Here is a 115,343-nt window from a genome sequence, read left to right as displayed (position 1 = left end):
AACACCTGCACATCACAACTGGCGCTGTCAGCCAGCAGATCCGCCAGCTGGAACAGCAGCTCAATTTTCCTTTATTTGACAGACATTCACGAGGTATTCGCCTGACAGAAAAAGGACAACAGCTGTACGCAGTAGTAAGCCAGAGCCTGAATGATATTAATCAAACCGTGGTAAGCCTTCAGCAACCTGAAGCCGAAGGCGAGATTCGCCTCAAGCTTACCCCTTCTTTTGCCTTTAAATGGCTAGTACCAAGACTTCAGAATTTCTATCAACAATATCCCGACATCAAAATCCAGACGTTTGCCGAAGGTGCCCTTGTCGATCACCAGGACACCAGTTTTGATCTGGTGATTGACTATTGCCGCCAGCCGCCGAGAAACGGGACCCTGCTGCTCAGCGAGAATCTGCTACCGGTCATGAGCCCCGGTTACAGAGACAAATTCGACTGGAACAACAAGGCATGTTGGGAAACTGCAACATTGCTGCATGATGCGATGCCATGGCGGGAAGCTCGTCAGGACTTTGAGTGGCACTACTGGTTCCAGACAATGAATATCACTGCCGACAGCCAGCACGGGCATTACTTTAACCGCACCGATATGGCCATGGCTGCCGCCGAAGCAGGCCTCGGGATAGCAATGGCCCGCTGTGCGCTGATCAACGAAGAGTTTGCGACCGGTAAACTGGTTTCGCCTTTCAAGCCGGTTCCGGCCAATGCCGGTTACTACCTGATCCGGCACCGCGACAATCAGGCAATAGCCTGTTTTATAAACTGGCTCGATAGTCAGGTGCAAAGTATTGATGAGCAGATACTTTTTCCAAATGAATAAGCGTGTGCTAACAATTGATTACCCAAGTCACCTCATCAGGCTGACTTTACTTGCCCAAGGTGAAAGCGAGCCTATTCATGTATTGAGCAAAACAGGAGAACAACAATGTTATACAAAAAAGGACTGGCTATCGGGCTACTGGCATTTTCTATCGCAGCCCAGTCAGCAACATCCGAGGATCTAACCAGGACAACGCAGTCATGGGACGGACAAACACTTCCGGCCTACACGCTGAATCAGCCAGAAGTTACCATCAAGAAGATCACCGTTGCTCCCGGTGAAAAGCTGCCTTGGCACCAGCACCCTGTGATCAATGCCGGAATATTATTAAGTGGTGAGCTAAGAGTAACCACAGCAGAGCAGGTTTTGGAACTCAAAGAAGGTGATACCATTGTCGAGGTAATGAACACCTCGCACTTCGGCGAAAATACAGGCAAGACACCTGCAGAAATCATTGTTTTTTATCTTGCCGAGAAGGGAGCAGAAGTCACCGTGCTGGATAAAAAATAAAGCAGACCATAGGCCTGCTCTGAAGTTTTTGGTGAACTAAGACTCTCGAGCAAGGCTTACTTCAACACCGCCAGCTCTTGTGTGAGGGATTCACCCAGTTCGTGGTTTGTTGACGAAAGAACGGCTGCGCTTCGCGTCTCTTCTACCAGTTGCTGCATGTTGGTCTGGATAGTCGCCGAATTCACCAACTGTTGCTGTACCCTGGCTATCACAGTTTCTACCGCGCCCTTGCTCTGATTTGCCATCGCCACCAGAGACTCGATGTCTTCCAGAGTCACCTCGGCAAGATCGACACTGCTATTGATGATGTCAGTCATCCCTTTTTGCTTGCTGATAATGGATGCCGAAATATCCATAATAGTGTTCATCTCACTGTTAATCTTATCTGCTGACTGGTTGGCCGTATTAGCCAAGGACCGGACTTCGTCAGCAACCACCGCAAAGCCACGACCATGCTCACCGGCTCGGGCCGCTTCAATCGCCGCATTCAGTGCCAGCAAGTTGGTCTGATCGGCGATGCCTTTAATCGACTCAACCAACTGGCCAATATTCTTGTTATTGCCATCTAGCGAGGAGAGCAACTCGGTGAACTCGCTAATACTGATTTTTGAGCTATTAATGTTCTCGGAAAGGCTGCGTAACTGTTTGATTGACTGGGTACTTGTTGCCGCCGTTTGACTGGCTGCATCGAAAGAGTCATTGGACAGGCTTTCTATCTCACTCGACTGATTGATAAAATCTTCAATCAGCTCAAAGTTATGGTTAATTGCTTCAAGACGCTTAGCCGATGCCTTGTTCACATTGCCTGCATTGGTTGCAATCTGGCGGGCAATTGCCAGAGGCTGGTTTTCTTTTAGCTGATCTAACAGCGACGCTTTTGTCTTGAGCGCTTCGAGCTCAGCTTTGTCTATGACTGTCTGGTGCTCAGGGATCGGGGCTGAAAAAAGTTTTAGCATAATTCTACTCACTTAATTATTTATTGTTTGAGGTTGATAATCATTAAGATAGTGCCAACATCATCCTGCCGTCATCCAGTCTGTTTCTGATACAAAGGCCTCGCCTTCGATACCATGGAGATATAACACACCTTTGTGGTTCATGAAATTAGAATCGCTACGATTTAGATCCAAAGCCTGACCATTTATATCACTTACCCAAAATGCTGACGAAGACTGAGCTATAGCCGCTGTTGCACTGAAGTCCCAAAGACTTCCCCCACCTTTCTGAGCCTTAGGTAATTTGAGGTAACACGCAGGAGGGTTTTCAAACACACCAATCGCATTCATCACCGCGCCACAGCTGTTCACGATCTTCAGCCCATCATAGCCCTTGGCCTTTATCAGGCTATCAAGGTGTTCAACACAGGTCTGATAGCGGGCATCCCCCTCAAAACTACGATCAATATACAAAGTAAAACAGCAATGCTGCGTCACTGGATGCCAGGGTAACCCATTTTTCAGCAGTACAGGCTCGTCAGCAGCTAGTGCCTGATACGTATCGCCCGTGGTCGGGTTATGAACCACACCGATAACAGGAGCGCCCGATTGGCTCACCAGGGCAATAGAAACAGCAAAACCCGCCGAGCCCTCAATGAACGGCAATGTGCCGTCTAGCGGATCGATACACCAGAAATAACCTTTTTGTCGCCGAGGGTGTTCAGAAATATTGTCCTCGCTGGCATTCTCCTCGCTGAGGACAGCCAAATCATATTGCTCGATGCTCGATTGCAGGACATCAAGGATCAATGTCTGGCAATGAAGATCTACCTGGGTAACAACCTGTGAGCTCAGGCTGTTACCCGCGACCTTATGATCAACTTTCAACTGCGACCGATCAAAGGTAGCTATGTATCGCCCGGCAGTTAACGCTGCCTCGGTCGCCAACGCCAAGAGTTTTTCTAGCTGTGAATTAGACAGTTTCATCATTTACCTCAATGGAGCCCAGTTGCGCCAAGGCCTGGCACGTCAGGCCTTCGGTATAGATATTGATCTTCCAGTGATCCGGGCACCAGCCTTTGACAAAGCGTTGAAAGTCCGCCCAGGCCATACAATATAACGGTCGCCACTCCCGCTCTATCTGCGCCGGGTCGAGTTGCGGCTTCAGCTCAGCAACCGCTTGTCGGAGTTCAGAAAAATAGTAATCAAGCAGGCTCGGAGCACGATCTTCGCACTCATCAAAAGGAATACAGCTACTAATAAACAAAATAACATCCTTCATGCCGCACCCTTTACCCACATACTGAAAGTCGACAGCAGCTACATGGTCACCTTCGGGCGTAAAACAGAAGTTCGCCAATTTGGCATCGCCATGCACCAAGGTTTGGAAACAACTGTCTTTGAGTGCTTGATCGATTTCACCGGCCGCCTGCTTAAGCGGGAGATCAGCCAGTGCCGCCAACTCGTCAGGGCGCGTTTCCAAATGCCAGTAGGTACCGCTTTGCCATAACCCGCGAGGCTCCTGAGCAAGGTGTTGGGCATGAAAATAAGCCAACCAACGAAGACAAGCCTCTACCTGAACCTGTGTCGCCTCTTTAACAACCTCACTAAAGCCGAGTGTTTTCAGATCCTCAAGCACAATGAGTATCTCATTATCGTACTGCTCGACATAAAGACTTTTGGGTACAGGGCACTGCTTAGAACAAACATTGGCATACCCCTGATACCAGTTCACTTCGACTTGATAGGACTTCAGCTTACGTTGATGGGATAACTCGGTATTCCAGCCCCGGGGGTGGTGTTTAGGCTGTGGTAGTTTGATATGTTTAACAATTACCGACTCAAATTGACTATTGCTTAATGTCGCTCGAAACAGTTCCCCGTATCCCCCCCACAATGGCTGGATAAGCTGGGTGTCAGTAATGCTCTTGGCTCCGGCCACCCGGGCAACCTTGTGCAAGATATCTGTAGATATAGTCATGTTTTCGTCATTGAGAGTAATTGTCAGGCTAGTGTACAAAATTCTGCAAGAAAACACCTTTTCAATGCAGAAGAGAACCCAATCGTTCAAAAAACCAGCAAACAGTTAGGTTTCCGTGATTTTCTCCGCATTTTTCTGACTTAATAAGCAACTGAAATCACAAATAAATTACAAAATGAAAAAACTAGCATATTGATTTAATATCAGTTTTCAAAAAGTATCATTATTTTATTATCTTTTTTTGATCTGTTACGTTTATATCTCAATTTAATATTTGAGCTAGTTATGACCAACAATACCACTAATTTAACTATCGATGAAATTGAGGATAAATTAGCAAGTCCTTCTGTTTCTGACGATTTTTTAGCAGTGCTAAAAGATTCATCCACAAACAATGCTGATATCGCGGAACTCCTATATCAGTATTATCTCAACGTAAGTGATTATAATAACGCAATATATTATCTAGAACTCAGTGACAAGTTCAATGATAGCTATGCACAACTGTATCTGGCATCCCTTTGCCAGCAAGGCAAACACTGCGAGAAAGACGAGGAACGAGCTCAGGCTTTGTTCGAGCGTTCAGCGCTAAATGGCGACTCTGAGGCTCAATACGAGCTAGGTGCCAACCTGATATTAAGTGCAAACAACCAGGAAGAGATCGAACAAGGCACCTATTGGTTAAATGAGTCTTACCTCAATGGTAACGATGACTCAAAACTATTACTCGATGCTATCTAACCACTTTTCGTTATTTATCAAAGAAAAACACATAACAGGAATAATAAAAAAAGACATTCACTGCGCTATCTTCAAAATCGACAAAAGTATATCAATACCGTATTATATTCCCCGCTTCCCATGGGGAATATTACAATAATTTCAACAAGCTACTTCATAAATACTAACACCACCTCCTGAGTATTTTATTTCAGAGCCCAATAACACTCCCCCTTCAGGATTTTTGAAACTTTACATTAAAGAGCAACAAATGCCTTAATAGAACAATTATTTATTTCTTGTAAGCATACCAACACTCATTACTTCTATCAGCACTGCGTGATGCATTTCGAAAATCTATAACTAAGACAGCGTTATGATCAAATAATGAGCTGGCCATAACGATTAAAAGCGTAACGGCTTACTAGTGCCAGAGAGGTTGCTGCAGACAGTGTCGCCGAGATAAAGATCGCCACCATGATCACAAGCTGATACTTAACAGCCAGCAATGGCTCGGTCCCACCGAGTATCTGCCCCGTCATCATTCCTGGCAGGCTGACAATACCCAGTGTCGTCATGGAGGCCAATTGAGGTGCCAGGGCTGCTTTTATCGCTGTTTTAATAAACGGCTGTGCTGGGTTCGGTGCTCCCATCGCCAGAAAGAACTGGTACTCGTTTTGCTTTTCCTTAAGACCAGTGTACCAGCGCTCAATCGCCAGAACGTTAGCCGTCAGGCAATTTCCGAGCAACATACCGGCGACCGGGATCATGTATTGCGCCTGCCACCAGGGTTCTGCCTGGATCACACCAGCCAGCAGCGCTGGCAGTATGACCAGCAGAGCCACCACTTGCCCGGCAATCACAGCCGGCATCACAGCCTTCAGTTTCACTTCCGCCCGACGACAAATGCTGTATCCGGCTACCACGATCATAACCGTGAGCCATAACACATTGAGCCCCAAATTTTGAAACTCAAACAAGGCTTGCAGATACAAACCAACCACGGCGAGCTGTAATGTCATTCGCAGTGCAGCCTCTACCACAACCCGACCAAGACCTAGCTGCCAGCGGTGAAACAGAAAGAGCGGAATTAGCAACAAAAGATAAAACCCAGCCATTGCCAGGTTGCTAATATTCAATGCTTCATTCATGGTGTGCCTCCATATCATGCTGATACTGGCAGGCTTGCAGCCAGACAGGATCGTGTGAGACCGACACCATCGTCAGAGATAGCTCCGAGAGAGCCGCTATCACTTTATCCCGGGTAGCCGGATCGAGAGCTGAAGTCGGTTCATCAAGTAGCCATATCGGGCGTGACATCAAGAGTGCTCTGGCAATCGCCAGCCGTTGTTTCTCGCCACCAGATAATTGAGATGCCAGCTTGGTTAATGAGTGAGAGAGTGAAAGTTTTGCCAGGGCAGCAAGACATTGCCGTTCATCCGGCTGAGATGATTTCATCGCTTTCATACACCAAGGCAGAAGAAGCACTTCCCCAATGGTTTCTGCCCCCATCACGGGTTGTTGCGGCAGATAACAAAACTGCTGTCGCCACCAGCCCAGTGACTCGGCATCCACCGTCTTGTCTTGCCACTTAAAGCTGCCAGCAGAAGCAGACCGCAATCCGGCAAGTACTTGCAACAAACTGGTTTTTCCGCAGCCAGACGGGCCAGATATAGCCAAGTGTTCGCCTTTGCGCAGTGTTCGGGTTAAGTAGTCATGTTCGGTGCTTTCCAGGCCAGAGCCCAAGCCACAGATGACCAGATCATTGCAAATTGCTTGTTTCATCGATTATTCATCCAAACGGCTCCCGACCTTTGCAGTCTAAAGGCTCAATAACCATGATTCAAATTGATGAAAATCATTCACTCAACCAATTTGGTTCATGTTTCCGTATTACCTGAAAGAACCGCATTAAAAAAGGCTTTAACCACATTGCTGTCGTTAAAGCCTTCACATGTCATCACCTGCAACGATTAACTCATCGCTGCTTTTATTGAGTTTTTACAACTTAAAACGGGTGATCAATGCCTGCAGTTCTTCGCCCAGTTTCGCAAGTTCCTGGCTGGACGCAGAAGTTTGATCGGACGCCGCAGCAGTTTGATCAGACACATCCTGAATCGCATTGATCCGCACATTGACGTCTTCAGCCACATCACTCTGTTCTTTGGCAGCATTGGCAATTTGCAGGTTCATATCCGTAATGGTTGCCACTTCTTCGGTTATAGCAGCCAGAGTCTGGTTGACATCTTCAGCCATGGTGACCATCTGCTGCACTTGCTGCTGGCTATTGCCCATTTCAGTGACAGCTGATTCACTCCCCGTTTTCAGGGTTGTGATCATGGATTCAATCTCGACGGTCGAGTCTTGTGTTTTCTGGGCCAGTGCGCGGACTTCGTCTGCCACAACAGCAAAACCTCGGCCAAACTCCCCTGCGCGTGCAGCTTCAATAGCTGCATTCAATGCCAACAAGTTGGTTTGATCGGCAATGCCTTTGATAACATCGAGAACCGAAGCAATACTTTCGCTATCATCACGAACCTTCTGAATAACACCTGCCGATTTCTCCACATCAGATGCCAACTGGTTCATCCCCTGTACCGTCCCGGCCACAAGCTCATTACCTTTCTGAGTCTGTTGGTTGGCCTGCTTAACCGCTTCAGAGGTGGAATTCGCACGGTTGGCAACTTCCTGCGAAGTCGCATTCATCTCGGTCATTGCCGTCGCAACTTGTTCAATATCCGATTTCTGTGCATTAACCCCGGCACTGGTTTGCGTCGTCACCGCTGAAAGCTCTTCTGAAGCTGTTGCAATATGGTTGATACTGTCATTGAGGCGAACCATCACCTGCTGCAAATGGCGGCTCATCGTACCGATAGCTGCAAATAGATCACCGATCTCGTCTTTCCTGTTCGCCTGAATATCAAGGGTTAAATCACCCTCTGCGATCTTCTGGGTCATCGCTACCGCCTCATGCAGTGGACGGACAATCTGGCGGGTAATGATCACACTAACGACAAGGCCAGCAACAATACCAAACAGGGCAAGTACAATGCTGGTAGCTTCAATGGTCCAAATATTGTCTGCCAGGCGAGTCTTTTGGATCTTGCGGATCCCATCAGCCAGCGACTCGGCTTCGCGGGCATTTACCAGCATCGCGTCATTAGCTTTTTCCATATTGGAAGCGTAATTCACATAATTGTTGAACGACACGGTATACTGGCCAACATTTTCCAGTACTTTATCAGCCATTTTTTTATGCTTTGTTGTGCGATAGCGACTTTTCAGCTCATTCATCAGCTGAGTCATATCCACAATATTTTCCTCGACCCGAGTAGCATATTGATTATCCAGCGACAGCATGAAGTTCTTTTCGGCACGACGTGTTTCAAGCATCCACTTGATTAAACGGTTTGCATCGTCACCCTTTTCTATCTCCTGAGCAATGCGCTCACCTTCAGCTTGCGCTGCAATCAATGCCTGGTAAGCCGTTTTATGATCCTGGCGGATACTCGTTAGCAACAGATCAACATCACGGGCACGCTCTCTCATGATCTCAGAAGCTTGCTGTCCTCGTTGCTTTAAATCCATGTAGTTATTGAACTCACGGTGATAGGCTCTCGTTGCTGCTATCATCCGATCCATGTTCACTTTGTCATCCTGCTCGTCAGCGTTACTTTTCTTCTCTTCCGCCAGCGAGATTAAGTCGTTAACAACCTTATTAATCCCTGAAACTGAGCTATCAGTGCCTCTGATAACATAATTTTTTTCGTTAATACGCGCTTCTTTAATGAATTTAACCATCCGGTTAACATCATCCGCCGTATCGACATCCTTCTCTAGGGATGTAAAACCAAGAAATGCATTCATGGTCAAGAATGACATTAATATTAGTATTAATCCGAAACCAAAAGATAACTTGGTTCCTACTTTTAAGTTCTGGATATTAAACATCAATAGCCTTGTTGCAGTGAAAGTAATGAGGCAATAAAAAATGCACACGAATTGGTTATTCGTATGCATCACATATACATATTATCAAGGCAGAATAGTATACAGTATATCAATGTATTTTTAAATTTCATTAAACGCTATTTTTATCCATCCAAGCAAACATGTTTATAATTTAACCTATTCCCATTAAGTCCCATGAGATTCCTATTAAACATACAACAGCCCCTAATACATTAAATAAGAACAGACTGTGAAAACAAATTAATAGAAGATTGTTTTTGTAACAGAGCGTAAATTAACATTAAAAAAAACAAGCAATATGGTGCGAGATAAAAACTATTCCCCCCTACTCTACAACCAAACCTTACATCTACAATTTAATAACATCCTATCAAATCTTGATTGTTATTTAACTCATATGTACATCACATCCTAACCTTTCATTAATAATAATCCTTAATAATATATTGAATAAAAAAGCCATTTGCACTTATCAACAAATGGCTTTTAAAACCTACTTATTAATCACCCTCACGGTACAGCTTTTCTACCTCGTCCTGCGGCTCAAACTCATCATACTCAACAGGCATAACCTCGTCGGCACTAAACTTTAGTGACGCTGGGACCGAGTAGTTCGGGACATTATCGTAACTAAAAACTGAATAGTATTTAGGCAAGTTAGCATTGCCAAACCTGTCGAAGGTATAGCTGTCTTTGCCGGCATAAAGCTTCACGCCATCAAAAGGCGACCTCGGAGGGTGAAAACTATTGCGAACCACGTACGAGCCGACAAAATCGACATGATCTGGATTGGTCCACATCAACTTGACCAAACCATTCTCCAGGCTTGCCTGTAACTCTTGGGGAGTCTCAAGCGCCTGCTTACGCCGCTCTATATATTCAATCACCAGCTGCGGACGCTGCTCGCTGTCGATAGCCTGCCAGTTAGCCAGCGCATCTTTTTGCCGCGATGCCGACGTGGCACGAATGATCAGATTGACCGTTTTTTTGTCGCGATGGAATGACTCGAGATGCTGTCTGGCCGAGCTATCAAACATGAATATCTGACGTGGCGTTTTCCCCAACTCCTGGCTGCTAACCTCATAGCCGAGATACTCGATTTTTTCCCTGTGTTTAACGCTACAGAAATTGAGGTCGTCCAGCTCCGCAATTTCCGCCGTAAACCGCATGGGTTGTAATACCCCACTCAATGACTCACTCTCAATGGCGAAATAAGCCTGAGTGATCACGATGTCGGATTCGTCACTGATACAGGACAGCGAAAATGCCACCTGACCAAATACCGTCTCACCATCAGAATCAAACCCGCACTGCAACTCCCCTTGCTGTAACTTATCCTGACTAATGGTATGGCAATCAGACGCTGCTAACGCCAGCTGATAAGGGCGGCGAGTATAGATAAGATCGAGACAGGGGCGGTAATGGATCCCGCCACCGAAACGGCCATAACCAATATCAAACTGCATCATTTGCGAATCGTTACTCAACGGTAGGCTGTCTGGCCCTTGCAACCGAAGCAGCAACCGACCCTTCTCGAGCTGATCCTGAATCAACTGTTTTTCCATTGCACTAAAGCGCCAACTCTTCCATATCCCCTGAGTCAGCTGATCGGAATCAATCGCATCGCCCAGCGTCTGCAGTGGTACCGCATGATGGATATCGTCATAGGCAGACAGTTCACAGATGTCATCCGGATTAAGAATCGACACCGACCACTCGCCATAGTTTTCAATTTTGGCCCCTACCCGATTCATCGGATACAGCGAGAACACTGCATTCTTGATAATGGCATCAGACGGGATCCTATCCATATCAAAAGCAATTACGCCGTAGCACACTCCCTTGGTCTTATTTATCCCGATAAACAGAGAGTTATGACCAAAATGTTCCGCATTATGACTTTGAGTCAGCTCACCGACATAACCAATTTGCTCCGGCTTGGGAAATAACGTAAAAGCGAACTCATCTTTTTCCAGACAGGTCTTAATCTTCACCTCGGGGGAAAACGGCGATTTTATCCGGCTCACCCGGTTTACTTTACGCAAATTGTAATAGTAGCGATGGCCTGATTTTAGCTGTTTGTCGATAGATTCATTCTGCGAGGTAATTGCAATCAAGTTTTCCCGGGTGCAATGATATTTCGGCGACTCGCTACGGTATATCTGATAATAACAACCTTCATCATCCAATGAATGATCCCAGCTCAGTACTGCCTGATTGGCCGTTACCTCTCTGACAGTAAAATTATCCGGACGCACAGGAGCCAAATCAGAGTAATTAATAGCGCTGCTCAGTGCATACAATAAGGCAGGGATATTTTCATCTACACTCTGCGACATATTAATCAGATAGTCGGGAATATTCCGGCTGCCGACTTCCACCACGGCCGATAAGATCCCGCGATCATAATAGTACTCTCGTCCGCTACCGTGGATCAGGTTAGCCGGTGGCTTGCCACGATGAATACCGTATTGGCGTTGCGTGACCTTATATATTTCCTTCGCCATATTGGCACACAGAATGTTTAAGTCTGTCCCTTCAATTTCCGCTTCATGATTGAACTTATGAGCCGGGAAAAACACATTGCCCTGAGAGTGATAATCCAGCGCAATACGAATATTACTGTGGGCCTCGACAAAGCCTCTGATGGCCTGAGTCTCGGGCTCGGAAAACGGCTCCGGACCGCCATAGATATTTGACTGAGTATCATTTGAGCGGCGAAAGTTAATACCGAAATTACGGTTCAGGTCGACTCCAAATGTACCGTCACCATTATCTCGTCGGTTTTTGCGCCAAAACGAGAAATGCTGGCGAGAATACTCGAAACCATCCGGGTTAAGGCACGGCACCATGTACAACGTATTACGTGTCAGCGCTTCGACGACATCGGGATTACTGGGGTAGTTATCAAGCAGGTACTGGATAAAGTTTACCGCCAGCTCGATACCGATCCACTCGCGGGCGTGAATCGTACCGGTATACAGCAGTGCCGGCTTGAGATGAGCGTACGCCACATCCTGCGACACTGTCACCATCATTATCGGCCGCCCTTCATGGGTTTCCCCAATGCTTTCCAGCCTCATTAAGTTGGGATACTTTTCCATTGCCTGCGTAAGAAGATCAATGGTTTCCTGATAAGACAGGTATTGCTTTTTCATTGCCGCCCCCTAGCAGATCAGTTCATTCTCTTCCCAGCATCGAAGTATCGCCTCCAGCTTTTTCTGCTTGAGGTTTCTGAACGCTGTTAACTGCTGCGGTTCATGCTCTAAGGCATGTAAGACACCGCTCACACCGAGGGTATCGACAATTTCCTGCGACAACACCTTGCCTATGCCTTTTACACTTTGAAAGAAAATCACAAGCTCTTCGGGTTCCGGCAACTGTCCAACCCCGGAGTCGGACTTGGCCCCTGGCTTCGTTTCAGACTTAACTCCGGACTGGGAGTAACAGTCTGCCGCCCTTGCTCTGACTTCCCGGAAATCTTCAATCCCGGTATCAAGACGACTCTCTAGCTGCTCAGATTGAGTAGGTCGCGGCTCAATAACGTCTGCCCGTTGTGCTTTACCGCTATAAGGGTTGGCTCCAGCCACCCGATGCATATCCTGGAAATTCCATGCTTCACTCGGCCACTCTTCGCCTCGAACATGGCGTGTTTCTAGCAGAGAGTACTGCTCATCCGCGGGGGCATATTCACCAGTATCTGTCGAATGACTAGCCTGACCGAAACGAATATGGCGCATCGTACGCAGCAGTGAAGAGTCGATCTTACCCAACTCTTCCCAGTTTTTATGGGCAAAATACGGCTTGTCGAAGCGCTGTGGAGCCAGTAGCCACATCAGGTACTGGCCAATCCAGTCACGAATATAGGGGAAGGCAGCAAAGGCCGTCGCACACTCCAAAATGGTGTAGTCATCCTCGGTACTTACCGCGATATCGCAGGCCCAGTACTCGGCATTAGCCGCCTTCGATGCCCGAACGGCAAGCTCCAGCACTTCCTCAGGAACATTTTGGTAGTCCATACTGCCCCCCTGGCTGGTGTTGGTCAGCCATTCCCCCTCGGGTGGTCGACGCCAGAACGCACACACTGGCTGATGACCGACCAGCATGACCCGGATATCCGCTTTCATCGGGACAAAATCCTGAATATAGGCGGGATAATAACGCTTCTCGGCGAACAGGCGCACTGCTTCTTCGGCACTGTCGACCTTGTGAACAAAGTAACCGCCATAATTCGATGGGCCATAGGAGCGCTTCACAATTTTGGGGTATTGGGTATTGTTGATATAAGCCAGTGCCTCCTCGACCTGATAAAAAATCTTGGTTTTAGGGATCGGCAATTGGTATTTATGGCAAAAATGCGTAACGTTTTCCTTGGACTTATTGCTGAACTGAGTATCTAGCGTTGGAATAAACCTCACTTGCGGCAGAGCGCGGGCAATCTCACGGAATGTTTCATAGGCAGTAGCCGGAACATTGCCGATCAGAACATCGATCTTCTTCCGCTTCACCTCATCAATGAAACGCTGCTTATCATTCCCCCAGTGATAAACCACCTGCTCAATCTTATCCGGCCATCCCTGGAAGTTAGACTTATCGAAAAAACGCAAAACATGATCGAGATACAGCATACCAATCCTGGGTAAAGACTGCTTTGGCATGGTCATAGTATTTCTTCCTTAACAAGAGGGCTTGAAGTTGCGGCAAGATCAAGGGCTGCGAGATCAACAACGGCGGATTCCAGTTCACTGAGCTGGTCTTTTTGGGTCTTTTCCTTGCAGACCGTTCGCTCAATGAGATCGACCAAGTAGGCAATCTTGGTATCGTTAAAATTGAGCCCGGCTTTTTCCTGATCAGGGGTAGCGAAGGCCGGGATCCCGTTCACTTCCAACACCACATACTGCTGATGCTCAATGTCATAAATAATGTCGACGCCAGCCACTTCCAGACCGGTAACTTTAGCGGCCTTCAAAGCCAGTTCTATCACCTCGGGGGTTGGCTCGCGGCAAATCACACTGCCACCGCTGGTCACATTGGTTTTCCAGCTTCCCGATGCTGCCTTGCGGCCGTAGCAGGCCACAAACTTGTTATCGACAACATCTATCCGGTAGTCGGTAAAGTCATTTTCGATCACCCGCTCGATATAGAATTGCGGCGAGCTTTGCTTGGTGATGTATGGGTGGATCAAGTCCAGATCACGCTCGCTTTCGAGCTTGATGATCCCATTACCGCCCCAGCCGTTTACCGGCTTGCAGATAGCCTTGCCCTGCCAAAATCGTAGATGCTCCCGGAGTTGTTCAATATTGTTTTTGTTACAGACAATATAATCAGGGGTAGGAATGCCGTGTTTCTTCAACAAGTGCGCCGTTCGAAATTTATCTTCCGTCAGTTCAAACGCCGCATAGTTATTGATAGTCGGGATCATGCTGCTCAATGTCTGGTACAAATACACCTGATACGGCGTCTGCTGACCGGCGTTATAAGAAAAGAACAGATCCAGCTCATCCATCATATGGCCATTGCAGAAAATACTGCCGTTATGCGCCGAGGCCTCGCCCAGGTCAAGCCCGGTAATTGCCTCTATATTCCTTTCGTTTAGCCGAGCAACAAGATTTCGCTCAATGTCTGTTCCACCTGAATTCTGATACATCCACAAACCAACACGGGGAGGGGCCATGATTTTCTCCTTAATCATTCAAACCTCAAAATATGCCACTAGAGCACAGAAAGATTACAGCAAGGTAGTAATATGGTTTCATATCATAGTGTCGCATATTGTTGATAACAGTGAGCCAGGTGGAAATTCTCTGCGAGAATTCTGCAGTTCGCTAAATCTGAGGAAGGAATCAAGTTGTGAAAGGTATCAATTACGCTGATCTCAAAGCGTTGATAGAAGAGAACTCATGGACGCAAAACAAACAAGGTGTCGATGCGAATGGCAGAATGATGCAGGCTTGGCTGGAAACACTGGGAATGACCACCACTGTCTATTACCGGGAAAACATCGGTAACCATTTGCTGTTTAGCAGCACAAAGATACAAGGGCTGCCAAAGCTGCTTCTCTTAGGGCATTTAGATACTGTTTTCCCGCCACATTCCTTCGAAGGTTTCAGAGAAAATGAAGAGTGGATTTACGGCCCCGGCAGCTGTGATATGAAAGGGGGCAACTTTGTCGCCCTGTCTGCACTGCGCCATGTCTTTGCCGAGCACGGACAGCTTTGCAACGTCGATTTTCTGCTGGTCAGTGATGAGGAGACCGGCAGTGACGATAGCAAGGCTATTACCCGAGAGATTGCCACCAAATATGATGCCTGTCTGGACTTTGAAGCTGCCGGTGAAGATCATGAAGTTGTCAACGGACGCAAAGGCGTTGCAACCTATTGTGTCGAGCTTAACGGTGTTGCCGCTCATGCCGGTAACCAATACAGCCAGGGCAAAAATGCCAACCTCGCAGCCGCCAAGTTGCTACTAACCCTGACGGAGCTGACCAACCTGGAGCAAGGAACGACCATCAACGTCGGCAAAATCAAAGGCGGGATCAGTGCCAACACTATCTCGCCACAAGCCCAGCTGATGGTCGAAGCACGTTTCACCCAAGCCGACGAGCAACAGCGTGTACTCGAGGCTATCCCCGTGCTGATCCACCAGCATGGCATTGACGGGGTCAGTGCAACCTTGAGCGGCGGCCTGCAGCGAGATGTCATGACGCCATCAACTGAACAGCAAGCCCTCATCGACAAACTTTCCCAGCTGCTGGGGTATCCACTCAAGACCGAGCAAAGGGGTGGCGTCAGCGATGCTAATGTTACCTCAGGAGCCGGGCTGCCAACCCTGGATGGCTTCGGTCCCTATGGCGATGGTGATCATACCGAGTTCGAACGCGCCTCCAAACGCAGTTTTAGCCGCCGTATCGAAGAAGTTACCACAATAGTTCGTCACTATAGTCCCAAACCAAGCACCGTTAACTCTTAGTCGTGCTCCCTGCCCTGAACGAGAAATTCCAGTTCTCAAAGATGTTTATGTTACGCCCTCAATCTTAATTGGGGGCGTTTTCAGTTGTCGTTGTTATACCACTTGGCTATTTGCTACAAATATATAAAATATCAATAACAAAGCCACCGCTGAACACGTGACTTAGCACAATGCTGACGGCACAATCAAATGACAAGGCATTCAGCACTAAGGACAGCAGCATGATTTTTACCTTCCGCCAGACCCAACATCCCATTATTGGCACTTTTCTGCTGGTTGTTGCCTGCGTCATCGCCATCTTTCCCCATTGCTCCAAAGCATCCGGGCATGGAGCAACAATCCGGGTTGGTGGCGATCACAACTACCCGCCCTATGAGTTTCTCAACGAGCAAGGCGAACCGGACGGCTACAATACTGAGCTGACACTGGCTATCGCCGAGGTCATGGGGATCAAGGTCGACATCCAGCTCGGTGGTTGGGACGAAATGCGCCACCAGCTTGAAAACGGTGATATCGACGCCCTGCAGGGAATGGTTTTTTCCAAAGAGCGCGCCAAGGACTATGACTTCTCACCGCCGCATGCGGTTGTCCACCAGTCTATTTTCACCCGTAAAGGTTCACCGACTATTTCTGAACTCACCGAACTGAAAGACAAAGAGGTCATCGTACAAAGCGGCGGTATCATGCATGATCACCTGCTGCAAAATAGAGTCGGCGCCAAGCTGATCCTCGTGGATACCCATGCCGATGCCCTGAGGCTACTGGCTTCAGGGCAACATGACTACGCGCTGGTTGCTAACCTTCCCGGCCTATACACTGGCAAGGCGCTCGAACTCTCCAACATCATCCCTGCGGGCAAACCTTTCGGAGCCCAGCTCTATGGCTACTCGGTGCTTAAAGGTAAACACGATCTGCTGGCCCAGTTCAGCGAAGGTCTCGCTATCCTCAAAAATACCGGACGACAGCAGGCGCTGTACGACAAGTGGCTGGGCCCTCTAGAAGATAAGGGCATGGGCTGGAAAAATCTCGGCTTGGCTGCCGCTTTTGTCTCGACCCTACTGCTGTTGATCCTCAGTATTATCATGTTCTGGAACCGGGCACTGAGCCGGGAGGTAGCAAGACGCACCCAGGAGCAGCAACTACAACAGCAGCAGCTGATTCAGGCCGACAAAATGACCTCCCTCGGAATACTGGTCTCCGGTGTCGCCCACGAAATCAATAACCCGAGCAGCCTGCTGTTGCTTAACCTACCAATCCTCAAAGATGTCTACCAGGATGCCGAAGATATCCTGGAAGCCCACTATCAGGAACATGGCGATTTTCTTATCGGTGGCTTGGCATACAGCCGGATGCGCGACGAGATCCCGCCAATGCTTGACGACATGCTGACCGGCACCCACAGGATCCGCCGAATCGTCGATGATCTCAGGGACTTTGCCCGCCAGGAGCCGACCGAACTAAGCGAAACGGTCGATCTCAACGATGTCATCGCCACGGCCATTCGTCTGGTCGACAATACTATTTCCAAGTCGACCCGGCACTTTAAGGTTGAGTACGCCGAAAACCTGCCATGCTTTGAAGGCAATGCCCAGCGTATCGAGCAGGTTGTGATCAACCTGATCATCAATGCCTGCCAGGCACTGGAAAGCCCGGACAACGGTATTTCGGTTCGCACTTTCTATCTGGCGCACGACAATATGATTAAATTTGAGGTTTGCGACCAGGGATGTGGGATTGATCCCGATCACCTGCCCCACCTGAGCGATCCTTTCTTTACCACCAAACGGGAACAAGGAGGTACCGGGCTTGGCCTGTCGGTATCTTTCAGCATTGTCCAGGAGCATGGAGGTACCTTGGCCTACGATTCCAAGCTCGCTCAGGGAACCTGCGTAACCCTTTCGCTACCCGCTATTAAAGGAACAACATCTTCATGAATATTAATCGCTACCCTAGTTTTGGCGTCTTGCTGGTTGATGATGAGGCGGCCTTTCTTCGCAGTCTCAGCATTGTTCTGGAACGACGGGGCGGCATCAACCATATTTTCCAATGCCAGGACAGCCGGGAAGTCATGGATATTATCGCCCGGGAGAATATCGGCCTGGTGCTGCTGGATCTGACGATGCCCAACATCTCCGGTGAAGTTCTGCTCCAGCGAATTGTCGAAGAGTATCCGGAAATCGGCGTGATTATCATAAGCGGCCTGAACCAGCTGGAAACGGCAGTGAACTGCATCCGTCTTGGCGCTTATGACTACTTCGTGAAAACCACTGAAGAAGATCGGCTTATCGAGGGGATTAAGCGCGCCATCCTGATGCAGGAAATGCGGCTTGAGAATCAGGAAATGCGTCGTCGCTTCCTTACCGACACGTTAGAGCGGCCAGAGGCCTTTTCGTCGATTATCACCGAAGACAAAGGTATGCGCTCGGTCTTCCAGTATCTTGAGTCGGTTGCGCCCAGTAGCCAACCCGTCATGATCTGCGGCGAAAGCGGTGTCGGCAAGGAACTGATAGCCAGGGCCATCCACACCCTCAGCGATCGATCCGGCTCGCTGATCAGCGTCAATGTGGCAGGTCTCGATGACAATGTCTTTGCCGATACCCTGTTTGGCCACCATCGTGGTGCATTTACCGGTGCCGACAAAGCCCGGGCAGGACTGATCGAGCAGGCCGCGGGCGGGACGCTGTTTCTGGATGAAATCGGCGATTTAAGCCAGGCATCACAAGTGAAACTGCTGCGCCTCCTTCAAGAAGGCGAATACTACCCACTGGGCAGCGACCGACCCAAGCGGCTTCGGGCACGGGTAATCGTTGCAACCCATCAGGATTTGGCACAGAAACAAAAAGACGGCGATTTTCGCAAAGACCTTTTTTACCGTTTAAAAACTCACCGCGTCGATATCCCGCCGCTACGCCAGCGCAACAAGGATATTCCGCTGCTGTTGGAGCACTTCCTTCAGGAAGCGGCGGATGAACTAGGGAAGAACAAACCGACTATCCCCAAAGAACTGCCGGTTCTGCTGGCCAACTACGCCTTTCCGGGCAATGTCCGAGAATTACGCGCACTCGCCTATGATGCGATGAGCCAGCATCGCTCGCACATGCTATCGATGGATGTTTTTCGCCAGGTATTGGACCGCGAGATCACAGCCCCCGAGCCGGAAAACCTTGCCGAGCATATGCTTTTCAACCCGGAGCGCCCGCTCCCCACCTTACAGGAGGTAGGAGATCTTCTCGTCAACGAGGCCATGCTTCGTGCCCAGGGCAATCAGTCTCTGGCCTCCAAGTTACTGGGGATCTCGCAACCCGCTCTGAGCAAACGACTGAAGAAAGCCCAGTCTCAATAACCCATAGCCAATAATCATTACCCAAGAACCACGAACGGGGATTCTAAACCCCTATAACCAATAGAAAAGTTATAACCTCTGTCTTATAGGATAAGTTACTGATCACAAATGAATAACATCAATTTTACATCGGTAACTTATTCCTTTGGTTATACCCCTTCCATCTAGTATCCTTCCCTTTAATATTCTGTTTTTCTTTTTTAAAACAAAAGGATAAAGTCAAAACACAAAACTGGCACTCTGCTTGCTCTATATAACTCCAGGTACAGTGGAAAAATGCCCACTTAGCCGCTTATTAATGTATTACATACAAGAAGATACAGGGTGTTACCTGACTTCAGTGTTACCGGCTATCTGACTACAGAGAACCGGTAGTCAATAAGCAACGGACAAGGAACTAACATGGAACAAGCACAAGTGAAGAAAAGCCAGGCTGGCTTTTGGGGCAACCTGGCCCTGTGGAAGAAAATTCTGGTCGGTATGGTACTGGGTGTCATTGCGGGAAGCATTCTCGGGCCTGATGCTGAAGTACTCAAACCTATCGGTACCCTGTTTATCAACGCCATCAAAATGCTGATCGTCCCTCTGGTATTCTGCTCGCTCGTCGTTGGTGTCACGTCGATGCAAGATACCCGTAAAATGGGTCGCATCGGTGTCAAATCTGTCGCCATTTATCTCGGCACGACTGCTGTTGCTATCAGCATTGGCCTGGGCCTGGCAACATTACTAACTCCTGGCGAAGGCCTGAATATGGCTGCAACCACAGCTGCTTCCGACGCCAAAGAAGCTCCGACGCTAGTGCAAACCATTCTTAATCTGGTCCCTAAAAACCCTATCAGCGCACTGGCAGCCGGCAACATTCTGCAAATCATTGTTTTCGCTCTTGGTCTGGGTGTCGCCCTTAACCTGTGTGGCGAAAAAGCCAAACCAGCTATTGCCGTGTTCGATAGCCTTGCAGAGGCCATGTACAAGCTGACTGAGCTTGTTATGAAGTTAGCTCCTTACGGTATCTTCGGCCTGATGGCATGGGTTGCCGGTAAGTACGGTCTGGATATTCTGCTACCACTATTTAAGGTGATAGCCGTTGCCTATATCGGCAGCCTTCTGCACGTACTGGTGTTCTACTCAGGTGTTATCAAATTTGTTGGTCGCCTAAATCCAATTCCATATATCAAGGGTCTTGTTAACCCGGCAGCCGTTGCGTTCACCACCACGAGCAGCTCAGGTACCCTGCCTGCAACTATCAAGTGTGCGCGTGAAGAAATGGGCGTATCTAAAGGAATTTCAAGCTTTGTTCTGCCTTTAGGTGCAACCATCAATATGGACGGTACGGCGCTTTACCAGGGTGTTGCTGCACTGTTTGTTGCGCAGGCATTCGGGATTGATCTTGCGTTTGCCGACTACCTGACCATCATCATGACCGCGACGCTAGCGTCTATCGGTACGGCTGGTGTTCCGGGTGCGGGTCTTATCATGCTGTCACTGGTTCTAACTACCGTTGGCCTGCCAATGGAAGGGCTGGCGATTATTGCCGGTATCGACCGTATCCTTGATATGGCACGTACCAGTGTGAATGTATGTGGCGACTTGATGGTATCTATCTTAGTTGGCCGTAGCGAAAACGAGCTGGACACCGACGTTTATAACAACACCGGTGAGGTCTATGGCCGCACTAGCGAAGAGGCAGCGTAAATCCCGCTAACTCAGCGATACAAAAGCAAAGGCCAGGTAAAGAATACCTGGCCTTTTTCTATCGATTTACCGCCATGATAATTATTAGATGAAAATCCCTGACAGGAAGAAGCCAACAGGTACAGCACTGATAATGCCCAACATACCCGGCAAGAAGAATGGGTGGTTGACGATCAGTGAGCCGTTCCACTTACTGCTCAAGAATGAACCAGTGTCATCTGTTGCGATAGCAAACGCCGTCGTCGGGTAGATGTTAGTCATGTACAGCGCACTGACGGCAACAAAGCTCGCCAAGATAGTACCGGCATCCACACCGAGCGTTGCAGCAATCGGTACTAGCAGCGCACTGGTTGCTCCCTGGCTAAACAGCAAAGCACTGGTCCCGAAGAAGACAACTGACAACAGAGCCGGATACTCGTTTAGCACACTACCTGCCACGTCTTTAATTTCACCGATATGGGCACCGATGATCGTCGAGCTCAGCCATACAATACCCAGAATAACAATCAGTGATTCTGCGCCGTCTCGGAAAATTGGCGCATGCTTGATATCTGTCAGCTGCACCTTACACGTCATCGCCATCACGAATGAAATAAACAGCATGGTGATAACGATAATATCTTTAGAGCCCAGGGTATGGCCGATAACTGATTTGAACATCAGCATAGCAACAATGAATACCACGCCACCCAAAAATAGCATGACTGAACGTTTTGCTTCAGGCGTTGGCTCGGCATCTTTATCTTCTTCTGAGCTAAAGTTGACCAGGCCTTTCTTGACGCGCTCCTGATAAATTGGATCCTCGGCCAGTTCCACACCCTGCTTGCTTGCGACAAAGGCAGCAACTGCCGAGCCCACAAGAGCTGCTGGTAGAATCACACAAATGGCATCGAAGAAATTAACACCCATCTTCTCAACGACCACATACATAGCTGCCGTTGCGCCTGAAATTGGTGAAGCGGTAATCGCAATCTGAGAAGCCACAACCGCCGAGCTCAATGGCTGGCTTGGACGCACTCCGTTATCCTTGGCAACCTGCTGGATAACATTTAACACTGACATTGCGGTGTAGCCCGTACCAGCAAGGGTTGTTAAGGTAAAAGTGGTCGCTGGCGCAAGGATGTTGATGTATTTAGGGTTATTGCGCAGCATCTTTTCTGCACACTTCACCATATAGCCCATACCACCAGCTTGCTGCATCACCGACAAGGCCAGAATAACCGACATAATGATTAAAATAACCGAGACGGGGATCGAGCCGGGCGCCAAACCCATAATATAGACAGCAATCACCATTCCGACACCGCCCGCCAGTCCGACACCTATTCCGCCCAACCGGGCAGCAAGAATAATACATCCCAACAAGAGAATGATTTCCAACAACAGCATAGTAAGTCCTCTTTCTAGTTTTATAATTTATATTTGTTTCTCAACTAACCTGTTCAAGAAACAAGCAATACGCTTCCGGTCAGCTTTTAATTGCTGATACATATAGAGATATGAGTAACAAGCCTATAAAGATAAGATTATTGATAACGACTTATCGCAGTATATTTATTTTTGTTATTTTCCAGGTTTATTTGAATGCAATGAACTGACAGTAAGGGTAATGAAAAGAAATACCGGTATTCTGATAACACTCGCTATGATTTCAAAGGCAAATTCAGTCAAATGAACAAAAAATCGATCGTGACTAATATTAGTTTTATCAGCTAGTTATCTACACACCCCAATTCATTCAGCAACCTTATATAGACTTGATTTATATAAACTGTACTTAGCTTTTCGACGAGATTGAAATGCTGAAAGTAAAGTTGTCATGCGAAATCAGCATCATAGAAACACAACTCAGATCACTGAATATTCGACAAAATCACAGGAGACAACCTTTGCGCATCATACTGATTACAAATACATCCAACCCAGAACACACCCCAGCCAAGCCGCAATCACAAACAACCATGAAAAATAAAATAACCCACAACAATTAACATGGTTAGACTGGCTGTTTTTTCCACTATACGCATAAGATATTTATTTGTAGTACATAAAACCCCTACCTGAATCACATAATAAAATGAGTGAGCCAAATCACGGTTTTAATTGAATTAAAATTCATAGTTATTCATTATTTTAAAATTAAGAAAACACTATTTGATTAAATAATTAGCACTATGCAATAAATGCATTGTTACTTACTTTTAAGCATTTCACTTTAAACAATAAAAAGAACATTGTGTCCGTGTCATTTCACTATCAATAAAGGTAACGGCTATGCTCGACAATTCTAATAAGGTACGTATTGAAGAAGATCTTCTTGGTCAACTTGAAATTCCAGCATCTGCTTATTACGGGATCCACTCATTACGCGCCTACCAGAACTTCAATATCTCGTCGATGAAGATTTCTGATGTGCCTGAATTTGTTCGCGGTATGGTGTTTACCAAAAAAGCGGCGGCTAAAGCGAACGCTGAACTCGGTACGATCCCTAGCGATGTGGGCAAGTACATCGTCGAAGCATGCGACTTGATCCTTGAAACCGGCAAGTGCATGGATCAGTTTATCTCTGATGTATACCAAGGCGGTGCCGGTACGTCAGTCAACATGAATGCTAACGAAGTCATTGCCAACGTAGCCCTTGAACTGAAAGGCCACGAAAAAGGCGAGTATGACATCATCAACCCTAATGATCATGTTAACAAGAGCCAGTCAACCAACTGCGCCTACCCAACAGGCTTTCGTGTTGCCGTTTATAACAGCATCATGAAAATGATCGGTTCAATCGAACACTTACAAGCTGCTTTCGATGCCAAGAGCGATGAGTTCCAGGACATTCTGAAAATGGGCCGAACTCAATTGCAGGATGCCGTACCTATGACAGTTGGTCAGGAGTTCCACGCATTCAGCATCCTGATTAAAGAAGAAATCAAAAACCTGAAATATGCCGCAGGACTGCTACTTGAAGTTAACCTGGGTGCGACAGCAATTGGTACAGGTCTCAATGCACCTGAAGGCTACCAGGAACTGGCAGTAAAATACCTTGCTGAAGCAACAGGACTTGATTGCGTACCATCTGAAGATTTGATTGAAGCAACATCTGACTGTGGTGCCTACGTCACCGTGCATGCCGCGCTAAAACGTCTGGCAGTAAAACTGTCTAAAGTATGTAACGACCTTCGTCTTCTATCATCTGGCCCGCGCTCTGGCCTTAACGAGCTTAACCTACCTGAAATGCAGGCAGGTTCCTCAATCATGCCAGCCAAGGTTAACCCAGTGATCCCTGAAGTGGTCAACCAAGTTTGCTTCAAAGTAATTGGTAACGATACTACTGTCACTTTTGCCGCAGAAGCCGGTCAGCTTCAGCTCAATGTCATGGAGCCTGTTATCGGTCAGGCAATCTTCGAGTCAATTGAGCTACTCGGCAATGCTTGTGTTAACCTCGCCGACAAGTGCATCAGCGGTATCACAGTAAACAAGAATGTTTGTGAAGACTTCGTCTTTAACTCAATTGGTATTGTCACTTACCTTAACCCATTCATTGGCCACCACGAAGGTGACATCGTCGGTAAGATTTGTGCCGAGACTGGCAAGAGCGTTAAAGAAGTAACACTAGAGCGCAAGCTACTGGCCGAAGAGCAGCTAGATGAAATATTCTCGGTGCAAAACCTGATGCACCCTGAGTACAAAGCAAAACTATATAACTAATATAGTGTTACAAGTTACAAAAAATAAAAGGGCTAATTGCTAGCCCTTTTTATTTTTGTTCAATGTAATTATTGAACATTAACCGTTCAGTTCTTTCATCGGACTGATTCGGCTCAACTCATTCCACATTGCTTCGCATGATGAATGCAACTTGGAATAATAGCGATAAACATACAAATCCAACGGAACTGGCTCGCGTTCAGTCAATATTTTCAACTGACCTGATGCCAATTCATCTTTTATTGCATAATCTGGTAACCAGCTTATTCCCTTACCTTGTAACACCAGCGCTTTAATAAAATCTGTCATCGAAGATGAACACACAGTATTAGGGGTTAACTTGCCATTTGCACGATGTAGAGCTCTTCCCATATAACTTTCTGGTGTATAGTCCAAACAAGGAACATCATCATTATTTGCAAGATCAAAAAGCGGCTCTCCGCTTTCATCCACAGCAGAAACACAATACAGATAACTACGACCAAGATAAATTGACCGGTAAGGTGCAACTTGTAACCTATCTTCATAAAATGAGAATAGAAAATCGCATTTTCCATCGATCAGTAACTCAACAGCATCATCAACTTCATTGGCATCAACTGATAAGCTGGTATTCAATTTAGGGTCGAACAGACTTGAGTGCAGTTTGGGCAATAAACTGATCGCAATAGAATGTGCGGCACTGAGCCTAACCGTGTGCCGACCATGGAATGAGCTCCCGGCCAACCGGTTAACCTCTTCATCTATTTGATGCAAAATGGATTGAGCCGTTGTCTTGAACTGCTTTCCACACAGAGTCAGTTCAATAGGCGATTTACTGCGATCAATTAATACTAAACCTAACTCTGCTTCAAGCGACTTAATTCGTCGACTAAATGCCGGTTGAGTAACATTTCGAACAGTTGCTGCATGAGAAAAATTTTTTAACTCGGCAAGGGTAAGAAAGTCTTGCAGCCATTTTGTTTCTATGTTTTTCATTCGTCATTCTCAGTAGTTTTGGTTCTACGGTAGTTATCATCCCTAAATAACTCAGTACAAAAAACCAGCTATTATTATAGACCATACGCAGGTGCTAGTAGCATCAATTAGTAATTAACATCTGTCTATTAAGTTGATCACAAAGTCTAAAACTAACATGATGCATTTTAATAACCAAGCCATTTTTTTCAGCATTTCACAAGCTGGATGAATAATCATACCATCCAGATGCAACATCAAAAATAATTATTCACCTTTTGTATTAACAAAATAAATAACAAGATAGGTACACGTATATCTATCGATTTTTCAATAAGAAACAAACCATCAAATTATTATAAGAAACCCGTACCCTAATAAATCAAAGGTCAATGATATGAACTTAATCATTAAGTTATTGTGTGGAATATTAATAGGTATACTGATGGGGATGTTTGCCCCGGAGGTAATTGTTCAAGGGCTGATAACTGTCAAATATTTGGTAAGTCAGTTAATTAAATTCACCATTCCGTTATTAATACTATTCTATGTTACCAGCGGTATTGCCAGCCTGCCGAAAAATTCGGGAAAATTGCTCAGCAAGACTGTTGGACTGGCTTATTTGTCAACCCTGGGAGCCGGTATTATTGCGTACATGGTAGCGAAAAGCCTATTCCCAATATTGCTTAGCGGCGCCGGGGAACTGCCTGAAGCAGACACCGTTCTCACCCCATTTCTAGCGCTTCAGATCCCGCCGGTCATGAACATCATGACAGCACTCACCATCGCCTTTATTTTTGGCCTCGGGATCTCCAATACCGGTGCCGAGCAACTAAAGAAAGTCAGCGATCAGGGTCGTGACATCATCGAGATGTTCCTGAATAAGGTAATGATCCCTGCACTACCATTTTACATTGCCGGTGTCTTTGCCGATATGACCATTAAGGGCACAGTCTTTGCCACCCTGCAAACCTTCAGCCTGGTGCTGATTGCTGTTGTCGCCATGCACTGGTTCTGGCTAAGCTTCCAGTTTGTCACCACTGGCGTGGCCCTGAAAAAGTCACCGCTGACCATCCTGCGCACCATGATGCCGGCATACTTTACAGCTGTCGGTACCATGTCTTCGGCAGCAACAGTACCGGTTACCTTGCAACAAACCAAGCGTAATGGCGTCTCGAATTCTATTGCCAACTTCGTTGTTCCGCTGTGTGCCAACATCCACATGTCAGGCTCGGTGATCAGTATCGCCAGTGTTGCGGTTGCCGTCATTATTATGACCGGCGCAGGTCCGGTTCCTAGCCTGCTAGAGGCCTTACCGTTCATTGCCATGCTGGGTATCACTATGGTGGCAGCACCAGGAGCTCCGGGGGGTGCCGTGATGGCTTCCGTCGGTCTACTCGGTTCAATGCTGGGTTTCACCGAAGAAATGATTGCCCTGCAAATCGTACTCCACCTGGCCCAGGACAGCTTCGGCACCGCCTGTAATGTCACTGGTGACGGGGTCATTGCCCTGCTCATCGATAAAGTTTCCGACGCTCCTGAAGAAACTGAAGACGGCTTAATTCCCATCGAAGAAACCGCCTAACTCTCCTTCCACTGCTGGTTATCACTGCAAGGGCTGTTTGAGACAGCCCTTGATTAACAGAATAGGATTCATTGCAACATGTACGAAAACAATAAAACCTTATACCTCCCTTATGCCGGTCCAGCCTTGCTCGAAAATGCACTGCTCAACAAAGGAAGCGCCTTTTCGCCAGAGGAAAGACAGAACTTCAGCCTGACTGGGTTGCTACCGGCAACGATTGAATCCATTACCGAGCAGGAAGAGCGGGCATACAGCCAGTACCAGACGTTCAAAAATGATCTGGATAAGCACATCTACCTGCGCAATATCCAAGATACCAACGAAACGCTTTACTACCGACTAATAGTCAATCACATCGAAGAGATGATGCCCATCATCTATACCCCGACAGTGGGTGCTGCCTGTGAGAAGTTCTCGAACATTTACCGCCGCGGCCGTGGGCTATTCCTCGCCTACCCCGATCGCGGCAGCATGGTGGATATTCTCAATAACGCAGCGCGTCAGGATGTGAAAATCATCGTGATCACTGACGGCGAACGGATCCTCGGGCTTGGCGATCAGGGGATCGGCGGCATGGGCATTCCAATCGGCAAGCTGGCACTTTACACCGCCTGTGGCGGCATCAACCCGGCCAATACGCTACCGATTGTTCTGGATGCCGGCACCAACAATACCCAGCGCCTGTCCGATCCTATGTACATGGGCTGGCGCCATCCACGGATCACCGGACAGGAATATGACGATTTTGTCGAAGAGGTGATCCAGGCAGTGAAAAGCCGCTGGCCAAATGCCCTGATCCAGTTCGAGGACTTCGCCCAGAAAAATGCCATGCCGCTGCTTAATCGCTACAAAGACAAAGTCTGCTGTTTCAACGACGATATTCAGGGAACGGCTGCAGTTACCGTCGGTAGCCTGCTTGCAGCATGTAAAGCTGCAAATTCCAAACTATCTGAACAGCGTGTCGCCTTTGTCGGTGCCGGTTCTGCCGGATGTGGCATTGCCGAAGCCATTGTGGCGCAAATGGTCTCCGAGGGCCTGAGGGATGATGAAGCCCGTGAACGGATCTTCATGGTTGACCGCTGGGGACTGCTCACCGACAACATGCAAAACCTGCTCAGTTTCCAGCAAAAGCTGGCGCAGAAAAGTGCAACGGTTGATAAGTGGAATGACACTGACAGCATTTCGCTGATGGACGTGATCAGCAATGCCAAGCCGACTGTACTGATCGGAGTATCAGGCGTGCCTGGGTTATTCAGCCAGGAAGTGATCACCGAGATGCATGCCCATTGCAAACGCCCTATTGTACTGCCCCTTTCCAACCCGACCAGCCGTGTTGAAGCCACACCGGCAGACATTATTCGCTGGACAGAAGGTGATGCGCTAATTGCAACCGGCAGCCCGTTCGATCCGATTCTCTTTGACGGTAAGAGCTACCCTATCGCCCAGTGCAACAACAGCTATATCTTCCCGGGTATAGGCCTTGGCGTACTGGCCAGCGGGGCAAGCCGTGTAACGGATGAAATGCTGATGGAAAGCAGCCGGGCACTGGCAGAATGTTCACCGTTGGCTCAAAACGGCCAAGGGGCTCTTCTACCACCACTGGAGGCTATCCAACAGGTATCTCGTCATATTGCTCTGGCAGTCGCGAAAAAAGCGGTAGAGCAAAACAAGGCCCCGAAACGCAGTGACGAACAATTGCTGGAAAAAATCGATGCAACCTTCTGGGAGCCGGAATACCTCAAGTACAAACGTACTGCGTTGTAAAACACAAGCCCTAACAACGCCAACTTAATCTACACCTATCTAAAACGACCAATCCTCATTACTGAGGATTGGTTGTTTTTTATTCCTTGTTATATTTCCCCCGACTTGATACTAGCTTTAAACGCTAACTCGCCATAACCTTTATCCCGAAGAGAGTAAACAGCCCACCAGTGAGGTAATCTATCATTTTGGCTGCTCGGCGATAGAACAGCTGTGCAGACGGTCTGGAAAAAACAGTCGCTAGAAACAGGTGCCAGACAAGCGTGATCCCGCCCATTAAACCCATGCTCATCAGGGTCAACTCTGTCGTCAACGTTGCAGGCATTGCCACCGAGAACAAACTGACCACGAACAGCCCGGTCTTGGGATTTATCATACTGGTCACAAACGATAGCCGAAATAACTGCACTGGCTTTAGCGGCGTGAGTGTCTGGCTTACCTCCATCCCTTGCCCGTTCTGTCTTCTGGTCGCAATGATTCGTGTGATCCCAAGATAGAGCAGATACATACCGCCCGTTATCTTCATCATGGTAAACAACCAGGGAAATGTCTTGAGCACAATTAATAACCCGGACGCCCCCAGCGCTGCCCACAGCATCACAGCGATACTCACGCCAAATGCCGACCAGATAGCTAACCGACGCTGAAATCGCAATGCCGTGTTCATCGTCAGCAACACATTGGCACCGGGAGTTATTGCTGCCAGCACCCAAATCACAATGATATTCGCTGCAACGTCCAAGTAGTTCGCCATGCTGAAAAGTCCTTTCTTTGCTTAAAATCGATAAATGCTTTCAGTAAAAACAACTAAATAACGGTCACCAGAGGTTCTTCTATTCCCTGCCACTCGACACTGGCTGTCAACACCACACCGGTATCAGAGTCACTGGCAGCACTGGTCACCACCAGCTGATTTCCCTGCTCACCGCCGAGTGCAACCATGGTCGGGTTGTCAGCCGGAACAGGGATCACATGCGTCACTTCGCCCTTGGCATTGAGTCGCAAGACCGATTTTCCGGCATACATCGCGACCCAATACCCACCCTGGCTATCCACGCAGGCACCATCCGGTCTGCCTTCAAAAGCCGATAAGTCAGCAAATACTTCGCTGTCGCCATACTCTCCGGTGGCAGGATCATAGTCAGCCCGGTAGATCACACTGGATCCGGTATCAGCCCAATAGAGAATTTTGCCACAAGGAGAAAAAGCCAAACCATTACAAGTCCAGGCATACATCGGCATGGCAGCCAACTGATCTTCGCCACTCAGCTGGTAAAACTGTCCTTTATCACCAACCTTTGCCCCGTTTCGGGTACCTGCGATAAAACGTCCTCCGGGTGCTGCCCTGCCATCATTGAATCGTATACGGGGATGCGTCTTAGCCAGTGGGGTGATGAGTTGCCTGTCGGCATTCCAGTCCGTTAATAGATACACACCCGATTTCGTTGCAAGCACGTAACCTTCTTCCTGCCACATTGCAACGCAACCAAGCGGGTCATCCCAGCGCCTTACGGCCAGTTGGTTATCGCAATAACGCCATAACTCGCCATTGGCAATATCGACCCAATACCAGGATTGATGACGCCAATCCCAACGGGGGCACTCTGCGAGCATAAAATCACGCTCAACCAGAGGTGTGAATTCCAGAATCAGCTGCCGGGGTTCTTTCATGTCAAATCCTTTGCCTGTCTATTAGCTAAAATACTCGAGCACCCTCGAATGAGCGAAGGTAAACACGTGCTATTGTAACGCTAATATTATGCAGATTATTCCTTATCTCAATGCCGTTCTGGAACGATATCACGAGGTAGCCGCTCACCGCGATGACACTAGCTCCACAGCCATCTTAAAGTAAGGCACGTTACCCTTATAAAACCGCTCGCCGAACGGCTCCATCGAAAATCGATGATAAAAGCCAGAAGCCGACTCGCGTGCATCACACCAGAAACACGCCACATTATGGGTTTGCAGATCTGACAAAATCCGTTCGATAATCTGTGTACCTACCCCCTTTCCCTGATATTCAGGCAGAGTGGCAAATTTCCTCAGTCTGGCCTTTTGACCGTCAATAAACACCGAAGCCACACACACTAGTTTTTCATCGCAGAAAGCCCCGTAATGCAATCCCGCGTCATCTTCTGGCACTCGGCAAAAATCCACCGGTTTATCGGGCCAGAGCACCCGGTGGCGGACAGGCAATGTCTGCTCTGCAGTAATAAGTTCAATCTTCACAGCGGGGGTTCTCCAACATTTCTTCGACTCAATAACGCAGAATCAGGCAAGTATTAAATAGAATCAGGGCTTAATTCTAACATTATCAAAACTCTCTAAATGGGCGTTTATTGTACGGCAAGTTCTGATAAAGTAACCCTGTATCCGTTTTAATCGCCTAAACCCTTTGAAGCTGCGATTATCCATATCGTCGCCTCCCCAAGCAGCAACACCCGACTGACCGGCTTTAGCCGCTACTATAAAGTTCGACTGGAAACATCATTCTATGTACAAACGTTTTGAAAAGCTGTCATCAGCATTTCCGCCACACGAACCCGAACAGCCACCAACTGGTTTATTCGCTTTCTGCCGCTACTATACCCGTGGATTTGAACTCCCACTTATCGCCATGTCCATTCTGAGCGCCCTTATCGCGATAGTCGAAGTCTCTCTTTTCGGATTCATGGGCCAATTGGTTGACTGGCTGGCAACCCACAACCCGGATACGTTTTGGGCAGAAGAAGGGGGCAAGCTGATGGGAATGGGGCTATTGGTCCTGATTGTTGTTCCCCTGCTTGTTACCCTGCACTCACTGATCGTCCACCAGACATTACTCGGCAACTATCCGATGTCCATCCGCTGGATGGCACACCGCTACCTGCTGCGCCAGAGCATCTCGTTCTATCAGGATGAATTTGCCGGCCGCATCGCGACCAAGGTCATGCAGACGGCATTGTCAGTGCGGGAAACGGTGATGAAGCTGTTGGATGTGCTTGTCTATATTTCAGTGTACTTCACCTCCATGGTGGTGATGATAGGCCAGTCCGATTTTCGCCTGATGCTGCCAATGCTGCTCTGGCTTGCCGCATATATCGGTATTCAATTGCGCTATGTGCCAAAACTCAAGCATGTCGCCACCGAGCAGGCCGATGCGCGCTCGATGATGACTGGCCGCATTGTAGACAGCTATACCAACATCTCAACCGTCAAGCTGTTCTCCCATACCAATCGTGAAACCGAGTATGCCGAACAGGGCATGAGCGGATTCATGGATACAGTCTATCGCCAGATGCGCCTGGTTACGGGGTTTAATATCTCGGTCGAGGCCATTAACTACCTGTTGGTATTTGCCATTGCCGGCCTGTCGATTTGGCTATGGATGGATGCCGCTATCACCATCGGGGCGATCGCCATTGCAGTCAGCCTGGCACTGCGTATTAACGGCATGTCAAAGTGGATCATGTGGGAAGTCGGCGGCCTGTTCGAGAACATCGGTACTGTCGTCGACGGAATGAAAACTCTGGCCCAGCCAGTTGCGATTGAAGATAAACCCAACGCCCCTAGACTAGACGTTAGCCAGGGCGGTATCCAATTTGACGATGTCAGCTTCCATTACGGTGAAGAAAAAGGGGTCATTGAAAAACTAAACCTGAACATCCAACCCGGCGAGAAAGTCGGGCTGGTTGGCCGCTCGGGCGCCGGTAAGTCGACCATGGTGAACTTGCTGATGCGATTTTATGATGTCGAGTCCGGCGCAATCCGAATCGACGGCCAGAACATTGCTGACGTCACCCAGGACTCACTGCGCGGACAAATCGGCATGGTGACTCAGGATACCTCGCTGTTACACCGCTCGATCCGTGACAATATTCTATACAGTAACCCTGATGCCACAGAAGAAGATCTTCTGGCTGCAACATGCAAGGCTCACGCCCATGAGTTTATTACGACACTGACCGATCCGCACGGTAACACAGGTTACGATGCCCAGGTGGGTGAGCGCGGGGTGAAGCTCTCCGGCGGTCAGCGCCAGCGCGTGGCAATTTCCCGTGTACTGCTAAAAGACGCCCCGATCCTGATCCTCGACGAGGCCACATCGGCACTCGACTCCGAGGTTGAGGCAGCCATTCAGGAAAGCCTGTACCAGCTGATGGAAGGGAAAACCGTGATCGCAATTGCACACCGGTTGTCTACGATTGCTGCCATGGACCGTTTAATCGTACTTGATGACGGCCAGGTGGTCGAGCAAGGCACGCACCAGGAGCTGATCGAAAGTGACGGTATCTACGCCCAGCTCTGGGATCACCAGACCGGCGGGTTTATTGGCGATGATATAAAGCCGGTTAAGACAGGTACCTAACTGAACAAACGCAACTTAGATACACAGCGGTGACATGGCAACATTCACCGCTATTTTATTCATCCTCACCCTCGTCGGGCTCTTACTTCTTAGTCTCCATCTTTTATTGCTGCCTCTTGCTCAAGCTTTGCGTTCACTGCATTCGGAAACAGCCGACCAACCACTGTGGCCAAGATCACCCCGCAGACTAAGCCGCCACCGTTAGCGGCCAGATCCAACCATTCACTATAGCGATTGACATAGGGCTGCAAGATTTCAATCCCACCGCTCCAGCCAAATAAAAACAAACCAATCACTGGCCAATGCTTCGGTTTTCTTAAGGCAACGGCAAATATCAGTGACGCATAGGCAATAAAATGATGGGTTTTATCTGTCCCCGGTACGTCCGGTAACCTCATCAAAGGCGTAAGGGAAAGATAAGTAATAACGGCTAACAGAAAAAGCGTAATCGCTAGCCAGCGCCTGTGGATCAGGCGAAAGAAGAATGTCATTGTATTCCTTGCCAAACCTTGTATGGATAATTAACAATCTGCAGTATATAGAAACCACCAGAGATAGACATTCCTTTACGATGAAGAAAATCTACCAGCCGCTCTTTGACAACAATAACCCGCCGGGGGAGATTTTCTTTGGCCACGAAATCTTTCTTCCCAATACGACAACGCCACGCCACAGCCACCCGTGGGGGCAACTTCAACTGATCAACGGCGGGATTTTAGAGCTGACTACCGACGAAAAGCGCTTTCTTTCGCCTTCGCAATACGCCGTCTGGGTACCTGCCGGTATTGAGCATGAAAGCTTTATGCGACGCAGCTTAAACTACTGTTCGATGAATATTATATCACCACTGGCCGACGCACTTCCCCGCCATGCTTGCCTGCTTGAGGTCACCCCGATCATGGAAGCCATCGTCGGTGATCTGAAGCAAAGGCGTATTGCCGTACCAAAATCTGATCAAGACATGCGATTGGTAAAAGTGCTTCTTGATCAGGTATTAAATGCCAATGAACACGACCAGTTCCTGCCCAGTAGCGATGACAAACTCTTAAAACCGATCCTGCTGGAACTTGATGAAAACCCTACCACAACGAAAACGATCAAAGACTGGGCAGCTCAATTGCATACCACAGAACGGACGCTGGCAAGACACTGCCAGGACAAGTTGGGAATGAGCTTCACCGAATGGCGTCAGCGCCGGAAGTTTATCTACTCGCTCCACCTGTTGCGCAAAGGTTTGTCGATCAAAGAGATAGCTTTCACATTGGGTTATCATCAGGCATCCCCGTTTATTACACTGTTTAAGCGACACGCACAATGCACGCCAGAACAATACCGACAACGGTTTTATTCCAATACAGAACGATGACGAGGAAAGTATCTAACAGTAAATTGAAAGATCCCTATTGTGCCACGGTCTGTATTTAAGAAGCGCGATAGGGGGGAATAATGAAGCTGTTGTTAACTCTTTTCTACGGACTTATCTTCACTCTGCCGTTAAGTATGCATGCCGCATCGCTTAACGGCTTTACTCTTGATCGCCTTACGGTACCTGTCGAACAAATCCTTTCTGGCGGACCGGGCAAAGACGGCATACCCGCAATTATCAAACCGAACTTTGTTGATGCCAGCAAAGCGCGTTTCCTCAAAGGGCACGATATCGTGCTTGGTCTGACGATGAACGGCAAAAGCAGGGCCTATCCAATCAAAATCCTAAACTGGCATGAAGTTGTCAACGACAGTATTGACGGCCGCCATTTTGTTATCAGTTACTGCCCGCTGTGTGGTTCGGGGATGGCTTTTCTTGCTAGCCCCGGTAAGCAAATACTGACTTTTGGTGTTTCTGGACTGCTCTATAACTCAGATGTCCTCATGTATGATCACCAGACTGAATCGCTCTGGTCGCAAATTCGTGGCAAGGCGATAAGCGGTGCTGCCTCCGGCACCTCCTTGACACAATATCCGTTGAAACTAACCCGCTGGAAGCAATGGCTAAAAGATCATCCCGACACCAAAGTCCTCTCAACGAAGACTGGCTTTTACCGCAGTTACTCTCAGGATCCCTATGCCGGTTATAGCCGTACACCACGCCTGTATTTTCCGGTTGCCAATCAGGCGCCATCCACTTATTCAGTAAAAGAAACCGTACTGGGCTACAAAGGCAGCAAGCAGAATATTGCCTTTCCGTTTTCTGAACTACGGAAACATGATCAAGAGAAATTTCGATATCAATTCGAAGGAAAACAGTTAACAATTCATTGGGATAGCCAAAATCAATCAGCTTGGATCAGCGATTCGACCGGCCAGCAGCTCAGCTCAACCATGCTGTACTGGTTTGCATGGTATGCCTTCTATCCGGATACGAAAATCTTTAAGGCGGGTAAGTAATAAACTCACATCGTGCGACGCGAAGTCACGATAGGTAACCCGAAGGCGTCCCTGCCTTCAGTTATGTTTTGCTTATAATTGAATAAATTAGATAGCGTCTTCGACAGGAACTAACTCTTCCAACTCTTCTTCCTGCTTATCGGAAAGCTTATCTATCATCAGAGCAATAACACCATCACCGGTTACATTGCAGGCAGTACCGAAACTATCCTGTGCCAGATGAAGGACAATTTGCAAGGCGATCATTTCTTCGGTAAATCCAAGCATCGAGCCCAGCAAACCAACAGAGGCCATTACTGCCCCGCCCGGCGCGCCCGGTGCAGCGACCATAGTAACACCCAGCATGGCAATAAATGGCAAGGCTTCAAACAAGCTTGGTACTGCACCAGCGCCTGTCATGATGATGACCGCCACTGCGACGCTGGCAATACTGATCACCGAACCAGACATGTGAATATTGGCACACAAAGGAACAACGAAATTGGCAATGGTATTCGACACACCATTTCGCTTGGTCTGCTGCAGAGTTACCGGAATGGTCGCCGCAGAAGACATGGTACCAATTGCGGTTAAATAGGCTGGCATCATGGTACGCAACAAAGTCAATGGCGACTGCTGCATAACTGCACCTGCAGTAATAAACTGAACAGCTAGCCAGAACCAGTGCATCGCGATGACAGCCAGCAATACCAGGCTAAACGTGTGCAGTGTGGCAAATACCGTCCCTTTGACCGTCATATCCGCAAAAACACCTGCAATATAAAATGGCAATGCCGGAATGATCACTTTATTCAGAAACAGCTCAATGATATCGCGGCCCTGATCACTCATTCTTTTCAGCTGATCAGCAGCTGTAGTTGAAATTCCCAACCCAAACATAAAGGCAATGGTAAGTGCCGTCATGATATTCATTAAAGGTGGTATTTTAAGTTCAATAAATGGTGCCAGAACGGTTTTCACCTCAGGCATCTCGCCAGCGCCACTTAACAAAGCCGGAAATAAGTGCTCAGCGACAGTGAAGGCAAAAAGACCGGCCCCTAAGGTAGACAAATAAGCCAACCCAACGGTTTTTCCCAGCAACTTTCCTGAGTTTCTAGGTAAATTTGCAATACCGCTCGTAACATAGAATAGAATTAATAACGGTATAGTAAATTTAATTAACTGACTTATAAATACCTTTGCCGTTATCAACCCTCTTATTATTAGATCGGGCGCAACCATCCCTAATAATATACCTACAATTATTCCACACAATAGCTTAATAATTAGCTTCATTATATTGACCTGTCTTTTTTTGATTTCGTAAAGAGACACTTTTCAAATCTTGACTAACCGTCTCTTCTAAACAACCTTGTTACAATCGCATCAATTGACACCAATTTGTGGAGCGAACTATTCTTTTTTCCTGTTCAATATTTAGGCTCGTTCCAACCATGGCTGTTGAGGCTGTGCCAAAGTAGATATTCATCAAAAAAAAGCAATAAAAAAGCCCGGCATCATCAAAGTGACGAGCAGTTGCTGAATAATATTCAGTAAAAGCTCGTATCAAGACAATATTCTGAATATTTTCTACACCCAGTACAATTATCGAACTATTACAAAGAATTAACACAAATGATGACATTTTATACAGCAAACCAAGTAACCAACCCACGACCGTTACTTGCTCGCAACAAAGTGATAAAATTCATGTCCACAAGTCTTATGCCACAACATGAAAGAGAGCCATTTACAAATTCAACAACGCTTCCAATTCGCTTTATCCCTTGCTTATATTGGAGAAAATAGATGTATAAGTCGCAACATCTAAATTTGTAGCTGACAATATAAATCCTCATGAGGAATATATTATATTTTTGACTCAAACACAGTTAAATCAATAATGTGAACTTATGATCAGAATCAAACAAATAACACTCAAAAATATATAAAACATATTTTATATATTTTATGATTCGTACCGAACACATTTGCATTATTGGAAATAAAATGAAAAAAACAATTATTAGTTTAGGGATCATTACGGCACTATTCCCTGCACTTGCTAATGCAGGAAATGCATACATCGGCGCTTCAGTCGGACAAGCAAACTATAACGACTTAGTCACTTCAGATATTGAAAATTCACTATCTTCTGCAGGTATTGATCTTGATGATTCAGATACTGGATATAAACTATTTGGTGGCTTCCGCGCCAATGACTACTTCGCGTTTGAACTTTTCTATGCCAACCTAGGTGAAGTATCAATGAACTTTGGTAGTACTTCATCCTTCATGGGCATAGAAGAAATGACCGTTGAACAAGATACACTTGGTGCATCCCTTATCGGTATTCTCCCGGTAGCCGATAATTTTGAACTGTTTGGTAAGGTTGGTTTCCATGCATGGGACTCAACAGTTAACCTTGACAGTGATGTATCTATTGAAGGTGCCGATGGCACCGATCCTATGTTTGGTGCAGGCATCGCGTACAAATTCAGTAGCATTTCAATTCAAGCAGAATTTGAACGCTACCAGCTAGATGAAACAGATGTGGATCTTATGTCAATCGGCCTTGCCTACCACTTCTAAGTATTCTCTGCACTTGTGAGGGTATGTTTATACCCTCATTATCCTCCCTTCATTGTTACCTCATCTCTATTGCTATTTATTTCCCAAAACCCAATACTTTCATTGGGCGAATTAAGGACAATAGAACCATGCTTAACAAAACAACCATCGATCAGTGGCGGGTCTTTGCAGCAATCATTGAAACGGGAAGTTTCTCCAATGCTTCAAAGCTGCTTTTTAAATCACAACCGGCGCTAAGTTCGACAATCAAAAACTTAGAAAGCATTACCGGAAAGAAACTGTTTACTCTGGAAGGCCGTCGTGCAGTCCCCAGCCCATTTGCCATGCAGCTCTTACCTTTAGCGAAAACCTTCCTCGCCGAAGCCAACTTGCTTGAACAAACTGCCTGTCAACCAACTGAACAAGCCAACAAAACACTCGCGCTGGCTATAGATAGCCTTTACCCGCCTGAGCGTTTGGCGCAAGCAATCGATATATTTACCCAGCGACATCCATACACAAACCTTAAGATCTACGAAACGACCTTGTCTCTTGCCAAAGAAATGCTCGAAGACAATCGCGTTAGCGCCATCATTTCATCGCTTGCGCTTGCAGGCCACACATCGGCTCCAATCGCATCAATCTGTAAACACCTTGTCGCAGCCCATTCACACCCGTTAGCTCAAATGGACAATGTAGAGCTTCAGGATTTATCCAACTACTGTCAGGTGATCCTGACCGATCTCGGTTCGAGAACGAACCTGTCTACAGGCCTGCTACCAGGTAGGCAGAAGATAGCAACGAGTAACGTATCAAGCTCTGCCAACCTTGTGCGCCAGGGTGTTGGCTTCGCCTGGCTTCCAGAAGCCATTATAGATGACAAGACAATGGCAAGAGTCCAACTCGACGGTTACGCGAGGCGTGAAGTGCTGCTTCAGTATACCTATCACCCTAGCCACAAAGATATTGATCTACTCGTTGAGCTAAAAGAGTTACTCCAATAATAATTATACCAATAGCAATTTCCCTATTAAGGACATACGCTCAGAATAATACATCATTAAAACCTATAATTATCATAAGAAATAGCGATGTATATTCTTCCGGTATAGGATTGAGTTAATCATAAATAGATGCCAAAGTTCTTTAAGTCACATTGAGCAGGCATCTCCTATGCAATATTTAAAGAATATATTTTTAACAGCCCTTGCACCTATTATATGGGGTTCCACCTATATCGTTACCACAGAATTACTTCCAGAGGACCAGCCATTTACTGCAGCGCTTATTCGAGCTATTCCTGCTGGATTAATTCTCCTATTTTTATTTCCGGCCCGTTTAGGACGAGAGAATGGTTTTAAAATGCTTATTTTGTCTGTTCTTAATATTGGTATTTTCCAGGGATTGCTCTTTGTTGCCGCCTATCGGCTACCGGGGGGTGTGGCGGCTGTTGTTGGTGCCATGCAACCAATTATAATCATGGCAATCATATGGTTAGTAGATCATAACAAACCCAAATTTACGGTACTGGCTAGCGGTATCTTTGCCATCGTCGGTATGTCGGCAATATTCGTTAATAACAGTACATCCTGGGATCAAATCGGCTTGATGGCTGCGTTTGCCGGTACAGTCTCCATGTCACTAGGCACCTTTCTATCTAAACGATGGGGATCACAACTCCATATAATGTCATTTACCGGGTGGCAATTATTACTAGGCGGTATATGCCTTGTCCCATTTGCAATTACCTTTGATACGCTCCCATCGAGCATCACACAGGAGAACTTCATTGGTTATTCCTATTTAAGCTCATTTGGTGCATTACTAGCTTATTCCTTGTGGTTCAGAGGGATTAAAGCCCTGTCATCCACCTCTGTATCCTCATTAGGCTTACTTAGCCCAATTACAGCCCTCACGCTCGGCTGGATAATTTTAGGAGAGGATTTAGACATCAGACAAATCGCTGGCGTGGTGACGGTTCTGGTTTCAATTTTATTTATCGTCAATCACTCGAGTAAGGCCAAAAAAACGCCAACACACGTTTTATCGAATAACAGTTAATATCAAGGAGACTTATCAATGGATACTTCACGCATACAACATTACTTAGAAAATCGTTCAACAACCGGAAAGTATGACCCGGCTAAAAAAATCACAACAGAAACAATATCTGAATTGGTTAGGCTTGCAACGTACTCACCGTCGGCTTTTAATTTACAGAACTGGAAATTCGTTGCTGTTCATTCCGAGAAGCAGAAATCCAAGTTATGCCAGGCTGCATATGGGCAGCAACAAGTTAAAGATGCTTCGGTCACCTATATAGTCTGTGGTGATCTGGAAGGCTACAAAACACTAGAACACACACTTCAACCATCGGTACGCGAAGGTATCATCACTGAAGAGATCAAGACGACATGGGTCGGTATGGTGGCTGAATCGCATCAAGACAACTCAGAACTACGAAGAGATGAGGCCATTCGCTCAGCGTCACTTGCGTCAATGAGCCTGATGTTTGCGGCAGAAGAGCAAGGGCTATCCACTGGCGTTGTTGGCGGCTTTGACACCGAGGCGGTGCGATCAGCGTTTAACCTGCCATCGACTATCCTTCCAGTCATGTTAGTAACTGTCGGCTACCCAGCAGCAGGAAACTGGCCGCAAAAACTACGTAAACCGCTACAGGAAGTATTAGAGATTATTTAAGGTGGAGTACCTGCTCCAGAAGCAAGATTGAAATACCAAATAACCTGAAAGTTTTTAGGCGCTGTCCAGCATCAGTATTTAAGGTGAGTGATTCTGCTCACTCACCTTTGACTCTGGGGCTTTATTGCTTGGGTGGAATCTCTTTGATCGGCTTGGCCGGTGACCCGACACATACTGTGTTGGAAGGCAAATCCTTATTAACGACACTGCCAGCCCCAACAACCACATTATCGCCAATCGTCACGCCCGGACACACAGTGACATTTGCACCAAACCACACATCGTTACCTATGATAATGCTCTTGGCAAACTCCTCGCCAGAAGCTCGCTCAACCGGATCAAGCGGATGACCGGCAGTCGCTATTACGACCCCCGGTGCCAACAAGCAGTTATCGCCAATATGGATCGGGGCACAATCAAGGATCGTACAACCATGATTAGCATAGAAGCCTTTGCCGGCCTTGATGTTGTAGCCGTAATCACAGTTAAAGGGCGATTCAAGGCACGCATCGCTTTCTTGCCCTAATAATTCGCTAATGAGTGCCTGTCGGGTCTCAGGTTGACTCGGGCTAAGGTGATTCAGCTGATGACACAACTCTTTGGCTTTCTGGCGCTCTGCAAGCAATTCGGCATCCCAGGCCTGATACATCAAGCCTGACAGCATTTTTTCTTTTTCAGTCATCGTATTTCCGCATTTACCCATACTTAAGTTGCCAATATTATGAAGAGTATGGCTTCTATGATGTGAGAGAAAAACACCACCAGCACGCCAAAATATACACCTGATCACATTCCGTGAGACGCCAGATCACACGATGTTAATCGAACCAAAGCGCCAGGTAATACACAAAACGAACCTATCTGCATCAGTTATGTATCCATCACCTCACAACAACAAACCCAGTTGTTTTCTTATTAATGCAACCGGTTTAACATACTGCATTTGACGACCGTTCTATGATAAAACAACAATAACAGCCAAAAATCAAAGTGTTAATTGTAACGGTAGCTTAACTGCCGTACTCGGCTCGGGAAGGAAATGGATTTCAATGCAGACACACCAATATGCTCACACCCGCTCTATAAAGCAGCTTCTCACCTACAGTGCCTTGTTCATTGTGCTATTACTCGCTGCCTTTTTTTATACAGAGCAAACACTAAATAATACACGTACTCAGCTTATCTCACTGGAAATTAAAATTCTCGATGCCTCAAATGAAATGCTGATGATGCGCAGACATGAAAAAGATTTCTTTGCCAGGGTGGACTCGAAATATCAGAAAAAAATGCAATCCTCTTATAACAACATCATCATTAGCCTCAATGACATAAATGAAACCATCAAGGAAAATAACATCACAACAGACTACAACCCGCAAGTTACCTTAGAGTCTGTCAATACGTATTACCAAAACTTCACGACCCTTTCTGAGATTCTTCTTATTATTCGTGGAGAAGGAAACAATGATGGGTTAATCGACAAGCTTAAAGATCACACCCTTACTCTGGAAAAGGAAGTTAATAAACTTCAAAGTACGCGGCTAGATGAGCTGACACTTACCACCCAAGATCTTATGTACCGTTTTTTTACAGATTTTGACGCCAGCATACTAAGAGAAATTGATACCACATTCATTCAAATAAAAAATGAAATAGACCTAATACCCAATTCACAAGCCCTGTCTTTAGCCTTTGACGATTTTACCTCGTCATTTTATCAACTACAGCGCGCCTACAAAGTCTTTGGCTACAACCACAACCAAGGCAGACATGGTGAATTAAGAAACACTATACATATTCTGGAGAATAAACTAGAGACACTATTTTCCGTCATCCCGCTAAAGATTAAAGAGAAGCTAGCCTCTTACGAGATATATAAACTGCTCGCAGGTGTTATGCTGTGCTTGTCAATTATTGCAACCCTTCTCTATGTTGTCCGTAAAACCGGGCGACTAGAGAAAGCACTCATTAGCGCCCGCGAACACGAGAAAAAGGCCAACAAAGCCAAAAGTGCTTTCCTGGCCAATATGTCACATGAAATCAGAACACCGCTCAATGGCATTTTGGGAATGACTGAAATCTTGTCAGACTCACACTTAACCGCTATTCAGAAGGACTACCTGTCAACAATTAATGCGTCTTCACAAACGCTACTAATGCTTATCAATGACATCCTGGATCTCTCTAAAATTGAATCCGGCCACCTTGAAATCTGTCCGCATACCTGTGCTATCAAAGAGGTCATATTCGATACCGCAGCACTTATTGCACCCAAAGCACAGCAGAAAAATATCGATATCAATATCGCACTTGACCCACAGTTGCCTAACTACGTCAAAGCCGACGAACAAAAGATCCGTCAGGTCATCATGAACCTTGCTTCCAACGCCATCAAATTCACCGAAAAAGGTGCTATCACGTTCTCAGCCAAGCTGGTTACGCAGACAAACTTATCCACGACGGTCTACTTTTCTGTCGCCGATACCGGAATTGGTATCGATAAGGATAAACAACAGCATATATTTGATGAGTTTAAACAAGAAAATGCAGACACTTCCGCTCAATATGGCGGAACAGGTCTTGGCCTGGCCATTTCGTCAAAAATGGTTAGCATTATGGGCGGAAATATCCAGCTCGCTTCAAGCAAGGGCCAGGGTAGCCAGTTCTATTTCGAGATTAAATTCGATAATGACGAACAACAGCTATCAACCGATGAGCCTATTGATATTGTTTATTTCACAAACAGTGTTAATACGCTGCTCGTCGAAGAAATTCAGCGATTCGGTTATCGGCCAACAGTCGTGCAAAACTCATCGACCATACCAGCATCACTGCAACAAGCCGGCTTGATCCTTGTTGATAGCCTGAACTTGTTACAAGCAGTCGAAAGGCATTATCCTCAATACCCAGTTATTTTTGTTCGACGCAATACGGAAAACATCAACAGTAACTCACACAACATCACCGCTTTTATTACTTCTCCATTATTTGGCACCCGGCTGAAAAATACGCTATCTGCAGCGCTCAATCATGATTTACCAGAGCCAGCAAGCCCCCCAACGGCCTCGCAGGCGCTAAGAAAGAAAGTCCTCATTGTCGAAGACAACAAAGTTAACCAACAAGTTGCCTGTATCAACTTGAAGAAAATTGGGCTCGATTACATTCTGGCAAATAACGGACAGGAAGCAATTGAATGCTATGAGCTTCATCATAAAACTATCGGCCTCGTACTAATGGACTGTATGATGCCTGTTCTCAATGGTTTCGATGCCACGCGGGCCATACGCCAGTTCGAAAATGACAACGGCTACCCTCGCACACACATTGTTGCGTTGACCGCCTCGATCCTGGATGACGACATTCAAAAATGCTTCGATTGCGGAATGGATGATTATCTGCCGAAACCCTTTAAGCGCGAAGTCCTTATTGAAAAGCTGGAAAAACAAGTGGGTCTGGTAGATGAATATTAGGGGGTTAAGAAAACATGACTGAACTAGGCCAGGGCAGTCTGGCCTAATGCTGTCAAAGCATGCTCAAAAGCTGTTTGGTGAACAGTGCCTCTGGTTCTTAATTCGCATTCCTTTGAGAGTTATCAATACCTAACGCGCCTATCCGATTACACTTAGCCCTATCTACAGCGATACTGATATTCCAGCGAAGGTAAGCTATGACCGAATTCGAAAAAATGGTAAACGGCGAAGACTTTGACGGTCTCGATCCGGAAATCTCCTCACTCAGAAACCATGCTGCTGCACTGAAGCAACAAATAAACAATAACCCCGGCGATGCCCTGCAAAATTTGATGGAACAACTATTAGGCTCCTTCGGCGCAGGCAGTATTGTGACGCCCCCCTTTCTGTGCGAATTCGGAAAAACAATCCATATCGGCAGTAATACCTTCCTCAATATGGGAATTACCATGCTCGATAATACCGAAATCCATATTGGCGATAACGTGCTTATCGGGCCAAATACCCAGTTCTATACCCCAACCCACTCGCTGGATTATCAAAGCCGTCGTCGCTGGGAAACAACTTGTAAGCCTATTGTGGTTGGGAATGACGTATGGATTGGCGGCCAGGTGGTGATCTGCCAAGGTGTCACCATCGGTGCCCGCTCTGTTGTCGCGGCAAACTCGACAGTTACCAGAGATGTTCCACCAGATACCCTGGTAGGCGGCTCACCGGCCCGAGTCATCAAACAACTCTGTTAAACCGCTATTGAGTTAGAAAAAGAACAACTACATGGATGTCGTTGATCGTCTAGCCTTCAGCCATTGCTTTAGTCTCTATGTAAGTTTGCTTATTGCTCGACCTGACATTAATAATGTTACCGACAACCATCAGCAAACCACCCAACATAACTGCCACCTCCACGGCTTCGCCATAAAACAACATGCCCACCACGGCGATCAGCGGCAGACGCAGAAAATCGAGTGTCACAACCACACTGGCATCGGCATACTGCATGGCCTTGGCAATACAATAATGCGCTGATAAACCGGTGAGCCCAACGATGAACAAGTAAAGCCACTCCCCCCCTTGCGGAGTCTGCCAATCAGGCAGCATCAACACCAGGCTAATCGGTAACTGAAGAAGAGACATGTAAAACAGGATAGTTATCGGAGACTCGGTCACAGAAAGCGACTTGGTCGCTACATATGAAGCCGCAAAACTGACTGCTGCAAGCAATACAATTAGAGAAGCAGGGTTAAAGACCGCGGCTGTTGGCTGAATAATAGCAATGACCCCCAACAGTCCCAGAGCAAGTGAGGCGAGCTTAACCCTGGTCAGTTTCTCCCCCAGAAATACGCAGGCAATCATCAGCGTCCACAAAGGAACCGTAAACTCAAGCGCAAACACTTCGGCCAACGGCAGTAAGGTAATACCGAGAAACCAGCAATACTGACCGAGGAAATTCATGAGGTTCCGGCCAATTTGCAAAGCGACACGCTCTGTTTTCAGCAACCTCTGCTGACGATGATAAAATACGATAGATGCGATCACTGCCAGCCCAATCAGGCTACGGAAAAACAGCATTTCAAATGGCGAAATACTTCCGCCCAGTTCTCTGACCCCAATCGCCATCAGCGAAAAAGACAATAATGTGCCAACCATCCAGTACACAGCAATCATCAAACACCTCGTAGCCTTGATCTTGAAAGGATAGCCAGTGCCTTAAACCGCGCAAAGATGTTACTACACCTATGTTATATAATAGGAGCTTGCGTTTTATAACAGGAACATAGTTTTTAAAGCAGAAACATGGATTTTAAAACAGGCACTTAGCTTCATGAAGAACGATCAACATTACCAGCTTTTGATAATCATGTTGTTAACTGCCGTCACAGCTCACAACTTATTTGTCTCAACTTGCTCGGGCTGATCCCGTAACGTTTACGGAATAACTTACACAGATAACTGACATCATGAACCCCAACCTCGTCAGCCAGACACTGCAAGCTGTGATTAGAGTTGATCACCCGCCAGTGGACATGCTTCAGCCGCATTTCAGCCCAGTACTCTCTTGCCGTCATACCCAAGCTTTGTTTACACAATCGGTCGAGCTGTCGTCGGCTGATAGCCAGCATATCGGCCAGTTCATCGACCGTCTTGGGCTCGGCCAGTAACTGGCGCATCAAACTGATTGCCCGTCCAACATGCCGTCCAGCCGTATTGTTGGCCCGTATGTCTTCGTCCAGAGACTTTAGCTGATGAAGCTGCCCGCGCGCCTCGTCCACCAGCATATCAGCCAGTCCTTTTAGTGCCTTGGCCCTACCGCAGTGGCGCGCCACTAGCTCTACGGCCAAATCCACCGCGGCACTACCGCCGGCACAACTGATCCGCTTGCCGTCAATACAGTAAAGCTGTTCTGTTTGGATAGCGATTCTCGGATAAGCAGTACGAAACTCCGGAACATGCCGCCAATGAACCGCGACACTATGATCATCTAACAACCCGGCAGCCGCAAACAGAAAGCAAGCATTATCAATGCTTACCAGCGCAACGCCCTTGGCAGCCGCTTCGCGTAGCATACCACCATAAATATCCGTTAATTGCTGGCTACTTCTGGCACTACGGCCACCGAACACCACTAAATAGTCATAACTCGCCAGCTCAACCTCACCGGCAGTTTTCTGTGCCACCACTGGCACACCACTACTTGATATTACCGGCTCCTTGTCGATACCAACGATTTCCCAAGAACAGTAACGTTGCCGGCTATGATCTTCTTCATCAGCCGAAAACCGCAACTTATCGAGGAAACCACCAAACGGCAGCATATTAAATTCGGGTAGTGGCAAAAGGAGAAAACGCACGTCCGGCGAAGGGGGAACCAATAGGGCTGTACTACGTAAAATATCTGATTCAGTCATTCATTGTTCGCTCGTGGTATGAACGTCTTAATATTACCTTATAACGTCTAAATTAGACCAATTATTTATGCACTGTCTCCCCTATACTGGGCGCATCACTTTTGGTTACTCGATGAATGAAAGGAGCAATTATGGCTTTAGAGACCTGGTTAATTTATCTCGTTGCTGTTATCGGTTTGTCTTTTGCTCCTGGCCCCAACGGTTTGTTTGCACTCACTCATGGCGCAATGTATGGGCACAAAAAAACACTGGCGACAATTTGTGGCGGCGTGCTTGGTTTTATTGTGCTGATTGCACTGTCTATGTTCGGGATTGGAGCCGTATTGCTGGCATCGGCGGAAGTGCTAGCCGTATTTAAATGGTTAGGCGGGGCATATCTGATCTGGCTCGGGCTACAGCTCTGGCGCTCACCGCCAATCAGTCTCGCTCCCATTGAGGGAAAGGCTATAAAAAGCCAAATGGCTCTGTTCCGGCAAGGCGGACTCGCGGCGGTTTCAAACCCGAAAGTACTGTTATTCTTTGGCGCTTTCCTGCCACAGTTTATTAATCCCGAGCAGGCCCTATTGCCGCAGTTCATTATCATGGCAGCAACGTTTGCCGTCGTTGAATTTACAGTTGAATATCTGCTTGCCCGAATCGCCTACAAGATCCGGCCATGGCTGGAACGCAGCGGCAAACGTTTTAACCAGGGATGTGGTGGGATCTTTGCTTTGCTCGGGGCCAGCCTGCCTCTGGCGCAATAACCCCATTTAAGAATATGTGCGGGTAAGTGAAATACGGAACTTACGGAATAGGAACCTCACTTATCCGCACAGCCAATCCTGCCTCTAGCCCAATGCTCCAGTAAGTTTCAACAATACCTGTTCAACAACAAGGTACTGCTCTTCCATTAATGTAATCTGCTCACGGGCTGCCATATCATTACCTTGGATAGCCTGCTCAACAGCAGCTTCGGCATGCTCATGCACCCGCTTGTGCGGTACTTCAAGCGACACAAACAGGCGGTTTCCTTTGAACTCCTGACGGACATTATCTGAGTAATACCATTTGCCGATACCGCATTCTTCGGAGGATATGACCGAAGGCGGCATTGGCTGATCCGGGCTGTTGACGAACTTTATGATATCACTGCGCAGGAAGGTCTCATCTATCATCGCCAGTTCGAGCTTGGATCGCCAATTAGCGGCTTCCAAATCGGACTGTGTCTCCCCAATTCGTGCCAACTGCGTCCCAAGATCATCCATGGTTACCGCCGTATCGCCTGCCACCAGATCAATCCGGCTAGACAAGGTTTGATTTAAATCACCAAGCTGAGAGGAGCTCTGAGTCAGGCTCGATAAGAACACATCCGCATCTTTCGCTGATGCGCCGGTTGTGCCGGACAATGCACGTACTTCATTGGCCACAATCGCAAATCCCCGGCCATGTTCTCCTGCCCGCGCCGCTTCAATTGCCGCATTCAGAGACAGTAAGTTCGTCTGCTCGGCAATCTTACTAATATCGCTGATCACAGCCGTTGTTTTCTTGATCTCGGCATTTAAACCATCAAAGGTACTCATCTGCTGTCCCTGCAATTGAGTCAGATCGGTGAGTTCACCCGCCAGCTTTTCAATTCGTATTTTGGCTTCGTGAGAAACAGATACAGCAGTGCCGATAGCCAGGCTACTTTGAAGCAGGTTCTCATCCAGCCATTGAAATGACTTACGCATTCGGCCCATTCGCTGATATAGCGCAGTTAATTCAGCTTCATAATGTTGCTGAGTAGCAAGTGCTACTTCGAGTTCCTGTTCCTTTTGCTGTAATTCCTTTTGTTGAAGCAGGGAAAGTTCTCGTTGCCGTTCGAGTTCATCGTTTAGCTGGCTAACTTCAACGGCCATCTGCTGATGATTAATTGCATTATGTTTTGTCAATTTATTAGAAAGAAAAGAAATCACACCCATTTCACCGCGCCCTATTACCAATATCAACTATCGGTCGGTTTACAACTTTTAAGTTGCATAATACATGCAACTTAAGGGGTTTGCGATAGGAAAAGCATGAATTCAGTATCTTACCAAGCCTGTATACCCAAACCAGCTCAACAGTTCGTTTGGGCATTGAACAACCACTAAATGCGCACATGGACACATAACTAAAACAAACAAAGTAAAAATATCATCATTAATATAATGCTTAATACTTACGTCAATAACCTGACAACTTAAATCAAAAAAATGACTATTCGTTTAATTGTAGATATAAAACAAAACACACTGAAATTATAAGCATTATTAAAACATGTAGAAATAAAAATATAATTTTACAATTATTTGATAAATACATTATTAGCTGACTCACATTTATAATAAAGCCTGTATAATTCACGCCAATAATTAAACCTACTGATATAACTATTTACCAAGAGTTAATATTGTGAAATTAACAATAAGAGCCAAGCTAACAACAATATTATGCCTCCCTTTGCTTATTATGGGGGGCTTCTTTATCACAAGCTTAATTGATACCAAAGAATCTGTTCTTGACACAGAAAAGGCAAACGTCAACAACAAAGTCGCACAACTATTAAACGACAATTTAAAAGGCCAGGTTGATACGGTTACCCTCGCCCTTAGCGACTTTTATGAAGATACCAAAATCGATCACATCAAAGGCATTCTGGCGACTGAGATCACTGAATTTCGCAGCACGTTCGAGACAATATATAACAACAGCGGCTCGGTATCTGAAGCCGAAGACCGAATTCACACCTTGATTAACGAATACCGCTGGAATAATGGCCGCTACCTGCTGGCCTATGATGCGACATCAATAATCAACAAAGCCAATGGCATTAATACCAAGATCATTGGCAACAGCTCTTATAACTCGACCGATAAAAAAGGCACCTATTACGCCCGAAATATCGTCAATGTCGCTAAAAACAACCCTATCGGGTTCACCAGCTATTACTTTAATAATCCTGTCACCGGCAATATCGAGGAAAAGCTGACAGCCGCTTTTTACTTCGAGCCTTTAAACCTGGTTATCGCCACGGGTGAGTACATCAGCACCCTGCGAAAAGATGAAATACAGGCTGCGCTTGATACCATCAGTTCCAGTAAATACGGTCAAAATGGCTACTTCTGGGTACAGGACAAGAATGGCAAGATCCTCGCCCACCCTAAAGCGTCGATTGTCGGAACCGTTATCCCTTCGACAACGAGCAAAATTGCTAATCAGCTCAACGGTCAGTCAGAAGCTTTTGTTAAAATTGCCTATGAGAACCCAACAACAAAACAGACCGAAAACAAGATGGTCTATGCCAGGAAGATCTTCCCTGAGTGGGGCTGGACCATTGCCACTGGTACCTACGAGAGTGATGTCACCAATATTCAGGAAAATCTGACTAACGCAACCGCTGACATTTTCAACCAGAAAGTCTATATGAGCATTACAATAGCTGGCGTGCTCATGGTTATCGCCTTACTGGTAGTTGGCTGGGCGATTAACGCCATTGTAAAAGGCCTGATTGTTCTTAAGCAGCGCATCGATACCCTGTCAACCGGCGAAGCTGATCTGACGTCTCGCCTAGATATTACTTCTCAAGACGAGCTCGGTGACATCAGTCACTCGGTTAATAACTTCATTGTCTACCTACAATCGATGCTGCTGGACATTTCGCAAGCCTCAAGCCATATCACCCACAGTATCGAGCAGCTCAATGTCCAATCAGAGCGTAATAATCAAGCCTTGATCAGCCACGCTTCCGAAACGGAACAAGTCGTCACCGCGGTGACAGAAATGAGCTCGACGGCCGAGACCGTTGCCCAAAGCGTGACAGAAACAGCGGCCAACACCCAAAAAGCCCATGATGTAGCCATGTCTTCGAAAGACACGGTACTTGAAGCCTCGAACAGTGTCATTGCACTGGTTGACGAAGTAGATGCCGCGTCATCAAGCATCAATACGATGAACGAAAATACCCAGCAAATCGTTAGCGTACTAGGCGTGATTGGCGATATTGCCGAACAGACGAACCTGCTGGCACTGAATGCAGCCATCGAAGCCGCTCGCGCCGGTGAACAGGGTCGCGGCTTTGCTGTCGTTGCCGATGAAGTGCGTTCACTTGCAGCCCGCACCCAAACCAGCACCGCAGAAATCAACGAGATTCTGACCAAGCTGCGTCAAGATGCCACCAATGCTGTCTCGGCGATGGAGATAACCCGCTCAAGCTGTGAGCGAACAGCGGCCAATACGGCCAATGTCACTGAAAGCCTGGATGCGATGACCAACTCGATCATCACCATCAACGATCTCAGCACTCAGATTGCCACCGCTTCGGAAGAGCAAAGCTCGGTCACCGAAGAAGTCAGCCGCAATATGAACAATATCCGTGGCATGGTCAGCGAACTCACCCAAAACGGACAGGCAACAGTAGACAGTACCCAAAATCTTGCCGCAGCCAATGCCCAGCTAAGCATGCTGGTCAGCAAGTTTAAACTGCAGTAATTGGCTCTTTCCCAAACAAATCAGCCCGCTATAAAGCGGGCTGCATTTACTTTCACCTTAACTGGCTAGAGCATATCTTCACTTGCAACAACAACACGGTTCTTGCCCTGATCTTTAGCATGATATAGCGCTTTATCAGCCGCCGTCAGCAACTGTTCGAGGCTAGAAATATTGGAAGAAAGATAAGAGACGCCCATACTGACAGAGAAGCCGACTGAGGTGTTCTCGGCCGTTACTCTCAACCTGGAGACGTTATTGCAGATACGTTCGGCAATTCTGACCGCCTGCTGGATATCAGTACCCGGCAGCACCAGCACAAACTCCTCGCCTCCCCAGCGACCGATGAAATCACTTTTACGGATGCTTTGCTTGCAACTATCAGCAAATAGCCTCAGTACTTCATCACCGACATGGTGGCCATATTGATCGTTAATAGACTTAAAGTTATCAAAGTCAATCAGCACACAGCACAAAGGGTTATTAAGCATACGATCATGGGCAAATTGCTTTTCCAGAAGCTCCATCACGGCGCGACGGTTAAGCAGGTTAGTCAGTCCATCATAGTTGGCTCTGTGCTCAAGCCGTTCACGCAGCAACTGTTGCTCAGTAATATCCATCGCCGTTACCTGTACCACCTGCTCGCCATTCCACAAAATTGGCCTCGACAACAGGCTAAGCCACACCGTTGACCCATCACAACGAAGACTCTGCGCCTCAGTTTTGATCGACGGCGTTTCACCAATCAAAAGCTTGTGGTTATCTTTATGGGCCTGGAGGTGATGGCTCTTGGCAATTAACGGTAATATCGACGGTTGGGCCATTAACGCCTGTTCATCATCAAATCCCAGCATCTTGGCATAGGCCAAGTTGCAAAATAGCGGTTTGAAGTTCTTATGAACTAGGATGCCTTGAATTGAGCCATCAACCAACGCGCGGTAACGCTCTTCACTGGCCTGTAACTGGCGCTGAATCTCCACCTGCGGGCTCAGATCAATCAGCGTCACCTGCATAGCTTGTTGCCCTTGCCATTCAATAACATGATCAACGGTCAAGACGATGATTTCATTACCTTCGTTGTCAACATTCTTGTAGGTACGCACACCCGGCTTGGTATCTCCAGCCATCGTCGCCTCGTAGGCAAGAATGGCATTTTGCTGCTCATGAGGCACAATGAGATCCAACAAGCTTGGCAAAGCAAGGATATCCTGACCACAGTCATAGCCGAAATAACGAGCATAATTATCGTCCGCATAAAGCGGCTTAAACCCCCGGTGAATAACAACACCATAGTGGGATTCAATAAATAATTGTTCGTTTAAGGCAACATTAGGATTCACAGGCACATCGCTTATAAGTGAGTTTGGAAAATGGATTCTAGCCCCATCCCCTATTAGCATCAATTCGCCATCAAAATACATTAATGCTGAAATTATTAAGTTGATCGCCAGCACACAAATTGGAACCGGCGTCACAATTATCCACCCATTCAAAAGCAATCGTTTGCATGCATCATTCGGCATTGGAAGCCAACTGCTCATGCTAGATCTACTTCATACTGAATTAGACAATTATCCAACTCCGTGCCAAATTTAGTGACTAGGACAAACCATACGCGGCTGATGAATAAAAATCACGTTATTGACAAGAATAAAAAATCCCCAGCCGATTGCTCGATTGGGGATTTGCATTGTTTGTTATAAAGCTAGATCGCTTTCTCTATCTTGTGGCCTTTCGGTAACTGGTGCGCGATACCTTTGTGGCAGTCTATACAGGTTTTGCCTGCATCCTCTGCCTCGTTGTGGATCTTGGAGGCGACGGGCTTCTGGGTAGTGAGATCCATGTACTCGAAGTTATGACAGTTACGACACTCCTGCGAATCGTTGGCCTTCATCCTCTCCCACTCTCGTGAAGCCATCTCAAAACGATGATCCTCAAACTTCTTGGGTGTATCGACGATACCAAATGCTTTAGCGTAGAGCTCTTTACTGGCCTGGATCTTACGTACCATTTTCGGCACCCATTCTTTAGGCACATGACAATCCGGACAGGTTGCACGAACACCACTGCGGTTGTTGTAGTGAATGGTTCCGACATATTCCTGATAGACGTTATTCTCCATTTCATGACAACTGATGCAGAAGTCTTCCTGATTGGTCATTTCCATTGCGGTATTAAACCCGCCCCAGAATACGATCCCCACCACGATACCTACCGTCAGTATGCTTCCAATTGCGAAATGGCTCGGTTTTCTGAACCATATCCAGAAGCGCTGGATAAAGCCGGGTAGCTTAATTCCCATACAACCTCCTATTGGCCAAATTTACCGGCAGGCTGAAAGGTATTTTCAACCAATGGCGTCGCATCGACCTGGGTAACATGGCATTGCAGACAGAAGTAACGTCGTGGTGCCACATCTCCCAGCATTTTGTTGTCACGGTCCATATAGTGGGTCGGACTGACACGTGGTGCGCCCGATTTACGGTACTTGTCCACATCGTGGCATTCCAGGCAGCCGTTATTGCTTGGATTAAGCTGTACCTGATCAGTGGAGTGCGGGATCAACGGCGGCTGGTTCACATAATCAAGTGCGAGACGATCCTGTTTTTTCGGCACTTGCTTAATCGCCTCCACCTCATTGCCTTCGCCAATGCCTTGATCGCCACGTAGCGAGGTAACCTCAGCGAATGCTGCTACGCTAACAAATGCTGCAAGCAGTGCAGACACAACAAACTTACCCTTCATATTTGGCTCCAATTCTTGTTTTAAATTCCAATACCCTTTCGGAACAGACATCGATGCATCGCCCGCAGCTGATACAGTCCTGGCTCATCACCCGACGATCGCCCTCTTTAAGCGGCTGACGCAGTATTTCTGGCTCGGGACACACATTGAAGCAATCCATACACTTGTTGCATGCCTCACGATTTGTGGCCGTTACCCGGAGCAGGCTCTTGCTGCCTATCACACCGTAAGTCGCGCCCAGCGGACACAAATGCCCACACCAGCCGTGTTCGACCAACAGCAGATCCAGCGCAAACACCAGCACGATCAGGATCCAGCTCGCCCCCATGCCGAATACCAGGCCACGGTGCAACGCGGCAACCGGATCAATCCAGCTCCACAGCACGGTGCCCGACACGGCGCTCCCCAGCAGCAACACCGGCAAGAGCCAATAACGCAGGCGAGACGACCAGTTGTAGCTGACCTTAAGCCCCAGCTTGCGCCGCAGCCATGCAGCCAGATCCGTCACCATATTCAGCGGACAAACCCAGCCACAAAAAACCCGCGGCCCAATCACGGCGTAAAACACCACCACAATCAGCGCGCCCAGCAAGGCCGTCAGCTCAGGCAGGTGCCCGGCGGCAATGGTTTGCAGCAAAATCAGCGGATCTGTCATCGGAATGGTGTCAAACAGAGAGCTTGATGACAGGTTGCCCCGCAGCACACCCAGCGTCGGACCAACCATAAACAAGCCGATGATCAGCAACTGACAGCTTCGGCGTAGCAGCAAAAAGCGGTGGGCTTTCCACCAGCCCAGCGTTTTCACTGCCGCCTTGCCAGCGTCTTTGGCGTGATTTTTCGCATTACGTATTGCCATTACTGACCTCCCCCTGCGCCTTCAGGTTTGCGGACGGGCAGCGTCAGATCTTCCGGGACCAGGCTTTCACCCTGTCGAGCCTTTTCTTCCCAGCCCAACCGGTAATGCTGCCCCATCTGTCCTTTCGCCAACGCCGTCGGTACCACCTTGATTGCCGCCTCATCCAGCACACAGGCCTGTTCGCATTTACCACAACCGGTACAGACATCTGAGTGCACGGTAGGGATAAACTTGGCATGGTAACCCGTTCGCTGGTTGCGTACCGGCTCCAGGGTGATCGCCTCATCGATCAGCGGACAAACCCGGTGGCAGACATCACACCGCAATCCAAGCCAGTTCAGGCAAGTTTCATGGTCTATCAGCACTGCCGTACCCATTCTGGCGTCATCAATGTCCGTGAGGGCATGGTCAAGAGCCCCACTCGGGCAGTCGACAACACAAGGAATGTCTTCACACATCTCGCACGGTATATCCCGAGCCGTAAAATACGGCGTTCCGGTCGCGACCGGTGAGAGGAGTGTCGCCAGCTTCAAAGTGTCATAGGGACAAGCCTGAACACACAAGCCACAGCGCAAACAAGCCTGAAGGAAATCAGGTTCATCCAGCGCCCCCGGCGGGCGGATTGGCACACCGACATCGGCCTGGCTTTGCCTAGACTGCAACCCCAATACTGTAGCCGCGGCACCTACACCAACGGCTGTCCGCACAGCGTCTCGCAAGAAACGCCGGCGGCTGTCTGAAGTTCTAAAGCGCGAAGTCTTCATCGCTCTGTTCCTGTCTGTTAGGCCTTAACCACTTTCACCGCACATTTCTTGAAGTCGGTTTCTTTTGAAAGTGGATCCGTGGCATCCAGCGTGAGCTTGTTCGTCAGCTGGCTGGCATCGAAGAACGGCATATATACCAAGCCCTGCGGTACCCTGTTCCGTCCCCGTGTTTCAACATGGGACAGTACTTCCCCACGACGTGAGGCAATCTTAATCGCATCGCCACGACGCAGACCGCGCTTCTTGGCATCCAGCGGATGCATATAAACCACAGCATCGGGGTACGAACGGTAAAGCTCAGGCACACGACGCGTCATCGAGCCGGTATGCCAATGTTCAAGTACCCGACCTGTAGAGAGCCAAAGATCGTATTCCTCATCAGGTGATTCCGCTGCCGGCTCATATGGCAACGCAAAAATCACAGCTTTTTTATCCGGCTTGCCATAGAAGGCAAACTCTTCACCTTTTTTGACATATGGGTCATAGCCTTCGGCATAACGCCAGACGGTTTCCTTGCCGTCGACTACAGGCCAACGTAAACCTCGGGATTGGTGATACATATCAAACGGAGCCAAATCGTGGGCATGGCCACGGCCAAAGTAGGCATATTCTTCGAACAGGCCTTTCTGGACATAGAAGCCAAAGTCACGCGATTCGTCATTAAGCTGATCCGCCGCCAGCTCGTCAGTACTGAACTTATTGACCGTGCCGTTTTCAAACAGCACTTCGAACAGTGTCTTGCCTTTGAGCTCAGGTTTCTTGGCGATCAGTTCCTTCGGCCACACTTCCTCGACTTTAAAGCGCTTCGAGAACTCCATGAGCTGCCACAGATCAGACTTAGCTTCACCCGGTGGTGAAATCTGCTGACGCCAGAACTGAGTTCGACGCTCGGCATTACCGTAAGCACCTTCTTTTTCCACCCACATAGCTGTTGGCAAAATCAAATCCGAGGCCATGGCCGTGACGGTTGGGTAGGGATCGGAAGTGACAATAAAGTTGGCCGGATCACGATAGCCTGGCAGACGCTCCTGGTTAATATTCGGTCCTGCCTGCATGTTGTTGTTACACATCACCCAGTAGGCATTGAGCTTACGGTCTTTGAGCATCCGATCCTGAAGAACCGCATGATAGCCGGGTTTCGGCGGAATCGTCCCAGCCGGAATATTCCATTTGGTTTCGCACATCTCACGGTGCTTGGGATTCATCACCACCATATCGGCTGGTAGGCGATGGGCAAATGTACCGACTTCACGCGCAGTACCGCAGGCCGATGGCTGGCCTGTCAGTGAAAACGGCCCACAGCCAGGCTTGGAGATCTTACCGGTCAGCAGGTGAATGTTATAAACGAGGTTGTTGGCCCAAACACCGCGGGTGTGCTGGTTAAAGCCCATCGTCCAGTAAGATACAACCTTGATGTCCGGATCCGCATACATCTCTGCCAGCTCGTTAAGCTGATCAACCGGTACCCCCGACAGCTCGGAGGTATATTCGGCGGTATAGGTAGAGACAAACTTGGCATAGTCATCGAAGCTCATCGGCGTCGATTTCTTGCTGCCAGGGTTCTTGGCGGCTTTTTCCAGCGGGTGGGTCGGACGCAAGCCGTAGCCGATATCCGTGTCACCCTTGCGAATATTGACGTGCTTGTCGAGGAACTCCTTGTTTACCTTGTTATTGGAAATAATGTAGTGGGCGATAAAGTTGAGGATCGCCAAATCGGTTTGCGGAGTAAATATGATCGGATTATCGGCAAGTTCATAGCTACGGTGGGTAAAGGTCGACAGCACAGCCACTTTTACCTTGTCTGACGACAGTCGGCGGTCTGTCAAACGGGTCCATAAGATGGGGTGCATCTCAGCCATATTCGAGCCCCAAAGTACAAAGGCATCGGCATGCTCAAGATCGTCATAACTCCCCATCGGCTCATCCATACCAAAGGTACGAGCAAAACCGACAACAGCAGATGCCATACAGTGGCGGGCATTGGGATCGATATTGTTCGAGCGGAAACCGGCCTTGTACAACTTGGCGGCGGCATAACCTTCCCAGACTGTCCATTGTCCCGAGCCAAACATCCCAACCGAGGTTGGCCCTTTTTCCTTCAGTGCCTGCTTGAATTTATCCGCCATCACATCGAAGGCTTCATCCCAGCTTACCGGCGTGAACTCTCCTTCCTTGTCATACACACCATCGGTCTTACGCAACATCGGCTGAGTCAGGCGATCTTTACCGTACATGATCTTAGGCAGAAAATAGCCTTTGATACAGTTCAGCCCCTTATTTACCGGTGCGTCCGGATCCCCCTGGGATGCCACCACCCGGCCGTTTTGTGTCCCGACCAGCACGCTACAGCCGGTACCACAGAAACGACACGGTGCCTTGTCCCACTTAACATTCTTGTCTTCACCAGCAGCTTGGGCAACAGAAACAGGTATTGTCAAACCCGCTGCTGCCGCGGCGGCTGCCGCTGCGTTGGCCTTTAAGAAACTACGTCTACTGACTGTCATTGTTGGCTTCCTTAAGCTCAGATTGCTCATCCATTTGGTGGTACACCAGAGTGACGGTTATTACGCCGGGCATTGTTTTGATTTTCTCGAAGCGTTCTACCAACCCGTCTTTGCTGTCTCCCTCAAGCACCACAACCATCTTTCCTACTTCATTGCTTACAGGTACTTCGGCCCCTTTCAGGCTCTCTATGGTTTTCTTTACCGATTCGGCATGCTCGGCCGACACATACACAACCAAACTGCAGACATGGTAATCATTCATTAATTGAGCCCTCCCAAGCAGGCATCACACCACTCCAAACCACTAAGGAGCGCATGTATAAGCGGCAAAACACGGATGACAGGTAGGGTGTAGGTTACGATTTGGCCCTGCCACTTAAACACGCATTTTTTGTGTGGACTATTAATAATTTATGCTTAAAAAATCGACAAGGCATACCTCTTAGGGGGTAAAGGGTATACCTCTTTGAGATAGATCAAAAAACACATGCTACTGAGTTCACATTTATGTGAATCAGCTGACTGTTTGTGATGGCGTATCGAAGCCAATCAAATAGGCAGAGATAAGAAATGTAACATGACTCGTTCAAGCAAACTGCCCAAATTTCAATACCATAGTGCTTACATATGGATACACAATGTGATCTCTGTTACAAAAAAATGTTGATGGTTAGACCAGATAGACGCAAAAAAGTGATAGATTTCACAAATAAATTTCAAGAGTTAACAATAGGTTTCATAATGATTGTATTTAATATCGATTCAGCCGCTTACATCTGTGACATACTTAAAAATAAATCAGACCAATCTAATATATCTCTCTTCTTTAACGATGGACTTCAGTTACAGCAAGTTACAGGATTTAGTAACATCGAAGAATACTTTGATGTTAACGGCATGACTCAGTCCGTTATTACCGGGTATAAAATTCTCCTTACCGGAGGAAATGAGTTAACAATAAAATCCGATGGTACCAAGAACAAAGTTATGCCATTCACTAGTAAAACAACTGAAAAACTAGATTATGGAATCAGCACCAAAGTATCAGAATATTTATTCTAGTTACTTTAAAAAACATGTAACCAAAAAATATCAAATAAAGATTTGAACACCACGAATTAATCGATGTTAAACATGGCATTAACTTTGATTTCAAAACTAAAAGAAATGCTCACATCAATATATAATAAAATACAGTTTAACGAAATCAAATGATATGGTGACGTTTATATTCTTTATGAAATAACCAATGAACACATCTGAACAGTAAAGACACGTTCAATTTAATTATTAGCACGGAACTAATATGTCTTTTTTCGATAGGCAATCTCGGTTAAGAAAACTTATCAATATAAGTAAGTTCTTAGAGTTAAACATTGATGATGATAACACAAAATGTTGTATTATAGCTGTTTTCATGTGTGATGATATACATGAGAACAATCTTGAATTTGCATTAATGGCAACATACCAATCTCAGCCATCTGTTTTTACTACGGCACTTAATAACACGAGGGAATACCAACATATTTTAAACCTCCTAAACTTTGAAATTTCCAAACCACATTGTTAAAAATCGTGTGAGAAAAGTAATGCCTACTGATCTTTATAAAAATGAATCCATCAATACCTTTGGAAAACTTCCTTTTGTCGGTGATTTGGCACCAATTTTTACATTAGTTGATGAAAACATTTCAAACTTATCTCTTAATGATTTAAAAGGAAAAAGTGTAATTATAAACATATTCCTATCTGTTCATATATCAGAGTGTGCACAGTCCATTAGAGATTTAAATTTTCTTGCTTCTAAAAACAATGATATTATTTTTCTCTGTATATCCGCAGACCTACCTTTGGCTATGCGTGAATTTTGCACAAAAGAAGGACTAGATTACATTCAAATGGCCAGTTTCTTCAACGATAAATATTTTACGGACCAATACGGTGTTACCATTAATTCAGGAATATTTAGAGGGCTAGCAGCACCAGCAGTTTTAGGCATTGATAACCTCGGGATAATCAGTTATAGCAAAAGGGTTCAAGATTTTAATAGGCTCACTATTTTCCATGATGCAATACACTCATTAAATGTATAAGCCCCTGTAATTATCGTAAATCAGAAAAATGTGAATATTCTCATAGAGAATCAGGCTTCTATCATTAATATCAAGTCCAAATTTAGGTTTTTATTGTCATTAATGGTTAATAACCATTAAAGATTAGAATCACATTCGCAACCAAAACATAAGCAAGAAATGGCAAATTCGGAAAGACCATTATTCAACTCAAGGCATAACAAACATATCGATAGAGAACATTAATCACCTCCCCAATGCAAAATTTACAATGATGAAACGTGTATTTTGAGATCTAAGTTGGGTACCTCAAATATATTTAGCGAGTATCATCACATCGTCTTATGAGTGAATTGAATACACTCGGTCATTTTGCGACGATTTGCAAAAAAAGGATTAACAATGATTTCTGTCGCCCTGGTCGATGACCACATCATGGTGCGTTCCGGTTTTGCCCAGCTTCTTAACGTTGAATCTGATATAGAAGTTAAGGGAGAATACAGCTCGGCCAAGGATGCCTTCTCCGCACTGTCACGAGCTGAGGTCGATGTCGCGGTGATTGATATCTCCATGCCGGACGAGAGCGGACTGAGCCTGTTAGAGCGGCTAAAAAAAGACAATCCCGACTTTCGCGCCATTATTCTCAGCATCTATGATTCGGCCTCATTTGTCAGCAAGGCGATAGAAGCCGGAGCCTGCGGCTACCTCTCTAAACGTTGTGGGCCGGGAGAGCTGGTTACCGCCATACGCACTGTTGCCGGCGGCGATCGCTACTTGTGCGCCGATGCCTTGTTCAACCTCAGCAATGCACCGGCCGAGCCCAAAGCACTGGACGAGCTCACCAAACGCGAGCGTGAGGTATTCAACCACCTCATCAAGGGAATGGATGTCAAAGAGGTCGGAGTGGCACTTTCCATCAGCCACAAAACCATCCATGTCCACCGGGCCAACATTCTCAGCAAACTGAACTTATCCAACAACGTTGACCTGATCCGGTTCGCTCTCCAGCACAAACTACTGGACGAGTAATGAAAGAAAAAAGCCAGACTCTTGGCAAATATTTCTCCTTTGCCTTCAGCTTTGTGATATTTACGATCAGCTGGTTCTGCCTCTGGAGTATCAGCAGCTATTTATCACCCGACCTTTTCCTGGCCGGGCTCTTTCTTCCTGTCGGGCTCAAGCTGGCAGTACTGGTACTGACGCCCCGCCGTTTCTGGTCCCTCTATCTTGTCAGCGAGCTGGCTATCAGCGGCTGGCTGCTGTCGATGCTCGATAGTGATCCCCATGACTGGCTCTTGCTGCTCAGTCCATTCGTCAGCTATTTCCTCGCCTTTCCCTTTATTTCGTTCTGGCAACAGCTGACCACCTACTGGCAACGGCTGCTGGCATTGGTTGCGCTGGTACTGGTGCACGGGTTGGCAATTGGCCTGATGATACTGCTGCTCAGCAAACCTCTGGCCTTCCCTGCCGGTTACGCCTTCTCAGGCACCATTAGCGCGATTACCGGCGGGATCCTGCTGGCTCCGTTTTTCTACCTGCTCTATGACTATCTCAACAAAGTCTGGGAACCGTTGAGTCCGACTCTGATCCATCAGGAAATCACCATCAGGCCCTCTGCCCTGTTGTGGACGATTGTGTTTTTCTCTATCGGCCTATTCGCCGAACTCACCTTCATCGATCAGATGGAACCACTGGTTCTGCTGGTCATGCTCTTGCCCAATATATTTATGGCCTACCGCTATGGCTGGCAGGGCGGGGTACTGGCTTCGGTAATGAACAGTATCTTGCTAACCACAGCGCGGCAGATCTCCGGCTCTTTCTCCAGCGATCAGGAGCTGAAAGTCTTTATCACGACCCAGGCACTGGTCGGGCTCGGACTCGGTATCGCTATCAGCCGCCAATACCTGCTAGCCCAGCGACTACAGCAGGTCAACCTGGAACTGGCGCGGGAACTGGATAACAAGCAACATCTTGCCAGGCAGCTGGTTCAGGTCGAAGAAGACATCCGCAAATCCGTTGCCAGGGAGCTCCACGACGAAATCGGCCAGAACATCACGGCCATCCAGATCCAGGCCATGCTTGCCAACCGAACCTCACAAGACGAAAACACCAAGAACATTGCCGACGCCATCCATTCCTTGTCAATGCGCATCCATGGCTCGACCCGGCAACTGCTAACTCAGCTTCGCCCGCAGATCCTCGATGAGCTCGGGCTGGAAAACGCCCTGCGTCAACTGGCCCACGAAATGAAATTTGCCGAGCGCAATATCGACTTTCAGTTCAATATCGGTATCGCCAACCATAAGCTGGACGATATTACCGCCGTCACCCTCTACCGCATTGTGCAAGAACTCCTCAACAATGTAAGCAAGCACTCGCAAGCCACTGAGGTGCATCTCAGTTTGATGCCGGGGACCATGTTTAGTCTGGAGCTTCGTGACAACGGCTGCGGGCTGCCAGACAACTGGCGCACCAAGGGGCAAGGGCTAAAGGGAATCGAGGAACGGGTCAGCGCATTGGGGGGGAGCCTCTCTATCCAGTCCGGTCCCGGTACGCGATTTATTGTTAACTTGCCCACAAAAATGCCAACAATCGAGACAAACTAGGAAATTTTCCTAGGCATTTAAAAACCTGTCTCATCCATTTCCGTAATCGTTTACGTACTATCGATTCAGCAATAGGGAGATAGCGCCGCCATGATGGGTTTTCTTACATCAGAACAGCCAGCGCAGACTATATCGGACAAGCAGCAAATTAACGCCACCTACAAACACTGGCGCTTGCATTTGATGTTTTCGATGTATATCGGCTACGGCGTTTTTTATTTCACCCGAAAAAGTCTGAACTTCGCCATGCCGGCAATGCTGGCAGATTTAGGCCTGACGCATTCAGATATCGGCTTTCTCGGCACCCTATTCTATATCACCTACGGGATCTCGAAGTTTGTATCCGGCATGGTGAGTGATCAGTCCAACCCAAGCTACTTCATGGGATTGGGCTTGATAGCAACAGGCATCATCAATATTTGTTTCGGATTGAGCTCATCCCTGATCACGTTCGCCGTATTGTGGACATGCAATGCCTTCTTTCAGGGCTGGGGCTGGCCGCCATGTGCCAAGCTGCTTACCACTTGGTATTCACGCTCCGAACGTGGTTTCTGGTGGTCAATCTGGAATACCTGCCACAATCTGGGTGGCGCGATGGTACCGCTGCTTATCGGCTTTGCCAGTGTGGCCTGGGGGTGGCGCTACGGCTTCATTATTCCCGGTACTATCGGGATTGTCGTTGGCCTGATGCTGTGTTTTAACATGCGTGACAAACCAACCACCATGGGCTTGCCGACAGTAGGACAATGGCGCAACGACGAGTTGGAGCTTCAGCAGGAGCGTGAAGGGCAAGGGCTGTCATTTCGACAGATCCTGACCACCTATGTGATTGGCAACAAGTATATCTGGTTGCTGTGTAGCTCCTACCTGCTGGTGTATGTGGTAAGGATAGCCGTCAACGACTGGGGCAACCTGTATCTGACCGAACGGCACGGCTTTGACCTGCTGACGGCCAATACCGCGGTATCGATGTTTGAAGTCGGCGGCTTTCTGGGTTCGCTGTTCGGCGGCTGGGGCTCTGACCGTTTCTTCCACGGCAACCGGGCTCCGATGAACCTGATTTTTGCGCTGGGGATTTTTATTTCCGTCGCCGCACTGTGGCTGACCCCGATGGACAGCTTTGCCGTGTTATCAGGCTGCTTCTTTGCCATCGGCTTTTTTGTCTTTGGCCCGCAGATGATGATCGGCATGGCGGCCGCCGAATGCTCGCACAAAGATGTGGCGGGTACGGCAACCGGATTTGTCGGCCTGTTTGGCTACCTGGGAGCGGCATTGGCCAGTTACCCGGTATCACTGATTATTGAACAATTTAGCTGGGAAGGCTTCTTCAGCGTGATTACCCTGGCCGCGGCTTCTATCGGCCTGCTGATCTTGCCTTTTGTCAAAGCACAACAGCGCTCTGCAGCAACAACAAACTAGCATTCGGGCTCTCCCCTTTTGTTATTGCAGATCTGCTGACGAATACAAATTTACCGCAGGGTTGCGGTAAACAGCTCAATGCATCCTACCCACGATCTCTGGCATTGAGACTATAACAAAAGCAGAGGAAACAATAATGAAAGCAAATACTAAACGCAGCTTGCTTGCTGCCTGCATCCTTGGTTCGGCAATGGCTGCTCCCCAAGCCATGGCAGATGGCCGCCTAGTGGTTTATTGCAGCGCTACCAACGCAATGTGCGAAGCGGAAACCAAAGCTTTTTCTGAAAAATACGACGTAAAAACTTCATTCGTGCGTAACGGCTCGGGCAGTACCCTGGCTAAGATTGAAGCCGAGAAGAAAAACCCGCGTGCCGATGTCTGGTACGGCGGTACACTTGACCCGCAGTCTCAGGCGGGTGAAATGGACCTGCTTCAGGCCTATAAATCACCTCAGCTAGAAAACATCATGGCGGACTTCCGCGATCCTGCCAAGCGTAAAGGCAACTACTCCTCTGCTGTCTACATGGGTATTTTGGGTTTCGGTGTCAACACAGAGCGTCTTGCCGAGAAAGGCCTGGAAATTCCGCGCTGCTGGAACGATCTGACCAAGCCTGAATACAAAGAAGAAATTCAGATTGCCGATCCGCAAAGCTCAGGCACCGCCTACACCGCACTGGCGACCTTCATCCAGCTATGGGACGAAGACAAAGCGTTCGACTACTTCAAGAAGCTTGATAAGAACATTTCCCAGTACACCAAATCCGGTGTAACACCATCACGCAACTCCGCACGCGGCGAGATCGCGATTGGTATCGGCTTCCTGCACGATTACTCATTGGAGCAGTCCAAAGGCGCGCCCCTTGAGCTAATCTCGCCATGTGAAGGTACAGGCTACGAAATTGGTGGTGTCAGCATCATCAAGGGTGCACGTAACATGGACAACGCCAAGCTATTCGTTGACTGGGTACTGTCTAAAGAAGGCCAGCAGCTAGCATGGCAGAAAGGTAAGTCATTCCAGATCTTGACCAACACCCAGGCAGAGCAGTCGCCAAACGCACTGGATCCGAAGAAGCTTTCTCTGATCAACTACGACATGGAAACCTATGGTTCTTCAAATGAGCGTAAGCGTCTGATCAACAAGTGGGTGAACGTCGTTAAGATGGGCGAATAAGCACTCCGCCCCCACCTTAGTCATGAGCAGCAAATTCCTGCTGCTCATTTTCTACCAAGCAAAAAAAACAAGATGGTTTCTTGGGGCTTCGTGCACCCTGCAATCAGCAAAAAACGACTTCTATTACGGCAAGCACTGCAACTTTGATATGCGATAAACCGCAACAGAAACAGCGACAACAAAAAATCAAACAACTAAATTGGTACTGAACAATGAATGACTTAGCAGCTGACATCCCGTCAAGACAGCTCCAAAGTTCAGAACAGCGTGATCCGGTCTTTTTCTGGATAATCGCGCTAGTCGGGGCTTTCGTGTTACTGCCATCCTTCGCCCTGGATTACGGGATTTTTGAATCTACCTCGCAGGAGTTCAAAGATGCTATGGGCTGGAGCAGCATGAACATTTCATGGCTGTGGTTCGCCCTGCCGTTAGCGCTATTGATCCGCCCGTTCAAGGCGCAGAACAAGTATGCCAAAAAACGCCATCACTTCGACATCGGCTACACCAGCTTCTGTATGCTGTTTACCCTGATCACATCCTGGTACACAGAGCAGGGGCTCGGCTATGCCACAATTATCCTGTTTATTTCGCTTGGCTGCGTGCTCACGCTGGCACTCGCGCGATTGGAATACCTGGGCGGTGATGTCTTCGTCATCGGTGCACTTGTCAGCATTGTATCGCTGATCTCCGTCTTTATTATCTATCCGAGCGTTGCCATTTTTGTTCCTATGTTCAAAGACGACATGGGCAACTTCGTGATGTGGCAGTTCATCGATATTCTGTCCCGCTCGCAGATCATCCAGATCATCCTCAACTCAATCACACTTGGTACCTCCGTCGGGATCACCGCCACTTTCTTCGGCCTGATCTTTGCGATTTATACTACCCGGATCGCCAAACGTTCGGCTTTCATTGCCCGTATTTTCTCTATCCTGCCAATCGTTACCCCGCCGTTTGTTGTCGGCCTGGGTGTTACCCTTATGCTGGGCCGCTCGGGTTATATCACCGAGCTGATGGTCGACTGGTTTGGTCTGCAGCAGACCAACTGGCTGTACGGTTTTACCGGTATCTGGATGGCACAGGTACTGGCTTTCGCACCGATGTCATTTATGATCCTCGACGGGGCGATGAAATCACTGCACCCATCACTGGAAGAAGCATCCTATACCCTGCGTGCCAACCGCTACCAGACCTTCTTCAAAATCGTCATGCCGCTGCTAAAACCGGCACTGGCCAACTCTTTCCTGATTATCTTCGTCCAGTCACTGGCCGACTTCAGTAACCCGCTGGTGCTCGGCGGCAGCTTTGATGTGCTGGCCACCCAGATCTACTTCTACATCGCCGGTGCTCAGCTTGACTACGCTTCAGCCAGTACCCTGGGCGCAGTACTGCTATTGTTCTCACTGGCTATCTTCGTGATCCAGTATGTCTGGATCGGCAAGCGCTCCTACGTCACCATTTCCGGTAAATCCTATCGCGGCGATGTTCAGCCACTGCCGACATCACTGAAACACGGTGTCACCGGTACTCTATATTTCTGGATGGCATTCAATGTGTTGCTGTACGGCAGCATTGTTTACGGTAGCTTCACGGTTAACTGGGGTGTGGACTATAGCCTGACACTAGACAACTACATCAACCTGTTCGGTATGGGCATGAGTGAAGGTGCATGGCCATCGCTTATCACAACCATGACCTACGCCGGTATTGCAGCCCCTATCACAGCATTGTTCGGTCTGCTAATTGCCTACATCGTGGTACGCCAGCAGTTCCACGGCAAAAAGGTCATCGAGTTTGCCACTATGCTATGTTTCGCCGTACCGGGTACCGTTGCCGGTGTCTCCTACATCCTGGCATTCAACGATGCACCGGTTTACCTGACAGGTACCGCAGCTATCGTGGTGATCTCTATGGTAATGCGTAACGTTCCTGTGGGTATTCGTGCCGGGGTTGCCGGGTTGGGACAGCTGGACAAGTCGCTCGACGAAGCCTCGCTCAGCCTGCGTGCCAACTCGTTCAAGACTATCACCCATATCCTGATCCCGCTACTGCGCCCGGCCATCCTGTCGACGCTGATTTACAGCTTCGTCCGTGCCATGACAACAGTCAGTGCGATTATCTTCCTGGTCACGCCGGAAACCCGCGTTGCGACCTCGTACATCCTTAACCGAGTCGAAGACGGCGAATACGGTATTGCCATCGCCTATGGTTCGATTCTGATTTTCGTGATGCTCGGCATCATCCTAACTTTTGATTTCCTTGTCGGCGAAGCCCGTGTTTCGCGCTCAAGAGCCAACAACCAAGAATAACAACTGGAGACACTTCCCATGGCAAATGACAACTTTGTAGTACTTAAAAATGTCTGCAAGCGCTTTGGCGACAACACGGTAATTGGCAACCTTGATCTTGAAATCAAAAAAGGCAGCCTGGTTACCCTGCTCGGCCCTTCCGGTTGCGGCAAGACCACGGTACTTCGCCTGGTGGCTGGTTTAGAAAAACCGACCAGCGGCCAGATTTATATCGACGGCGAGGATGTCACCAACACCTCAATCCAACAGCGTGATATCTGTATGGTGTTCCAGTCCTATGCACTGTTCCCGCACATGTCGCTGCATGACAATGTCGGCTACGGCCTGAAAATGCTCAAGCTACCCGCTGCCGAGATCAAGCAGCGAGTTGATGAGGCCCTGAAGCTGGTCGATCTGGAAGGGTTTGGCGATCGTTTTGTTGACCAGATCTCCGGCGGCCAGCAACAGCGTGTTGCCCTGGCTCGTGCCCTTGTTCTCAAACCCAAGGTGCTACTATTTGATGAACCGTTAAGTAATCTCGATGCCAACCTGCGTCGTAACATGCGGGAAACGATCCGCGAACTGCAGCAAAGATTCAACATCACCTCGCTTTACGTTACCCACGACCAAACCGAGGCCTTTGCGGTCTCCGATACGGTTATCGTTATGAAAGACGGCGACATCATGCAGCAGGGCTCCCCTGATGAACTGTACAAGTCTCCGGCTTCTATGTTTATGGCGAACTTCATGGGTGATGCCAACATCTTCTCGGGAAGCTATGACGGCCAGCATATTGATATCAACGGCTACAAAGTCCCGGCAGATCCAGATGTTGTCGACGGCAAGGCACCGGGTAGCTACAAGATTGGTGTTCGCCCGGAAGCTATTTTACTGGCTCATGAAGGCGAACCATGCCAGCAGTGCATTGTTGAAAGCGTGGTGTACATGGGATCCATGTATGAAGTCTCGGTACGCTGGCATGATCAGGAACTACTGCTGCAGCTCAACTCCTCTCAGTTCGATGCCAACCTGTCGGATCATGCCTATCTGACAATTAACCCGAGCAACCTGTTCCTGCTGGCAAACAATAGCTAGCCTTATTATCAGCCTTCGCTGATCAACATAAGAAACATCAAAGCGCCTCCGGTTCTCCCGAGGCGCTTTTTTCTGCCCAGATCGCTCTCTGTTCTCATTTTCTTTTTTCGGCTCTGGTAAAATACAACCCGAAGCATATGAAAAATAACAAATCAAGGACAGTCGCCGTGAGCAAGTCAACCTCTGCCGGGTCCCCGGTTCACTCGCAACAAACAACTAACCCTCAACACCCCGTTCTTACCCAAATCAATGTCTTTCCCGTTAAATCCATCGGAGGGTTAAGCCAGTCTCAGGCCTGGGTAGAAAAGCAGGGACTCTGCTTTGATCGGCGTTTCATGGTGGCCAAAATAGACGGCAGTATGCTCACTGCCCGCAAGTACCCCGAACTGGTAAAGGTAACCGCTACACTGCAGCCACACGGACTGACACTGAGCTTTCCTAACATGTTGCCATTGGTGCTGAAATACGCCGATTTCACAATGAACGAGGCCAATGCACAAGTATGGAATGATAGTTTCAGTGCCTATACTACCCTGTCAAAAGCCGATGCCTGGTTCAGCCAGATCACAGGTGAGCAGGTCCGTTTACTTTATACCGGCGATCAGTCAAACCGGGTACGTCCCAAGATCCAGCAAAATGTCAGCTTTGCCGATGGCTATCCACTACTGGTGATCAGCGAAGCCTCACTCGACGCCCTGAATACCCGCAGTTCACAGCACCATACCATGGACCAGTTCCGTACCAATCTGGTTGTTGGCGGTACCGAGGCCTTCGCCGAAGACAGCTGGAAACGCATTCGAATTGGCGAAGTCGAGTTTGAATCGGTGAAGCCATGTGCCCGTTGTATTCTCACCACCGTCGATCCCAAAACCGGCCACTTCAATGAACTAAAGGAACCGCTGGCAACACTATCGTCCTTCCGCTCAGATTCGACAGGTGATGTCTACTTCGGCCAGAACCTGGTAGCTCTGAACGAAGGAGTGATCAAGGCCGGAGACACTATCGAGATACTGGAGTCCAAAGCCAAGGAGCGATATCCCGACAACAGCAGCCTAAACCTGACACTGACCTGCGTCGAACGTGAAGATATTGCCCGTGATTTTTGCACATTCTGGCTCGAACCCACCAAGCAGCAAACACTACCGGCCTATCAGCCCGGTCAGCACCTGCCGCTACAGGTCGAGATCAACGGCGAATATGTCGCTCGTCGATACACACTCTCGTCCAGCCCGTCCCGACCGGGCCGTTACGGTATCTCGGTCAAGCGTATCGATAATGGCCGGGTATCGAACTGGCTCCATGACAATTTGCAGATAGGCGATACGCTGGTTGCCGAGAAGCCAGACGGAACCTTCCACCTCGGCCTGCATACCGACAAGCTGCTCCTGCTCTCGGCAGGCAGCGGAATTGCTCCCATGATCTCCATGCTGCGCTATCTTGCTGATCATGACAAAGTGCATGATGTCATTTTCCATCACCAGTGTCGGTGCCAGGCTGATATTCCTTACCGTGATGAACTCGCCGATCTCGCCGCCAAATATCCGCAGTTGAAAGTGATCTTTGTTCTCAGCCAACCTGATGCCGACTGGGATGGCCTGAGCGGCAGATTGACAGAGAATCACCTGAAATATATCCCGGCGATTACTGAGCGCCAGGTATTTGTCTGCGGCCCGGATGCCTTCATGTCCGAAGCAAAAGCGCTGCTGCTTAGAGCCGGTGTTGCCGAAACCAACTACCATCAGGAAGCATTTGGCCCCGCTCGAGGAAACACAGAGCAGGCAGCACAAGACGTGACCATCAGTGTCGATGGAAACCTGTTCCGGGGCAATAACCAGGGTACACTACTGGAGCAGGCAGAAGATGCCGGGCTTTCGATAGCCAACAGTTGCCGTACCGGCTTCTGTGGGGCGTGCAAGGTGACGCTGGAATCTGGCGAGGTCGAACAACCGGACGTACCGGCGCTGCTGCCGGGAGAAAAGGAAGACGGCAAGGTACTGGCATGCTGCTGCATCCCGAAGACGGATGTTGAGTTCAGGTCCTAGGTTCGAAGAGAATTCTAAAGCTCCTTTTCAATAACAATGAAGAGGAGCAAAATGCCGAATGTCAGCTTTCAATCGCCTTACGGATAAAGCCGTTATTGTTGACCAGCAGTGATTCAGCTTCTTCAGCAGACAGCTGAGCCAAGATCATCACAATGGCGGTCTTACAATGACCGTTACAAGCCACCAGCGCGGTTTCAGCTTCTTCACGGCTGCACTCGGTGGCTTCCATTACAATCTTCTTTTGTCGCTCGACAAGTTTGGCATTGGTAGCTTCAACATCAACCATCAGGTTGCCATACACTTTACCAATTCGGATCATTGCCCCGGTGGTCAGCATATTGAGTACCAGCTTCTGCGCCGTACCCGCTTTCATCCTAGATGATCCTGTTACCACTTCGGGGCCGACCACTGGCGTAATACTGATATCAGCCAGCTCTGTCATCACACTTTGCGGGTTACAACTGATACAGGCAACGGTGGCACCGACAGATTTGGCATAGCTCATCGCTCCCAGCACATACGGAGTCCGCCCGCTGGCTGCAATCCCAACCAACACGTCGTGCTGATTAAAATTTAACGCTTTCAGATCGTCTGCGCCGAGTTCGCGGTTGTCTTCGGCATTTTCGACCGCTTTGAAAATAGCCTGATGTCCACCGGCAATCAGGCCAATCACTTGCTCAGGCTTGGTACCGTAGGTTGGCGGGCACTCACTGGCATCCAGAATGCCCAATCGGCCGGAAGTACCTGCACCTGAGTAGATCAATCGCCCGCCCTTCTGAAAGGCTTCAGCAATCATATCCACAACCAGGGCAATGTCCGGCAACGCCTGTTCGACCGCCAGGGCGACTTTTTTATCTTCGTCATTGATCACTTTCAACATGTCGAACGTCGACAAGGTATCAATGTGCTGGCTGGCGGTGTTACGGCTCTCCGTCACCATCTTGGATAGGTCAATCTTCATCGGGATCTCTACAGTTACAATCACTATTGTCTGTAATTCTACGAGATAAACGGCAGGGGCAACATAGCTACATCTAGAATATGCCTAGTTAGTAGGGCTAACTAATATAATAAATAAGTACCAACCTAATGAGGTTAATATTAATAATTATCCATTACTTATCGAAAGATAAATACTTAGACCTGTATTCAGCCGCCTTGGCAAAAATAAAAATAAATAACAAAACCAATAAGAGGCCAGGCGCATATTCAATCTTTTCATTTTCTATCAACTGGTAACAGCAAAACATAAAGAAACCATTAACAATTAATAAGTTGATTGCATGGAGCAACGGGTGCTTGACCGAAAAGCTTGCATACATTTTGAACATATTCTATCGCCTCATCTACAGAAAGTGAGTAAAACATCATGCATATTCTTAGACGCTGAATACTGCTGGTTAGGTGACAAAATTATCACTTAAGTCTAATCCATTTTGTTCATTTGTGTGCTCAGAGCGCAAAAAAATGCCTGATCTTGACCTGGCATTGCTTGCCTAGTGACAAACTGACGTCTTCATCACCACGATAAATGATGCTAATAGAAAGAAAATTAAGGGGTTGGGTTAGTTTGGTTTGGCTTGAATTAAAAGAAGAGGGGATAAAGCAGGGGAAGTTATCGCACATGAAAGCCAGCATCACAGGATGCTGGCTCCGAGAAAACCATTAATCCTCGTTTATGGCTCCGATTCGGTGAATCGACAAGTCAGCTCCGTTGTACTCTTCTTCATCCGTCAGGCGCAGGCCAACCGTCTTCTTAATTATACCGTAGACAATAGCGGCACCCACCACGGCAACGATAATACCAGCAAGCGTACCAATGAACTGGCTTGCCAAGCTAACTCCGCCAAGCCCGCCAAACGCCTCGCTGCCAAAGATACCAGCTGCGATACCGCCCCATGCACCACACACGCCGTGCAACGGCCATACACCCAAAACATCATCAAGCATGAGCTTGTTCTGGATATAGGTAAATAACCAGACAAACAAGGCACCCGCCACCGCACCGGTAACCAGAGCACCAACGGGATGCATCAGATCAGATCCGGCACAGACTGCCACCAAACCGGCTAACGGTCCGTTGTGAATAAAACCGGGGTCGTTCTTGCCGACAAACAGCGAAGTAATGATCCCGCCGACCATCGCCATCAGGCTGTTTACCGCCACCAAGCCGCTGATGCCATCCATTGTTTGCGCCGACATCACGTTAAAGCCGAACCAACCCACTGTCAGGATCCATGCACCTAATGCCAATAGCGGGATATTGGACGGGGCAAACGCGATCAAACGACCGCCGCGGTAGCGACCATTTCGGATGCCCAGCATGGCAACCACGACTAAGGCAATCCACCCACCAACACCGTGAACAACTACCGAGCCGGCAAAGTCATGGAATGCCGCGCCAAATGTTTCAGCTAACCAATCCTGAAAACCATAATTGCCGTTCCAGATCACCCCTTCAAAAAACGGATAGACCAAACCCACAGTAAAAAATGACCCTACCAACATAGGATAAAAACGAGCACGTTCTGCAATACCGCCCGATATGATCGCGGGGATCGCCGCAGCGAACGTCATCAAGAAGAAGAACTTCACCAACTCATAGCCACTGTTGGCACTTAACTGTTCGGCGCTGGACAAAAAGGTAATGTCATAAGCAACCCAGTAGCCAATAAAGAAATAAGCTATCGCAGAAAAGCCGAAATCGGCGATGATTTTTACGAGCGCATTAACTTGGTTTTTTTGTCTGACTGTACCTACTTCTAAAAAGGCAAAACCGGCATGCATGGCAAGGACCATGATCGCCCCTAGCAATATAAATAACGTGTTCGAGCTTTGGATCAATATTTCTACAGCACTGTTGAGGTTTTCCACAAACGACTCCACATCCTTGTTGATTAATCTTGTTTGCTTTGTGGATACTGCAGATTTTGTGCCGTTTTGACCCATTTCAGGGTTCCAGTTTGGGCCACCTAACCCAAAATGAATATAAGCTATTGTTTTACATTAAATAAGTAGAAAAATAAGATGCACGTAATTTGTGCATTACACATCAATGATAGTCGTAACGTTGCATTTATCGCCCTGAATGTGACTGAAGCTTGCGCTCTTGATTGGTGCAAACCAACAGGCAATGCACCTTTGTGGTGCTTTGGCTCGGGCGACAACTCGGCCAAATCACGTCTCAGGCTATGTGCTTACCATTTCGCTTTCGCCGCTTTTTCTAAAAATCCAAGTTCAACCATGGTGGCCATATAACTATTTGGCTTTTGGGCTATCTGTTCTTCGATTAATCTAATCATCCCTGCCTTAAAACCCTCATCTGAATATTCAGCCAGGACTTCTTCGACAGTGCGCTTATTCAAGTCATATGACCAAAGCCCGGCTATATCGGCGCCGGCACCATAGTGCAGCAATGCGATTTCAGGATCGCACTTGTGGGCAATACCAACAGAGTTATGCAACGCCACCATTTCATGGATAAGATCCGCTTTATCCACTTCGATTCCCTGATGGATACAGAACGCCCGTGCCTCCCGTGCCCCCTCAACCTCAAAGGTCTCCGTTCCCATACATTTCTCTGTCAAACCAAGGTCATGCATCACGGACCCGAGGAAAAACACTTCCTTGTCGATCTTACTTTTTACCTTGTGCGCCATCGCAATACCAAACGCATAACTTCTTAGTGAGTGGTTCAATAAAAACTCGGGACTGCACGCTTTCACCATTTCAAGCGCCTCCCGGCATGCCTTGCTGTCTGGTACTTGGTAATGTTCGGGCGCAATATAAGGGGGACGCCGGTTAAGGATAAAATTTCGTGAACGATTAACCGTGTTAGTAATGTCACCAGCTACGAAGCTGCAAATCATGCAAGTCTTACTGGGTTTGGGCTTGGTCGTCGTCAGTTTCATCTTTCTACTACTCCGAGTCACAGTCATTGTATTAATTGTTTGAAAACTATACCCACTGTGAGAGGATGACCAAGTGGCAGATAAGACTAACTGCGCAACGAATGCGCCAATACCCCATAAGATAGCCGTAGTCATGTACGACGGTGTCATTCCTACCGATGCATTTGTACCTTGCGATACGTTTTCCCGGGTTCAGCTAAGCAGCGGCGAATCACCGTACCAGGTCACTCTTTGTAGTAACGCCACTCATATCAACAGTCCGTTCTGCTCGATAAACATCCCTGACTCACTCGACCTGCTCAACAAAGTCGATACTATTATCCTGCCCGGTACCAATGATACAGCCGCACCAATCCCCGCATCGCTGATCCAGGCTCTCCAGCAAGCCGCCGAAGCAGGTACCAGAATTGCCTCGATCTGTACCGGCGCATTTGTGTTGGCAGCAACTGGATTACTAAACGGCAAAAAAGCCACGACACACTGGAACCAGGCAATGCAGCTTCAGCAGGCCTACCCAAAGATCAATGTCGATCCGAATGTGCTATTTGTCGATAACGGCCAGATCCTTACCTCAGCGGGAGCACTAGCTGGGATTGACTTATGTCTACACATGATAAGAAACGACTTTGGTGCCCAGGTAGCTGCCGACGCCGCCCGAATATCTGTAATGCCTCTCGAGCGAGCCGGCGGTCAGAAACAGTTCATCAAACATCCTCAGTCCACTGATAACGGCAGCTCACTGCAACCACTGTTGTCCTGGGTAGAGAATAACCTCAGTGACGAACTCAACATTTCACAGTTGGCAAAACAGGCAGCAATGAGCCCTCGGACACTAAACCGACGCTTTGTCGAGCAATTAGGGATCCCGCCGTCGGCCTGGATTCTAAACTGCCGGGCACGCTATGCCCAACAGCTACTAGAAACAACAAGCTATACCATGGAGCAAGTTGCCACCAAAACAGGCTTTGGTTCAACGGCCAACCTGCGCAAACAATTCAGGCGCGTAGTCGGCACCAGCCCCAGCGCTTACCGGAAGTCTTTTGGAAGCAGAGCTGGCTAAGTACTCTAGCGAATCATTTACCCAACCGGCTTGAGCCTGGCTGTAAAGTGTCGCAACACCGGAGGCTCATACTCAAACTTCAGCCCTTTGATGTCACTGGCCCGTTTGCAGACCGCGATCAACGCATCAGCAATATAGTCCATGTGATCATTGGTATAGACACGGCGCGGAATGGTCAGCCGCATCAGTTCAAGCGGAGTGGGCTTCTGCCTGCCCGTTTCGGGGTCGCGCCCCAGCAGCAATGATCCAATCTCGACAGCGCGGACACCGGCTTCAAGATAGAGCTCGTTGCACAGGGCATGGGCTGGAAACTGCTCCGGCGGGATGTGCGGCAGGATCTTCTTGGCATCGACGAATACCGCATGGCCCCCCGTCGGGTACTGAATAGGAACACCCGCTTCACGAAGACGCTCACCGAGATATTCAACCTGACTGATCCGGTAGTGCAGAAAGTCCTCATCGGCCCCTTCATACAAGCCCCGCGCCAGCGCCTCCATATCGCGCCCGGCCATACCGCCATAGGTCACAAAACCTTCCATCGGCACGCAACGGGTACGGACGGCCTGAAATAGCTCCTCATGATCACGGATACAGCAGAGGCCGCCGATATTGACCATAGGATCTTTTTTGGCCGACATCGTTAGCATATCGCCGTACTGATACATTTCACGGATGATCTCGAGGATAGAGCGGTTCTCGTAACCCGGTTCACGCTGTTTGATAAAGTAGGCATTCTCACAGTAACGGGCAGAATCAATCACCACCGGAATGTCATTGCTTGTCGCGATATCATAGACAGCCCGCATGTTGGCCATCGATACGGGCTGCCCTCCCGAGCTATTACAGGTAACAGTGGTAATTATGGCGGCAATATTCTTCGAGCCGTAATGTTCGATCGTCGATTTAAGCTTGTCGAGGTCGAAATTCCCCTTCCAGCTCTCATAGGTATCGGTATCAAAAGCTTTCTCGGTCAACACGTTGATTGCCTTGCCGCCGTTGAGTTCGACATGCCCTGCCGTGGTGTCGAAATGATAATTAGAAATAAATACTGGCTTATCACCACCACGGACGGTTTTCATTCGCTCTATCAAACACGGAAACAGGATCTGTTCTGCTCCCCGCCCCTGGTGAACAGGAACTGTCAGCCTGTACCCGAAGAAATGTTCTACCGCCTCGCACATATGAAAATAGTTACGGCTACCGGCATAGGACTCATCTCCCATCATCAGGCCTGCCCACTGTGTATCACTCATTGCCCCTGTACCGGAGTCGGTCAGCAGATCGATATAGACATCTTCGCTTTTTAGCATAAACGGATTGTAACCCGCCTCGATTAAAGCCTTGCGACGATCATTTTCATCGGTCATGCGGATCGGCTCTACCATCTTGATACGAAAAGGTTCCGGAATACGTTTCATAGACGTTGCCTCATAAAGAACGTTACGGTCTGCTGACGAACGAGCACAAAAAATGCAGGAAATGATGACGTTATAACGCTGAGGCGGAAGGAAAATCGTGGGACAGGCGAAAATCTTGGTTATACCAGGACGGAAACTCAAGTGTAGTGTCTGGTGAATGCAAGCAGGTCTGGCGCATCATGTCCACCTTCCATAAAGAATGGCTGTTAGCAAACGGCTAACGAGCTAATATCGAACAGATACCTTCGTTGAGTATAGTTAGAGGTCGGCGATAAACGAAACAGTCGCAATAAAATCCCTTTATTGCGACTGCCTAGTGATCGTGTTTATCCATTAAGCTTTTTTCCAGTAAAACTTTTTCCAAATTCAGTTTTGGTCATGAACGGTTTGACGGGATCAGGCGATGAGCCGATGCCATGTTACCTTCGCCATCAGTGGCATTAATCGTTACCGAGCGTGCTGATTCACCGTTGCTGTGAACAAATACGCGCCCGTTATCAGCCGTTACATAAGACTGATTGGCATCACCCTGGATGGATACCGTTGCACCGGCTTGTGGCTGGCCTGCTTTTTCAACCACGACCCAGGCACCGCCTTTTTGTGGTGAGACATCCAATGTCAGTTCATGTTGAAAATCGGCCAGAGCGGCACCAGAAAAAGTGGCTGTGGCTAGGGTAAGAGCGACAATTGATTTTTTCATAACGTCCTCACTTTCGAGCTGTTGTCTGTATAGTGTTTCGCAGTCTGTCTGCGTGTTGATAATCATCATAGGCGTGACGAACCTCACACTCCATAACGTATTTTGAGAGGTGTTGTTCGAAAAATTTGAGCAAGAATGTTGACTGTTATCCGGTCTGAGAGGGAGTTGGGCTAATAGTTTCATGCTAAACCAAGTAATCATCACTTCCGGCCAGCATGCAGAAAATACATTACAAATCAGCATCTTAAAAACATAGCAATACCGCACGCAAACTTGCGTCACATTTTTATGCAAGAAAAATGTTTACAGGATACAAATTTATGGTTAGTGTTTTGTGGTCTGCGACTCAGACCTGAAAATGATTTTCGAAGAACACTTCACACTCCTAGCTTCTCGCCAAAGCCTGCTGTAAAGAAGAACCTCCAAAAGATCATATCGATGATTTATTTCCACTGCCGTCGTGTATGCCAAACAAACTGAACAACTCTGATTGGTTCAGATCATGACTTCGTTTGGTATCGTTGCAATCGACCATGCAGTGAAGCGCTTTTGAGTAGGGTGAGCTCATAGCGGTAAATAGATAAAGGTCAATGAGTTAAAACGATAACAACCGCTAGCCGAGGGCTGCGGGACTAACTTATCTACTCAATTTGATAGCCACAAGCATAACGCTCTTAAAGCATTGTTTGGGCAAAAAAGGAAAAATTATGATTTCTCAAACCGGTATTATCCGTAGCTTCAACATTAAAGACAAAACAGGCCTAATTACTTGCGATCTTGGCGGCGATATCCGTTTTGATGCTGCAAATATCAACAGCGCTTGCCAACCTGTTTCTGGCAGCTTGGTTGAGTTCATTATGGATGACTCAGCAAGCAAACTACAGGCAGTCAACATCCGCTTTATCTAAGCAAATAATTTCGGTATTTACGCTGTGGCTTTATCGCCACAGCATTAATACGAATCACATCAACAATAAGAATAAGCACATTGTTTAGTATTAGTATGCAAGTACGTTAATACTCATGGTGCAAGTTCAAACTCCTCTCTAAATTACAAGTGATGAGTTATGTCTACAATCAAAGTTTTGACTTTGCGTTTTATACCCTTTGCCCAATCAATAGTAATAACCACAAATTGGAATAAGCTAACATATTACTCCAAAAAATTAGAGCTAAAGCACTAAAATTCAATAATAAAATCTAACGAATTTTTATTTAAGATAAGAACATTATTGAAAAATAAAGTTCCAATTGGAAAATATAAGAGCCATTCTCTGTGAGTATATTTCACTCACAACTATTTTTCTGTATTATGCCCATCCCAAAATATATAGACATATAAAATATTCACTCTCATTTGATTTACTGACAAATTTGTTAACTAATCAAGTGAAGAAGGTGCATCATAAAATTAAAATCAAAGATGAGGCTGTATGAAGGGTCTAGGATTTAAACATTCGCTAATCGTTTCAATTGCATTATGGACAATTTTGTCAATTGGAGCAGCAAACTATATTTCTTACTTGAATCAAAGAGACGGATTAATTAATGAGGTAACACGTTCAACTGTTACTTTTGTTCGAGATCAAAGTTCATCAATTGAAGAATTCATTCATCAAAAATCTCAAGGCTTACATAATCTCGCGTCGAAATATAAAGTGAATAATTATACCGACGGACATATCCAGCGCATGATTGACGGTGCTGCAATTGCTAATCTCAGTAACTTAATGATTGGCTTTGACGATGGTATCGCTTACAAATCCACACCGGATCTGAAATGGGTCAACTATACCAACCCAAGCACCTACGACCCAAGAAGACGTCCTTGGTGGACACAGGTCAGCAATGGCTCGGGTGTTGTGTTTACTGATGTCTACGCCGACAGCTCAACCAAAAAACTAATGATCAGCTTTGGCGAGACGGTAAATGAAGGAATATTATTAGGCGATATCGAACTCGATTTATTGAATGATGTCGTCAAGTCAATCGATATTCCAGGCTCGGTTTCAATGATTATTGATAGTGACACAACAATACTCGCCACATCGACAGGCACAGTTGAAAATGGAAAAAAACTCACCAATTATTCACATCTTAAAGATATCGCACTTTCAACCGTTTCGAGTGAGCAATTAGTTCGGGATTATATAAATTCTGCCGGGTTAGATAAAACAATGTTTACTCATGAAATAAACATTGGAAATAAAAAGTGGTATCTGATGATCGGGCTGGATAAATCGATCACCTACGCCTCTCTCGACTCAGCCCGTGAAGATGCACTAATTACAACAATTGGCTTTGTCATCTTCGGCATTATTCTGGTACTGATACTCCTTAAATGGCTCTATACACCCATTCTGCAATTAAAAGACACTGTCGTTGGCCTTTCGCAAGGAAATGGGGATTTAACTCAGCGTCTGGATGTAAAAACCGATGACGATCTGGGTCAAATAGCAGCCGGTATAAATCAGTTCATCGAAAGCCTGCAAAAAATGATGCTGGAAATTGAGGCCGCCTCTCAACACTTGCATTCAAATGTGGCAGCCCTGCAAGCTCAGACTGACGACAACACCAAGATATTGCAAAGCCATATCACAGAAACCGAGCAAGTGGTCACGGCCGTAGAGGAAATGAACTCCACCGCCGAGTCAGTCGCCGTCAATGCAGCTGAGGCCGCTCAATTCACCCAAGAGGCCAATCTGACCAGCGAGCAATCAAAAGGTATTGTTAACCAGGCCCAGGTCACAGTTGCGGCACTAATCAACGACGTTGATGCCGCAGCCAGCAATGTCCAGAAGATGAGTGATGAAACGCAAAGCATCAATGCCATCTTGACTGTTATCGGTGAGATAGCCGAGCAGACTAACCTGCTCGCACTGAATGCGGCTATAGAAGCAGCTCGTGCCGGCGATCAAGGCCGGGGCTTTGCCGTTGTTGCCGATGAGGTTCGTAATCTGGCCAGCAGAACCAAGGCAAGTACTACCGAAATCGAAGAGGCGCTAGAGCGACTACTGCAGGGTAATCAGTCGATGGTTGGGGCAATGAATAACACCAAAGCCCGCTGCCAGGAAACAGCCAACGGTGCCACCGACGTTGCAGCCAGCCTGGAAACGATGAACAATTATGTGTCAGAAATTAACGACCTGAGCGCACAAATTGCAACGGCAGCAGAAGAACAGAGCAGTGTGACGCAGGAAGTGAGCCGTAACATGGCTGCCATCAGCGAGATCGTCACTCAACTTGATAACGGCGGCACACATACTGCCGAAGAGACAGCCAATATCGCGGCGGTAAACGCCCAGCTTGCTGCCATTGTGGGTAAATTCAGGCTGAAGTAACGCTCGATATTATTTCCTGGTTAGCAGATAATTAGCCGCAAGAAGTCTTTATTTTTACGTGGATGTAATAATGTTTAACTGGGAAGGGGTGAGTGAATTTGTTGCTGTGGCCGAAGCGGAAAGCTTTACCGCAGCAGCAAAACGACTGGGTATATCAACGGCTCAGGTCAGCCGCCAAATCAGCGCATTAGAAGCAAGGCTGGCAGCCAAGCTGTTTTACCGCACGACCCGCAAAGTATCAGTCACTGATGTCGGCCGGATTTATTACCAACACTGCCGTCAGGTACTCGACGGACTCGAGGAAGCAGAGCGCGCCATTAGCAACCTGCAAAGCTCGCCACGTGGCAAACTCAAGGTAACCGCACCTGTCACCTATGGCGAAGGGACGATCGCGCCTCTCATCAATAACTTTGCTCAGCAATACCCCGATCTAGACGTTGAGTTCCACTTATCGAACCAAAAAGTCGATCTGATTGACGAAGGGTTCGATCTGGCTATCCGACTCGGCAAACTTGATGATTCCAGTATGATGGCCAAGCGGCTGGGTTCCCGTACCCAGTATGTCTGCGCCTCAGAGTCCTACCTGACAACCTATGGTGTGCCCTACTCACTGTCTGAGCTGGAACAGCATAACTGCCTGCGGGGAACCCTGGATTACTGGCGCTTTCAGGATCAAGGCAAAGCCCGCAATATTCGGGTCAAGGGAAGTCTGCGCTGCAACAGCGGCCATGCGCTGACCGATGCGGCATTGAAAGGGCTTGGCATTGTCCAACTTCCGGATTACTACGTTCAGCAATATCTCGACAACGGCCAGCTGACCGCGCTACTAACCCAGTTTACCGAAAGCGACGACGGGATTTGGGCCTTGTACCCGCATAACCGTCATCTGTCACCGAAGGTCCGGATGCTGGTTGATTACCTTGATGAGCAGCTTAACTCACTTACGGTCAGCTAACCCCCAGCTTCCTGAGCTTGCGATACAGCGTATTACGACTGACACCCAACATCCGCGCGGTTTTGCTGATATTGCCCTTATTGGCACGGTAGGTCTCAAGCAGGGTATCCGAAATCGTTGTTCGCAAGTCTTTGTTCGGTATCGCTTCCTTATCATGGGCAGAAACCTGTTTTAGCAGAGGTGCGGCAATGTGCTGTGGCAGATGGCTCAAGGTAAGCAACCGAGCATCGTCCGACAGCAATGATGCCACCCGCAATACATTATCCAGCTCGCGGATATTGCCGGGCCAGTGATAGGCCGTCAGCAGGTTCATCAGGTGTTCGCAGATCTGCTGGTCTGCAGCTCGGTGTTTACGGTGAAGAGCAACGATCAACGCCTCACAATCCTGACGCTCGCGCAAGGCGGGTAGGGTCAGGATCAACCCATTCAAACGGTAATAGAGATCCTGGCGAAACAGCCCTTGCGTGACCAACTCATCAAGGTTTTTATGGGTCGCCGCGACGATTTGGATATCCACCTTGCTCGGCTGGTTACAGCCTATAGGCACGACTTCCTTTTCCTGTAGCACATGTAATAGCCGGCATTGGGCTGCCAGCGGCATATCGGCAATTTCATCAAGGAACAGAATCCCCTTATCGGCCTGGCGAACCTTGCCCTGATAGCCTTGCTTGCTGGCACCGGTAAACGCCCCCGGCGCATAGCCGAAGAGTTCCGACTCAATCAGATCCTGCGGCAGCGCACCACAGTTAACCGCTACCAGCGGGCCGGTATGACGCTGGCTCTGACTGTGCAGCTGTTTGACAAACTCTCCCTTGCCGACCCCCGTCTCGCCTAATATCAGCAAGCTGACATCTTTGTTAATCAACTTACAGGCCTGCTGCCACGCCTGCTCCATGCGGCTGTCACCAAAATGAAGCGGGCAGGACGGTGAATACACCGGAGAAGATCGGGGTACTCTCTCCGTTTTTTGGATCGGCTGGCAGTTAAAGACCAGCTCACCAGAAGGAACCAGTGATCGACTGACGGTTTTCAACGAGTTGTCCATCAAAGCATCGATATGACAGCCCAGCATCTGCTGCTGATCCAGCAAACGGGCTGCGACGGCATTATGGGCAACCACATGCCCCGCTTCGTCGGCAATAACAATGCCCTGCCAACCGCTATTTAGCAGCGGCTTGTCAAAAGCGACATCGACCCTGATTTTGCCATTGGGTACCTGGCACAACAGGCTGTTTTCGATTAACTGAACCATATTCTGGATCAGCATCTGCGTCTGCACCGAGTGTACTTTCTGTTCGCTGGTGATATCTAACACGCCCAGCAACTCGCCGGACGGACTAAATACCGGTCCGGCCGAACAACTGATAAACCGGTGCTTGCGAATAAAGTGCTGATCCCCCACCACCATCACAAAGCGTTGGTCGGCCAGCGCCGTACCGATGGCATTGGTTCCCTTGAGGTTCTCCTGCCAACAGACACCCGATTCAAGGGCAATACTGGTCAGGCGCTGTTCAAATCGCGATTGCCCCCATGCACGGATGATCACGCCTTCCTCGTCAGTCAGTATCAGACGGCTGTTAGTACCGGCAAACATCTGATTAAACAAAGGAACAGCCAGCTGCTCTACCGCTGCTGTCAGATGCTTCGCACGGTGTTGTCGCTGAACAAGCTGGTCTTGTTCCAGCCAGTCATGCTGTAGAGAATCAACGAATGGGTGCATAGATTAACTGTTCCATGTTGTCACAGAGCAAGTGTGCCATTTTGTAACAGTTGAACAATTTCAACAGCCTGGCGTTCTCACCTGTGAATGCAGAGGTTATCTCATAAAATTTTATTAATCATAGCGTTACATTTTGTTAACAACAAGTCTGCCATTTTGGCCTGCTGTTTGCGTTAGTAGGAAACAAGAGCAACACAACAAACATACTTAAAAACAAGCAGCTGTATCAAGACAGCCACTATTTCGTGAACAGAAGCAAAGAAGGAACGACCTATGATCTACGCGCAACCGGGAACCGACAATGCTGTTATTACATTCAAGCCTCATTACGACAACTATATTGGCGGAGAATGGATTAAGCCTGTCAGCGGAGAGTATTTCGATAATGTCTCGCCAGTAAACGGTGAGGCCTATTGCCAGGTAGCCAAGTCAGGCGAAGCCGACATCAATCTCGCACTGGATGCTGCGCATAACGTGCGTGCCGGCTGGGCTGCGACCAGTGTTACCGAGCGCGCCAATATCCTGCTAAAAATCGCCGACCGTATCGAGCAGAACATCGAAATGCTGGCCGTTGCCGAAACCTGGGAAAACGGCAAGCCGGTACGAGAAACCCTTGCAGCCGACCTACCACTGGTCGTTGATCACTTCCGTTATTTTGCCGGCTGTATCCGGGCACAGGAAGGATCTGCTGCCGAGCTGGACGTCAACACGGCAAGCTACCACTTCCCTGAGCCTATCGGTGTCGTCGGCCAAATCATTCCGTGGAACTTCCCGATGCTGATGGCAGCCTGGAAACTGGCTCCGGCGCTGGCCGCTGGCTGTTGTGTCGTTCTTAAACCAGCTGAACAGACACCTACCTCAATTCTGATATTAATGGAAACCATCGGCGATCTGATCCCGGCTGGCGTCGTCAATGTCGTCAACGGCTACGGCCATGAAGCCGGCCAGGCACTGGCCACCAGCAACCGTATTGCCAAGCTGGCCTTTACCGGCTCGACCGAAGTCGGCAACCACATCCTGAAATGTGCGGCTGACAGCCTGATCCCATCCACGGTTGAGCTTGGCGGCAAGTCACCGAACATCTACTTTGCCGATATCTTTGATCACGAAGATGCCTATCTCGACAAGTGTATCGAGGGAATGCTGCTGGCCTTCTTTAACCAGGGCGAGGTTTGTACCTGTCCGTCTCGAGTTTTGATCCACGAGTCCATCTACGACGAATTCATCACCAAAGTTGTCGAGCGGGCACAAGGCATCAAGCAGGGCAACCCGCTGGATACCGACACCCAAGTGGGTGCGCAGGCATCGAAAGAGCAATTCGACAAGATCCTTAGCTATCTGGAAATCGGCCGCAACGAGGGCGCAGAGGTACTAGTCGGCGGCAATGCCGTCGAACAGAGCGGTGATTTGAAGCAAGGCTACTATATCGCGCCGACCATGCTAAAAGGCAACAATAAAATGCGGGTGTTCCAGGAAGAGATTTTCGGCCCGGTCATTGCTATCACCACCTTCAAAGATGAAGCCGAGGCACTGGAGATTGCCAACGATACCGAGTACGGCCTGGGCGCGGGAGTATGGACTCGGGATACCAACCTTGCCTACCGTATGGGTCGTAACATCGAAGCTGGCCGGATCTGGATCAACTGCTATCACGCCTACCCGGCACATGCTGCTTTTGGCGGTTACAAGAAGTCAGGTATCGGCAGGGAGACTCATAAAATGATGCTTGACCACTACCAGAACACCAAGAACCTTCTGGTCAGCTATGACGTCAACCCTTTAGGCTTCTTTTAACCCATTTCCCCCCCCTAAACCATCCGGTTAATACCCCAGCAGGCCTTATTTCTATTGGCCTGCTGCTTTTCCCATGAAAATCAGTTCATATTTTCGTCACTTTTTGTCATAATTCGTCAAACATTTGACAAACTGTAACCAAATGTAAATCTCAGCAGAATTGCGTTGCAGACACATGTAATATTCAGCGCGTATCAAGCCAGTAGTTGAGAAACTATATGAGTATTGTTTTACTGAAGGGGTATCACGTATGGAATGCCAATGCACCCAAATCGTCCGCGTAAAGCGGAATTTCTGGCAACGTATGGTCTATAAGTCCATTCACCGCTGCACACAGTGCGGAAGAGTATTTAAACTGTAAGCACAGCTCTACCAGAGCATAATAACTAAAAATAGGACGGTGCATATCGAACATCGTCATTGGCTATCAAGCCCACTAGAAGCAAATACACAAAGATAAAGCCACGGAAAGTGGCTTTTTCTTTATTGAACGACTTTTCCTCATCTTCGCCAATCTTACATTCGCAGCTAATCTTCCCGGGGGAATAGTGTATTGACCATAAGCAGACTTACCGTACATAACGCTCCCATCACCAGATACGACATCGACAATCCAATCGCAGCACTGCTCCACCCAGCCAGTAGATAAGTCAGTAACCACCATAGGTGCGTCAGAGAAAAGTGGGCGGCAAAAAACGCCGGAGCATCTGCCTCTTTGCACGAACGGGTCACCAATATCCCTGCGGGGGTCTGGATACACGACATGCCAATTCCCAATAGCAGACACACTGCCACAAACCCCGGCCATGAGGGCGTCAGCATGCCCAGAAACAATGCCAGTGAAATACTCACACTACCGATAAGCATAAACGGTCTGATAGTGCGTTTTTCCAGCCAGGCAGGCAACTTGAGCGCTATCACCATAGAGCCAAAACCGACTACGGCCATTGCCAGTGCTGTTTCTCTGTCTCCGCCTTGCAGTATCTGATTGACATAGACAACGGTATTAACAATCACCATGGCACTGGCGCCGGCAGCAGCAAGATAGGCAAACCACATAGCCCTAAGCCGCGGTGTTGCCAAGTAGGACTGAATGCCAAACTTAAGGTTATTCCATACCCCCTTGCCGTGATCAGCAGCCTGCACCGCCGGCAGGGTACAGCTAATGATCAGCACGCCTGACAACACAAAAGTGCACGCATCCAGAATGAACAGATCGCGAAAACCTATCAGCAGCAACAGCATAGCCGTCAACAAGGGGCTGATGATCTGTTCCAGATCATACGCCATTCGACTGTAGGATAGCGCCCGGACGTACTGATCTCTATCCGGCAGAATTTGCGGCAGCGTAGACTGAAACAACGGGGTAAAGCCTGCCGAGCATGCATTGATCACAAAGACCAAAACATAAATCTGCCAGCTCTGGGTAACAAACGGCAGACAGAGGATCAAACCAGCCCGGATGATATCCAGCGCAAACATGAACTGTTTTCTCGGCAGCTTGTGAGCTATGGCACCGAAAACAGGTGCCAGGCCAACATAGGCGATCATCTTAAGTGCAAACGCCGTTCCCAGTACCGCACTGGCATTTTCTGCCTCAAGCTCCCAGGCCAGCAGTGCCAGCGTCAATGAGCTGATCCCGGTACCAATCAGTGAAATAACCTGGGCACTGAGCAATTTCAGATAAGTGGTATTTTTCCACATCGGAAGCGGCGTACTTATCGAATCAGCTGCCATGTTGTTTACCTATCTGTTACCAGCAGCCTGCATCAAGGCCTCAAAATCACCGATATAGGGCTGAGGTTCGCTTTTATTGCTACTGATGTATTGATACTTCTCCGGCCCTTTGCCGCACAACAACAGCACATCATCAGGCATCAAACACGAAACGGCATGTTCGATCACCCGCTCGCGGTCCGGATGGCTACTGCTGTTACCGCCCACCGCCTTGCTGCCCATTGCAGCAAACAAAGCCTCCAGACACACTCCCAACGGATTGTCGGTGGTAAAGAACGCATGATCCGAGTGCGTACTACACAACTCACCGATATCAGCCGCATCGGCCAACCGGTCACCCGTAACCCCTATCACGGTATACACCCGGCCCTGGCTATGACGCCTCACATTGTCCAGCAGGTTACGGAGGCTATCGTAATTATGAGCATAATCGATAATCGCCGTGGCACCATTTTGCATCGGGTAGACCTCGCTTCGACCGGGAGCATGATCCATGGTGGCCAGCATCTCAACAGCTGTAGAAATTTCAATACCCATCGCCGTCAGCATGGCCAATACCGCAAGGGAGTTTTCGATGTTGAAGGTAAACGGCAGCGAGGTACTTACCGGATACTGCTGACCGTCATAATCCAGCCTGAACTGCCCGCCATGACACGACGAGGTAATATCAAAGGCAAACATATCCGCACTCGGGTCCTGCATACTGAAGGTCACCACCTGAGCCTTGCTGCGACAGCGCTCTATCATCGCCATTGCCAGCTCATCATCAAGGTTGATGATCGCCACACCGCCTGGCTTAAGGCGATCTATCAGGCGAAGTTTGGCCTGAATGTATTCATCTCTGCTTCGGTGGTAATCGAGGTGATCGCTGCCAATATTGGTAATTACCACCACATCGAAGTCGACGATGCTTACCCGATCCTGAGACAAGGCGTGACTGCTCACCTCCATCACATTGTGGGTCACACCCGATTGCTCCATGGCATGAAACAGATTAAGCAAACTAATGGCATCCGGCGTGGTATTGTCCAGCTCAACCTGTTCATCACTATACTGGCAGCCCAATGTACCGGTGTAGGCAGACTTGAACCGGCGGTTCAGCAAAGCATTCAGGCAATAGGCGACGGTGGTCTTGCCGTTGGTCCCCGTGACACCAATTTGCATCAGCTTATCCTGCGGATACTGGTAATACTGATTAATCAAACTGACACTATTGCTAAAACTGGGTGTCAGCAGGCAGGGAACATCAAGCTCTAACGGTTTGTTGGCAATCACGCCAACGGCGCCTTTACCGATCGCCTCATCGACAGACTGGTGACTGTCCCAGTTCGGGCCCTGACGACAGACAAATACATCGCCGGGAAGAATTTTCTGACTATTGCTCTGAAACCGGACAGCACCCAGCTGACGCAGTTCATTCAAGTTCGTTGTGTGGCATTTATTCATTGTTATATCTGTCGCTCAGGCTAAGGCAATCAGCGGCCTTGTATGCATTCGATTTGTCGTCTCGTCGCTTCTTGCAACGGTGAGGTTATTGTATGGGTTCATTGCCCATCAATGTAATCGAACATCTTGACTAACGTTATGAGCGGCATCAATAGGAGAAGTAACAAAGCAGGTAAATCACTCTATTCGCTAGCGTGCCTGTCAACCAACCAAGCCACCAATACCAGATATGTACTTGCCATCAGGATCTGGCCAATACGCGCATAGAAACTGACATCTATCTCTTTGCCGCTAGCAGAAATCACTGAACCAAATACCACTAGCATCGCAGAGAAGATACCGGCATACACAGGTGCCTTATGCGGCTCCTCGTACAGCTTTTGTGCAAACAGCCAGGTAAACAGTGTCATCATGGCCAACAGAAACGGGAACCAGGGAGTGATAACCAATAGCTCATGGGCAACAATTGCCAATCCCCCTCCTGCAACATTGGTCATCAGGAGGAAAGCGCTCAACTTAATACTGCCAGACCGGGTAAGCTGCAGTGACAGGATGCCGATAAATGCCAATGTCAACAGAGCACCGCTAACCTGGAAATAATAGAAGTACACAATGACCGGGAAACTGATTGCCAGTGCCTTCAACGCATAACCAACACGCAAGGCCTCTGACTGGTCTGCATTCCGGCTTTGCCCCGAGGGCAGCCCCGGAACGGAAACCGGTTCAGGCAGGATCTGGTGCATCAGCCAAAAAATGGCCACCGCCCCGATACCGGAAACCATCAACCCCTTGCCGAGCAGCAACGCTGCAGCCGGATGAATGATCCCCATATAGGGCACCAATAACACGGCAATCATCAGGATCATGGCAAAAAAGTTCCATCGCAGATCCTGAAACAGGTAATAAGCCCAGAACATCAGCAGCCCAACCAACAACAGCAGGATAAGCGGATATTGTGTTACTCCGTTACTGACCCCCAGCGCAATGAGCACTGTCACCACCATCGCCAGAAAAAGTTCATCAAACGTTTCCCGGGTCGGTACCGGTCTGTCGACAAAAAACTTTGCTACAAACACCGGCATAATATAGGCAAGCGTCCAGTCAATACTGTATGCCAGTACAATCGCCAACATGACGCCAAGTGTATACCTGAGAATACGGCGTCGAAGTAAACCGTACGATTCCTCTGCGACTGCCGTTCGATTAGCGGACATAGGACATCCAGCTAATAAAGCGGATCCACAGCCTGCCGAATAGATTCATCACGGAATCCCCCTCGGTATATACCATGACATCAGCCTGGCCGCCGACCCGCAGCAAACCGCTTGGCCGATCATCTTCAAAACGGATCACCACAGGAAAACGCTGACTTTGTCGCAACCATCCCGACTGGTTGGCAACCGTTGCCAGCTGACCGGAAGTCTGAGACTGGCCCCAGTGAATACCATATTCAATACTGGCTACCCTTCCCCGGAATATTTCGCCAGGGGCATTATCTAAGGCGATTTCGACCAAATCACCGCTACGGATATTGCCCAGGCTGTTCTCGCGGTAATAGGCCTCTATCCAGCTATCTTCACCAGAGACGAAAGTCATTAATGGCTGGCCTTTGTTCGCGTAGGTCCCTTCATCAAGGCGAAAATTAGACACCCCACCCATGGCCGGAGCCCGAATCACCGTTCGCTCCAAGTCCAGCTGGGCTTTCTGCAGAGCCAGCAAAGCCATCTGCATCTCAGTATTTTCATCGCCAGCCTTACCCAGTTTCTGTTGAGCCTGTACTAGCTCTGCGCGGGCCGTTTTCACCTGCGTCCTGGCATGCGCCACTGCTGCACGGGTTTTATCGGCATCTGCCTGAGTCACGATACCTTTATCAGCCATTGCCAGAACACGACCTGCCTGCCGCCGGATATTATCCTGGTTGACCAATGCATCAGATAGTTTGGCCTGTGCCGCTTCCACCGATGCAGTCTGTACGCCAATGTGCTTGCCGGCTTCCTCCAGTCCCTGCTTTGCTTTCCTAACTGCTATCAGATAATCGGTCGAATCAATTTTTATCAAGGGTTCACCGGCCTGTACCAAATCGTTGGGTGCTACGTTTACCTTGATCACCTCCCCCGAAACCATTGGAGCCAGCGGAATCACGTTACCTTGTACGCGTGCCATGTCTGTGCTGGGAATAATCCTGTCTGCAACCAGGTAGAAGACAAATAATCCGATACAAACCAACAGCACTATCAAGGTAACAAAGCGGGGAGAAAAGCTTCTCCTTGCTGCGGGCTCCTGATGGTTGTGGCTTGTCTCTTCGGCAACAGTAGAAGGTGTCGATTGCTGTAGTTCCGGTTCTTTTGGGCTCATTCCGACCTCGTCAGATTCACTGCTCATTGCAAGCAATAAAATGTGTGTCGCAATACTATCTAGACCTGATATTTATTTTTATCATTTGACGCCATCAGGAAAAAGAAACTAAAGCCCAGCCTTGGCGCAAAATGATAAATATTAAAATGTTCATTTTTTATACTTCATCTCGTCCGACAAACCACATCACAGCGAGAAATGAAGATGAAAAACATCTGGGCCAAAATCAAACAGTTCCTGCTTACTCCCTACGGCAAGGCGTACCTGGTGTTTATTACCCTTACCAAGCTCTATTTGGTGTACAAATGGGCGCTGGACTATGTCAGAAAATTTGGCGGTGAGCTATTTGAAATGATCGGTGCCTCGGTCTCTATGGGTGAGAACGTCAGCGTACTGAGCTTTACCGCCATCTGCGGCTACTACACTGTCGAAGCTGTTATCAGTATCTTCCGCACCTCACCAAAGCCGCAGGTCACTCAAGCCTGATAGCAAGCTCAATAATTCTCTCTCTTCTCTAGGGCTGCAAGGATGCAGTCCGACAAGTATACTCTCTGTTGATGAGTACACTCGCGGAGTAAAAGGAATGAACCAAGGCCAACTGGTCCCGCTGATCAAAACCGTCCATGCTGCGACCCTGATTGAAATGCTCAAGCATTTCGAAGCTGATATCTACCCGCTCCTCAAGACAGCAGGGCTCCCCGAAGACATTCTCCAGACCCAGCACGAATTTGTTCCCGAAACGCCAATCAAACACCTGCTGGCCATGATGGCCGAAAGGGCCGATCCTGATCATTATGGCAACTTGCTCCGAACCGCAATCCGGGAATACTTCATTCCGAAAATGCTCAGGCACTTACGCAATCCGAAATCGATAGGTGAAGCCATCGAGCAGATGCAAACAGCGGTGCAACATGACTCCCCCTCCGCCAAAGTCAGCCTCGAATACTTCAACGACACCCCCTGGTTCTGTCGCCACAAGCCAACAGAAGTGTCGGAAGGCTTTCTGTGGGCAGAGGTTTTTGCCATTTTGTTTCTTATCGAATTTATCCGCTTTGCCAGCAAAACCCAATGGCAGCCGGGCTGTATTGCCATACAGTCGCCCAATGCCGACAAGTTGGCAGAGATTCTGAATAATCCCAACACCGTTCTCTATAGCAACCGCAGCCTGGCAGCTGTCGAGCTATCCAATGAGTTACTGGCAATGCCCTTCAACCTGCCGGTCCGTTTCACACCAATCGACAGACAAGCCAATGACCCGAAAGCTCTAAGCTATGTCGAAACCGTGTACCTGGCTCTGACCCCTTACCTGTCCCGACAAGCCCTGTCGATTCAGCAGGCCGCCACTTTGATGAATACCAGCCCCCGTACCCTGCAGCGCCGTCTGTCCGGGGAGAACACCAGTTACAAAAGCATTCGGGAAAACATCATGCTGGCAACCGCCTGTCAGCTGATGGAAAGCCGGCAATACTCGCTGACCGATATCGCCTCCGAGCTGGGCTACGCCGACATTGCCCACTTTTCACGGGCATTCAAAAAGCTGACTGGCTTTCCGCCCAAGGACTACCGCAAGCGCTTCAGATCCAAAGAGCAGCCGCTAGCGAACAGTTCCCGCGAATAGCCCAGCAAGCTGACCCGCACCCGACCCAAACTCTTCTGGAGCGGCAACAAAAAACCGCCTCACAGGAGGCGGTTTCAAAGCTGGCAAGAAGTTAGGTTTACAAGGTACGGGTATCTTTGAAAATATCCCCGTCTTTAATCACTACCTTGATATTGTCCGGATTAGCAAGAATATCCAAATCCTCAACCGGGTTACCGCTGACAAGAAGCATATCGGCAAACGCTCCTTCACAAATAACCCCAATTTCACCCTCCGGATACGGGTCCAGCAACCCGGACAATTTCAGCAACTCGCCGGCATCCGAGGTCGCCTGCTTAATGCCGCGGAACGAGCCGAAGTATTTCTTCCGCGCCGAAAACTCGGCATTCTGTTTGGCATGTACTTCCGGCGTTCCGACCAAGTCTGTACCGAAGGCACATTTGAGGTTGTATTTCTCGACCAGTTCAGCCTGCTTGAGCAAGCCTTTGCCAACGCGCTCGGTCTTCTGATAGAGGATCTCGCTATCAAGCGGGATCATCCGGTTGGCAATCAGCTCGGCTGTCGCATACTGCGGAACAATCCAGACTTCCTTATCCAGGCACAACCGTGCTATATCATCATCCATAAAGGTGGCATGCTCCAGGGACTTCACCCCTTCCTCCACCGCAATCTTCATCGCGGGACCTGCATGAATGTGGCTGCAGACATACGAGCCGTAATTGGTCACGGTTTCGACAATCGCCCTTAGCTCCTCCCGGGTATACTGGATAGTATCGAGCGGATCAAACAGTGATGACGCCCCGCCGCCGCCAAATATTTTAATCTGGGATGCCCCCTTAAATATTTGATCACGGGTTCGCTTCAGACACTCCGGCACGCCGTCAGCCAGCACCAGGTGCCCCTGACGCATAAAGCTCGAATCCTCCAGGTTCTGACTGAAGTTAGAACGCTGGGTTCTGTTCTGTCGATAGTCAGCGTGACCACAGGTTTGCGAAATAGCCCCATAGCTCGGGTAAATCCTCGGCCCCGGTACAAAGTTGTTGTCGATACTTTGCTTCAGGCCATAGCAGTTACTGCCGACATCCCGGACCGTAGTAAAACCCCGCTCCAGCATCTGGCGGGCGACCACGGTCGAGCGCACCGCCACCTCTTCCGCGGTCATATTATCCATGGCCTGAAACGTATCCGAAAACGAAATATGGGTGTGGGCATCTATCAGCCCCGGAACCACCGTATAGCCTGCCGCGTCAATCACCCGGTCGTAACTTGCATTGATATTTTCCTGACTGGCTACCTCGGTGATCACCCCGTCTTCGACACTGATAAAACATCCCGGCTTGACCGTCTCATTAACACCGTCGAACAATGAAGCATTCTTAACTAACACTTTCATACTCTATTTCCTCTATTTGTTATTCAGACAATCTGCCGGGTTAGTCACACAGCTCAGCCGCTTCGCCCAGTTGGCATGTTTCCAGCTCGATATGGTAGATTTCGATAATTTTCTCTGCCGTTGCATCAATATCCTCTATCGTGGTGTGGCAGTTCAGCACAGAGAAGAGCATGGTCTTGAGCCCTTTATAACCAGACGTTGACGGGTAGCAGAAACCATCTTGCTGCAACTGGTGAACAACTCGCTCGGTCAGGTGATTTCGGAACGCATCATCACCGATACCGAACTGGGCCGAGAAACGGTTGGACACGACATCATTGAGGATGGTGATCCCGTCGACATTGCGCAGTCTGTCAGCCATTCTCTGTGCCAGCATACAGCAATTGTCGAGGTGAGCCTGGATCCCTTCCTTGCCCAGCGCCTTGATAGCAGCATAGACAGGCACCCCGCGGGCCCGGCGCGATGCCGATATTCCGAAATTGATAGCGTTACGGTCCGGCTTGGCAATGGCGTCGGTCAGGTAATCGCCCATGCTGTTGCCTCCCATCGCCGTTGCCAACAAGGAGGCGTCACGAACAATCACCATCCCGCTGTCGTAGGGCATGTTGAACCACTTGTGACCGTCGGTATCCCATGAGTCGGCCTTTTCAATCCCTTTCAGCAGGTGCTTTTGCTTGTCACTGACTGCAGACCACAACCCAATTGCCCCATCGACATGCAGCCAGGCATTGGGATGTGCCTCAACATGCTTGGCGATCTCCTCGAACGGATCGAATGTCCCGGAATCAATACAACCAGCCTGGGCGCAAACCAGTGTCGGGCCATTGCACTGCTCTAAGATCTCCGGCAGGCTGTCGGGAATAATTCTGAGATTGTTGTCAGTTGGAATAGTCTTAATATCGTTCACGCCGATGCCAATCATCGAGAGCGCACGCTTAATGGTTGAGTGGATCTGATCGCTCACTACGACATGAATACGCGGGGCGTTATATAGCCCCTGAGTCGCCACATCCCAGCCTGCTTTTTGCAGCAAACTGTTACGGGCCGTGATCAATGCAGTATAAATCGCTTCCTGGGCACCGGAGGTGAAACCCACTCCGGCGGTATCAGGAAGGCCGAGCAGTTCCAGCATCCATTCGGCAGCCGTTTCCTCAACAACCGAGGTGCCCGGACTGGAAACATAATATGGCACGTTCTGATCCCAGGCGCTTACCAGCCAATCAGCAGCCAGAGCTACCGGAAAGGAACCGCCGATGGCATAGCCAAAGTAGCGCGGACCGCCCGAACCAATCAGGCCGTTTTCAACATTGGCCACCAGCTCATCCAGCACCTGCTCCGGATTGCTTGGCTGCAGCGGTAGACTGCCGCCGATCTGGCGCCGCAACGACTGTGAACTGATCTGGCTATCAATCGGTCTTTCCGGCAAAGCCTCAAGGTAATCAACAGCATGAGAAAGTGAGCGATTCAGCAACTTGCTGTACTGGTTAAACTGATGAGACATGGCGTACCTCTTTGGTTAATGACTGTGTCTTGAGTCATAAGTTAAAGATTTCGCCGTTCTATATTTATCATTTTGCGCCACATGAAGACAAAACAGACTAATGAACAAACCACGAAGCAATCACTACAATTCGCTATCTTCAAGACCTGTACCGTTCTCAACACCTTAGAACCAATAAAAAGGCTTGGTTCATTGTGAACCAAGCCTTTAACGTCACTCCATCGCATGGTGACGACTAATTTTGTTGCAAATTAATCATCTTCAGGAATTTCAGGGATTGTGCCGCCTACACGTTCGAAGAAGGTGGCAAACGCTTCAACAGAACCATCTTTACCCGTTGCTTCCATTATGACGATATCATCGACAATTTGTCCGTTCTCCATCTTATGACCATTAGGGAGCGGTAACTCAGGGCCATCAAACGGTGCCGAACGATAGCGAACACGCTCATCTGTCAGGGTACGCATCCAGGCGGCAATCTTCGCCTGACGCTCTGGCTTGCCTAACAGTTGACCAAGAGGCTTCATATCCGGATCAAGGTCCTCATTAAGCGGAAAGTCACCTCCGCGGGTATAGAAGGCCACCACATCTTCCAGCGTCAGGTATTTACCGTTATGGAAGTAAGGAGCCGTAAGCTCGATATTGCGCAACGTAGGTACTTTCATGTGACCTTTCACGCTAGCCTTACCTTCCTCAGCAGATACCATAGGTAAATTTGGCCACAACGTATCAATACCTGCGTTAGACTGACTCGATAATGCAATCGGACCCGGAAGATCCTGACGTCCTCGGCCTAAATCTTCCTCCGTCGCGCGAACACCGACATTGTAATATCCTGAGTCATACAAGCCATTATCATCACTATTGGCAAGTCGCATTGCTTCAATAGGTTCTACCAAGGTGAATTGAAGAGTAGCAGTACTGAACATAGGTCCGTCATGGCACTCATTACAGCCAGTACCACCGCTAAGGAATCGGTTGAATCCTTCTTTCTCAATCTCGCTCAAGTCTCCCTCACCCCGGGCAAACTTATCGAATTTACTCTCGCCGGAAAGTAAAGTTCGTTCATATGCCTGAACAGCAAGACCGAATATAAAGGCAAAGTTCGCCTCCATCATGCTGTAGTCTTCCCATTGATTTGTTACCGGGTGCTGAAGTGATATAGGTGTCGCGCTGTCCCAGTATTCATCTTTGAAGGCTTTTTTGATCATTGATTCATAACTGGTATTTAGACCGGCTGTACCATTAGCCATGCCACCCAACAAGCTATCTTCCGAATGAACCTTCTGCAACCCAAGCGGTTTAACATTGCTATTCAGTAGCTTCATAGCAAGCTGAGGGAAGAATCGGCTGCGATCAACCGGACCACAGGTCATCTCAACATGGCTTTCAAATGGCCCAACAGCCTGGGAGGCCAACGAGGAGTAATCGATCAGGATGTTCGTATTTTTTTCAACATAACCGGAGCCGTTAACCTTATACACGCCCGCATTGGTATCGACAGGACCCAGTGGGTTTTCACCGTTAAAGAAACGGTGTGCCCGTCCATCCCAGAATTGGAACGTATTAAAGGCGGCATTAACGACAGAAGGTGCCTGACGACCTGTTACCTGTCTGAAGTCACCACTCAGATCATTACACACGTCTTCACCTGGCTGGTTCGGGTTAACTTCCACAAACTCAGCGTTCTGCACCCCTTGAGAGCCCAATACGGTACTCAGCGGAAAATCGCTTGCAGTTACTTCATAATTGCCTTCACCTTCAGCTAGCTGGTTCTTGGTCCGCCAGTCTACCCCGGCCAAACTGTGACATGAGGCGCAGGCAACTTTGTTATCCGACCCAACCTGGGTATCCCAGAAGAAAGCCTTCCCCAATTTTTCAAGTGCGTATTGATCTTTAACGATCAGCTCACTCACTGTGCCTAATGTATTAAACTGGCGATCCACTACGCGGGGTTCAGGCAATAACGAAGGATCCAATATGTATTCCAGTGCCTCAAAACGAAGATGGTCAATAAAGTTACCCGTTAAGGCTCCTTCCGGGTGAGACTCCTCATGTGAAGCCAATACAACCGGAGCACACATATTGCCATTCTCTAAGGCAGCCAGCATAGAGTTGGAGAATGGCAAGTTAAGTTTCACCAAACTAAATTCAGGTGTCGGTGCTAACGGACCCACATTCACATCGGGAATTTGTGGTGGAATGTCAGGCCCTATTACCACTTCGCCAAGTAGTTCACTCGGTGGCAGTTGCAGGAACACTTCACCAGTCGAACAATTCGTTAGTTCTATCGATGAAACATCCCCCGCTGAAGTAATACCACCGATAGCGACTTCAACATCCATTCTGTTCCCAAAAACTGCAATTCCAGCCTCACCACCAACAGGAATGCCATTCTCATCGGTAAGTTCAGCGCCGTTTACAAGTTCAAGCAACGCATTAAACTCATGTTCAGGCTCCGGTTCTTCGCCAGTTCCAGCTGAGCGCCTAAGAGCAAGTCGGATCTCAGAAAGGTCGCGTTGTTGAAGACGCTTTAATAAATCGATTTCTGCCCTGTGGCTTTGGAGTAAATCACGCTCCTGATCTCTTAAACTCGCTAGCAAATTATGATCTATCGGTCGCGTTCTTCTAACTTGTCTGAGTTCCTGTCTAAAGCTCTGTCGCTCAGTCCGATGTTGTTCTAAAAGTGTTTTGTAATCTAATCCCTGCTCTTCAAGCGTTGTCTGCATTTCTTGTTCTAAGTTTGCACTCGCTATAGAGCTGCTTAGTGTAAATGCGACGAAGAAAGGCAATGTCGCCAACTTAGAAAGTCGCCTCGGTTTATTCTGCATAACTCAACTCCTGCTAATTTGTCAATTAACTGGCAAAAAAACAAAGTAAAAAATATTATTTTTATCAGGGACCACTCTACCTTCATTTAAAAAATGAACGTTCCCCCTTACCGAAGAAATTTAGTCTCGTTAGTAAGAAACCGCGACCTCATAAAATGGAGAAAAAACAGCGGAAGAAATAGCAGCAATTAGTAAAAACTCATTACTAATAATTTTTCAATGCTCTGTACACCTTATTGGCACAATATAAATAAATAGAGTACTAGTGATATTTACACCTACAAAACCACACTAACAACAGATCAATACCACACCCCATCATGATTCTATAACAAATCAGGCTAAAACTTTGCAAAATGCGATTTTAACGACCAATGATTTATCTAAAAGCTTGCTTGTAAACTAGACCCTTTATACTAAAAATATACATAACTCCAGCATTAGTACTTAGCTGTAGCAATTCTCCTTCTATTCTTCTCAGTTATAAGAAAATGACTTATAAAGTATAAAAATTCTAATAATTAATAAGACAAGAAAGTACAACAAACTTAACAGATAATAGCAAAAACATCACAACGATAAACATTAACTTTTGATTTTTAAGGGATATCATCACAACAACTCATCTAAACCTAAATCTATACAGATACACTTCATAATAAAAAAGTTTCATAATTTTGTGTGATGATTAAGCAATATGTATCAACAAAAATTATCAGAAGAAAACATACAGCTCTTTCAATACAGTTTTTTGAAAATTCTAAATTATTGTTTTAAATTAAACAAACACCAAAAAACACTCATCACCATAAATAATATAGTGAAAAAGATACTAGTACTTATGTATTAACATTCATCAAATATTTATCTCGATATAAATATGCACTCATTAAATTACCTTTCAATGAATTTATAAAAATTCAACATAAAACATTCAAATCTTGACAATTGGATAAAATAAGCTCTACACTACCAAAACTCTCACCAATATATAAAAACTCCTGCATGTGTTTTCTTTCACTTCATCCGGTAAGTTTACAAGCCTCCTGAAAATCCAGTCTTCATTAGAAAGTGATAAAATATGCCACTCCTACTATCTCTGTGCCCCTGGTATATTTATTGCCACCACAAGCAACCAATCTCTCTTCTATACGCTACTGACAGCCAAACAGCTTAATTGCTCCATTAAACCATTGCTTAATTGAACCATGAGTCAAAATATAGGGTTCTAAGCCTATCAAGCGTGTCAAATGGAAACGCAAAGTGGAATCAATTGATGTGGTGCCAATATCGACATGATGAGCCGCCATCGCGACAGTCAGCACCCAAGAATGCAGTGGCTAAGCGAACAGGTAAAAGTGATTCAGAACGAAGTAGAAAGAATCCGGGGAAGCAACAAGACACGGCTTACATAAAGCATCTAAAACAAAGCCCTCAATGAAGAGGGCTTGAATTATATTGGGCTGATGAGCCAGTTAGACAAAGATATTGGCCAGCACGAACCCAAACGGTACCGCAGCAACAATCCCCAGCATTCCCGGCAGGAAGAAAGGATGGTTGACGATATAGGAGCCGTTCCACTTATTGCTGAGGAAAGAGCCGGTGTCATCGGTGGCAATCGCGAAAGCAGTCGTCGGGTAGATGTTGGTCATGTACAGGGCACTTACCGCCACAAAACTTGCCAGAATAGTCGCAGGATCCACATTTAGTGACGCCGCGATAGGCACCAACAAGGCACTGGTCGCTCCCTGGCTGAACAACAGTGCCGACGTACCGAAGAACACCACGGCCAGCAACGCCGGATACTCGCTCAATACATCGCCAGCGATAGCTTTGATCTCAGGAATATGCACCCCAATAATGGTCGAGCTCAACCAGACGATGCCGAGGATCACAATCAGGCTTTCTGCCCCATCAGCAAAGATCGGTGCTTTCTTGATAGAAGTCAGCTGAACCTTGCACACCATGGCCATGATAAAGCTGGTCAGCAGCATCACGATAACGATGATATCGCGCGATCCCAAATCATGACCAAGCAGCGGCTTGAACAGCAGCAAGGCAACAATGAACATCACACCGCCGAGGAACAGCCATACCGAACGCTTGGCTTCAATGCTAGGTTCAATCTGCTTCTGCTCTTCAGGTGTGAAATTTACCAGTCCTTTGGCAACACGTTCTTTGAAAATCGGATCATCTTTCAACTCGCAGCCCTGACGACTGGCGATAAACGATGCTACAACCACACCGAACAGAGCCGACGGCATAATCACGCTCAGCGCCGTACCAAAACTCACCCCCATTTGCTCGACCACCACATACATCGCCGCGGTAGCTGCCGAGATTGGCGAAGCCGTGATGGCGATCTGCGAAGCCACAACGGCCGAGCTCAGTGGCTGGCTCGGGCGTACGCCGTTTTCCTTGGCCACCTGCTGGATAACGTTCAGTACCGACATCGCGGTATAGCCCGTACCGGCCAGCGTTGTCAGCACAAAGGTCGTGGCCGGGGCCAGAATGTTGATGTACTTAGGGTGATTACGCAGCATTTTCTCGGCGCAGTTGACCATGTAGCTCATACCACCGGCCTGCTGCATCACTGACAATGCCAGGATCACCGACATAATGATCAAAATAACCGACACCGGAATACTGCCCGGCGGCAGGCCAAGGCCAAAGACGGCAATAGCCATCCCCAGACCACCAGCCAGACCGACACCGATCCCGCCGAGACGGGCGGCCAGAATAATGGCCCCTAACAACAGACACGTTTGGATAAAAATCATTGGAAACCTCCTCTCCCGTTATTGATTCGGGAGTTACTGTTATGAATTCAGCAGGTGCTTGAGTTCGGCAATGGTGACTGTCTCAAAATGAGATAGTGCCCTCAGCCATTCTCGGCACTTGTGCTCGCCCACCCTTGGCAAGACACAAGCAGTAAATTTGTTCTCAATTTCCGCCTGAGACAGCGGTTTTTCCGGATTGCCCTTGGCGAGATCATTCTCGATACTCAAGGTTTCACCGTTAGCCAGATACACTCGGATCTTCACCGGCGCGGTGCCGACAAAACCCAGTTTTTCGATCTCGGGATCAACCCGCATCCGGATTTTCGGCATCAGTGCCTGCACACGGGGATCACACACGGCTTCATCGGTAAACTGAGCCAGCCCGACAGCACCATGGATCAACCGGGAAGCCAGGGCATATTGCATCGAGAACTTGGCCTCGATAGCATTGTGCGGATGGCTACAGACCAGCTCGCGCGGCCCAAGCAGGCTGGCGCCTACCTGGATGTATTCGATCTCTTCTGTCTTCAGAGGTATGCCGCCGCGCTCTCGTTCAATCAGCAAGGCATCCCAGCAATCAATGGCAGGATGGCTGCCGCTGCAACAGGGGTATTGTTTGAATACCAACCCGTTCTCCAGCAAGTCCCACCGCTGACCCAGCGTTATTTCGGCAGCATCAAGTGAAGTGATCCCGGTAAAGCACTGGGCAAAACCATCAGCAGCCTCAATAACATCAGGCTGGCCGGTGACTCCCAGCATTGCCAGCTCAGCGGCATTGACCCCGTTGAACGCAGCCAACCCGGCATGCATTGCCTTGGTCTGGCTTCCAAAGTTGCCTCGCACACCAGATGCCGACGATGCGGCAATCGCCAACGCATTGGTCATAGCCGTTTCATCGAGACCAAGCAGAACACCGGCCGCTACTGTGGCCCCGAACACACCTATGGCAGGCGTGGTATGCCAGCCCTGCTCGGACAGTTGCGGCATTACCCACTTCGCAATTTGATGCTGGGCTTCTACCCCGGCGATATACGCCAGCAAGATGCTGTTGCCACCGAGCTGTTTCTCCTCGGCAGCCGCAAAAGCAACAGGTGCAACGGTGACGGTCGGATGGCCTATCGTCGCCCAGCTGACATCATCAAAATCCAGTGCGTGGGAGGCTGCACCATTGGTATAGCAGGCGTAGGCCATACTGGTTTTCTGTCCGGTGCCCAGTACACTGCAATTGCCCTGCGGCGCTCGCTGCATCGCAAACTGCTGAAGCTTTGTGGCCACAGGCATTTGACTACCGGCGATGGTGACAGCGACGTAATCAGTCAGGGCTGTCTTGGCTACCCGCGCCACCTCATCGGGCACCTCATCCAGCTGCAGGCTCACACACCAGCGTGCGATCTGCCTTAATAACGGTTCGGGGTTCATGCTGTTTCCTCAACCTGTTTTTCCTGTCCGCTTGCTGATTCTGAGTCAGCCACCTCCTGCTGGTAACGTTTCACAGCTGCGGCACTGGCCTTGGGATCTGTCATCACCATAGGATCGAGCAAATAATCAGCCTGCGCCGAGGTCAGCAACTGCTCGGCCAACACCACTTCGCGGACACTAAGGTTCTGCTCGAAGGCTGCCGTCGCAATACGGCTTCCCACCTTGTAACCAAACAGAGTCGCAATCACCGTTGCCAGAGCGGTGCTCTTTTCGGCATATTCACGGCATACCGCTTCGTTAGGCTGAAGATCTTTAAGGCACTTGTCGACAAACAACGGAATTGCATTGGTCAGCAGGGTACAGGACTCAAACAGCGCCTTGATGATCACCGGCTCCCAGACATTCAGATCCAGCTCACCGCCCTCGACGGCCATGGTGATCGACACATCATTACCTATCACCTGATAGGCGATCTGGTTGATCAGCTCCGGCATAACCGGGTTGATCTTGCCCGGCATAATAGACGAACCCGGTTGAACGGCAGGTATAAGCAATTCATTAAGCCCGGCACGCGGGCCACTTCCCTGAATACGAAAATCCGTCGCCATTTTGGACAGGAAGGTCGCCAGCTTTTTGATCTGGGCGGCAACCTCAAGGTAGGCATCACCGTTTTGCAGTCCGTCGAAGAAGTTGTCCTCGGCAATAAACTGCTCGCCAGTGATCTCACGAAGCTCAATATAGACCTGCTCCAGATACCCTTCGTGGGTTGAAAGCCCGGTACCCACCGCAGTGGCGCCAAGAGGCAGGTCCAGCGTTTGCTCGCTGGCTGTTTTCAGCGCCAGGTGCAGGCGTCGTACCTGATGCAGGTAGCCACTGAACTGCTGGCCGAGGGTAATAGGCACTGCATCCTGCAGGCAGGTTCTGGCCAGCTTGACGACATGCTCGAAAGCCTGGGTTTTCTCCTCCAGCATGGCTTCCAGTGCCGCCACTTCCTTGATGAGCTGATTCAGGTTCAGGCGGCAGGTCATCTTCATTGCCGCCGGGATCACGTCATTGGTTGACTGCCCCATATTGACATGCGTATTGGGATGCACCTGGTCATAACCCTTTAGGCCGGTGATAATTTCGTTGGCACGGTTGGCAATCACCTCGTTGGCATTCATATTGGTTGACGTACCGCCGCCGCCCTGAAAAATGTCGATAGGGAACTGGTCGTCAAAACGATGCTCCATCACTTCCTGCGAAGCCTGTACAATGGCATCCGCCAACTTTTCATCCAATGCACCAATCTTGCTGTTTGCCCTGGCTGCTGCCTGCTTGATGGCCGCAACCGACCACAGGTAATGCGGAACATCCACCGCCGTACGGCCGGAAACCGCAAAGTTATCCCGGGCACGTACAGTCTGAATGCCGTAATACGCCTCGTCCGGTAACATCATTTCACCTAATACATCAGATTCTTTTCTCATGATTCAATCCTGCGGCTTTCTGCCATATTCTTTGTTGACTAGCTCTGTTGAGTAGATTCTATGGCAAGGATGATGCGGATTATTTGAACTAGCTCCGTACTTGGATACCAGTGGGGAATATAATGCTGAGTATTAGTTAGACTTATAGTATGGCCTGATATGGACTCCATTGCATTTGATCTTCGCCAACTCAGAACTTTTATAACTGTGGTCGAAACCGGCTCGTTCAGCAAAGCGGCCCAGCACCTGAACCAAACCCAGTCAGCGGTTTCTCAACTGGTCCAGAGCCTTGAACATGTGCTTGACTGCAAACTTCTGGACAGGAGCAAACGCCCAATCAAGCTTACTCTGTCGGGTCGAGAGCTATACGAGCAAGGCAGCAAGCTATTGGCGGAATCACGCAAGCTGCAAGACTGGATGCATTCCATCGAAAAAGGCAAGCTACCGCGGTTACGGATCGGTATGGTCGATTCGGTCACCCAAGTTGCCGGAATAGAGTTGCTCAAATATCTCCAGCCCAAAGTGGCCCATATCAACCAGATGACCGGCACGGCCCCTGAACTGCTGGCCTCGCTGCAATCAGGCAAGGTCGATATCATCATCTCGATGACCAATCAGGATATCCCTCAGGAGCTCGCCATGTTCCCGCTACTCAGTGAACAATATGTGGTTGTCACTCCCTCAAGCTGGGAGCCGAAAGAGATTCAGTGGCTGGCCAAGCACCAGTCCTATATCGCCTACGAGAACTGGACACCGACAGGCACCCAGACCAACAACTGGCTGCGATGGCGAAACTACAAACCGCAAAGCCAGTTCTCCCTCGACAGAGCTGATAACGTTCTGGGAATGGTGGCCGAAGGCTTGGGCTGGTCGCTAACCACCCCCACCTTTCTGGCCCGCCAACTGGGGCTGCTCGACAAGCTTGAGTGCCAGCCTTTGCCCGCTCCCGGCATCACACGACAACTGGCTGTTATCTGCAGAAAAGGCGAATTTGGCAATATGATCGAAGAATTTGTTGCTGATATCAGAGAGATTATTCTTGGCAAGAAAGTGCATGAAGTACAAAAACGCTGGCCGTGGATTGGCGAATAATCCCTTTGCCACTGTTCAATATGAGCATGAATGAATAAAAAGTAGCCAATCGTTACTTTTTTAGATTAAATACTCAGTGCAACAGCTTTATTTGTTCTATACATAACTCCATCCCTCTTAACGGACTAAAGCGGATAACAGGTGAGTACATGAACCATTTGCTGAACATCACGACATCTTCACTGGCTTCCACTTACCGTTTCTGGCGCGGAACCGTTGCCAGCAAACACATCGAGCAACCAGAAGAAACGCTCATTCTGTTTGATCAGGAAGGTGGCTCGAAATGCCGTCTCGTTCGTGAAATACTTACCGAGTTCGATTTGAATGTGATTATCGCTCCTTGCCCCGAGGGAGGAGAAAATCTAGCCAAGCTGAAATCAGCATTCAACGGCGCCACTCCACCCGTTTTGGTCGATTCTAACAACCCAAACGTTGTCCAAGGGGCTGAAGACATTACCCATCACCTTTTCCAGCAATACAGAGGGACCAAGCCTCCCAAAGCATGCCTCGGACAACTCAGAAGTACCCTAACATCCAAACTGGCATCTGGAGTCAGGCTAGGCGCAGGCATCAAAGCTCGTCGTTCACGCAAACAGCCAACTCCGCCATCACAACAGCCTGATCTGCCGCTGATCCTATACAGTTTCGAATCCAGCCCGTTCTCCCGCCCTGTCCGTGAAAAACTGTGCGAGCTTGAGCTAACCTATATCCTGATCAATCTCGGCAAGCAACAATTCTCCGACATGGGCCCGGCCCAATTTCACTGGAGCCTGAAACCCTACAAACCACTGCCAAACACCAAACGGGACGAGTTCTTCAAACAGCACGGCAATGTCCAGGTTCCTTATCTGATGGACCCCAACACCGGTGTCGACATGTTTGAGTCAAAGGATATCTTGCGGTATCTGGAAGAGAGGTATGGGTGAGGCGGCAACCTTAAAGTTATTGCCGCTTTAACTCTCTAACTTTAAAGCTCTATTTGAGCTGTTGGTAATGTTCTTGGTGATAAGTAATAAACCTAATATCAATTTTATGCTTTCTATTGGTAATCAAGTGACCATCAATTCCGTTTAATGACATATCTTCATTAATCGTGAATCCACCATTATCAAACAGGACATGATGATTAGGGCATAAGCATAAAATATTACTTTCATCATCAGGACCGCTATGAGGCATCCCCAAAGGCTGAATATGAGCCGCCTCTGCATATAGGCCCGCACTCGTTTCAAGTGCCATTCCGCAAACTTGACACTTATAACCATGCCATTCTTTTACTCTTCTAGCTTTGGTTGTATCTCGCACAATACGTTTTACGAGAACAACTTTTCTTTCAGTTTCTTTATAACCAGGCGGCTTATCTAGTTCTTTAGTATCATTCTGCTTATCAAGCCCTGCCAGCTCGCATGAAACTAAAGAATAACGCCAAATATAGTGCCCTGAGATCCCCCTTTCACACCAATAATCTTCCACTATATAAAGGCCCGCATAACAATAACCTTCATCTGGGGAATATTCGCTTTTGTGTTTATGGCTTCGAGTAACACGTACAGGCAGCTGATACAATTTACTTTTGGCAAGGGCAAGATTTTTTCCTGTTAGCTCTTGATCAGCAATTTGTTGCTTCGTTTTTTCATCTCTGCCGCCAGCGCCAGTATAGAGAATCCTATCACCATAATCTTGGTCATCTTCATAACCACCAGATAATACAATAGAATCAGCACCTTCGATAATAGAGCCACTAATACCAGCTTGATTCGGAGGATGAATGCCTGATTTAGCTAATTCAGCACGATTCGCAAAAATCTGTCCCGGATATACTCCTTCAATTTCACCAAACTGACGCATGCATACCTCATAACTGCACAGTTACACGCATTCATAGCATGTATTGATAACAGTGCAATTATGACTAATTAGTTAGTCATAGATAAGTCTATAATGTCTAATATCAACAACTTATTAGTAAACTTTGGTGTCCATCATGTTTTAGACATTCAAATGCACAAACACGCATAAACCCTCATCCGGTTAGACGAAACCAATCTATGATAAAAATCAAAGAGAAAGCGTGTTTCAATCGCACTATTCATGTTGAAACAAGACAATGGACGTTAAAGAGACGCTTATCTTCAGCGTTCAAGGAGGGCACTATGTCTCACGATAAGACACCCGTTAATAAGATGCCTGATAACGATGCGGCCAAGGCTCAAACTAAGAGGACTGAAACTGAAAATATCAGGGATAACAGACCAAAGACATATAGGCTGTTGATGCATTTTCTTACCCTGGCGCCTATCGCTCATCTCTTCATCGGCATGCCCCTGTTCTTTGTGATTTTTGCAGGCTCGATAAGCTATTTCGTCGGCCTTTGTCTCTACCTGCTATCTCTCGTGCTCCCTGTCGAGTTTGCCGAATCGCTGGCACTCTCTTACACCGTATCCGGAAAGCTTCTGGTTGGTTCCACCCTATATCATGGCTGGCCGATCCCGCTAATGAGCCTGTTCCCTGTGGTTTATCTGGCTTGTCTGCTCCTGCTTCGCTACCGCTTTGGCAGTTCTAACTTTGCCTACTGGGTATCCTATGACATAGAAACTATTTGGCGGGTCACACTGATTTCCTTTGCTGTAATGGCCGCCGGTATTGTTGCGGGGCTTGGAATGAAAACCGCCGCAATTTGCTCAACGGTTGTGACAACCCTGTATTTGCTCATCAGGATTTATCGCTTCTATGCGCCGTTATGGGGTGTGTACTTGCGAAAGCTGAATGCCTGATTTGCTCCAAATGGGTACTCGCAAGCTCGTAGTAACCCTAACCCTCCCCTTGAAAAGGGGAGGGAACAAAAGCCAGCACACCCTGAATATTTCGCATGAATAACATGGACGGTGAGTGCTCGTCCCCATTTTGAACCAAAAGACTTCGAAGCCTCTTGTTCTCAAATTTAAACAGCAATTTCCTTTGATATTGCAGAAGTTAACTACACTTCAAGCATACCCTACCGAATAATTAAGTATCTTCCCGTCTCCTCAAACGTAGTAAAGACGACAGGAATGATGCTTCGTCGCAGGATATTTACTATGCAGGGAAATACGCAGCGCCAATTCGAAGAGAGTCCAGAGCAAACTGCAGAATTGGTCTTGCAACTGGTCAAAGACCTTGTAGACGAACTGCGACAGGGGCAACAACCGGATACGCCACTACAACTCGATTGCCAGTTTGATCAGGATCTAGGCTTTGACAGCCTGGCACGGGCTGAGCTCATTCAACGCACCGAAAAGCAGTTCAGTGTTTCGCTGCCCGATCAAACGCTAGCCAGTATCGAAACCCCTCGAGATTTGGTCCGGGAGCTCTTGCAAGCAACCCATACTGGCGACGTCTCTGTTTCCGAGCTGCTCATCGAGCAAATCCAGCTTGATGTGGTCGAATCAGCGCCGGAGCATGTCCACACCTTGCAAGAGGTACTTGACTGGCATGTCAACACCCACCCAGACAGGCCACATCTGTATGTCTACCAGAATGCCGATCAGGTTACCGAAATCAGCTACCGGATGATTCAAGAAAAAGCGCGCCAGATTGCCAACGGGCTCATCAAACAGGATATCGCACCGGGAGAGTGCGTGGCTATTATGCTGCCAACCAGTAATGACTATTTCTACAGCTTCTTCGGTATTTTGTATGCCCGCGCGATCCCCGTGCCGATTTATCCCCCGGCGCGCCCCTCGCAGATAGAAGATCACCTCAAGCGCCATGCCAATATCCTGCAAAATGCCGAGGCCCGGCTGCTTATTACTGTCCCCGAAGCCAAACCCTTATCACAACTGCTACGTATGCAAGTTCCCTCGATCAAGGCGGTTGTCACCGTGTCTGAGATCATGGGATCGACAGCCCCCCCTGATGTCGGCGATGCCCATACCTCTGATATTGCTTTTTTGCAGTACACCTCAGGCAGCACCGGTATCCCCAAGGGTGTGGCGTTAACCCATGCTAACCTGCTGACCAATATCCGGGCCATGGGCAAGGTGGTCAAAGCCAGTTCAAGTGATGTGTTTATTAGCTGGCTGCCGGTCTATCACGATATGGGGCTGATCGGCACCTGGTTTGGCAGCCTGTACTATGCCAGCCCGCTGGTGATCATGTCACCCTTGTTGTTCCTGTCAAAACCCCAGCGCTGGTTATGGGCGATTCACCGCCACCGGGGCACAGTGTCACCGGCGCCCAACTTTGCCTATGAGCTTTGTATTAATAAAATCGACGAGAGCGAGCTTGAAGGTCTGGATCTCAGCAGTTGGCGGCTGGCATGGAACGGTGCCGAACCTGTCAGCCCCAGTACCATAGCGCGCTTTACCGAGCGCTTCGCCAAATACGGCTTTAGACCCGAAACCATGTCACCGGTATATGGCCTGGCAGAATCATCGGTTGGACTGACGTTCCCAACCGAAATAAGAACTCCGCGAATAGAGCGGATCAAACGGGAGCCGATGACACGCTTCGGTCGAGCCGAAACCGCCGGCAGTGACGATCCCGATGCGATGCAAGTTGTCGGACTGGGTCTGCCCTTGCCCGGACATCAGATCCGGATCATGGATGATCTTGGTCGCGAACTGCCGGAGCGGGAAGAAGGCGAACTGGAGTTCAAGGGCGCTTCTGCCACCGCCGGTTATTACCGCGATCCGGAAAAAACCAAACTCCTCTATCACGGCGACTGGCTCAATACCGGCGATCGCGCCTTTACCATCGGCGGCGAGCTTTTTCTGACCGGACGAAGCAAGGACATCATCATTCGTGCTGGACGCAACATCTATCCCCATGAGCTGGAAGAAGCCGTCAGCAAGGTGCCAGGGATCCGCAAGGGCTGTGTTGCCGCCTTTGCCAGCCATGACAGCCGAACCGGCACCGAACGCCTCATCGTACTGGCCGAAAGTCGTGAAACAGACACCACCAAACAACAGGAGCTTAAGCATCAGATCAACAATCTGGCGCTGGATTTACTGGGAAGCCTGCCAGATGATGTGGTCATCGGACTGCCGCATACGGTACCTAAGACATCGAGCGGCAAGATACGGCGGGCAGCCTGCAAGGAACTTTACGAACAGGACAGCCTTGATGTCCGCCAGCGTGCTGTCTGGTGGCAAACACTACGTCTCATGACGGCAGGTATCACACCGCAGCTCAGGCGTTACTGGCGAATGACGTTAGATGTAGGTTATGCCGCCTACATGTGGCTGATGATGGCCATCCTGGCCTCTATTGTCTGGAGCTTTGTTGCGGTTGTGCCCAACCGTGACTGGTGCTGGAGGATCACTCGCACCGGGGCCCGGGCACTTATCAGGCTAACAGGGACCAAGCTGACAATAAAAGGGAAGGAGCATTTACCAGATCCTGATTGTGTTTCCGAAACACCATGCATTTTAGTCGCCAACCATGCCAGCTATCTTGACGGCCTGGTCATGGTTGCTGCCACTCAGCTCAAATGCCGCTTTGTCGCCAAATCTGAGCTAAAGAAGAACTTTTTCGCCCGGCTATTTCTGTCTAAGCTAGATACCGAGTTTGTCGAACGTTTTGATGCCGAGAAAGGGATTTTGGATGCCAAGCGCATTGCCGACAGCGCCCATAGCAGCCAACCTCTGTTTTTCTTTCCCGAAGGCACACTCTACCGAATGGCCGGTTTGCACGAATTTCACATGGGGGCATTTACTGCCGCCGCAGACGCAGGGCTCCCGGTTCTTCCCGTTACACTCTGCGGTACCCGCTCCAAACTAAGAGATCGTTCCCTGTTCCCGAGACGGGGCAATATCAGTGTCACCATCAGCCCCCTCATTTACCCGCAAGGCAATGACTGGAATGCGGCCCTGAAATTAAGGGATCAGGCAAGGTCGGAGATCTTACGCCATTGCGGAGAACCGGATTTGGCCCACAGTAAGAACAACCGATAATATTGACCATAAAAGTTACCGGGTAACCGACCTGTCTCATTACAGGTAGTAAAAAAACAGGAAGAGACATTGGTCTCTTCCTGTTTTGCTGGGCGGTCGGTGATTGCAGACCTAAAACTTAATGGAAGTAATCCACCTGTTGTTTAAGCTCAGCAGACAGTCCCTGCAAATCATTCGCTCGCTTCGATGTCTGAGCTGCAATATCACGCCCCTGGCGGTTCAGGTTGCTAATTTCTGTCGCATTGGCCGCAATCTCCTGGGTGACCTGCGCCTGCTCTTCCGACGTTGCTGCGATGGTCTCAGACTGGGCAGCAATAGCCGTAACCTGGGTGGTGATCCCTTCCAGAGCCAATCCGGCCTGCGTAGCCTGCTCGGTAACCAGTTTTCCTTTCTTCTGGCTCTCGGACATCATTGAAACGGCACTGCTGGTACAGCCGCGCAGCTGCTCGATAATGCTAACTACTTCCTTAACCGACTCCTGGGTTCGGTGGGCCAGTGTTCTCACTTCATCGGCCACTACGGCAAACCCGCGTCCCTGTTCACCGGCACGGGCAGCTTCGATAGCCGCATTCAGTGCCAGCAAGTTGGTCTGTTCGGCAATCTCGTCAATCATCCGCGTCACAGACTGGATGTTGTCGCTTTCACGGCTCACCATGTTGATCGCTTCTGCCGACTGCTTCAGTTGGTCGTTCAGGCTTGCAATTTCAACGCTTACCTGCGAGACCAGATCAGCTCCCGACACGCTGTCATTATTGGCCGAACGAACGCTTTCGGCTATCGCCTCAACTTGCTCTGCCACCGACTTCGCCGACGACGCCATTTCCTCAATGGCCGTCACCACCTGCTCAACCTGCTCTTGCTGAACATCAGACTGGCTCAGACTTTGGTGCGCATCATTCGACAGACTGTTTGCCTGCGTCTGTACCGATTCACTGCTTGTCCGGATTTCTCCCACCAAGCTGTTCAGCTTGTTTGCCATCGAAGCCACACCATAGGTCAGGCGCTCGATCTCATTACCCGACTGGCCATTGCCTTGCTCCATCACCAAAGTCACTTCACCTTTGCCCAGTCGTTCCATATAACCAGTCAGGGTTGTCAGCGGCCTAATCAACTTGCTCAGGTACAGACTAAGGATTACGAAAGTCACCAAACAGGCAAGGGCGGCAACAATGGCAATCACGGTCAATAGCTGCTGGCTACCTTTGGTCACCTCTTTAATGAATGTACCGCCCAGCAACTTCCAGTTCCAACCCGGCACTTCGGTATAAACGAGATATTTCTCTCCCACAAAACCGTTATATTCATACGGGTAGGTCATCAGGCCACTGGGAGTCTCAAACAACTTTCCAAATGGCTTATTGCCGTCATAGTCAGCAACATTGATGATTGACGCGCCTTTGTCCTTAATAACTGGGTGATATAGGTACTCTCCCAAGTTATCCTTATCGTTATCAACGACAATGGTATAGCCCGTATCACCCCAACGAATATTTGCCAAACTCGCAAACACCGCTTTTGTCGCTTCATCAATCGGGATACCGATAAATGAAATAGCAACCACCTGACCATTATCATCTTTAATCGGTGCATAGTAAGTCAGGTAAGTATTACCAAATAGTACAACCTTGGCATAATATGGCTGACCACTTCTTAGCTTACTAATACCAGGGTGTCCGTGTCCCAATTTAGTACCAAGCGCCCGCTTGCCACTATCGTTTTTCAAAGAGGTAGCAACCCGTAAATAGTCATTGCCCGATGCGACAAATAAGGTTGCAATTGCCCCTGTATCACGGCTAAACCGGTCAACAATATCCGTATCGTTAATCAATGAGTTATTATTCAGCGTGACGTCTTGCACCTGCTGTCCAGCAAAACTGACCTTAGTGTCTTCGAAAGACAAGCCGTACAGATACCCCTGACGAAAAGTACTTTCTAACTCACGTGCAGTCTCAAGATAAATATCAAACTGACTTGAAATAGTAGCAGCCACCGCATCCAGTTTTGACTGCTGCTCTTTCAGTGTCTGTTCTAGCAATATTTCAGAAGAATTACGGTACACAATTGTGGCTACCGAGCTAAAGGCGGTGATGATTAATACACTGATCACCAGCTTCAGCTGAAACCCTATACTCTTATTGTTGATTATCTTCCACATAGTCCAGCAATGAGGATGCTCACCCTCTGCCCTTTTTGAACAAAAAGCGAATAGTGTATTTGTAAAAGGTATATGTAAACTACTAATTATTAAAACTTGTTAACAAATAAAGCTTTTATTGATCTATATTAAACAGAATAAGCACTCGGTAGTTATGAGCCAAATAGCACACAATCTATCTATATTAATTCAGGTTAACAACATATCCATATCAGCACATATAATACGTACTTGATAATACAAAAAACCTCAAAAAACTCATTAGCGATGAAAAATCACGTGTGATTAGTGATTACTTATTGGATATCAATAACAAACGAAAAATTACAGGATTTTATCTAAAAGAACAAATCATGATGGTGATCAATGAATATATAATGAGCATTCAGCTGCTATAGTCTTTTATCAATTGCAATGATATTAAATATCAGCATTATGAAAAGCAATGTCTAAAATTTAATAAAAGGAGTGTTATTAAATGTTATGTCCAGACTGTAAACAGCCAATGATTAAATCAACGGATAAGCATAATCACTGCGTCGACATTAACTGTCCACCATCCCGGACACACTGCCCAAAATGTGATTCATCCAATACTCATATTAAATCCAAAAGTATTACCGATGCAGAAATAGAATGTAAAGACTGTGCAGAAGTTTGGACTATTTCTCGTTCATAGCTATCTTATATTCACACAACCAGATAATTTTATTGTAATAAAGAAAATTGACTTTCCTTTATTATAATTTCATGCCTTTAAACTAAGGGAATTTGTAGTGCTCGACATATATTAATAATCTGTCGAGCCTATATACTCATACAAATAAAACCACAAACCATGTGATGCCGACAAATATCATTGAGACAAAAACAGCAGCAGAACCAATATCTTTCGCTCTGCCCGACAGCTCATGGTAATCCGAGCCTATACGATCAACAACGGCTTCAACGGCCGAATTGAGCAGCTCGACGATCACCACCATAAACAGGCTCGCAATCATGGCCAACTGTTCAAATTTTGTCACCGGCAAAAAGAAAGTAACGGTGGTCAGTAATACCAGCAATACAATCTCCATTCGAAATGCCTCTTCATACTTCCAAGCCGCCTTGAGCCCCTGAATAGAATAGATGGTGGCATCAAAAACCCGCTTTAAACCTGTCTCTCCTGGCTTCATTCCTTTACTCGCTCTCTATCAACTCCCTATCTTCATATTATACCCAAGCTACCTCAAGATGCTCGTTTCAGCGAGAATTACTTGGCTTGTAGGCTAGGCGCCGATTTGAAGATCTAGTGGCTCTAAATCAATAATCGGTAACAACGCATGGAAGCCAAGTAAACTCGCCCTTTGGGAGTGAGCCAG

At 48.2% G+C, this 115,343-nt stretch carries 86 protein-coding genes and 1 pseudogene (1 of these 87 running past the window's edge); 41 read left to right on the top strand and 46 right to left on the bottom strand.

The window, feature by feature from the left end; translation table 11 throughout:
• Window positions 1–830: the 3' portion of a LysR substrate-binding domain-containing protein gene (locus tag EIZ48_RS12200; RefSeq protein WP_160651598.1), read on the top strand. 85 nt of this gene lie to the left of the window's left edge; only the last 830 of its 915 coding nucleotides appear in the window; its start codon lies beyond the left edge, outside the window; its stop codon occupies window positions 828–830.
• 105 nt (window positions 831–935) lie between these two features.
• Window positions 936–1,340 (top strand): cupin domain-containing protein, encoded by a 405-nt coding sequence (locus EIZ48_RS12195; RefSeq protein ID WP_160651595.1) that lies wholly within the window; start codon window positions 936–938, stop codon window positions 1,338–1,340.
• Between the two features lie 56 nt (window positions 1,341–1,396).
• Here the strand turns inward: EIZ48_RS12195 and EIZ48_RS12190 are convergent, their stop codons facing one another.
• From EIZ48_RS12190 to EIZ48_RS12180, 3 genes are read right to left on the bottom strand one after another with little or no spacing between them, the layout of a single operon-like run.
• Window positions 1,397–2,296, bottom strand: coding sequence for a methyl-accepting chemotaxis protein (locus EIZ48_RS12190; RefSeq protein ID WP_160651592.1), 900 nt, complete (start codon window positions 2,294–2,296; stop codon window positions 1,397–1,399).
• Window positions 2,297–2,356: 60 nt separating this feature from the next.
• Complete coding sequence (locus EIZ48_RS12185; protein WP_240152950.1) at window positions 2,357–3,265, bottom strand: 3'(2'),5'-bisphosphate nucleotidase CysQ family protein; 909 nt, start codon at window positions 3,263–3,265, stop codon at window positions 2,357–2,359.
• Complete coding sequence (locus EIZ48_RS12180; protein ID WP_160651589.1) at window positions 3,249–4,256, bottom strand: phosphotransferase; 1,008 nt, start codon at window positions 4,254–4,256, stop codon at window positions 3,249–3,251. The genes EIZ48_RS12185 and EIZ48_RS12180 overlap by 17 nt, the downstream gene beginning before the upstream one ends.
• A 285-nt stretch (window positions 4,257–4,541) precedes the next feature.
• Between EIZ48_RS12180 and EIZ48_RS12175 the strand changes: the two genes are divergently transcribed.
• Window positions 4,542–4,997 carry a tetratricopeptide repeat protein gene (locus EIZ48_RS12175; RefSeq protein WP_160651586.1) on the top strand — a complete coding sequence of 152 codons (456 nt, stop codon included), beginning with the start codon at window positions 4,542–4,544 and terminating at the stop codon, window positions 4,995–4,997.
• Between the two features lie 359 nt (window positions 4,998–5,356).
• On the opposite strand, the gene EIZ48_RS12170 is transcribed toward EIZ48_RS12175, so the two are convergent.
• From EIZ48_RS12170 to EIZ48_RS12145, 6 genes are all read right to left on the bottom strand, one after another.
• Complete coding sequence (locus EIZ48_RS12170) at window positions 5,357–6,127, bottom strand: ABC transporter permease (protein ID WP_160651583.1); 771 nt, start codon at window positions 6,125–6,127, stop codon at window positions 5,357–5,359.
• Entirely contained in the window at window positions 6,120–6,761 is a 642-nt protein-coding gene (locus EIZ48_RS12165) for an ABC transporter ATP-binding protein (RefSeq protein ID WP_160651580.1), read from the bottom strand. The genes EIZ48_RS12170 and EIZ48_RS12165 overlap by 8 nt, the downstream gene beginning before the upstream one ends.
• A 216-nt stretch (window positions 6,762–6,977) precedes the next feature.
• Window positions 6,978–8,858: a methyl-accepting chemotaxis protein gene (locus EIZ48_RS12160; RefSeq protein WP_160651577.1), complete on the bottom strand. Its 1,881-nt coding sequence runs from the start codon at window positions 8,856–8,858 to the stop codon at window positions 6,978–6,980.
• Window positions 8,859–9,448: 590 nt separating this feature from the next.
• Complete coding sequence (locus EIZ48_RS12155) at window positions 9,449–12,106, bottom strand: M14 family zinc carboxypeptidase (RefSeq protein WP_160651575.1); 2,658 nt, start codon at window positions 12,104–12,106, stop codon at window positions 9,449–9,451.
• Between the two features lie 9 nt (window positions 12,107–12,115).
• Window positions 12,116–13,612 (bottom strand): ATP-grasp domain-containing protein, encoded by a 1,497-nt coding sequence (locus EIZ48_RS12150; RefSeq protein ID WP_160651572.1) that lies wholly within the window; start codon window positions 13,610–13,612, stop codon window positions 12,116–12,118.
• Window positions 13,609–14,622, bottom strand: coding sequence for an ATP-grasp domain-containing protein (locus tag EIZ48_RS12145; RefSeq protein WP_160651570.1), 1,014 nt, complete (start codon window positions 14,620–14,622; stop codon window positions 13,609–13,611). Before EIZ48_RS12145 ends, EIZ48_RS12150 begins: the two co-directional genes overlap by 4 nt.
• A 176-nt stretch (window positions 14,623–14,798) precedes the next feature.
• Here EIZ48_RS12145 and EIZ48_RS12140 point away from each other — a divergent pair, with 176 nt between their 5' ends.
• The 4 genes from EIZ48_RS12140 to EIZ48_RS12125 all read left to right on the top strand — a co-directional run bounded on the left by EIZ48_RS12140 (window position 14,799) and on the right by EIZ48_RS12125 (window position 20,952).
• Complete coding sequence (locus EIZ48_RS12140) at window positions 14,799–15,917, top strand: M20/M25/M40 family metallo-hydrolase (RefSeq protein ID WP_160651567.1); 1,119 nt, start codon at window positions 14,799–14,801, stop codon at window positions 15,915–15,917.
• A 221-nt stretch (window positions 15,918–16,138) separates the two neighbouring features.
• The gene (locus tag EIZ48_RS12135) at window positions 16,139–17,851 is read left to right on the top strand and encodes a transporter substrate-binding domain-containing protein (protein ID WP_160651562.1); all 1,713 of its coding nucleotides are present in this window, start codon (window positions 16,139–16,141) and stop codon (window positions 17,849–17,851) included.
• Complete coding sequence (locus EIZ48_RS12130) at window positions 17,848–19,260, top strand: sigma-54-dependent transcriptional regulator (RefSeq protein ID WP_160651559.1); 1,413 nt, start codon at window positions 17,848–17,850, stop codon at window positions 19,258–19,260. Before EIZ48_RS12135 ends, EIZ48_RS12130 begins: the two co-directional genes overlap by 4 nt.
• Before the next feature lie 402 nt (window positions 19,261–19,662).
• The gene (locus EIZ48_RS12125; protein ID WP_160651557.1) at window positions 19,663–20,952 is read left to right on the top strand and encodes a dicarboxylate/amino acid:cation symporter; all 1,290 of its coding nucleotides are present in this window, start codon (window positions 19,663–19,665) and stop codon (window positions 20,950–20,952) included.
• Between the two features lie 84 nt (window positions 20,953–21,036).
• Here the strand turns inward: EIZ48_RS12125 and EIZ48_RS12120 are convergent, their stop codons facing one another.
• Window positions 21,037–22,341 (bottom strand): anaerobic C4-dicarboxylate transporter, encoded by a 1,305-nt coding sequence (locus EIZ48_RS12120; protein ID WP_160651554.1) that lies wholly within the window; start codon window positions 22,339–22,341, stop codon window positions 21,037–21,039.
• 885 nt (window positions 22,342–23,226) lie between these two features.
• Here EIZ48_RS12120 and aspA point away from each other — a divergent pair.
• Window positions 23,227–24,657 (top strand): aspartate ammonia-lyase, encoded by a 1,431-nt coding sequence (gene aspA, locus EIZ48_RS12115; protein ID WP_160651551.1) that lies wholly within the window; start codon window positions 23,227–23,229, stop codon window positions 24,655–24,657.
• A 78-nt stretch (window positions 24,658–24,735) separates the two neighbouring features.
• On the opposite strand, the gene EIZ48_RS12110 is transcribed toward aspA, so the two are convergent.
• Window positions 24,736–25,635 carry a LysR substrate-binding domain-containing protein gene (locus EIZ48_RS12110; RefSeq protein ID WP_160651547.1) on the bottom strand — a complete coding sequence of 300 codons (900 nt, stop codon included), beginning with the start codon at window positions 25,633–25,635 and terminating at the stop codon, window positions 24,736–24,738.
• A gap of 376 nt (window positions 25,636–26,011) precedes the next feature.
• On the opposite strand from EIZ48_RS12110, the gene EIZ48_RS12105 reads away from it, so the two are divergent.
• Window positions 26,012–27,199 carry a dicarboxylate/amino acid:cation symporter gene (locus EIZ48_RS12105; protein WP_160651544.1) on the top strand — a complete coding sequence of 396 codons (1,188 nt, stop codon included), beginning with the start codon at window positions 26,012–26,014 and terminating at the stop codon, window positions 27,197–27,199.
• Window positions 27,200–27,277: 78 nt separating this feature from the next.
• Complete coding sequence (locus tag EIZ48_RS12100) at window positions 27,278–28,963, top strand: NAD-dependent malic enzyme (protein ID WP_160651541.1); 1,686 nt, start codon at window positions 27,278–27,280, stop codon at window positions 28,961–28,963.
• A gap of 124 nt (window positions 28,964–29,087) precedes the next feature.
• Here EIZ48_RS12100 and EIZ48_RS12095 read toward each other — a convergent pair whose 3' ends face one another.
• The 3 genes from EIZ48_RS12095 to EIZ48_RS12085 form a co-directional block, all read right to left on the bottom strand.
• Window positions 29,088–29,717 carry a LysE family translocator gene (locus EIZ48_RS12095; RefSeq protein ID WP_160651539.1) on the bottom strand — a complete coding sequence of 210 codons (630 nt, stop codon included), beginning with the start codon at window positions 29,715–29,717 and terminating at the stop codon, window positions 29,088–29,090.
• A gap of 53 nt (window positions 29,718–29,770) precedes the next feature.
• Window positions 29,771–30,634 carry an SMP-30/gluconolactonase/LRE family protein gene (locus EIZ48_RS12090; RefSeq protein WP_160651536.1) on the bottom strand — a complete coding sequence of 288 codons (864 nt, stop codon included), beginning with the start codon at window positions 30,632–30,634 and terminating at the stop codon, window positions 29,771–29,773.
• A 144-nt stretch (window positions 30,635–30,778) separates the two neighbouring features.
• On the bottom strand, window positions 30,779–31,195 hold the full coding sequence (locus EIZ48_RS12085; RefSeq protein ID WP_160651533.1) for a GNAT family N-acetyltransferase: 417 nt from the start codon (window positions 31,193–31,195) through the stop codon (window positions 30,779–30,781).
• A 265-nt stretch (window positions 31,196–31,460) separates the two neighbouring features.
• On the opposite strand from EIZ48_RS12085, the gene EIZ48_RS12080 reads away from it, so the two are divergent.
• A complete protein-coding gene (locus EIZ48_RS12080; protein WP_160651530.1) occupies window positions 31,461–33,314 on the top strand; it encodes an ABC transporter ATP-binding protein in 1,854 nt (617 codons plus the stop codon).
• An 89-nt stretch (window positions 33,315–33,403) separates the two neighbouring features.
• Here the strand turns inward: EIZ48_RS12080 and EIZ48_RS12075 are convergent, their stop codons facing one another.
• Entirely contained in the window at window positions 33,404–33,805 is a 402-nt protein-coding gene (locus EIZ48_RS12075) for a VanZ family protein (protein ID WP_160651527.1), read from the bottom strand.
• Window positions 33,806–33,885: 80 nt separating this feature from the next.
• On the opposite strand from EIZ48_RS12075, the gene EIZ48_RS12070 reads away from it, so the two are divergent.
• Both EIZ48_RS12070 and EIZ48_RS12065 read left to right on the top strand, forming a co-directional pair.
• Window positions 33,886–34,680, top strand: a complete 795-nt coding sequence (locus EIZ48_RS12070; RefSeq protein ID WP_160651524.1) for an AraC family transcriptional regulator — start codon at window positions 33,886–33,888, stop codon at window positions 34,678–34,680.
• A gap of 80 nt (window positions 34,681–34,760) precedes the next feature.
• Window positions 34,761–35,699: a DUF3179 domain-containing protein gene (locus tag EIZ48_RS12065; protein WP_160651521.1), complete on the top strand. Its 939-nt coding sequence runs from the start codon at window positions 34,761–34,763 to the stop codon at window positions 35,697–35,699.
• Window positions 35,700–35,786: 87 nt separating this feature from the next.
• Here the strand turns inward: EIZ48_RS12065 and EIZ48_RS12060 are convergent, their stop codons facing one another.
• Window positions 35,787–36,974, bottom strand: a complete 1,188-nt coding sequence (locus EIZ48_RS12060; RefSeq protein WP_160651518.1) for a dicarboxylate/amino acid:cation symporter — start codon at window positions 36,972–36,974, stop codon at window positions 35,787–35,789.
• Between the two features lie 714 nt (window positions 36,975–37,688).
• On the opposite strand from EIZ48_RS12060, the gene EIZ48_RS12055 reads away from it, so the two are divergent.
• From EIZ48_RS12055 to EIZ48_RS12040, 4 genes are all read left to right on the top strand, one after another.
• A complete protein-coding gene (locus tag EIZ48_RS12055) occupies window positions 37,689–38,270 on the top strand; it encodes an outer membrane beta-barrel protein (RefSeq protein WP_160651517.1) in 582 nt (193 codons plus the stop codon).
• A 128-nt stretch (window positions 38,271–38,398) separates the two neighbouring features.
• Complete coding sequence (locus tag EIZ48_RS12050) at window positions 38,399–39,253, top strand: LysR family transcriptional regulator (protein ID WP_160651515.1); 855 nt, start codon at window positions 38,399–38,401, stop codon at window positions 39,251–39,253.
• A gap of 169 nt (window positions 39,254–39,422) precedes the next feature.
• Entirely contained in the window at window positions 39,423–40,310 is an 888-nt protein-coding gene (locus EIZ48_RS12045) for an EamA family transporter (RefSeq protein ID WP_160651513.1), read from the top strand.
• Between the two features lie 18 nt (window positions 40,311–40,328).
• Complete coding sequence (locus EIZ48_RS12040; RefSeq protein ID WP_160651511.1) at window positions 40,329–40,949, top strand: nitroreductase family protein; 621 nt, start codon at window positions 40,329–40,331, stop codon at window positions 40,947–40,949.
• Between the two features lie 121 nt (window positions 40,950–41,070).
• Here EIZ48_RS12040 and EIZ48_RS12035 read toward each other — a convergent pair whose 3' ends face one another.
• On the bottom strand, window positions 41,071–41,631 hold the full coding sequence (locus EIZ48_RS12035; RefSeq protein ID WP_160651510.1) for a sugar O-acetyltransferase: 561 nt from the start codon (window positions 41,629–41,631) through the stop codon (window positions 41,071–41,073).
• Between the two features lie 367 nt (window positions 41,632–41,998).
• Here EIZ48_RS12035 and EIZ48_RS12030 point away from each other — a divergent pair, with 367 nt between their 5' ends.
• Both EIZ48_RS12030 and EIZ48_RS12025 read left to right on the top strand, forming a co-directional pair.
• Window positions 41,999–44,419 (top strand): ATP-binding protein, encoded by a 2,421-nt coding sequence (locus EIZ48_RS12030; protein ID WP_160651508.1) that lies wholly within the window; start codon window positions 41,999–42,001, stop codon window positions 44,417–44,419.
• Window positions 44,420–44,616: 197 nt separating this feature from the next.
• Window positions 44,617–45,162, top strand: a complete 546-nt coding sequence (locus EIZ48_RS12025; RefSeq protein ID WP_160651506.1) for a sugar O-acetyltransferase — start codon at window positions 44,617–44,619, stop codon at window positions 45,160–45,162.
• Between the two features lie 49 nt (window positions 45,163–45,211).
• Here EIZ48_RS12025 and EIZ48_RS12020 read toward each other — a convergent pair whose 3' ends face one another.
• Entirely contained in the window at window positions 45,212–46,084 is an 873-nt protein-coding gene (locus EIZ48_RS12020) for a DMT family transporter (RefSeq protein WP_192928557.1), read from the bottom strand.
• A 209-nt stretch (window positions 46,085–46,293) separates the two neighbouring features.
• A complete protein-coding gene (locus EIZ48_RS12015) occupies window positions 46,294–47,325 on the bottom strand; it encodes a GlxA family transcriptional regulator (protein ID WP_160651504.1) in 1,032 nt (343 codons plus the stop codon).
• Between the two features lie 131 nt (window positions 47,326–47,456).
• Here EIZ48_RS12015 and EIZ48_RS12010 point away from each other — a divergent pair, with 131 nt between their 5' ends.
• Complete coding sequence (locus EIZ48_RS12010; protein ID WP_160651503.1) at window positions 47,457–48,068, top strand: LysE family translocator; 612 nt, start codon at window positions 47,457–47,459, stop codon at window positions 48,066–48,068.
• 84 nt (window positions 48,069–48,152) lie between these two features.
• On the opposite strand, the gene EIZ48_RS30695 is transcribed toward EIZ48_RS12010, so the two are convergent.
• Window positions 48,153–49,265, bottom strand: coding sequence for a methyl-accepting chemotaxis protein (locus EIZ48_RS30695; RefSeq protein ID WP_160651500.1), 1,113 nt, complete (start codon window positions 49,263–49,265; stop codon window positions 48,153–48,155).
• 472 nt (window positions 49,266–49,737) lie between these two features.
• On the opposite strand from EIZ48_RS30695, the gene EIZ48_RS12000 reads away from it, so the two are divergent.
• Window positions 49,738–51,813: a cache domain-containing protein gene (locus tag EIZ48_RS12000; protein WP_160651499.1), complete on the top strand. Its 2,076-nt coding sequence runs from the start codon at window positions 49,738–49,740 to the stop codon at window positions 51,811–51,813.
• A gap of 65 nt (window positions 51,814–51,878) precedes the next feature.
• Here the strand turns inward: EIZ48_RS12000 and EIZ48_RS11995 are convergent, their stop codons facing one another.
• The 7 genes from EIZ48_RS11995 to EIZ48_RS11965 all read right to left on the bottom strand — a co-directional run bounded on the left by EIZ48_RS11995 (window position 51,879) and on the right by EIZ48_RS11965 (window position 58,941).
• Entirely contained in the window at window positions 51,879–53,150 is a 1,272-nt protein-coding gene (locus tag EIZ48_RS11995) for a diguanylate cyclase (RefSeq protein WP_160651496.1), read from the bottom strand.
• 365 nt (window positions 53,151–53,515) lie between these two features.
• Window positions 53,516–54,106: a cytochrome c-type protein NapC gene (gene napC / locus EIZ48_RS11990; protein ID WP_160651741.1), complete on the bottom strand. Its 591-nt coding sequence runs from the start codon at window positions 54,104–54,106 to the stop codon at window positions 53,516–53,518.
• A gap of 14 nt (window positions 54,107–54,120) precedes the next feature.
• Entirely contained in the window at window positions 54,121–54,555 is a 435-nt protein-coding gene (locus EIZ48_RS11985; protein WP_160651494.1) for a nitrate reductase cytochrome c-type subunit, read from the bottom strand.
• A complete protein-coding gene (napH, locus tag EIZ48_RS11980) occupies window positions 54,545–55,411 on the bottom strand; it encodes a quinol dehydrogenase ferredoxin subunit NapH (RefSeq protein ID WP_160651492.1) in 867 nt (288 codons plus the stop codon). The genes EIZ48_RS11985 and napH overlap by 11 nt, the downstream gene beginning before the upstream one ends.
• Window positions 55,411–56,175, bottom strand: coding sequence for a ferredoxin-type protein NapG (gene napG, locus EIZ48_RS11975; protein WP_160651490.1), 765 nt, complete (start codon window positions 56,173–56,175; stop codon window positions 55,411–55,413). The genes napH and napG overlap by 1 nt, the downstream gene beginning before the upstream one ends.
• A 17-nt stretch (window positions 56,176–56,192) precedes the next feature.
• Window positions 56,193–58,679, bottom strand: coding sequence for a nitrate reductase catalytic subunit NapA (gene napA, locus EIZ48_RS11970; RefSeq protein WP_160651488.1), 2,487 nt, complete (start codon window positions 58,677–58,679; stop codon window positions 56,193–56,195).
• Window positions 58,666–58,941, bottom strand: a complete 276-nt coding sequence (locus EIZ48_RS11965) for a chaperone NapD (RefSeq protein ID WP_075766819.1) — start codon at window positions 58,939–58,941, stop codon at window positions 58,666–58,668. Before EIZ48_RS11965 ends, napA begins: the two co-directional genes overlap by 14 nt.
• A 365-nt stretch (window positions 58,942–59,306) precedes the next feature.
• Between EIZ48_RS11965 and EIZ48_RS11960 the strand changes: the two genes are divergently transcribed.
• From EIZ48_RS11960 to EIZ48_RS11920, 9 genes are all read left to right on the top strand, one after another.
• The gene (locus tag EIZ48_RS11960; RefSeq protein WP_160651486.1) at window positions 59,307–59,741 is read left to right on the top strand and encodes a hypothetical protein; all 435 of its coding nucleotides are present in this window, start codon (window positions 59,307–59,309) and stop codon (window positions 59,739–59,741) included.
• A 530-nt stretch (window positions 59,742–60,271) separates the two neighbouring features.
• Window positions 60,272–60,775, top strand: coding sequence for a thiol peroxidase (tpx, locus tag EIZ48_RS11955; protein ID WP_160651483.1), 504 nt, complete (start codon window positions 60,272–60,274; stop codon window positions 60,773–60,775).
• 381 nt (window positions 60,776–61,156) lie between these two features.
• Window positions 61,157–61,783 carry a response regulator gene (locus EIZ48_RS11950; RefSeq protein ID WP_075766818.1) on the top strand — a complete coding sequence of 209 codons (627 nt, stop codon included), beginning with the start codon at window positions 61,157–61,159 and terminating at the stop codon, window positions 61,781–61,783.
• Window positions 61,783–63,360: a signal transduction histidine-protein kinase/phosphatase UhpB gene (gene uhpB, locus EIZ48_RS11945; RefSeq protein WP_160651480.1), complete on the top strand. Its 1,578-nt coding sequence runs from the start codon at window positions 61,783–61,785 to the stop codon at window positions 63,358–63,360. The genes EIZ48_RS11950 and uhpB overlap by 1 nt, the downstream gene beginning before the upstream one ends.
• 90 nt (window positions 63,361–63,450) lie before the next feature.
• Window positions 63,451–64,779 (top strand): MFS transporter, encoded by a 1,329-nt coding sequence (locus EIZ48_RS11940; protein ID WP_160651478.1) that lies wholly within the window; start codon window positions 63,451–63,453, stop codon window positions 64,777–64,779.
• Window positions 64,780–64,915: 136 nt separating this feature from the next.
• A complete protein-coding gene (locus EIZ48_RS11935; protein ID WP_160651475.1) occupies window positions 64,916–65,950 on the top strand; it encodes an ABC transporter substrate-binding protein in 1,035 nt (344 codons plus the stop codon).
• 212 nt (window positions 65,951–66,162) lie between these two features.
• Window positions 66,163–68,259, top strand: coding sequence for an ABC transporter permease (locus EIZ48_RS11930; RefSeq protein ID WP_160651472.1), 2,097 nt, complete (start codon window positions 66,163–66,165; stop codon window positions 68,257–68,259).
• Window positions 68,260–68,277: 18 nt separating this feature from the next.
• Window positions 68,278–69,333, top strand: coding sequence for a ferric ABC transporter ATP-binding protein (gene fbpC, locus EIZ48_RS11925; protein ID WP_160651470.1), 1,056 nt, complete (start codon window positions 68,278–68,280; stop codon window positions 69,331–69,333).
• 167 nt (window positions 69,334–69,500) lie between these two features.
• Window positions 69,501–71,375: an MOSC N-terminal beta barrel domain-containing protein gene (locus tag EIZ48_RS11920; RefSeq protein WP_439126577.1), complete on the top strand. Its 1,875-nt coding sequence runs from the start codon at window positions 69,501–69,503 to the stop codon at window positions 71,373–71,375.
• Window positions 71,376–71,436: 61 nt separating this feature from the next.
• On the opposite strand, the gene murQ is transcribed toward EIZ48_RS11920, so the two are convergent.
• The 3 genes from murQ to EIZ48_RS29180 form a co-directional block, all read right to left on the bottom strand.
• On the bottom strand, window positions 71,437–72,336 hold the full coding sequence (murQ, locus tag EIZ48_RS11915) for an N-acetylmuramic acid 6-phosphate etherase (protein ID WP_160651464.1): 900 nt from the start codon (window positions 72,334–72,336) through the stop codon (window positions 71,437–71,439).
• A 704-nt stretch (window positions 72,337–73,040) separates the two neighbouring features.
• The gene (locus tag EIZ48_RS11910) at window positions 73,041–74,249 is read right to left on the bottom strand and encodes an ammonium transporter (protein ID WP_160651461.1); all 1,209 of its coding nucleotides are present in this window, start codon (window positions 74,247–74,249) and stop codon (window positions 73,041–73,043) included.
• 323 nt (window positions 74,250–74,572) lie between these two features.
• On the bottom strand, window positions 74,573–75,286 hold the full coding sequence (locus EIZ48_RS29180) for an HD domain-containing protein (protein ID WP_205298589.1): 714 nt from the start codon (window positions 75,284–75,286) through the stop codon (window positions 74,573–74,575).
• A gap of 73 nt (window positions 75,287–75,359) precedes the next feature.
• On the opposite strand from EIZ48_RS29180, the gene EIZ48_RS29935 reads away from it, so the two are divergent.
• The gene (locus tag EIZ48_RS29935; protein WP_338046914.1) at window positions 75,360–76,346 is read left to right on the top strand and encodes a GlxA family transcriptional regulator; all 987 of its coding nucleotides are present in this window, start codon (window positions 75,360–75,362) and stop codon (window positions 76,344–76,346) included.
• Between the two features lie 17 nt (window positions 76,347–76,363).
• Here the strand turns inward: EIZ48_RS29935 and EIZ48_RS11895 are convergent, their stop codons facing one another.
• Window positions 76,364–77,764, bottom strand: a complete 1,401-nt coding sequence (locus EIZ48_RS11895; RefSeq protein WP_160651457.1) for a tryptophanase — start codon at window positions 77,762–77,764, stop codon at window positions 76,364–76,366.
• Window positions 77,765–78,140: 376 nt separating this feature from the next.
• Window positions 78,141–78,464: a hypothetical protein gene (locus EIZ48_RS11890; RefSeq protein WP_160651454.1), complete on the bottom strand. Its 324-nt coding sequence runs from the start codon at window positions 78,462–78,464 to the stop codon at window positions 78,141–78,143.
• 707 nt (window positions 78,465–79,171) lie between these two features.
• Here EIZ48_RS11890 and EIZ48_RS11885 point away from each other — a divergent pair.
• The 3 genes from EIZ48_RS11885 (at window position 79,172) to EIZ48_RS11875 (ending at window position 82,760) form a co-directional block, all read left to right on the top strand.
• Window positions 79,172–79,372 carry a hypothetical protein gene (locus EIZ48_RS11885; protein WP_160651452.1) on the top strand — a complete coding sequence of 67 codons (201 nt, stop codon included), beginning with the start codon at window positions 79,172–79,174 and terminating at the stop codon, window positions 79,370–79,372.
• A gap of 750 nt (window positions 79,373–80,122) precedes the next feature.
• Window positions 80,123–81,805: a methyl-accepting chemotaxis protein gene (locus EIZ48_RS11880; RefSeq protein ID WP_500690608.1), complete on the top strand. Its 1,683-nt coding sequence runs from the start codon at window positions 80,123–80,125 to the stop codon at window positions 81,803–81,805.
• A gap of 70 nt (window positions 81,806–81,875) precedes the next feature.
• Window positions 81,876–82,760, top strand: coding sequence for a LysR substrate-binding domain-containing protein (locus EIZ48_RS11875; protein ID WP_160651446.1), 885 nt, complete (start codon window positions 81,876–81,878; stop codon window positions 82,758–82,760).
• Here the strand turns inward: EIZ48_RS11875 and EIZ48_RS11870 are convergent.
• A pseudogene (locus EIZ48_RS11870) lies at window positions 82,753–84,444 on the bottom strand (sigma-54-dependent Fis family transcriptional regulator); the annotation flags it as partial. The gene EIZ48_RS11875 and the pseudogene EIZ48_RS11870 sit on opposite strands and share 8 nt — an antisense overlap.
• A gap of 309 nt (window positions 84,445–84,753) precedes the next feature.
• Between EIZ48_RS11870 and exaC the strand changes: the two are divergent.
• Window positions 84,754–86,274, top strand: coding sequence for an acetaldehyde dehydrogenase ExaC (exaC, locus tag EIZ48_RS11865; protein WP_160651440.1), 1,521 nt, complete (start codon window positions 84,754–84,756; stop codon window positions 86,272–86,274).
• A gap of 528 nt (window positions 86,275–86,802) precedes the next feature.
• Here the strand turns inward: exaC and EIZ48_RS11860 are convergent.
• From EIZ48_RS11860 to EIZ48_RS11845, 4 genes are all read right to left on the bottom strand, one after another.
• On the bottom strand, window positions 86,803–88,011 hold the full coding sequence (locus EIZ48_RS11860) for an MFS transporter (RefSeq protein WP_240152949.1): 1,209 nt from the start codon (window positions 88,009–88,011) through the stop codon (window positions 86,803–86,805).
• 9 nt (window positions 88,012–88,020) lie between these two features.
• Entirely contained in the window at window positions 88,021–89,457 is a 1,437-nt protein-coding gene (locus EIZ48_RS11855; protein WP_160651438.1) for a Mur ligase family protein, read from the bottom strand.
• A gap of 182 nt (window positions 89,458–89,639) precedes the next feature.
• Window positions 89,640–90,671, bottom strand: a complete 1,032-nt coding sequence (locus EIZ48_RS11850; protein ID WP_160651436.1) for a DUF2955 domain-containing protein — start codon at window positions 90,669–90,671, stop codon at window positions 89,640–89,642.
• The gene (locus EIZ48_RS11845) at window positions 90,661–91,812 is read right to left on the bottom strand and encodes an HlyD family secretion protein (protein ID WP_192928554.1); all 1,152 of its coding nucleotides are present in this window, start codon (window positions 91,810–91,812) and stop codon (window positions 90,661–90,663) included. The genes EIZ48_RS11850 and EIZ48_RS11845 overlap by 11 nt, the downstream gene beginning before the upstream one ends.
• A gap of 204 nt (window positions 91,813–92,016) precedes the next feature.
• On the opposite strand from EIZ48_RS11845, the gene EIZ48_RS11840 reads away from it, so the two are divergent.
• Together EIZ48_RS11840 and EIZ48_RS11835 are read left to right on the top strand one after the other, a co-directional pair.
• The gene (locus tag EIZ48_RS11840; RefSeq protein WP_160651430.1) at window positions 92,017–92,298 is read left to right on the top strand and encodes a hypothetical protein; all 282 of its coding nucleotides are present in this window, start codon (window positions 92,017–92,019) and stop codon (window positions 92,296–92,298) included.
• 97 nt (window positions 92,299–92,395) lie between these two features.
• On the top strand, window positions 92,396–93,430 hold the full coding sequence (locus EIZ48_RS11835; protein ID WP_160651427.1) for a helix-turn-helix domain-containing protein: 1,035 nt from the start codon (window positions 92,396–92,398) through the stop codon (window positions 93,428–93,430).
• A gap of 97 nt (window positions 93,431–93,527) precedes the next feature.
• Here the strand turns inward: EIZ48_RS11835 and EIZ48_RS11830 are convergent, their stop codons facing one another.
• From EIZ48_RS11830 to EIZ48_RS11805, 6 genes are all read right to left on the bottom strand, one after another.
• Complete coding sequence (locus tag EIZ48_RS11830) at window positions 93,528–94,802, bottom strand: metal-dependent hydrolase family protein (protein WP_160651424.1); 1,275 nt, start codon at window positions 94,800–94,802, stop codon at window positions 93,528–93,530.
• A 40-nt stretch (window positions 94,803–94,842) separates the two neighbouring features.
• Window positions 94,843–96,303 (bottom strand): pyridoxal phosphate-dependent decarboxylase family protein, encoded by a 1,461-nt coding sequence (locus tag EIZ48_RS11825; protein WP_160651421.1) that lies wholly within the window; start codon window positions 96,301–96,303, stop codon window positions 94,843–94,845.
• Between the two features lie 251 nt (window positions 96,304–96,554).
• Window positions 96,555–99,134 (bottom strand): cytochrome-c peroxidase, encoded by a 2,580-nt coding sequence (locus EIZ48_RS30690; protein ID WP_160651419.1) that lies wholly within the window; start codon window positions 99,132–99,134, stop codon window positions 96,555–96,557.
• Window positions 99,135–100,609: 1,475 nt separating this feature from the next.
• Window positions 100,610–101,914, bottom strand: a complete 1,305-nt coding sequence (locus tag EIZ48_RS11815) for an anaerobic C4-dicarboxylate transporter (RefSeq protein WP_160651416.1) — start codon at window positions 101,912–101,914, stop codon at window positions 100,610–100,612.
• Between the two features lie 39 nt (window positions 101,915–101,953).
• Window positions 101,954–103,333 (bottom strand): MmgE/PrpD family protein, encoded by a 1,380-nt coding sequence (locus EIZ48_RS11810; RefSeq protein ID WP_160651414.1) that lies wholly within the window; start codon window positions 103,331–103,333, stop codon window positions 101,954–101,956.
• A complete protein-coding gene (locus EIZ48_RS11805) occupies window positions 103,330–104,802 on the bottom strand; it encodes an aspartate ammonia-lyase (RefSeq protein WP_160651411.1) in 1,473 nt (490 codons plus the stop codon). Before EIZ48_RS11805 ends, EIZ48_RS11810 begins: the two co-directional genes overlap by 4 nt.
• A 159-nt stretch (window positions 104,803–104,961) precedes the next feature.
• On the opposite strand from EIZ48_RS11805, the gene EIZ48_RS11800 reads away from it, so the two are divergent.
• Together EIZ48_RS11800 and EIZ48_RS11795 are read left to right on the top strand one after the other, a co-directional pair.
• Entirely contained in the window at window positions 104,962–105,894 is a 933-nt protein-coding gene (locus EIZ48_RS11800; protein ID WP_160651408.1) for a LysR family transcriptional regulator, read from the top strand.
• 149 nt (window positions 105,895–106,043) lie between these two features.
• Entirely contained in the window at window positions 106,044–106,820 is a 777-nt protein-coding gene (locus EIZ48_RS11795) for a glutathione S-transferase N-terminal domain-containing protein (RefSeq protein ID WP_160651405.1), read from the top strand.
• Between the two features lie 49 nt (window positions 106,821–106,869).
• Here EIZ48_RS11795 and EIZ48_RS11790 read toward each other — a convergent pair whose 3' ends face one another.
• Window positions 106,870–107,742, bottom strand: coding sequence for a YDG/SRA domain-containing protein (locus tag EIZ48_RS11790; RefSeq protein ID WP_160651402.1), 873 nt, complete (start codon window positions 107,740–107,742; stop codon window positions 106,870–106,872).
• Between the two features lie 305 nt (window positions 107,743–108,047).
• On the opposite strand from EIZ48_RS11790, the gene EIZ48_RS11785 reads away from it, so the two are divergent.
• On the top strand, window positions 108,048–108,668 hold the full coding sequence (locus EIZ48_RS11785) for a hypothetical protein (RefSeq protein ID WP_160651401.1): 621 nt from the start codon (window positions 108,048–108,050) through the stop codon (window positions 108,666–108,668).
• Window positions 108,669–108,971: 303 nt separating this feature from the next.
• Window positions 108,972–111,827 carry an AMP-binding protein gene (locus EIZ48_RS11780; protein ID WP_160651398.1) on the top strand — a complete coding sequence of 952 codons (2,856 nt, stop codon included), beginning with the start codon at window positions 108,972–108,974 and terminating at the stop codon, window positions 111,825–111,827.
• Window positions 111,828–111,945: 118 nt separating this feature from the next.
• Here the strand turns inward: EIZ48_RS11780 and EIZ48_RS11775 are convergent, their stop codons facing one another.
• Window positions 111,946–113,982 (bottom strand): methyl-accepting chemotaxis protein, encoded by a 2,037-nt coding sequence (locus EIZ48_RS11775; protein ID WP_160651395.1) that lies wholly within the window; start codon window positions 113,980–113,982, stop codon window positions 111,946–111,948.
• An 815-nt stretch (window positions 113,983–114,797) separates the two neighbouring features.
• A complete protein-coding gene (locus EIZ48_RS11770; protein WP_160651390.1) occupies window positions 114,798–115,157 on the bottom strand; it encodes a diacylglycerol kinase in 360 nt (119 codons plus the stop codon).
• Between the last annotated feature and the right edge of the window lie 186 nt (window positions 115,158–115,343).

Origin of the sequence: Photobacterium alginatilyticum, assembly GCF_009910675.1 — a bacterium.
GTDB lineage: Bacteria > Pseudomonadota > Gammaproteobacteria > Enterobacterales > Vibrionaceae > Photobacterium > Photobacterium alginatilyticum.
Note: the sequence above shows the minus strand (reverse complement) of the source record. Positions and strands in the feature narration are given on the sequence as shown.

Bases quoted from the DNA above. Each gene is read 5' to 3' on its own strand.
- EIZ48_RS12195 (WP_160651595.1), top strand. From the start codon at position 936: ATGTTATACAAAAAAGGACTGGCTATCGGGCTACTGGCATTTTCTATC.
- EIZ48_RS12190 (WP_160651592.1), bottom strand. From the start codon at position 2,296: ATGCTAAAACTTTTTTCAGCCCCGATCCCTGAGCACCAGACAGTCATA.
- EIZ48_RS12185 (WP_240152950.1), bottom strand. From the start codon at position 3,265: ATGATGAAACTGTCTAATTCACAGCTAGAAAAACTCTTGGCGTTGGCG.
- EIZ48_RS12180 (WP_160651589.1), bottom strand. From the start codon at position 4,256: ATGACTATATCTACAGATATCTTGCACAAGGTTGCCCGGGTGGCCGGA.
- EIZ48_RS12175 (WP_160651586.1), top strand. From the start codon at position 4,542: ATGACCAACAATACCACTAATTTAACTATCGATGAAATTGAGGATAAA.
- EIZ48_RS12170 (WP_160651583.1), bottom strand. From the start codon at position 6,127: ATGAATGAAGCATTGAATATTAGCAACCTGGCAATGGCTGGGTTTTAT.
- EIZ48_RS12165 (WP_160651580.1), bottom strand. From the start codon at position 6,761: ATGAAACAAGCAATTTGCAATGATCTGGTCATCTGTGGCTTGGGCTCT.
- EIZ48_RS12160 (WP_160651577.1), bottom strand. From the start codon at position 8,858: ATGTCATTCTTGACCATGAATGCATTTCTTGGTTTTACATCCCTAGAG.
- EIZ48_RS12155 (WP_160651575.1), bottom strand. From the start codon at position 12,106: ATGAAAAAGCAATACCTGTCTTATCAGGAAACCATTGATCTTCTTACG.
- EIZ48_RS12150 (WP_160651572.1), bottom strand. From the start codon at position 13,612: ATGACCATGCCAAAGCAGTCTTTACCCAGGATTGGTATGCTGTATCTC.
- EIZ48_RS12145 (WP_160651570.1), bottom strand. From the start codon at position 14,622: ATGGCCCCTCCCCGTGTTGGTTTGTGGATGTATCAGAATTCAGGTGGA.
- EIZ48_RS12135 (WP_160651562.1), top strand. From the start codon at position 16,139: ATGATTTTTACCTTCCGCCAGACCCAACATCCCATTATTGGCACTTTT.
- EIZ48_RS12130 (WP_160651559.1), top strand. From the start codon at position 17,848: ATGAATATTAATCGCTACCCTAGTTTTGGCGTCTTGCTGGTTGATGAT.
- EIZ48_RS12125 (WP_160651557.1), top strand. From the start codon at position 19,663: ATGGAACAAGCACAAGTGAAGAAAAGCCAGGCTGGCTTTTGGGGCAAC.
- EIZ48_RS12120 (WP_160651554.1), bottom strand. From the start codon at position 22,341: ATGCTGTTGTTGGAAATCATTCTCTTGTTGGGATGTATTATTCTTGCT.
- aspA (WP_160651551.1), top strand. From the start codon at position 23,227: ATGCTCGACAATTCTAATAAGGTACGTATTGAAGAAGATCTTCTTGGT.
- EIZ48_RS12110 (WP_160651547.1), bottom strand. From the start codon at position 25,635: ATGAAAAACATAGAAACAAAATGGCTGCAAGACTTTCTTACCCTTGCC.
- EIZ48_RS12105 (WP_160651544.1), top strand. From the start codon at position 26,012: ATGAACTTAATCATTAAGTTATTGTGTGGAATATTAATAGGTATACTG.
- EIZ48_RS12100 (WP_160651541.1), top strand. From the start codon at position 27,278: ATGTACGAAAACAATAAAACCTTATACCTCCCTTATGCCGGTCCAGCC.
- EIZ48_RS12095 (WP_160651539.1), bottom strand. From the start codon at position 29,717: ATGGCGAACTACTTGGACGTTGCAGCGAATATCATTGTGATTTGGGTG.
- EIZ48_RS12090 (WP_160651536.1), bottom strand. From the start codon at position 30,634: ATGAAAGAACCCCGGCAGCTGATTCTGGAATTCACACCTCTGGTTGAG.
- EIZ48_RS12080 (WP_160651530.1), top strand. From the start codon at position 31,461: ATGTACAAACGTTTTGAAAAGCTGTCATCAGCATTTCCGCCACACGAA.
- EIZ48_RS12075 (WP_160651527.1), bottom strand. From the start codon at position 33,805: ATGACATTCTTCTTTCGCCTGATCCACAGGCGCTGGCTAGCGATTACG.
- EIZ48_RS12070 (WP_160651524.1), top strand. From the start codon at position 33,886: ATGAAGAAAATCTACCAGCCGCTCTTTGACAACAATAACCCGCCGGGG.
- EIZ48_RS12065 (WP_160651521.1), top strand. From the start codon at position 34,761: ATGAAGCTGTTGTTAACTCTTTTCTACGGACTTATCTTCACTCTGCCG.
- EIZ48_RS12060 (WP_160651518.1), bottom strand. From the start codon at position 36,974: ATGAAGCTAATTATTAAGCTATTGTGTGGAATAATTGTAGGTATATTA.
- EIZ48_RS12055 (WP_160651517.1), top strand. From the start codon at position 37,689: ATGAAAAAAACAATTATTAGTTTAGGGATCATTACGGCACTATTCCCT.
- EIZ48_RS12050 (WP_160651515.1), top strand. From the start codon at position 38,399: ATGCTTAACAAAACAACCATCGATCAGTGGCGGGTCTTTGCAGCAATC.
- EIZ48_RS12045 (WP_160651513.1), top strand. From the start codon at position 39,423: ATGCAATATTTAAAGAATATATTTTTAACAGCCCTTGCACCTATTATA.
- EIZ48_RS12040 (WP_160651511.1), top strand. From the start codon at position 40,329: ATGGATACTTCACGCATACAACATTACTTAGAAAATCGTTCAACAACC.
- EIZ48_RS12035 (WP_160651510.1), bottom strand. From the start codon at position 41,631: ATGACTGAAAAAGAAAAAATGCTGTCAGGCTTGATGTATCAGGCCTGG.
- EIZ48_RS12030 (WP_160651508.1), top strand. From the start codon at position 41,999: ATGCAGACACACCAATATGCTCACACCCGCTCTATAAAGCAGCTTCTC.
- EIZ48_RS12025 (WP_160651506.1), top strand. From the start codon at position 44,617: ATGACCGAATTCGAAAAAATGGTAAACGGCGAAGACTTTGACGGTCTC.
- EIZ48_RS12020 (WP_192928557.1), bottom strand. From the start codon at position 46,084: ATGATTGCTGTGTACTGGATGGTTGGCACATTATTGTCTTTTTCGCTG.
- EIZ48_RS12015 (WP_160651504.1), bottom strand. From the start codon at position 47,325: ATGACTGAATCAGATATTTTACGTAGTACAGCCCTATTGGTTCCCCCT.
- EIZ48_RS12010 (WP_160651503.1), top strand. From the start codon at position 47,457: ATGGCTTTAGAGACCTGGTTAATTTATCTCGTTGCTGTTATCGGTTTG.
- EIZ48_RS30695 (WP_160651500.1), bottom strand. From the start codon at position 49,265: ATGGGTGTGATTTCTTTTCTTTCTAATAAATTGACAAAACATAATGCA.
- EIZ48_RS11985 (WP_160651494.1), bottom strand. From the start codon at position 54,555: ATGAAGGGTAAGTTTGTTGTGTCTGCACTGCTTGCAGCATTTGTTAGC.
- napH (WP_160651492.1), bottom strand. From the start codon at position 55,411: ATGGCAATACGTAATGCGAAAAATCACGCCAAAGACGCTGGCAAGGCG.
- napG (WP_160651490.1), bottom strand. From the start codon at position 56,175: ATGAAGACTTCGCGCTTTAGAACTTCAGACAGCCGCCGGCGTTTCTTG.
- napA (WP_160651488.1), bottom strand. From the start codon at position 58,679: ATGACAGTCAGTAGACGTAGTTTCTTAAAGGCCAACGCAGCGGCAGCC.
- EIZ48_RS11965 (WP_075766819.1), bottom strand. From the start codon at position 58,941: ATGAATGATTACCATGTCTGCAGTTTGGTTGTGTATGTGTCGGCCGAG.
- EIZ48_RS11960 (WP_160651486.1), top strand. From the start codon at position 59,307: ATGGATACACAATGTGATCTCTGTTACAAAAAAATGTTGATGGTTAGA.
- tpx (WP_160651483.1), top strand. From the start codon at position 60,272: ATGCCTACTGATCTTTATAAAAATGAATCCATCAATACCTTTGGAAAA.
- EIZ48_RS11950 (WP_075766818.1), top strand. From the start codon at position 61,157: ATGATTTCTGTCGCCCTGGTCGATGACCACATCATGGTGCGTTCCGGT.
- uhpB (WP_160651480.1), top strand. From the start codon at position 61,783: ATGAAAGAAAAAAGCCAGACTCTTGGCAAATATTTCTCCTTTGCCTTC.
- EIZ48_RS11940 (WP_160651478.1), top strand. From the start codon at position 63,451: ATGATGGGTTTTCTTACATCAGAACAGCCAGCGCAGACTATATCGGAC.
- EIZ48_RS11935 (WP_160651475.1), top strand. From the start codon at position 64,916: ATGAAAGCAAATACTAAACGCAGCTTGCTTGCTGCCTGCATCCTTGGT.
- EIZ48_RS11930 (WP_160651472.1), top strand. From the start codon at position 66,163: ATGAATGACTTAGCAGCTGACATCCCGTCAAGACAGCTCCAAAGTTCA.
- fbpC (WP_160651470.1), top strand. From the start codon at position 68,278: ATGGCAAATGACAACTTTGTAGTACTTAAAAATGTCTGCAAGCGCTTT.
- murQ (WP_160651464.1), bottom strand. From the start codon at position 72,336: ATGAAGATTGACCTATCCAAGATGGTGACGGAGAGCCGTAACACCGCC.
- EIZ48_RS29180 (WP_205298589.1), bottom strand. From the start codon at position 75,286: ATGAAACTGACGACGACCAAGCCCAAACCCAGTAAGACTTGCATGATT.
- EIZ48_RS11895 (WP_160651457.1), bottom strand. From the start codon at position 77,764: ATGAAACGTATTCCGGAACCTTTTCGTATCAAGATGGTAGAGCCGATC.
- EIZ48_RS11890 (WP_160651454.1), bottom strand. From the start codon at position 78,464: ATGAAAAAATCAATTGTCGCTCTTACCCTAGCCACAGCCACTTTTTCT.
- EIZ48_RS11885 (WP_160651452.1), top strand. From the start codon at position 79,172: ATGATTTCTCAAACCGGTATTATCCGTAGCTTCAACATTAAAGACAAA.
- EIZ48_RS11875 (WP_160651446.1), top strand. From the start codon at position 81,876: ATGTTTAACTGGGAAGGGGTGAGTGAATTTGTTGCTGTGGCCGAAGCG.
- exaC (WP_160651440.1), top strand. From the start codon at position 84,754: ATGATCTACGCGCAACCGGGAACCGACAATGCTGTTATTACATTCAAG.
- EIZ48_RS11860 (WP_240152949.1), bottom strand. From the start codon at position 88,011: ATGGCAGCTGATTCGATAAGTACGCCGCTTCCGATGTGGAAAAATACC.
- EIZ48_RS11855 (WP_160651438.1), bottom strand. From the start codon at position 89,457: ATGAATAAATGCCACACAACGAACTTGAATGAACTGCGTCAGCTGGGT.
- EIZ48_RS11850 (WP_160651436.1), bottom strand. From the start codon at position 90,671: ATGTCCGCTAATCGAACGGCAGTCGCAGAGGAATCGTACGGTTTACTT.
- EIZ48_RS11845 (WP_192928554.1), bottom strand. From the start codon at position 91,812: ATGAGCCCAAAAGAACCGGAACTACAGCAATCGACACCTTCTACTGTT.
- EIZ48_RS11840 (WP_160651430.1), top strand. From the start codon at position 92,017: ATGAAAAACATCTGGGCCAAAATCAAACAGTTCCTGCTTACTCCCTAC.
- EIZ48_RS11835 (WP_160651427.1), top strand. From the start codon at position 92,396: ATGAACCAAGGCCAACTGGTCCCGCTGATCAAAACCGTCCATGCTGCG.
- EIZ48_RS11830 (WP_160651424.1), bottom strand. From the start codon at position 94,802: ATGAAAGTGTTAGTTAAGAATGCTTCATTGTTCGACGGTGTTAATGAG.
- EIZ48_RS11825 (WP_160651421.1), bottom strand. From the start codon at position 96,303: ATGTCTCATCAGTTTAACCAGTACAGCAAGTTGCTGAATCGCTCACTT.
- EIZ48_RS30690 (WP_160651419.1), bottom strand. From the start codon at position 99,134: ATGCAGAATAAACCGAGGCGACTTTCTAAGTTGGCGACATTGCCTTTC.
- EIZ48_RS11815 (WP_160651416.1), bottom strand. From the start codon at position 101,914: ATGATTTTTATCCAAACGTGTCTGTTGTTAGGGGCCATTATTCTGGCC.
- EIZ48_RS11810 (WP_160651414.1), bottom strand. From the start codon at position 103,333: ATGAACCCCGAACCGTTATTAAGGCAGATCGCACGCTGGTGTGTGAGC.
- EIZ48_RS11805 (WP_160651411.1), bottom strand. From the start codon at position 104,802: ATGAGAAAAGAATCTGATGTATTAGGTGAAATGATGTTACCGGACGAG.
- EIZ48_RS11800 (WP_160651408.1), top strand. From the start codon at position 104,962: ATGGACTCCATTGCATTTGATCTTCGCCAACTCAGAACTTTTATAACT.
- EIZ48_RS11795 (WP_160651405.1), top strand. From the start codon at position 106,044: ATGAACCATTTGCTGAACATCACGACATCTTCACTGGCTTCCACTTAC.
- EIZ48_RS11790 (WP_160651402.1), bottom strand. From the start codon at position 107,742: ATGCGTCAGTTTGGTGAAATTGAAGGAGTATATCCGGGACAGATTTTT.
- EIZ48_RS11785 (WP_160651401.1), top strand. From the start codon at position 108,048: ATGTCTCACGATAAGACACCCGTTAATAAGATGCCTGATAACGATGCG.
- EIZ48_RS11780 (WP_160651398.1), top strand. From the start codon at position 108,972: ATGCAGGGAAATACGCAGCGCCAATTCGAAGAGAGTCCAGAGCAAACT.
- EIZ48_RS11775 (WP_160651395.1), bottom strand. From the start codon at position 113,982: ATGTGGAAGATAATCAACAATAAGAGTATAGGGTTTCAGCTGAAGCTG.
- EIZ48_RS11770 (WP_160651390.1), bottom strand. From the start codon at position 115,157: ATGAAGCCAGGAGAGACAGGTTTAAAGCGGGTTTTTGATGCCACCATC.